The sequence below is a fragment of the Mycobacterium aquaticum genome (assembly GCF_002086485.1).
GTDB lineage: Bacteria > Actinomycetota > Actinomycetes > Mycobacteriales > Mycobacteriaceae > Mycobacterium > Mycobacterium aquaticum.
The window spans coordinates 1-115,343 of the sequence record NZ_MVHF01000016.1 but is presented as its reverse complement, the minus strand read 5'-3'; the positions used below and the strand labels follow the sequence as shown (position 1 = coordinate 115,343).

The 115,343-nt window shown below is 65.9% G+C and carries 101 protein-coding genes and 2 pseudogenes; 51 read left to right on the top strand and 52 right to left on the bottom strand.

What is annotated here, in order from left to right; all coding sequences use genetic code 11:
* Window positions 1-49: 49 nt before the first annotated feature.
* A complete protein-coding gene (locus tag BST13_RS17335) occupies window positions 50-475 on the top strand; it encodes a hypothetical protein (protein WP_211296109.1) in 426 nt (141 codons plus the stop codon).
* A 13-nt stretch (window positions 476-488) separates the two neighbouring features.
* On the opposite strand, the gene BST13_RS39765 is transcribed toward BST13_RS17335, so the two are convergent.
* A complete protein-coding gene (locus tag BST13_RS39765; protein WP_083165247.1) occupies window positions 489-863 on the bottom strand; it encodes a hypothetical protein in 375 nt (124 codons plus the stop codon).
* Between the two features lie 142 nt (window positions 864-1,005).
* Between BST13_RS39765 and BST13_RS17325 the strand changes: the two genes are divergently transcribed.
* Window positions 1,006-1,524: an Rv2253/PknI dimerization domain-containing protein gene (locus BST13_RS17325; protein ID WP_083165246.1), complete on the top strand. Its 519-nt coding sequence runs from the start codon at window positions 1,006-1,008 to the stop codon at window positions 1,522-1,524.
* Window positions 1,525-1,538: 14 nt separating this feature from the next.
* Here the strand turns inward: BST13_RS17325 and BST13_RS17320 are convergent, their stop codons facing one another.
* From BST13_RS17320 to BST13_RS17285, 8 genes are all read right to left on the bottom strand, one after another.
* Window positions 1,539-3,149: an MCE family protein gene (locus tag BST13_RS17320; RefSeq protein WP_083165245.1), complete on the bottom strand. Its 1,611-nt coding sequence runs from the start codon at window positions 3,147-3,149 to the stop codon at window positions 1,539-1,541.
* Entirely contained in the window at window positions 3,149-4,378 is a 1,230-nt protein-coding gene (locus BST13_RS17315) for an MCE family protein (RefSeq protein WP_083165244.1), read from the bottom strand. The genes BST13_RS17320 and BST13_RS17315 overlap by 1 nt, the downstream gene beginning before the upstream one ends.
* 2 nt (window positions 4,379-4,380) lie before the next feature.
* Complete coding sequence (locus BST13_RS17310; protein WP_083165243.1) at window positions 4,381-5,685, bottom strand: MCE family protein; 1,305 nt, start codon at window positions 5,683-5,685, stop codon at window positions 4,381-4,383.
* Window positions 5,682-6,764: an MCE family protein gene (locus BST13_RS17305; protein WP_083165242.1), complete on the bottom strand. Its 1,083-nt coding sequence runs from the start codon at window positions 6,762-6,764 to the stop codon at window positions 5,682-5,684. Before BST13_RS17305 ends, BST13_RS17310 begins: the two co-directional genes overlap by 4 nt.
* Window positions 6,764-7,789 carry an MCE family protein gene (locus tag BST13_RS17300; protein ID WP_083165241.1) on the bottom strand — a complete coding sequence of 342 codons (1,026 nt, stop codon included), beginning with the start codon at window positions 7,787-7,789 and terminating at the stop codon, window positions 6,764-6,766. The genes BST13_RS17305 and BST13_RS17300 overlap by 1 nt, the downstream gene beginning before the upstream one ends.
* Window positions 7,786-9,012, bottom strand: coding sequence for an MCE family protein (locus tag BST13_RS17295; RefSeq protein ID WP_083165240.1), 1,227 nt, complete (start codon window positions 9,010-9,012; stop codon window positions 7,786-7,788). Before BST13_RS17295 ends, BST13_RS17300 begins: the two co-directional genes overlap by 4 nt.
* A gap of 159 nt (window positions 9,013-9,171) precedes the next feature.
* A complete protein-coding gene (locus BST13_RS17290) occupies window positions 9,172-9,960 on the bottom strand; it encodes an ABC transporter permease (protein ID WP_095533593.1) in 789 nt (262 codons plus the stop codon).
* A gap of 72 nt (window positions 9,961-10,032) precedes the next feature.
* Entirely contained in the window at window positions 10,033-10,749 is a 717-nt protein-coding gene (locus BST13_RS17285; protein ID WP_245839695.1) for an MlaE family ABC transporter permease, read from the bottom strand.
* Between the two features lie 560 nt (window positions 10,750-11,309).
* Between BST13_RS17285 and BST13_RS17280 the strand changes: the two genes are divergently transcribed.
* Entirely contained in the window at window positions 11,310-11,888 is a 579-nt protein-coding gene (locus BST13_RS17280) for a TetR family transcriptional regulator (RefSeq protein WP_083165239.1), read from the top strand.
* Between the two features lie 443 nt (window positions 11,889-12,331).
* Here BST13_RS17280 and BST13_RS17275 read toward each other — a convergent pair whose 3' ends face one another.
* The 4 genes from BST13_RS17275 to BST13_RS17265 form a co-directional block, all read right to left on the bottom strand.
* Window positions 12,332-13,087, bottom strand: a complete 756-nt coding sequence (locus tag BST13_RS17275; RefSeq protein WP_245839687.1) for an alpha/beta hydrolase — start codon at window positions 13,085-13,087, stop codon at window positions 12,332-12,334.
* A complete protein-coding gene (locus tag BST13_RS39760; protein WP_245839686.1) occupies window positions 13,084-13,269 on the bottom strand; it encodes a hypothetical protein in 186 nt (61 codons plus the stop codon). The genes BST13_RS17275 and BST13_RS39760 overlap by 4 nt, the downstream gene beginning before the upstream one ends.
* A gap of 171 nt (window positions 13,270-13,440) precedes the next feature.
* Window positions 13,441-14,490, bottom strand: a complete 1,050-nt coding sequence (locus BST13_RS17270) for an LLM class F420-dependent oxidoreductase (RefSeq protein WP_083165238.1) — start codon at window positions 14,488-14,490, stop codon at window positions 13,441-13,443.
* A gap of 61 nt (window positions 14,491-14,551) precedes the next feature.
* Entirely contained in the window at window positions 14,552-15,100 is a 549-nt protein-coding gene (locus BST13_RS17265) for a TetR/AcrR family transcriptional regulator (RefSeq protein ID WP_158087158.1), read from the bottom strand.
* 474 nt (window positions 15,101-15,574) lie between these two features.
* Here BST13_RS17265 and BST13_RS17260 point away from each other — a divergent pair, with 474 nt between their 5' ends.
* The 4 genes from BST13_RS17260 to BST13_RS17245 all read left to right on the top strand — a co-directional run bounded on the left by BST13_RS17260 (window position 15,575) and on the right by BST13_RS17245 (window position 21,472).
* Window positions 15,575-17,809: an acyl-CoA dehydrogenase family protein gene (locus BST13_RS17260; RefSeq protein WP_083165236.1), complete on the top strand. Its 2,235-nt coding sequence runs from the start codon at window positions 15,575-15,577 to the stop codon at window positions 17,807-17,809.
* An 11-nt stretch (window positions 17,810-17,820) separates the two neighbouring features.
* The gene (locus tag BST13_RS17255; protein WP_158087157.1) at window positions 17,821-18,675 is read left to right on the top strand and encodes an SMP-30/gluconolactonase/LRE family protein; all 855 of its coding nucleotides are present in this window, start codon (window positions 17,821-17,823) and stop codon (window positions 18,673-18,675) included.
* Window positions 18,676-18,824: 149 nt separating this feature from the next.
* Window positions 18,825-20,531, top strand: a complete 1,707-nt coding sequence (locus BST13_RS17250; protein WP_083165234.1) for a class I adenylate-forming enzyme family protein — start codon at window positions 18,825-18,827, stop codon at window positions 20,529-20,531.
* Between the two features lie 119 nt (window positions 20,532-20,650).
* A complete protein-coding gene (locus BST13_RS17245) occupies window positions 20,651-21,472 on the top strand; it encodes an SDR family oxidoreductase (RefSeq protein WP_083165284.1) in 822 nt (273 codons plus the stop codon).
* Window positions 21,473-21,713: 241 nt separating this feature from the next.
* Here the strand turns inward: BST13_RS17245 and BST13_RS17240 are convergent, their stop codons facing one another.
* Window positions 21,714-23,198 (bottom strand): GAF domain-containing protein, encoded by a 1,485-nt coding sequence (locus tag BST13_RS17240; RefSeq protein WP_245839684.1) that lies wholly within the window; start codon window positions 23,196-23,198, stop codon window positions 21,714-21,716.
* Window positions 23,199-23,627: 429 nt separating this feature from the next.
* Between BST13_RS17240 and BST13_RS17235 the strand changes: the two genes are divergently transcribed.
* The 7 genes and pseudogenes from BST13_RS17235 (at window position 23,628) to frc (ending at window position 29,475) form a co-directional block, all read left to right on the top strand.
* Complete coding sequence (locus tag BST13_RS17235) at window positions 23,628-24,746, top strand: VIT1/CCC1 transporter family protein (RefSeq protein ID WP_083165232.1); 1,119 nt, start codon at window positions 23,628-23,630, stop codon at window positions 24,744-24,746.
* On the top strand, window positions 24,679-25,197 hold the full coding sequence (locus BST13_RS17230) for a LytR/AlgR family response regulator transcription factor (protein ID WP_342744301.1): 519 nt from the start codon (window positions 24,679-24,681) through the stop codon (window positions 25,195-25,197). Before BST13_RS17235 ends, BST13_RS17230 begins: the two co-directional genes overlap by 68 nt.
* Window positions 25,198-25,663: 466 nt before the next feature.
* Window positions 25,664-26,476, top strand: a pseudogene (locus BST13_RS17225) (AMP-binding protein); the annotation flags it as partial.
* A complete protein-coding gene (locus BST13_RS17220) occupies window positions 26,473-27,207 on the top strand; it encodes a YoaK family protein (protein ID WP_083165229.1) in 735 nt (244 codons plus the stop codon). The pseudogene BST13_RS17225 and the gene BST13_RS17220, both read left to right, overlap by 4 nt.
* Before the next feature lie 125 nt (window positions 27,208-27,332).
* Window positions 27,333-27,956: pseudogene (locus tag BST13_RS17215) on the top strand (thiamine pyrophosphate-binding protein); the annotation flags it as partial.
* Window positions 27,957-27,965: 9 nt separating this feature from the next.
* Entirely contained in the window at window positions 27,966-28,172 is a 207-nt protein-coding gene (locus BST13_RS40415; RefSeq protein ID WP_425437026.1) for a thiamine pyrophosphate-dependent enzyme, read from the top strand.
* A gap of 49 nt (window positions 28,173-28,221) precedes the next feature.
* On the top strand, window positions 28,222-29,475 hold the full coding sequence (frc, locus tag BST13_RS17210; RefSeq protein ID WP_083165228.1) for a formyl-CoA transferase: 1,254 nt from the start codon (window positions 28,222-28,224) through the stop codon (window positions 29,473-29,475).
* A 152-nt stretch (window positions 29,476-29,627) separates the two neighbouring features.
* On the opposite strand, the gene BST13_RS17205 is transcribed toward frc, so the two are convergent.
* From BST13_RS17205 to BST13_RS17190, 4 genes are all read right to left on the bottom strand, one after another.
* On the bottom strand, window positions 29,628-30,338 hold the full coding sequence (locus BST13_RS17205) for an MIP/aquaporin family protein (protein ID WP_083165227.1): 711 nt from the start codon (window positions 30,336-30,338) through the stop codon (window positions 29,628-29,630).
* A gap of 558 nt (window positions 30,339-30,896) precedes the next feature.
* Complete coding sequence (locus BST13_RS17200) at window positions 30,897-31,124, bottom strand: hypothetical protein (protein ID WP_245839682.1); 228 nt, start codon at window positions 31,122-31,124, stop codon at window positions 30,897-30,899.
* 86 nt (window positions 31,125-31,210) lie between these two features.
* Window positions 31,211-31,567, bottom strand: coding sequence for a hypothetical protein (locus BST13_RS17195; RefSeq protein ID WP_245839680.1), 357 nt, complete (start codon window positions 31,565-31,567; stop codon window positions 31,211-31,213).
* Window positions 31,568-31,729: 162 nt separating this feature from the next.
* Window positions 31,730-32,851, bottom strand: a complete 1,122-nt coding sequence (locus BST13_RS17190; protein WP_083165225.1) for a sulfite oxidase — start codon at window positions 32,849-32,851, stop codon at window positions 31,730-31,732.
* Between the two features lie 326 nt (window positions 32,852-33,177).
* Between BST13_RS17190 and BST13_RS17185 the strand changes: the two genes are divergently transcribed.
* Window positions 33,178-33,387, top strand: a complete 210-nt coding sequence (locus BST13_RS17185; protein ID WP_083165282.1) for a hypothetical protein — start codon at window positions 33,178-33,180, stop codon at window positions 33,385-33,387.
* Window positions 33,388-33,593: 206 nt separating this feature from the next.
* Here BST13_RS17185 and BST13_RS17180 read toward each other — a convergent pair whose 3' ends face one another.
* Together BST13_RS17180 and BST13_RS17175 are read right to left on the bottom strand one after the other, a co-directional pair.
* Window positions 33,594-34,265 (bottom strand): response regulator, encoded by a 672-nt coding sequence (locus BST13_RS17180; RefSeq protein WP_083165224.1) that lies wholly within the window; start codon window positions 34,263-34,265, stop codon window positions 33,594-33,596.
* Between the two features lie 178 nt (window positions 34,266-34,443).
* On the bottom strand, window positions 34,444-35,292 hold the full coding sequence (locus BST13_RS17175) for an aldo/keto reductase (RefSeq protein WP_083165223.1): 849 nt from the start codon (window positions 35,290-35,292) through the stop codon (window positions 34,444-34,446).
* Between the two features lie 345 nt (window positions 35,293-35,637).
* Between BST13_RS17175 and BST13_RS17170 the strand changes: the two genes are divergently transcribed.
* The 3 genes from BST13_RS17170 to BST13_RS17165 all read left to right on the top strand — a co-directional run bounded on the left by BST13_RS17170 (window position 35,638) and on the right by BST13_RS17165 (window position 39,677).
* Complete coding sequence (locus BST13_RS17170) at window positions 35,638-35,874, top strand: hypothetical protein (protein WP_083165222.1); 237 nt, start codon at window positions 35,638-35,640, stop codon at window positions 35,872-35,874.
* Between the two features lie 74 nt (window positions 35,875-35,948).
* Window positions 35,949-36,110, top strand: coding sequence for an FAD-linked oxidase C-terminal domain-containing protein (locus BST13_RS38710; protein ID WP_142282798.1), 162 nt, complete (start codon window positions 35,949-35,951; stop codon window positions 36,108-36,110).
* A 105-nt stretch (window positions 36,111-36,215) separates the two neighbouring features.
* Window positions 36,216-39,677, top strand: a complete 3,462-nt coding sequence (locus BST13_RS17165) for an indolepyruvate ferredoxin oxidoreductase family protein (RefSeq protein ID WP_083165221.1) — start codon at window positions 36,216-36,218, stop codon at window positions 39,675-39,677.
* Between the two features lie 15 nt (window positions 39,678-39,692).
* Here BST13_RS17165 and BST13_RS17160 read toward each other — a convergent pair whose 3' ends face one another.
* Window positions 39,693-40,883, bottom strand: coding sequence for an ROK family protein (locus BST13_RS17160; protein WP_095533588.1), 1,191 nt, complete (start codon window positions 40,881-40,883; stop codon window positions 39,693-39,695).
* 140 nt (window positions 40,884-41,023) lie between these two features.
* Here BST13_RS17160 and zwf point away from each other — a divergent pair, with 140 nt between their 5' ends.
* From zwf to eda, 3 genes are read left to right on the top strand one after another with little or no spacing between them, the layout of a single operon-like run.
* A complete protein-coding gene (zwf, locus tag BST13_RS17155; protein WP_170064298.1) occupies window positions 41,024-42,496 on the top strand; it encodes a glucose-6-phosphate dehydrogenase in 1,473 nt (490 codons plus the stop codon).
* Window positions 42,496-44,325: a phosphogluconate dehydratase gene (gene edd, locus BST13_RS17150; protein ID WP_083165280.1), complete on the top strand. Its 1,830-nt coding sequence runs from the start codon at window positions 42,496-42,498 to the stop codon at window positions 44,323-44,325. The genes zwf and edd overlap by 1 nt, the downstream gene beginning before the upstream one ends.
* Window positions 44,322-44,948 carry a bifunctional 4-hydroxy-2-oxoglutarate aldolase/2-dehydro-3-deoxy-phosphogluconate aldolase gene (eda, locus tag BST13_RS17145; RefSeq protein ID WP_083165219.1) on the top strand — a complete coding sequence of 209 codons (627 nt, stop codon included), beginning with the start codon at window positions 44,322-44,324 and terminating at the stop codon, window positions 44,946-44,948. Before edd ends, eda begins: the two co-directional genes overlap by 4 nt.
* Window positions 44,949-45,024: 76 nt before the next feature.
* Here eda and BST13_RS17140 read toward each other — a convergent pair whose 3' ends face one another.
* The 3 genes from BST13_RS17140 to BST13_RS17130 all read right to left on the bottom strand — a co-directional run bounded on the left by BST13_RS17140 (window position 45,025) and on the right by BST13_RS17130 (window position 51,109).
* Window positions 45,025-48,348, bottom strand: a complete 3,324-nt coding sequence (locus tag BST13_RS17140; protein ID WP_083165218.1) for a serine/threonine-protein kinase — start codon at window positions 48,346-48,348, stop codon at window positions 45,025-45,027.
* A 70-nt stretch (window positions 48,349-48,418) separates the two neighbouring features.
* Entirely contained in the window at window positions 48,419-49,861 is a 1,443-nt protein-coding gene (locus BST13_RS17135) for a WS/DGAT/MGAT family O-acyltransferase (RefSeq protein ID WP_083165217.1), read from the bottom strand.
* 24 nt (window positions 49,862-49,885) lie between these two features.
* Window positions 49,886-51,109 (bottom strand): alpha/beta hydrolase, encoded by a 1,224-nt coding sequence (locus tag BST13_RS17130; protein WP_083165216.1) that lies wholly within the window; start codon window positions 51,107-51,109, stop codon window positions 49,886-49,888.
* A gap of 123 nt (window positions 51,110-51,232) precedes the next feature.
* Between BST13_RS17130 and BST13_RS17125 the strand changes: the two genes are divergently transcribed.
* Window positions 51,233-53,395 carry an acyl-CoA dehydrogenase family protein gene (locus BST13_RS17125; RefSeq protein ID WP_083165215.1) on the top strand — a complete coding sequence of 721 codons (2,163 nt, stop codon included), beginning with the start codon at window positions 51,233-51,235 and terminating at the stop codon, window positions 53,393-53,395.
* Window positions 53,396-53,473: 78 nt separating this feature from the next.
* Here BST13_RS17125 and BST13_RS17120 read toward each other — a convergent pair whose 3' ends face one another.
* Together BST13_RS17120 and BST13_RS17115 are read right to left on the bottom strand one after the other, a co-directional pair.
* On the bottom strand, window positions 53,474-53,860 hold the full coding sequence (locus BST13_RS17120; RefSeq protein ID WP_083165214.1) for an ankyrin repeat domain-containing protein: 387 nt from the start codon (window positions 53,858-53,860) through the stop codon (window positions 53,474-53,476).
* A gap of 10 nt (window positions 53,861-53,870) precedes the next feature.
* Window positions 53,871-55,337 carry a catalase gene (locus BST13_RS17115; RefSeq protein WP_083165279.1) on the bottom strand — a complete coding sequence of 489 codons (1,467 nt, stop codon included), beginning with the start codon at window positions 55,335-55,337 and terminating at the stop codon, window positions 53,871-53,873.
* A gap of 144 nt (window positions 55,338-55,481) precedes the next feature.
* Here BST13_RS17115 and BST13_RS17110 point away from each other — a divergent pair, with 144 nt between their 5' ends.
* Entirely contained in the window at window positions 55,482-55,844 is a 363-nt protein-coding gene (locus BST13_RS17110; RefSeq protein WP_083165213.1) for an HNH endonuclease, read from the top strand.
* A 53-nt stretch (window positions 55,845-55,897) separates the two neighbouring features.
* On the opposite strand, the gene BST13_RS17105 is transcribed toward BST13_RS17110, so the two are convergent.
* From BST13_RS17105 to BST13_RS17080, 6 genes are read right to left on the bottom strand one after another with little or no spacing between them, the layout of a single operon-like run.
* Window positions 55,898-56,695, bottom strand: coding sequence for an ABC transporter permease (locus BST13_RS17105; protein WP_083165212.1), 798 nt, complete (start codon window positions 56,693-56,695; stop codon window positions 55,898-55,900).
* Window positions 56,670-57,560 (bottom strand): 2-aminoethylphosphonate ABC transporter permease subunit, encoded by an 891-nt coding sequence (locus tag BST13_RS17100; protein WP_083165211.1) that lies wholly within the window; start codon window positions 57,558-57,560, stop codon window positions 56,670-56,672. The genes BST13_RS17105 and BST13_RS17100 overlap by 26 nt, the downstream gene beginning before the upstream one ends.
* Window positions 57,557-58,729 (bottom strand): ABC transporter ATP-binding protein, encoded by a 1,173-nt coding sequence (locus BST13_RS17095; RefSeq protein WP_095533587.1) that lies wholly within the window; start codon window positions 58,727-58,729, stop codon window positions 57,557-57,559. The genes BST13_RS17100 and BST13_RS17095 overlap by 4 nt, the downstream gene beginning before the upstream one ends.
* 31 nt (window positions 58,730-58,760) lie before the next feature.
* Entirely contained in the window at window positions 58,761-59,807 is a 1,047-nt protein-coding gene (locus BST13_RS17090; protein WP_083165210.1) for a 2-aminoethylphosphonate ABC transporter substrate-binding protein, read from the bottom strand.
* 14 nt (window positions 59,808-59,821) lie between these two features.
* Window positions 59,822-60,520 carry a phosphonatase-like hydrolase gene (locus BST13_RS17085; protein WP_083165209.1) on the bottom strand — a complete coding sequence of 233 codons (699 nt, stop codon included), beginning with the start codon at window positions 60,518-60,520 and terminating at the stop codon, window positions 59,822-59,824.
* A 13-nt stretch (window positions 60,521-60,533) separates the two neighbouring features.
* Entirely contained in the window at window positions 60,534-61,649 is a 1,116-nt protein-coding gene (locus BST13_RS17080) for a TIGR03364 family FAD-dependent oxidoreductase (RefSeq protein ID WP_083165208.1), read from the bottom strand.
* Between the two features lie 109 nt (window positions 61,650-61,758).
* Between BST13_RS17080 and BST13_RS17075 the strand changes: the two genes are divergently transcribed.
* From BST13_RS17075 to BST13_RS17065, 3 genes are all read left to right on the top strand, one after another.
* Window positions 61,759-62,277, top strand: coding sequence for an HD family phosphohydrolase (locus BST13_RS17075; protein WP_083165207.1), 519 nt, complete (start codon window positions 61,759-61,761; stop codon window positions 62,275-62,277).
* A gap of 66 nt (window positions 62,278-62,343) precedes the next feature.
* A complete protein-coding gene (locus tag BST13_RS17070; RefSeq protein WP_083165277.1) occupies window positions 62,344-62,991 on the top strand; it encodes a GntR family transcriptional regulator in 648 nt (215 codons plus the stop codon).
* Window positions 62,992-63,024: 33 nt separating this feature from the next.
* Entirely contained in the window at window positions 63,025-63,924 is a 900-nt protein-coding gene (locus BST13_RS17065; RefSeq protein ID WP_245839678.1) for an alpha/beta hydrolase, read from the top strand.
* Here BST13_RS17065 and BST13_RS17060 read toward each other — a convergent pair.
* A complete protein-coding gene (locus BST13_RS17060; RefSeq protein ID WP_211296108.1) occupies window positions 63,862-64,155 on the bottom strand; it encodes a hypothetical protein in 294 nt (97 codons plus the stop codon). The two genes, BST13_RS17065 and BST13_RS17060, sit on opposite strands and share 63 nt — an antisense overlap.
* A 4-nt stretch (window positions 64,156-64,159) precedes the next feature.
* Entirely contained in the window at window positions 64,160-65,695 is a 1,536-nt protein-coding gene (locus tag BST13_RS17055; protein WP_083165206.1) for an APC family permease, read from the bottom strand.
* A 185-nt stretch (window positions 65,696-65,880) separates the two neighbouring features.
* Here BST13_RS17055 and BST13_RS17050 point away from each other — a divergent pair, with 185 nt between their 5' ends.
* From BST13_RS17050 to BST13_RS17000, 11 genes are all read left to right on the top strand, one after another.
* Window positions 65,881-67,161 carry a class-III pyridoxal-phosphate-dependent aminotransferase gene (locus BST13_RS17050; protein ID WP_083165205.1) on the top strand — a complete coding sequence of 427 codons (1,281 nt, stop codon included), beginning with the start codon at window positions 65,881-65,883 and terminating at the stop codon, window positions 67,159-67,161.
* Window positions 67,158-68,705, top strand: a complete 1,548-nt coding sequence (locus tag BST13_RS17045; protein ID WP_083165204.1) for an aldehyde dehydrogenase family protein — start codon at window positions 67,158-67,160, stop codon at window positions 68,703-68,705. Before BST13_RS17050 ends, BST13_RS17045 begins: the two co-directional genes overlap by 4 nt.
* A gap of 4 nt (window positions 68,706-68,709) precedes the next feature.
* On the top strand, window positions 68,710-69,315 hold the full coding sequence (locus BST13_RS17040; RefSeq protein ID WP_083165203.1) for a BMC domain-containing protein: 606 nt from the start codon (window positions 68,710-68,712) through the stop codon (window positions 69,313-69,315).
* Window positions 69,312-69,815, top strand: coding sequence for a hypothetical protein (locus BST13_RS17035; RefSeq protein ID WP_083165202.1), 504 nt, complete (start codon window positions 69,312-69,314; stop codon window positions 69,813-69,815). Before BST13_RS17040 ends, BST13_RS17035 begins: the two co-directional genes overlap by 4 nt.
* Window positions 69,812-70,063, top strand: a complete 252-nt coding sequence (locus BST13_RS17030) for a EutN/CcmL family microcompartment protein (RefSeq protein WP_083165201.1) — start codon at window positions 69,812-69,814, stop codon at window positions 70,061-70,063. Before BST13_RS17035 ends, BST13_RS17030 begins: the two co-directional genes overlap by 4 nt.
* Before the next feature lie 12 nt (window positions 70,064-70,075).
* Complete coding sequence (locus BST13_RS17025) at window positions 70,076-70,357, top strand: BMC domain-containing protein (RefSeq protein ID WP_029373255.1); 282 nt, start codon at window positions 70,076-70,078, stop codon at window positions 70,355-70,357.
* Between the two features lie 2 nt (window positions 70,358-70,359).
* Complete coding sequence (locus BST13_RS17020) at window positions 70,360-71,022, top strand: microcompartment protein (RefSeq protein ID WP_083165200.1); 663 nt, start codon at window positions 70,360-70,362, stop codon at window positions 71,020-71,022.
* The gene (locus BST13_RS17015) at window positions 71,023-72,015 is read left to right on the top strand and encodes a phosphotransferase enzyme family protein (protein ID WP_083165199.1); all 993 of its coding nucleotides are present in this window, start codon (window positions 71,023-71,025) and stop codon (window positions 72,013-72,015) included.
* Window positions 72,016-72,033: 18 nt separating this feature from the next.
* The gene (gene fabG / locus BST13_RS17010) at window positions 72,034-72,813 is read left to right on the top strand and encodes a 3-oxoacyl-ACP reductase FabG (RefSeq protein WP_083165198.1); all 780 of its coding nucleotides are present in this window, start codon (window positions 72,034-72,036) and stop codon (window positions 72,811-72,813) included.
* Window positions 72,814-72,863: 50 nt separating this feature from the next.
* Window positions 72,864-73,628: a GntR family transcriptional regulator gene (locus BST13_RS17005; protein WP_083165197.1), complete on the top strand. Its 765-nt coding sequence runs from the start codon at window positions 72,864-72,866 to the stop codon at window positions 73,626-73,628.
* A 114-nt stretch (window positions 73,629-73,742) separates the two neighbouring features.
* Entirely contained in the window at window positions 73,743-76,529 is a 2,787-nt protein-coding gene (locus BST13_RS17000; protein ID WP_083165196.1) for an AAA family ATPase, read from the top strand.
* Window positions 76,530-76,550: 21 nt separating this feature from the next.
* On the opposite strand, the gene BST13_RS16995 is transcribed toward BST13_RS17000, so the two are convergent.
* Genes BST13_RS16995 through BST13_RS16980 form a run of 4 tightly spaced genes read right to left on the bottom strand, consistent with a single transcriptional unit; the run spans window position 76,551 to window position 80,655 of the window.
* Entirely contained in the window at window positions 76,551-77,687 is a 1,137-nt protein-coding gene (locus BST13_RS16995; RefSeq protein WP_342744300.1) for an MFS transporter, read from the bottom strand.
* Window positions 77,684-78,952, bottom strand: coding sequence for an amidohydrolase family protein (locus tag BST13_RS16990; protein WP_083165195.1), 1,269 nt, complete (start codon window positions 78,950-78,952; stop codon window positions 77,684-77,686). Before BST13_RS16990 ends, BST13_RS16995 begins: the two co-directional genes overlap by 4 nt.
* Complete coding sequence (locus BST13_RS16985) at window positions 78,946-80,058, bottom strand: CoA transferase (protein WP_083165194.1); 1,113 nt, start codon at window positions 80,056-80,058, stop codon at window positions 78,946-78,948. Before BST13_RS16985 ends, BST13_RS16990 begins: the two co-directional genes overlap by 7 nt.
* A 30-nt stretch (window positions 80,059-80,088) precedes the next feature.
* The gene (locus BST13_RS16980) at window positions 80,089-80,655 is read right to left on the bottom strand and encodes a TetR/AcrR family transcriptional regulator (RefSeq protein ID WP_083165193.1); all 567 of its coding nucleotides are present in this window, start codon (window positions 80,653-80,655) and stop codon (window positions 80,089-80,091) included.
* Window positions 80,656-80,770: 115 nt separating this feature from the next.
* On the opposite strand from BST13_RS16980, the gene BST13_RS16975 reads away from it, so the two are divergent.
* Both BST13_RS16975 and BST13_RS16970 read left to right on the top strand, forming a co-directional pair.
* Window positions 80,771-82,024, top strand: coding sequence for an NADH:flavin oxidoreductase/NADH oxidase family protein (locus tag BST13_RS16975; protein WP_083165192.1), 1,254 nt, complete (start codon window positions 80,771-80,773; stop codon window positions 82,022-82,024).
* Window positions 82,021-82,437, top strand: coding sequence for a nitroreductase/quinone reductase family protein (locus tag BST13_RS16970; protein ID WP_083165191.1), 417 nt, complete (start codon window positions 82,021-82,023; stop codon window positions 82,435-82,437). The genes BST13_RS16975 and BST13_RS16970 overlap by 4 nt, the downstream gene beginning before the upstream one ends.
* On the opposite strand, the gene BST13_RS16965 is transcribed toward BST13_RS16970, so the two are convergent.
* The 4 genes from BST13_RS16965 to BST13_RS16950 form a co-directional block, all read right to left on the bottom strand.
* The gene (locus tag BST13_RS16965; protein ID WP_083165274.1) at window positions 82,427-83,308 is read right to left on the bottom strand and encodes an enoyl-CoA hydratase/isomerase family protein; all 882 of its coding nucleotides are present in this window, start codon (window positions 83,306-83,308) and stop codon (window positions 82,427-82,429) included. The genes BST13_RS16970 and BST13_RS16965 overlap by 11 nt on opposite strands.
* A 4-nt stretch (window positions 83,309-83,312) precedes the next feature.
* Window positions 83,313-84,830 (bottom strand): fatty-acid--CoA ligase FadD4, encoded by a 1,518-nt coding sequence (gene fadD4, locus BST13_RS16960; protein ID WP_083165190.1) that lies wholly within the window; start codon window positions 84,828-84,830, stop codon window positions 83,313-83,315.
* Window positions 84,831-84,881: 51 nt separating this feature from the next.
* Window positions 84,882-86,126, bottom strand: a complete 1,245-nt coding sequence (locus tag BST13_RS16955) for a sodium:proton exchanger (protein WP_083165189.1) — start codon at window positions 86,124-86,126, stop codon at window positions 84,882-84,884.
* A 360-nt stretch (window positions 86,127-86,486) separates the two neighbouring features.
* A complete protein-coding gene (locus tag BST13_RS16950) occupies window positions 86,487-87,053 on the bottom strand; it encodes a TetR/AcrR family transcriptional regulator (protein ID WP_083165188.1) in 567 nt (188 codons plus the stop codon).
* Window positions 87,054-87,138: 85 nt separating this feature from the next.
* Here BST13_RS16950 and BST13_RS16945 point away from each other — a divergent pair, with 85 nt between their 5' ends.
* On the top strand, window positions 87,139-90,174 hold the full coding sequence (locus BST13_RS16945) for an MMPL family transporter (RefSeq protein ID WP_083165187.1): 3,036 nt from the start codon (window positions 87,139-87,141) through the stop codon (window positions 90,172-90,174).
* Between the two features lie 117 nt (window positions 90,175-90,291).
* Here BST13_RS16945 and BST13_RS16940 read toward each other — a convergent pair whose 3' ends face one another.
* From BST13_RS16940 to BST13_RS16930, 3 genes are all read right to left on the bottom strand, one after another.
* Window positions 90,292-92,118 (bottom strand): phosphoenolpyruvate carboxykinase (GTP), encoded by a 1,827-nt coding sequence (locus BST13_RS16940; protein WP_083165186.1) that lies wholly within the window; start codon window positions 92,116-92,118, stop codon window positions 90,292-90,294.
* A 150-nt stretch (window positions 92,119-92,268) separates the two neighbouring features.
* Complete coding sequence (locus tag BST13_RS16935) at window positions 92,269-93,729, bottom strand: hypothetical protein (protein WP_083165185.1); 1,461 nt, start codon at window positions 93,727-93,729, stop codon at window positions 92,269-92,271.
* Window positions 93,726-94,622: a P-loop NTPase family protein gene (locus BST13_RS16930; RefSeq protein ID WP_083165184.1), complete on the bottom strand. Its 897-nt coding sequence runs from the start codon at window positions 94,620-94,622 to the stop codon at window positions 93,726-93,728. The genes BST13_RS16935 and BST13_RS16930 overlap by 4 nt, the downstream gene beginning before the upstream one ends.
* Window positions 94,623-94,837: 215 nt before the next feature.
* Between BST13_RS16930 and trmB the strand changes: the two genes are divergently transcribed.
* The 3 genes from trmB to mmpL3 all read left to right on the top strand — a co-directional run bounded on the left by trmB (window position 94,838) and on the right by mmpL3 (window position 99,388).
* Window positions 94,838-95,620, top strand: a complete 783-nt coding sequence (gene trmB, locus BST13_RS16925; protein ID WP_083165183.1) for a tRNA (guanosine(46)-N7)-methyltransferase TrmB — start codon at window positions 94,838-94,840, stop codon at window positions 95,618-95,620.
* Entirely contained in the window at window positions 95,617-96,318 is a 702-nt protein-coding gene (locus BST13_RS16920) for an NYN domain-containing protein (protein ID WP_095533585.1), read from the top strand. Before trmB ends, BST13_RS16920 begins: the two co-directional genes overlap by 4 nt.
* 76 nt (window positions 96,319-96,394) lie before the next feature.
* Complete coding sequence (gene mmpL3 / locus BST13_RS16915) at window positions 96,395-99,388, top strand: trehalose monomycolate exporter MmpL3 (protein ID WP_083165182.1); 2,994 nt, start codon at window positions 96,395-96,397, stop codon at window positions 99,386-99,388.
* Here the strand turns inward: mmpL3 and BST13_RS16910 are convergent.
* Entirely contained in the window at window positions 99,385-100,545 is a 1,161-nt protein-coding gene (locus BST13_RS16910; RefSeq protein WP_083165181.1) for an AI-2E family transporter, read from the bottom strand. The genes mmpL3 and BST13_RS16910 overlap by 4 nt on opposite strands.
* A 73-nt stretch (window positions 100,546-100,618) precedes the next feature.
* Here BST13_RS16910 and BST13_RS16905 point away from each other — a divergent pair, with 73 nt between their 5' ends.
* The 3 genes from BST13_RS16905 to BST13_RS16895 are packed head-to-tail and all read left to right on the top strand — an operon-like array spanning window position 100,619 to window position 103,321.
* The gene (locus tag BST13_RS16905; RefSeq protein ID WP_083165180.1) at window positions 100,619-101,740 is read left to right on the top strand and encodes a lysylphosphatidylglycerol synthase transmembrane domain-containing protein; all 1,122 of its coding nucleotides are present in this window, start codon (window positions 100,619-100,621) and stop codon (window positions 101,738-101,740) included.
* A gap of 8 nt (window positions 101,741-101,748) precedes the next feature.
* The gene (locus BST13_RS16900) at window positions 101,749-102,960 is read left to right on the top strand and encodes a M23 family metallopeptidase (protein WP_083165179.1); all 1,212 of its coding nucleotides are present in this window, start codon (window positions 101,749-101,751) and stop codon (window positions 102,958-102,960) included.
* On the top strand, window positions 102,947-103,321 hold the full coding sequence (locus BST13_RS16895) for a DUF3054 domain-containing protein (RefSeq protein ID WP_083165178.1): 375 nt from the start codon (window positions 102,947-102,949) through the stop codon (window positions 103,319-103,321). Before BST13_RS16900 ends, BST13_RS16895 begins: the two co-directional genes overlap by 14 nt.
* Here the strand turns inward: BST13_RS16895 and BST13_RS16890 are convergent.
* The 4 genes from BST13_RS16890 to BST13_RS16875 all read right to left on the bottom strand — a co-directional run bounded on the left by BST13_RS16890 (window position 103,309) and on the right by BST13_RS16875 (window position 106,462).
* A complete protein-coding gene (locus BST13_RS16890; protein ID WP_245839676.1) occupies window positions 103,309-104,652 on the bottom strand; it encodes a sensor histidine kinase in 1,344 nt (447 codons plus the stop codon). The two genes, BST13_RS16895 and BST13_RS16890, sit on opposite strands and share 13 nt — an antisense overlap.
* Before the next feature lie 14 nt (window positions 104,653-104,666).
* On the bottom strand, window positions 104,667-105,335 hold the full coding sequence (locus tag BST13_RS16885) for a response regulator transcription factor (protein WP_211296111.1): 669 nt from the start codon (window positions 105,333-105,335) through the stop codon (window positions 104,667-104,669).
* Between the two features lie 76 nt (window positions 105,336-105,411).
* Window positions 105,412-105,780, bottom strand: coding sequence for a heme-binding protein (locus BST13_RS16880; RefSeq protein WP_064943567.1), 369 nt, complete (start codon window positions 105,778-105,780; stop codon window positions 105,412-105,414).
* A 139-nt stretch (window positions 105,781-105,919) separates the two neighbouring features.
* Window positions 105,920-106,462 (bottom strand): hemophore, encoded by a 543-nt coding sequence (locus BST13_RS16875; RefSeq protein WP_083165177.1) that lies wholly within the window; start codon window positions 106,460-106,462, stop codon window positions 105,920-105,922.
* Window positions 106,463-106,699: 237 nt separating this feature from the next.
* Here BST13_RS16875 and BST13_RS16870 point away from each other — a divergent pair, with 237 nt between their 5' ends.
* From BST13_RS16870 to BST13_RS16855, 4 genes are read left to right on the top strand one after another with little or no spacing between them, the layout of a single operon-like run.
* Window positions 106,700-109,552, top strand: coding sequence for an MMPL family transporter (locus tag BST13_RS16870; RefSeq protein WP_083165176.1), 2,853 nt, complete (start codon window positions 106,700-106,702; stop codon window positions 109,550-109,552).
* Window positions 109,549-110,085: a transcriptional regulator gene (locus tag BST13_RS16865; protein ID WP_083165175.1), complete on the top strand. Its 537-nt coding sequence runs from the start codon at window positions 109,549-109,551 to the stop codon at window positions 110,083-110,085. The genes BST13_RS16870 and BST13_RS16865 overlap by 4 nt, the downstream gene beginning before the upstream one ends.
* Window positions 110,086-110,142: 57 nt before the next feature.
* On the top strand, window positions 110,143-111,435 hold the full coding sequence (locus BST13_RS16860) for an O-acetylhomoserine aminocarboxypropyltransferase/cysteine synthase family protein (RefSeq protein WP_083165174.1): 1,293 nt from the start codon (window positions 110,143-110,145) through the stop codon (window positions 111,433-111,435).
* A complete protein-coding gene (locus BST13_RS16855; protein WP_083165173.1) occupies window positions 111,428-111,889 on the top strand; it encodes a CoA-binding protein in 462 nt (153 codons plus the stop codon). Before BST13_RS16860 ends, BST13_RS16855 begins: the two co-directional genes overlap by 8 nt.
* A gap of 5 nt (window positions 111,890-111,894) precedes the next feature.
* Here BST13_RS16855 and BST13_RS16850 read toward each other — a convergent pair whose 3' ends face one another.
* Window positions 111,895-112,584, bottom strand: coding sequence for a hypothetical protein (locus BST13_RS16850; RefSeq protein ID WP_083165172.1), 690 nt, complete (start codon window positions 112,582-112,584; stop codon window positions 111,895-111,897).
* Window positions 112,581-113,189 (bottom strand): hypothetical protein, encoded by a 609-nt coding sequence (locus tag BST13_RS16845; protein WP_083165270.1) that lies wholly within the window; start codon window positions 113,187-113,189, stop codon window positions 112,581-112,583. The genes BST13_RS16850 and BST13_RS16845 overlap by 4 nt, the downstream gene beginning before the upstream one ends.
* Window positions 113,190-113,255: 66 nt before the next feature.
* Here BST13_RS16845 and BST13_RS16840 point away from each other — a divergent pair, with 66 nt between their 5' ends.
* Entirely contained in the window at window positions 113,256-115,232 is a 1,977-nt protein-coding gene (locus BST13_RS16840) for a M13 family metallopeptidase (protein ID WP_083165171.1), read from the top strand.
* Window positions 115,233-115,343 lie beyond the last annotated feature (111 nt).

Here is a 115,343-nt window from a genome sequence, read left to right as displayed (position 1 = left end):
GCCCGTGGCCATAAGGATCTTCCGATCCCCATATGCGCCTGCTAGGTCCATGATCATCAAGCACATCGCGGGCCTGGCGATCACGGTCGCTATCGCGATCACGACGGCTCCTATGTGCGCCGGCGGGTACGCACGAGCGGCACCAGAAGCACTTCGTTCAGTGAAGTACGTAGTGTCGACACACGATTCGCGAGATGTGCACATCTACTACCGCGACATAGATCCGCCAAACTGGGCGGACTACAGCCACAACCCGTACGTATTCAGTCCGAAGGTGGACGTACATCTCGGTGAGGACACGTCGTGGGTGCATGAGGTGACGCTCGCAGATCCGGCGCAATGGGCGATGGTCGTGGTCAGCAGCGCCGAACAAGCTGAAGCTCGACCGACGCATTGCGAGATCTTCGTTGACGGTGTTCTCGCCATGTCGAACGAGGGTCCCAGCGGGGTGCTGTGCTCCATTCGGTCGTGGTGAGCAGATGTCAAGTTCAGGTGTCTCCGCGCTGCCAACTGGTGACGCCGTTGGTCGCAACACAGATCAGAAACAGTCCGTCCGGGCCCTGCGCAACGTGGAACTCTTTTCCTTCGCAAGTGGCGCCTTCGACTTTGATGCCGTCCATCGTTGGGGCTCGGAAGTACCTCGGCGCATAGCGCCGCGGAGATCCGCAAAACACCAGCCGCCCCCAGGAAGTCGTTCCAAATACGTAGTAGCTCGTGTCGTCACACGGTGCACCCAGCGCGACGTCCCCCACGATTCCTGGCGTACACGACGGACCATCGCAACTCGGCGGCTCGGCTACCGATACCGGCGCCGTTATCACAGCGGTGGCTGTCAGACCCAGCAGTACCAACGCGTTTTGCATAGACTCATTCTCTCATTCGGACGCCGAGATATCATGAGTTCCGTTGTGCCACTGCTGCTTATGCATACTAGCGGCACCTATCGACACGGCCAAGCAGTAGGTCACCGAGCCTTCGAGTGCAGCCAAAAGGAAGTGAACACTCATGAGCACCTTGCCCCCGGGCTGGCAACGTGTCAGCGCAGGCATTACCGTCATGGTCGCCGCAGCAGCCGGGGCGCCGGCTTACGCACAGCCAGGCAGCGGCGACCTCAACGGTATCTTCACCGCGACTTCAAATGGTGACTGGGCGAAAACCAACGATGTGTACCGAGATGAGCTGTCCGTACGTAGCACGTGGCACATTACGACTACCTGCACCGCGCCAACGGAATGCGCTGGACACGTCGAAAGCGATGCCGGATGGACGGCCCCGATCTACCGCAAGAACACGATGTGGTACGTCAAACGCACAGTTCCGCAATGGGAATCGTGCCCGGATGGCGCAACAGCCGAAGGTGTTCAAACGTTTCGGTTTTATCCGGTCGATGAGAACGGCCAAATTCCACCGCAAGGGTCGAACATCTTCGCCGGGGAGGACAAGACCATCGCGCCGAGCGGAGCATGCGGAATCAACCAGCCGTTGGCGATCAGCATGCCTTTCAAGTTGGTTCAGGCTGAATAGTTCTTCCGCGAGAGTTACGTCGGTAGAAGATCTTTCCAGGACTTCGCGCGCGCCGACGGCACCAGGTCGGTTTGGCGCATGGGATGACCATCGGGCGACAGAAAGCCACCGGTTCGTGGGTTGTACTGCGTAACAGCGACCGAGCGCGAGATGTCAAGTCCGGTAGGAGAAAACGCGCTCGGTGACACGACCGGCGATGATGAGGGTTCCGGAGTACTCGGAGCCGGCTCGGTCGGCTCAGTATTTGTCTCGCCGTTATGGTTTTCCGGCGGGGTGCTCCCCGGCGAGTACTCCGGGGGACTGGGCGCCGAAGCATCGGGCCCTGTGCCTCCGACTGGGCCGAATATGTGATCACCGAAGTCCACCCGGTCATCAGGCGGGATACCTTGAGCTATCAAATTCGGGTCGATCGGATACGGTCCGAGGGTGTGCTGACGTAGAGCCAACGGCTCGAAGGGCTGGGGACTGTCGCAGAGTTGTACTGTGGGAGCGCGTTTTCCAGGATGGCCCATGCAGGGATAGTTCCGCGCACCGCGGACCCCGATCGGCGAATCCTGAGGCAGCTTGCAGTAGAGACCGTCAGGTGTGTCGACGGTGGAGGTGTCCGCTGGGGATCGCCACGACGACGGCGGCAAAAAGCCGACAGTGCACGCGGGCGGGTCGCTAAGGGTGAGGGCGAAGTCGCCCAGCGGCAACCCCACCGGGTTGTTCTGCACCAGCCCGTACGTCTGTACCGACGCAATGTACGGCGGCATCAGAACAAGTAGTTGCTGTATCGAGGGGTTGTAGGTTACGCCGACTTGACCGATTGTCGTCAGATTGGCCAGGAGCAGCGGCAGCGTGGGCTTTATCTGGTTGAGTAGTTTCGTCGCTTCGTTGACGGCTTCTGGCCCCGCTTGCAGGATTCGGCGCAGAGCAGCGTCATTTGCGACCAACTGACCCGTAACGCCGGCCAGGCTCCTCGCCCAGGCGCGAATCGCATCCGCGCTTTGAGCCTGAGAATCGATCAGTGGTGCGCTGTCTTCGACCAGTGCGCGACTCTGGTCGCTCACCGTGGCAAGGCTGCCACTGAGCGTGGCCGCAGAGTCGACTAATGACCCCAGGTCATAGTCGGCTCCACCGAATCCCGCGTAGGTCTCATCGAGCAGCTGCCCAAGCTTCGTTTGAGAAATGCTGTCGACCAGCGAGCTTGCCTGGTCGAGTAGTGGTCCGACAGGTTGTGGAATAGCGGTGTCGCGCTGGGCGATTACGGCACCGTCTTGCAGATAGGGACCCGAGTCGGTTCGCGGAAGCAGGTCGATGTACTGCTCCCCGATCGCTGAGAGACTGTGCACCTCGACGCGAAGATCTGCTGGCACTTTCGGCGTCGTGTCCAATGACAGGGTCGCTTCGGCGCCGGTGCGCGTCAGCTTCATCGCCGTGACCGTTCCGATCTTGACGCCACGATAAGTTACATTTGCAAAACGGTAGAGACCTCCGGACGCCGGCAATTCAACTGTCACGGTCATGCGGCCAATATCCAGCATGGTCGGTACCTGCAAATACACGATGGCCATCACGGCGGTGCCGATGATCGACGCGAGCGTGAAGATGACCAGTTGCGCCTTGATCAATCGTGTGAGCATCAGCTTCCGCCCTCCGTTCCGGCGTGGGGATCCGGCTTTGCGTCGACGGCGGGCCCGTACGGCCCCGCGAATATCTGAGATGGGTCTGGTCCGGCACCGGGCTGCGACGCTGGTGGCGAGGTAGCCGCCCCGACTCCTAACGGGTCATAGGTGTAGTTCAGATACCAGGGGTCGCCGGGCGCTGGAACCAGTTGTGCTCCTTCATCTCCCCACCGAGTGCCCAAGAACAGGTCACGCTTCAGCCGGGGAACGGTCAGATCGAAGGTTGGGAACAGGTTCATGTAGTCACCGCGGACGGCTCGGTCGATGAAGCTTTGGTCATACGGAAACGTGGTCGCCATCGCCAATGCAGTGTCAAGTTGTGGGCCCACGTCCGCCAAGGACTGGAGTGTGGGACCGAGGTTGCGCAGGTTGGACACAAGATCTTCCTGCGTGCGGTTGATGACTTGGTTCGCGGCGTTGCTGAATTCACCGAGTCGTTCGAGCGCGTTGGTAATGCGTGGTCTTTCTCTGTTCAGCACATCGAGCGCCGGCGGAATGGTCTGGAGCGTGCGCGAGAGCGTCTGGCGCTGGTCGGCAAAAGTTGCTGCCAGTCGGTTGAAGGACTCGATGAGCGCAGTGATGCTCTGTCGTTGATCGTCTACGACACCAGCGATTGCGTTCAGCCGGGAAAGTAAATCGCGGATGTCGGCGGTGCGACCGTGGAAGGCGTCGTTGGCGTTGCGAATGATGTCGCCGAATCGACCCAGGGCCCCACCGTTGACAACAGCGGACAGAGACGACAACGTCTGCTCGGTCGACGGATAGGTGGACGATCGGTCCAAGCCGATCGTTGCGCCGGGCATCAATGCGCCCTGGCCGGGCTTGTCGGGCGGTGTACCCAGTTGCAGGTGCATCGAACCGAGCAGGCTTGTCTGTCCCACGGTGGCGATAGCGTCGGCAGGAATGACGACGCCGGGTTTGACTGATATTTCGACATTGGCGTGCCAGTTCTTGACGGCCATCGACGTAATGCTTCCGACCACGACATCTGAGAACAGAACCGGGGAATTCGGCTCCAGCGTACCGACATTCGCAAGTTCGACGTGGTAGCTCGTCGAACCCGGGCCGCGGCCGACGGTCCCCGGCAACGGCAACGAATTGAGGCCGCCGTAGGCGCAGGAAGTTGAGGTGAGCGCGACACACAGCGCCGCTATCGCAGCGTGGCGCAACACCGGTTTGGTGGTCACGACTAAGGTGTCCCCTCTCTGGCTGTCGGTGTCTCTGCAGGCAATGGCGGCGCCGCAGTGCCAGGGCTGTCCGTTGACGACAAAGTCGGCAGCAGCAGCGTGGGCAGGTCTGGCGTCGCGGTTGTCGGCGTGCCGGCGCCGCCGGGGGCCAAGTTCGGGTCGGAGTAGATGATGTTGTTTGGGCTGGCAGATTTCGCCAGCAATGGGTTGACTGGGATCGGCAGATTGTTGAAGTTGAGCAAGCGCAGCCCAGGGCCGAGATACTGACTGCACAACTTGGCGGTTTCGGTAGAAGTGACGTTCTCTACGGCTCCGATGGCTCCGCAGATGAATTGCACGGGATTCGAGAAGTTGTTGAGTACGAACGCCCCTACAGCGCTGCCGGTGTCTGGGTTATAGATGTTGTAGGCGTTGGCGATCGCATTGGGAGCGACGTGCAGGATGTTCTCCAGGTCCGTCTTGTGGTCGACCAGATTTTGAGTGACATTGGCCAGGCGCTGGACTTGTTCAGCCGTCTGGTCACGACTTCCGGCGATGAATCGCTGCACTGTTCCGATCGCCGTCGACAAGTCGTTGAGCGCCGCGTCAAGGTCGGAACGGTTGTCATCGATGACGCCGGTAAGGGTGGCCAGCCTATCCTGGAACGAAACGACCTGTACGTTGCTGTCACGCAGCGCGTCGGCAAACGCCTGCAGGTTTTTGACGACGTCAACAACGTCACCGCTACCTGCGGCCAGAACTCGGGCCATGCCGGATAGCTCGGCGATCATCTGTCTGAGCCGTCCACCGTTGCCGTTGAGCGCTTCAGCAGTGGTGTCTATGAAACGTCCCAGCGAGCTCGAGGAAGAGTCGGAGTGCGGTCCCAAATCCGTGGCTAGTCGCATCAATTGGGTCTTGAGCTCGTCCCATTCGACCGGCACGGCAGTTCGTTCCAAAGGGATGGTGCCGCGGTCGGGCATTGTCGGACCACTGTCTTGGTACGCAGGGGTGAGAGCGACATACCGCGCAGACACGAGGTTTTGGGCAACGATGATCGCTTTGGCGTCCGCGGGAATCGCGATCTTGTGATCGATCGTCAAAGTCATCTTGGTTCGAGTGCCGACGGGCTCGATCGCCGAGATCGAACCTACTTTGACCCCGGCGACACGGACTTGGTCACCTCGATAAATCCCCGTTGCCGCCACGAAGTAGGCGGTTACCGTTGTCGTGGCGCAGTACGTCTGTCGGATCACCACAGCGATTCCCGCGATCAGCAGCGCTGCGAGCAGGACAGCGGTCGGCTTCGCCAACCTGCGTGCGGACCTCATCGCGATCCGCCCGGAATTCCGTTGTGCGGGATCGGGAATTCTGCTCTCGGCCCCGCGTTGTCGGGTGGTTGACCCGCGTTGACACCGCGGCGGAATCCAAATGCGTAGTCCAGAAACGGCTGCAGGGTCTGGGCGGGCTCCAGGTTAGGGATGAAGGCGTCGTAGTAGTAGCCGTTAGCTACGGTTTCCCCTTGGGTGATCTGATATTTCGCGAGCCCTGGCAATGCCTTGCCGATGTTGTCGCGGTTTTTCTCCAGCATTGCGGTTACCTTATTGAGTTGCGAAAGAGCCGGAGCGAGTTGCTTCTCGTTGTCTGCGACCAAGCCTGACAGTTGTTGCGCCACAGTCGAAGTGTTGGCCAGCAGCTGGACGATCGCGTGTTGGCGTTCAACGAGCACGCCGAGCAAGTCGTTGGCATTGAGGATCAGCGTGTTGACCTGATCGCTGCGCTTGGCGAGGATCCCGGTGATATCGGCAGCGTTTCGCAGCAGGCTACGCATCGTCTCATCACGGCTATTTATCGATCGCGACAGTCGCTTCAAGCCGTCGAACGTCGACTTCAGTTGGGGTGATACGCGTTCAATCGTTGTCGACAGGGTGTCCAGCGCCTGATTGAGAGCTTCCGTATCGGTACCCGCGGTGTTGGCGGCGAACTCACCAACGGCATCGGTCAACGAGTACGGCGACGAGGTACGGGTGGCAGGAATGATGTCGTTTGGCCTCAGTGCCGCCGATCCAGCCGGCTCCAGGACCAATACTCGTTCTCCAAGTAGTGTTCCGGTGCGGATGTGCGCCGTCGTTTGCGCTCCGATCTGATGTCGGGAATTCACGGTGAACGTGACGAGCGCTTGCCCGTGGGAGAGATCGACGCTCGTGACGGTGCCGACCTTGATTCCGGACAGCGTCACATCATTACCCTCGACGAGGCCGCCGGCTTCGGTGAACAGAGCTTGATGGCGTACCGCAGTCGCCATCTGGATGAGTCGTTCAGGCTGCAGGCCAACAAGAATGGTTAGAACTATCAGAACGAATCCGACGAACCCGGTCCGGATGAGGTGTGATCCACGGTATTTCAGCATCAGGGCTCGGCACACCTTCCGGTTTCTTGTTTGAACCACGGAAACACCGCGGTGCGGCCCTGAAGGTCGGTCACCCGCAATGTCAGGCCGCAGATGTAGTACTGAATGAAGCTGCCGTAGGCGCCCAGACGAACGAGCTTGCGGTAGTTCTCTGGCGCATGCTGCAGGGCAACGTCAACCTTGTCTTTGTCGTCGTTGAGCAATGGCGCCAACCGGTTGAGTTGGGTTACGGTTTCAGCCAAGGGAGGACGGGCGCTGGTCAACAGGCCCGCCAGTGATGCCGTTCCGGTACTGAGCGATTCGATCGCCTCCCCGATCGGATCGCGGTCGGCGGCCAGGCCCGTCACCAACTTCTCCAGACGATCGATGCTGCCCGAGAACTTCTCGCCCTGCTCCGACAGCACGCCCGTTACCGCCGAAAGGTTCTCGATCAGTGTCTGAATGGCCTGATCATGGTCGGCCAGCGTATTGGCAAACGAGGAGGTCCTGGAGAACAACGATTCAATGCTTCCGTCCTGCCCCTGCAAGATCTGGAGTAGTGCGCCTGTCAACGCGTTGACGTCCTGGGGGTTCAGTCCCCTGATCAGGGGACGCAATCCGCCGAGCAACAGGTCGAGATCAAGCGCCGGAGTCGTTCGCTCGACCGGTAATTGAGCTCCGGCCGACAGCACTTGGGCCGGTCCTGGTCCGTCGGACAACTCCAAGTACCGGTCGCCGACCAGATTCAGGTAACGCACGGCCACGGTGCTGCTGGTCGTCAGGACGATGTTCCGGTCGGTGTCGAAGTCGACCAGAACGGAGTTGTCTGGGCGCAATGACACGTCCTGAACCGTGCCCACTCGGATACCGGCCACCCGTACGGTGTCGCCGGATTTCAGCCGCGACACGTTGGTGAACACCGCTGAGTAGCTGTTGGTACTGCCCGCGCGGTACTGACTGAAGGTAACGAAAAGAGACGCGGTGAGCAGGGCCATTACCAACCCGAAGATGGTGAACTTCACCGCCGTGCCTTTGGCGCGGCTCATCCCGGTTGTCCGATCTGCGCAGTGTTGCGGGGCGGGCCGTCGATGGGACCAAACAACAACTGTTTGAGTCCGTCAGAGTTGAGCAGAATGCCTTGGTTGCCGTACTGCCAGGGATTGCTCCCGACGTCGGCAACTACGAACGGTGCTCGTGTATTTGGGGGCACGGTTGGCAGTCCGGCACACTGGGGCCCGCCGGTCGCCGCGACTTTCGGTAGATTGCCCGGGTAGCGGTAGCGCTCTGCTCCGAGGACGAAGCTGATTGAGACCATGGCACCCGGGACCGGCAATGGCGGCGCCTTCGCGAGAGTCCCGATACCTTGGAGACCGCAGTTCAGTGCCTGCCGGTACTGGTTCAGTAGGTCGGTGGTGGGTAGTAGCAGATGCATTACGTCGGTAAAAGGCTGACCGTTTTCGCCGACGACTTGATTACCCGCTTCAGCGAGGCCGATAGACGCGAGGAGGAGAGCGTCGAGGTCCTGCTGGCGGTCGATCAACGTTTGACTCACCTGTCTCGAATTGTCGGCGATAGATAGGAGATCCGGCGCGGCGTCGGCGTAGGCGTTGACAGCCAACGGCAGATTCTGAAGTTCGAGGCTCAGAGTCGACAGACTCGGATCGACGCCGGCCAGATAATGGTCCAGGTCGGTCAGGGACTGGCCGAGTTTTGCGCCCCGTCCGCTCAACCCCGAGGCGATGGCGGCCAGAGTTTGGTTGAGCTTGACCGGGTTGAGTTTTGCCAAGACGGTGGAAAGCTGTTCGAATACGGTATTGATTTCTACCGTCACATTCTTGGCGTCAAGAACAGCGCCCGCGTCCAAGTGCTCCGCAGAAGGATTTGGCGGCGGTACCAGGTCGACGTACTTGGCACCAAAAACAGTGCTCGAGGTGATGTCCACGAGCACGTTGCGTGGTATCAGCTCCAACTGCGACGGGTCCAAGGCCAGGTGCAACGCCGCTTGTCCGTCGGACAGTGCCTCGATTGCGGCCACTGTGCCCACCTGGATTCCTCGCATTTGCACCTTGGCATCGGGATTCATGACCAACCCGGCGCGTGGGGACAACACGGTCACAGCTACCGATGAGGTGAAGTCACCTCGGAACATGCCCACCGCCACCGAGATCACGCTGATCGCCGTTGCGACTGCGACAATTCCGGCAAGCGGACGGCCCACCTTCGACCATGAGATCGCGCGTGCTGGCGATGCACGGTTGTCGGGCCTCACTGCACACCACCACTACGCCGCCTCGCGCTGAGACAAGTCCTGTTGTGCGCCGGCCGCAGCAGGGCGGAACTCGAATTACCCACTTCTGCCGCTCTTTTCGAACCGCGGAGCGGTCCCAGCCAGCGATGTATGGCACTTGAGCTGTTGGTCACGGTTTTCTCACCCTGAGAGATTGAAGTTGCCGTTGGCGCCGTATACGGACAGAGACACCAGCAAGGTCACCGACACCACCACAATCAGCGAGGTTCGTACGGCGTTGCCGACGCTGACACCTACACCGGACGGACCGCCAGCCGCGAAGTAGCCGTAATAGGTGTGGATGAACAGGATTGCCACTGCTGTCAACACCGCCTGCAGGAACGACCAGAGCAGGTCGACGGGATTGAGGAAAGTCGTGAAGTAGTGTTGATAGAGACCATCGGACTGGCGAAACAGCACCACAGTTGTGAACTGGCTGGCCAGAAAAGACAAGACCACCGCAATCGAGTACAACGGGGTAATGGCTATCATGCCAGCCACGATTCGGGTGGACACGAGATATGAGACCGCCTGGATACCCATGGATTCGAGGGCGTCGATTTCCTCGTTGATCCGCATGGCCCCCAACTGGGCGGTCACTCCGGCACCGAATGTGGCTGCTAGCCCGATGCCGGCAACGACAGGCGCGGACACACGTACATTGATGAAGGCCGTCAGAAATCCGGTGAGCGCCTCGATCCCGATGTTGCCCAGCGAACTGAAGCCTTGCACTGCCAATGTCCCGCCGGCAGCCATGGTCAAAAACCCGACGATGACGACGGTGCCGCCGATCATCGCCAGTGTGCCAGTACCCATCGATATTTCGGCGATCAGCCGGACTACTTCCCGGCGATACTTCGTCGCTGCCACTGGTGTGGCACCAACCGCCTTCGCGTAGAAGACAGCATGATCGCCGATTCGGCTGAACATGTCGACCGGTTTGGCCAATGTGGCACCCACACGCGGGTAGGTGGTCTGCAGCAGAACTTGAACGCCCAACACTCACCGCGCCGTCAGCTGGATACCGATCGCGGTCACGACCACATTGACTACGAACAGGGCCATGAACGCATACACCACGGTTTCGTTGACTGCGTTGCCAACCGCTTTTGCACCGCCGCCGCTGATCATGAGCCCGCGGTAACAGGCGACCAGCCCTGCAATCAACCCGAACAGCCCGGCCTTGACACACGAAATGACGACTTCAGGAACTCCGGTCAGCAAAGTGATTCCTGCAGCAAAAGCGCCAGGATTCACCCCTTGGACGAACACCGAGAACATGTAGCCGCCCAGGATTCCGATGATGCACACCAAGCTGTTGAGCAAGAGCGCCACCACGCCCGAGGCCAACATCCGAGGCGTTACAAGACGCTGTATCGGATTGATGCCCAAGACTTCCAACGCTTGGATCTCCTCACGAATCGTCCTCGACCCGAGGTCAGCACACATCGCCGTGGCGCCCGCGCCCGCCACAATCAACACGGTGACCATCGGCCCCACCTGGGTCACCGCTCCGAACGCAGCGCCAGCGCCGCTTAAGTCTGCTGCGCCCAACTCACGCAACAAGATGTTGAGGGTGAAGCTCACCAGTACCGTGAATGGGATGGCAACCAGCAACGTGGGCGCCAACGACACCCGGGCCACAAACCACGACTGCTCAAGAAATTCGCGCCACTGAAACGGCCGCTGACCCACGTATCTGATTGCGTCGGCGGACATCGAGAACAGGCCTCCCACTGCCTCCACGGGTTGTGTGTAGTCACGGCCGATGGAGAACGACCAGGCTTTGCGCCGCCTCACCCTACTTTCCATTACCATCCCGTCGACCGGACGACGGATTCATTGTCGTCGGCACTCGATTGTGTTGACCTGTAAGGCATTTGAAGTCAATGGACCAGCTGGCAGCCCAAGCGTCTCCGCCGCGACCCGACAGCTGGGTCGGTTGCGACCACGGCGATCTGAATCACCGAATCATTGAAGCCTTCATTTAAAGTTTCGTCAAGTGTTCAAATAGCCGTCGACGGTGCCGCCCGAGTTGAGGCGGGACCCCCACGGGACAGGCCCGGTTGCGGGCCTCGCGGTCACAGCCGAAGATCGCTTTCGATCCAGAAGCCTTGGCGCACAGCCAAGAAAGCCATATCCGAGGCATCATTCGCCACTCGCACCTCCAGACATGGGTCACTGCAGTGACGATTTATCTTACTTCCTGTAAGCTAACTACTGGTATTGAGATCGAGCGGCCCGCGGTTCGGGTCGCACGGGTAGCTCCAGGAGCACAGATGCGCACGACATTGGCCCAGCAGGTTCATCGACGGCGCCGCATCCTCCAGGTGACACTGGGTATCGCGAGGAGCGGCGGCTATGGCGCGGTCCAAATGCGGACAGTCGCTGAACGTGCGGATGTCGCCTTGGGCACCTTGTATCGCTACTTTCCATCGAAATCAACTCTTCTCTTGTCGGCGCTTGAGAGCGAACTTGATCGAATTGCGCGTAGTGACCGAATCAGCAACTCCCCCAGTGCTGAGCGCTACGAGCAGGTATGGCATCTGATCACACGTCTCAACGCCGGCATGGCAGCAGATCCGCAGCTGGCTGAGGCCCTGGCGAGAGCATTCATGGTTGCTTATGCTGCCAAAGGCCCTGAATCTGACCGCATGCGCCAACGCTTGGAAAGGTCAGTCCGGCAACTGCTGGCACCCGACAATCCAACGACGCGCGAACAGCTCGTCGCGCGAATAATCGTAGACGCTTGGGCGTCTAACGCCATGGCCTGGCTGGGGCGCCGCGTCACAACCGCCGACCTGAACAACAGACTGCGGAATACGCTGGCTGTCCTGGAGAAACGGCACGACATCTGACCTTGCCGTAATCCGCAATCGTCTGCGCTTAGCAGAACGAGATCGCCGGCAGGGGTACGCGTTACAGCCGCAACGCCAACGACGCATACGAATCTCAATACGAGATTTGCCGGCACTGTCACCCGACGTGCGCTGACCAAAACACACGTCTGTCCAACAGGCTGGGCCCGGACGTTGATCAAGGTCGGGCAACTGTGGTTGGAGATGGCGGTATTGAGTAATTCAGATACCTCTGGAGCCTGCGCCAGGGGAAGCGTGCCCTGAAACAGGGAATGTTCCTCAGGCGACCCGGTCAGCCCGGTGAGCAACGACAAACCACAACCGTTCATCTGGACCAACACCTCCGAGGAAATCCTCGACCCCATCCCAGATACCCGAAACGAAATAATGGCGCAGGACACCAACGACCGCCACACCAGCGGCGACGCTAGTGGGCCTATGCGTCAGAGCCCAAGCGCACGACGCAGTACAGCGATCAACTCTGCTTGCTCTCGCTGCGAAATGGCTGCATGCTGGACGAGAGCCGATCCGTGGAATGTTCCCGGGAATAGATGCAACTCGACTGTGACACCGGCAGCGAGCATCGCCAGTGCGTAGGCGACGCCTTCGTCGCGCAGGGGGTCGTAGTGCATCACCGAGACGTAGGCAGGTGGTAATCCGGCAAGGTCAGCCGCGCGTGCCGGAGCGGCATAGACAGGCACCCTATCGGTCCCCGCGACAGTTGGGCCGAGGTAGTGCCCCCAGCTAGCGATCGCTTTCGACCGGTCCCACAGCGGCGTGTCGGTGAACATCGTCATGCTGGGCGTAGCGAGCCGATCGTCGAGTTCTGGCACACCGAGGAACTGAAAAGCGATATGGGGTCCACCGCGGTCGCGGGCGAGCAAGGCCAGCGCCGCGCACAGCCCACCTCCTGCGCTGGTGCCATGGATGGCGATGCGCCGCGGCTCGATTTCGAGTTCGCCGGCGCTTTCTGCCATCCAGAGCAGTCCCGCGTAGACATCGTCCAGCGGTCCAGGAAACGGGGTTTCGGGTGCGAGTCGGTAGCCCACCGCGACAACAGTGACACCGAGTTCTCGCGCCAGTCTTACGTTGAGCGCGTGTTCGGTCTCCAAGTCGCCGGAGATGAATCCGCCGCCATGCACGCGGTAGACAGCTGCTGGTGCGCGTATCTGCTCAGGCTGATAGATCCGGACCTTCACATCGGGATCGGTTGCATTACCGGGAATCTCGCGATCTTCAAACTGTACCCGGTGGTGTCGACGGCTGGCAGCTGAGCCATCATTTCCGACAGGAAGGCACGTGCTGCTGCCGGGCTGGTGCTGTCCCGTGTGGGCAGCAATGGCACAACTTCTGCGATCTCGGGGTCGAACGCATACGTCATCCTGACTCCTTTGTATCCATGAGTACCGACTTGGGCGGCCAGATCGTCGCGGCCCGAAGCGTCTGCTTCACCGAGCTGACATTCGACCGTGCTCCACGTACCCAGATGTACACGCGGCAACGAACAACGTTGCGCGTGGCGGTCAGCCGGCCGTATATCTCACTTGTCAGGTCAGCCCAACTGGTTTCGCGCCAGCACCGATCGGTAGCTTCGGATTTGCTCCGGAGTACCTCCGCTGACCAGGATCATGGTCACCCCGTTTGCCTCCCATAGGCGCAGTTGTGCCGCCACGTACTCGGCATCTCCGACAATGGCGGTATCGTGAAGAAGTTCGTCTGGGATAAGTTGTGCCGCTTCATCTCTGCGATCGTTCCGGAACAGCTTGGTGACGTGTTCGACAATGTCGCCATACCCCATCCGGCGGTATGCATCAGCATGAAAATTCGCGCCCTCAGCGCCCATACCTCCGATGTAGAGCGCCATGTATGGCCTCATCGCCTCGAAGGTTGCGCCCCGGTCGGCTGTCACGACAATGTTCGCCGTCGCGATTATCTCGAAGTCCTTCCGGCTGCGACGTGCCCCGGGCCGGGCGAACCCTTCCTCCAGCCAGTCGTTGTATGTGCTTGCCATCCGAGGGGTATAGAAGATCGGAAGCCAGCCGTCACAGATCTCTGCGGCCAAAGCAACGTTTCGCGGACCTTCAGCGCCAAGCATGATGGGGATATCAGCTCGCAGGGGGTGGGTAATCGGTTTCAGGGCGCGTCCCAAGCCCGTGGTGTCCGGACCGGTCAGCGGCAGCGGATAGTGGGGACCTGAACTCACGACAGGACGTTGCCGGGCCCAAACCTGCCGCACAATATCGATGTACTCACGAGTTCTTGCAAGCGGCTTGGGAAAGCGTTGGCCGTACCAGCCTTCGACAACCTGAGGCCCTGACACTCCCAAGCCGAGAATATGTCTTCCTCCGCTGAGATGGTCCAACGTCAGCGAGGCCATGGCGCAGGCAGTTGGTGTTCGCGCCGACATTTGCACGATAGACGTACCGAGCTGGATCCGAGCGGTTGACGATCCCCACCACGCCAACGTCGTGAAAGCGTCCGATCCCCACGCCTCGGCAGTGAAGACTGCGTCAAAGCCCGTCTCCTCGGCGGCTGCTACCAACTCGGCATGGTTCGTCGGTGGTTGGGCACCCCAGTATCCGAGTTGTAAACCGAGTTTCACTTCATGCTCCTTCAAGCGCTGGAACGTTCCCGAAACGAATCAGCCCCAAGCGCCACGTTATTCAGGCCGGCGGTGGCGTCATGTAAAGCGTTAGCGCATTGCGCAAGCCGGCCAGCGCATCGTTGCTGTCAACAGGAGAGCCGTAGGCCATCTCAGCATGCAGACCTCTCAGGGCAGCGGGCAGCAGCGCAATCACCTGGCGTGCGCGGAGTGGATCGACAGCGACCCCGTCGAAGAACTCTCGGAACTGAAGTGCCCAGTTCTCATCCAGCTCATCCAGGGCAGCTGCAGTGCGAGGGTACGTTCGCTCAAGCTCGAAGCGGTCCTTTGCCAGTCCGGACCTCAGATTCGAAACCGCTGCGCTGTAAGGCGAATCCAGCGCTTTCCATAGCAGATCGATGACCTCTGCGATGCGCTTGTGCACCGACCCTGCCGACGGCCGGGCCCAAATGCTGGGGCCCGCTGTTTCCAGGATATGGATCAATGTCGCCGCCCATAGGCCGTCAACGTCACCGAATTGATACTGCAGAGTCCCCCAGGTCACGTGAGCTTCTTTTGCCACCATGTTCGCGCTGATCGAATCCGGCCCCCCAGAAGACAAGAGCCGCATTGCCGCCTCCAGGACATGCCTACGACTCAGCTCGCCGCGGCGATTACGCCTGCGGCTGCCGGAAACCTCTGGAGAAGTCGACGGCTCCACAACGGCCTCCCTCATCATCGCGTGGCAACACTGACGTCCCGCCCTCTATCGCTGGATTTCTAGCGGCCCAGGGACTTGTATATCATAGATATCTCTATCATACTGCTTCCCGAAGGACCGCACGAAACGTCTCAGCCGCTCCGCAAGGAGCGGACCCCGTGCATGCGCGGGACAGGATCCACCGCGCTTGGATAACCAGCAATTCAGCAAAGGTTTTCGCGAACCGAACGCGGCCAACTGACCCCAGCTCACCAACGATCACGGCGAGGGGAAACGTCTCAGCACCTAACCTATTCCAACTCGTCATTCTCATTGATATCTCTATGTAACTAGGTCGACGGACTCACGAAGTAGTCCGCCGGAGCACAGCTCGGAGGAGCACCAATGCCTGTTGCCATCAACGACGAACAAAACGCGCTGGCAGAGAGCGTCGCAGCGTTCGCTGACCGCCACCAGTTGCGGGCATCGGTGCGAAACGACAGGTCCAAGCACCAGGCGGGCCAACACCATGGTTCATGGTTGGAGTTCGTCAAGCTAGGCATGCACGCAGTGCACCTTCCCGAAGACATCGGTGGGCAAGGCGGAAGTATCGAGGACGCTGCGGTCGTCATCGGTGAGGCTGGGCGGGCATTGATGCCTGGACCGTTGCTGCCAACTGCGTGCGTCAGCGCGATCGTGGCGGGCGCCCACCGCACCACCGCAGTCGACGATGCACTCAAGCAGTTCGCGAACGGAGCGACCGCAGCTGTTGTTGGACCAACGTCGGAACTGGCGCTCACCAAGCAGAGCGGCCGGCAGCTTCTGAGCGGCACGGATTCTCCGGTAGCCGGAGCGGCATCCGCGGACTTCCTGCTCATCGAGCTGCCTGGGAGCCTCGCAGGAGGGGGCGGCGCCGGATGGGTCTTGCTCGATCAAGCCGCAGCGGGCGTCACCGTAGAAGTCTGCGACGGTGTCGATCTCGGTCGCGACATAGCGAGCGTCCGATTCGCCGATGTGGACTTGGTTGATGCAATCCCGTTGTCCGGCATCGATTCTGGTCGAGCTCGAGATACCGTTGTCGCGTTGATGGCAGCCGAGGCGGCAGGCGTGATCGCATGGTGTTCGCAGGCGGCCACCGAGTACGTCAAAACCCGCATACAATTCGGACGTCCTGTCGGTGCCTTTCAAGCTGTGCAACACCGCGTCGCGCAATTGCGCATCACAAGCGAATTGGCGACCGCCTCTGCGTGGGACGCCGTGCGCAGCTTGACCGAAGTCGAAGCTCAACGGACCCACGCAGTTGCCGGCGCAGCAATCGTATCGGTGGGCCGGGCCGTTCATGCAGCTGTCGAATGTCTGTGCCTGCATGGCGCAATAGGGTTCACCTGGGAGCACGATGTTCATCTGTACTGGCGCCGAGCTATCTCGCTTGCCGCGCTCGTCGGGCCGATCCAAAGTTGGGAGGCCCGCCTAGGGGATGTCGCCCTCGACGGCCCGCGGGACTTCACGATCACTCTTCCCGAGACGGACCCGGCATTCCGTGACTGGGTGGGTGGAGTTCTCGATGAAGCAGCACGCCTTTCCAACACGCAGCAATCGCCCATGGGCGATACCGACGCGGTGGCGACTGGTCCTCGTCGCTCTCTACTCGCCGAACAAGGGTTGGTCGCTCCCGCGTGGCCACGCCCCCATGGCCTTGAAGCCACCCCACTTCAGCAGTTGATCGTCACTGAGGAATTCGAGCGCAGGGGCCTCGCGCAACCATCCATGGCGATCGGCCAATGGGTCCTGCCGGTGGTTCTGAAAAATGCGACGCCTGAACTGGTCACCGCTCTGGCCGCGCCCACGCTGCGGGGCGAGATCATCTGGTGCCAACTCTTCAGTGAGCCCGAGGCGGGGTCAGATGTGGCGTCATTGGCGTTGCGCGCGACCAGGGTCGACGACGGGTGGTTACTACGTGGTCAGAAGATCTGGACCACCCAGGCGCACTTGGCCCAAATGGGCTTGTGCCTGGCGCGCACAGGAACTGATGAGTCCAAACATGGTGGGCTGTCTATGTTTCTGATCGATATGACCAACCCGCAGCTGGACGTCCGGCCGATCAGGCAGGCAAACGGTCGGTGTGAGTTCAACGAAGTGTTCTTCAATGACGTGTTTGTCCCTGATTCGATGCTGCTTGGACAGCCTGGCCAGGGATGGGCGCTGACGCTTGACACCCTTGCGCAGGAACGCTTGTTCATCGGCACCTACCGGGAGACGGGCAACGAGAGCCGGATAAGGGACATCATTACGAGTGGCCGCTTCGCTACGACACGCCACGATGCTGTCCGTGTCCTCGGCTCGATCAGCGCCCGCGGCGCAGCGATCGCCGCCATGAACGTCCGCGAAACGCTTCTGCGGCTACAAGGTCACGGGCCGGGCCCGGCCACCAGCATCGGCAAGGCCGCCGCATCGATACTGCACGTTGATGCAGCAGAAGCTGCACTGAACTTGCTGGGGTCGGCGGGCGCACTCGGTGAAAACGTGAGCGAGCCCGTCTTCCATGAACTCGACATCCCGACTTGGGTTGTTGGCGGGGGAACACTGGAGATTCAGTTGAACACAATTGCCACATTCGTCCTGGAACTTCCGAGGTTCTGATGATGCAGCCAGTGGAGTTCGACGTGGTAGTCGACGGCCTGGTCATGCCCGAATGTCCGCGGTGGCATGACGGGAGACTGTGGTTCTCCGACATCCGCGGGCAGCGTGTGTACTGCCTAGATGCGGCGCACCGCCTCACTGTCGTCCACGAGTTCGCAGATGACGAGCCGGCCGGCCTCGGCTGGCTGCCCAACGGTGACCTCCTTGTCGCCGGCATGGTCGGGCGCGTCGTATATCGAATCAAGGACGGTTCCGCCATCGTGCACGCCGACCTGCGATCGGCGGCGCCGCACCAAATCAACGACATGATCGTCACGTCAAACGGGACCGCGTTCGTAACCCAGCTCGGCTTCGACCTCGATGCGGATCAACCTGAGCCCAAACCCACCGAGATCATCGCGATCGGACCCGAGGGCGACACCTGGACGGCCGCCACCGGCCTAATGGTGCCGAATGGAATCGCGGTGAACGCCACCGAAGACAGAGTGGTCGTTGCCGAGTCCGGCGCGGGCCAACTGAGTAGCTACTCTCTCAAAGACCAAGTACTTTCGGATCGCATCGCCGAGATACTCCCAGCGACCAACGCTTTCTCATTCTGCGCACCCGATGGAATATGCCTGGACGCCGACGACGGCCGGTGGGTCGCAGATTCGATAAACAAGCGCGTTCTCCGCGTCGAGGACAACGTAATCACACACGACTACCATCTCGGTCAGTTTGTGCTTGCATGTGTGCTTGGCGGAGTAGATCGGCGCAGCCTATACGTGTGCGTCGCCGATGCGTGGCATCGTTCAGATACGCACAAGACGTCCACCGGGCGGATCGTCCACATATCTGTTGATGCCCCAGGAGCCGGCAAGCCCTGATCCGGTCATACCCGGATGAGCCCACGACGGTCTCCCTGTCGCAAACAATGCGCCCAAGGTTCCACCGCACCGCCCCGCCGATAAACGGACCTTCAAATAACTCGGCCTCGTTGGCCGCCGACCCCCTCCGAGCCGCACCAGGAGCAGACTTGACCATCACCGCAAGTGCCGTTCACGAGACTATCAACAGATTTACCGCACCCTCGGGCCCGTTCGCCGTCGGGGAGCGTTACATCTCAGGCGAGCGATTCAAAGCATTCACGAATGCGGCCGAAACACTGCCCGACCTTTTGGCAATGTTGACACATCATGGTGATCGCGAATTCCTTGTGTTTGAGAACCACCGTATGACCTACCGCCAATTCATGGATGACGCGGAAGTGCTTGCGGCAGCCTTGCAACAAGAATTCAAGATCAGGCCCGGTGATCGCGTTGCGATTGCCATGCGCAACTGCATAGATTGGATGGTTATTTTTGCCGCAGCAGCACGCATCGGCGCCGTGGTCGTACCGATAAACAGTTGGGGATCCGCAGAGGAACTGGAATTCACGGTGCGAGATTGCGGCGCAAAGGTCATGGCTGCGGACGCAACTCGGGCCGCGTTGGCCGGCCAGTCAACTGAGTTCGAATCAGTCGACATCATTCTCAGTGACGTCGAGGGCCGCCTCGACATCGAAGCCCACCTTCGAACCACTCTCCTTTCTGCGCTCATCGCCCGCAACCGCGGCGGACAGTGCCTGCCCGCCTCTCCCGCAAATTCCGACACCGCGCTACTCATGTACACCTCTGGAAGCACGGGGCGCCCGAAGGGCGTTATCTATCGCCATGTCGCAATCGGCCAGGCAATCATGAACATGATCTTCTTGGGCGCTTTGGGCATCGAAATGGGCGGCTCAATGGACCTGCGTGGTGGCGCCACCGCAGAATCTGGATTGGTGACGGTACCGCTGTTCCATGCCACAGGCCTACTCAGCGGCTTTCTGCTGCCCGGCATGCTCGGGCAAAAGGTCGTGTTGATGCGCAAATGGGATGCCCGCGAAGCCCTGCAACTCATAGCTCGGGAGAAGGTAACAATGATGGCCACCGTACCGGCCATCTTGAAAGACCTTCTGACGCACCCGGAATTCATCAACACGGACGTGTCGTCACTCTCACGGATATCTGCCGCAGGCGCCGCTACCCCGGCCGACCTACCGGGTCTCGTTGAACAACGCCTCGGTATCGTGATCCGTTCCGCCGGCTATGGAATGACCGAGACCACCGCGATGTGCGCAGCAATGAGCGGTCCGGTTTTCGACCTTGCACCGCTCGCTTGCGGCATTCCTTCACCGATCATGGACGTGCGTATCGCAGACACTCCAGACTCTGACGGGATCGCCGGTGAGGTGCAATTGCGGGGCGTCACAGTTACACCGGGCTACTGGCATCAAGAGGCAATGACCCAGCAGGCATTCACAAATGACGGATGGCTGCGAACTGGCGATGTGGGACATATCGATGAGAACGGTTTTTTGCACATCACCGGTCGAATAAAAGATATCGTCATTCGAGGTGGCGAAAATATCTACCCGATTGAAATTGAGAACGTCGCCTATCGTCATCCCGAAATAAAGGAGGCCGCGGCATTCGGCGTGCCCGATGACACAATGGGCGAAGAACTGGTTCTGGTCTGTCACCCGTTCGACATCGGGTCGATGACCGAGGGAGATCTACGTCAGCATCTCGCTGCCCAACTACCCTCATTCAAGGTCCCGAAGTACATCCTCCTGTCGGCCGACCCGCTGCCCCGCAACGCCAGCGAGAAAATACATCGACTCGCGTTACGAAACCGCTTCACCGACGCAGCAGCAAGGTGAGAACGTCCGTTCTCATGGCATGGCTGGAGCGCGAGGTTCCCCGACATCGCCTGCTGGCGTTCTCCGAACATGTTGCCCGCCAGTGGAACTGGCAGCCCCTGACCGCACGGGAGACATCAATGAGTTTTGTCGGCAAGCATGCAATAGTCACTGGAGCTGGTTCCGGCATAGGTGCTGCACTGTCCCGCGCGCTTGCTGACAGAGGCGCAAAGGTTGTCTGCGCCGACATCGACGGCAGCGCCGCCGAATCGGTCGCGGCGGCGACCGGAGGCGTAGCGGTGAAACTTGACGTGACGGACGCCGTGGCTGTCCAACGGACAGTCGATGATGTACTCGATCGCGCCGGGCGACTCGACTTCATGTTCAACAACGCTGGCATCTTCTGGGGCGGCGATACCGAGAAACTCTCGCTGCAACAATGGAATTCGATTATCGACGTCAACCTTCGCGGGGTCGTGCACGGTATCGCCGCCGCTTACCCTGTGATGATTGCGCAAAAGGCCGGTCACATCATCAACACAGCTTCCCTTGCCGGTTTGACTGCCGCAGGGCAACTCAGCAGTTATGTGGCAACCAAACATGCCGTGGTTGGCCTTTCACTATCCTTGCGAGCTGAAGCTGCCGCCCACGGAATCGGCGTACTCGCCGTCTGTCCCGGCGCTGTAGAGACACCCATCTTGGACAAAGGCGCTGTAGGGGGCTTCGATGGACGCGAGTACTTCTTCCGGGGACATCGAACGTCGCGCGGTTACCCGCCCGATCGCCTGGCCGCAGACACCTTGCGCGCCGTCGAAGCGCATAAGGCGTTACTCGTCAGGCCAGCGCGCGCATCAGTTGCGTGGATGCTCGGACGCCTGTCACCGACCCTGCTGAACAGGATTTCAATTGGTTACGTCGAGCGTCAACGCAGAAGTCAACAGTCACCCGCTAGCAGGGGATAAGCTCCCGCGACAAACGGCGGACCGACGCCGGAGGGTCGGTATACCTGACCCGGCCGCTGCGCACGCATTTCGTGCGCATAGGCAACGCTGCCATACTGGCAGCTGGAGGGCACTCAAAGTCGAAGTAGCACTTCAGGATGTCGCCTGATCAGTTCGTAGCAGCAGCCAGATCCGCATGACCTGCATCGATTCGAGCCTGATCGTCGTCGACTAAACCCCGCTTTCTCCGCAATGTTGATGGTTATGTTGCAGCACAGGGAATCTCGATGGAAAGAGTGGTGCCCTGATGGTCGCGGCTGGTGATGTCGATGCGTCCTCCGAGTGCCTCTACGCGGTCCTTGAGCCCGATGAGTCCGGATCCCCCACCGGCGCCGGCCCCACCAACACCGTCGTCGGTCACTGACAGGCGCAACAGCCTGTTGTCGGCAGACACGTCGACGGTGACCTCGGATGCTCGAGCGTGCTTGGCGGCGTTAGTCAACGCTTCTGCGACGACATAATATGCGGCCACCTCGACGGACTCGGGCAGTCGCCGCTCGACATCGACGCTGAGCCGCACGGGCATGGCTGCACGGCGCCGAAGCGCACTCAGTGCCGGCTGCAGCCCGCCCTGCGACAACACCGCTGGGTGGATTCCGTGCGAAACCTGGCGCAGCTCCTCGCACGCCTCGGCAAGACCATCGCCGACATCGGCGAGCTGGCCGCCCAGGTCGCTATCCGACGGTAGCGACGCCTGCAGGGATCGGACACGCAGCGCCAAGGTAACAAGGCGCTGTTGTGCTCCATCATGCAGATCGCGTTCGATACGGCGCCGTGCCTCGTCGCCGGCGGTCACGATGCGGGCCCGCGAGGCCATCAGCTCGCCACGTGATTCGGCGTTCGCGATCGCCGTCGCCACCAGTTCGGCGAACTCGTTCAGCCGTTCTTCGGTGTCGGGCGGTGGTGGCTCGGGCCTCGCGAACCCGACGATCGCTGTACCCCATAGCCGACCGTCGACGACGATGGGTGCCCCAACCCCGGAGACGAACCCCAGTTGCCGGATCAGTGCGGCTGCCGAACCGGTGGCGTGCGCGTGGCTGTCCATCCGCGCTGCCGTGCCGGTCCGCTGCACCAACGCCGCGACGTTATCCCCCTCCAGCGTCAAGCGCGCGCCAACCGGCATGCTATTGGGTCCTTCGTCATGAGCAGCGACGATCTCGGCCGCGCCGATACCGAGGTAACGCAGCAGCGTCGCGTTGCCTACGCCCAGCGCATTGGCCACTTCGTCGGCAACTGCGGTGAAGATCTGGTCCGCTGAGACACCGCGGGCGACCAGGGTGGCCACTCGCCGCAACGCGGACTGCCTGTGCGCCAATTCGTTGACCTGCATGGCGGCGCGACGGGCTTCGGCGGCACGCGACCGCGCCTGTGCCCCTAGAACGTTGGCCAACAGTGCGGTCGGCACGAAGACCGCTACCGCGATGAGGTTCTGCGGATTGGCCGGCAGGAGCCCGTGATCGGCGGCGAGATGGACCTCCAAATACACCGCGGCACTGAGGACCGTGGTGGTGACCGCCAGTCCAAGGCCCCAGCCGTACGAGATCACCAGTACGCCGAGCAAATACACCGCGCCGAAGATCATGCCCGGTCCGACGCGTTCCAGCTGCTCGACGAGCGTGGTTTCGGCGAGGATCAGCACCGCGGCGGTGATAATTCCCAGCCACAGCGGTGGACTCGGGCGCGCCATCACGGACGCCACACGTGCGCTGCACGATCGGCGTCCTGTCGTGGTCCGCCGGACCGACGGCTTACTGAGTGTCGTCGCAGTCATCAAACATTCGTTCGCTTCTCGAGAGCCCGTCAGCGAATCCGCTCGACGGGGTGGTTTTCCCAATCCAGAGTCCCTGAGCTCAACGCTAGGCACCGACGGCACGATTGTCCTCACCGCTGGTGCGTATCGGTCATTCCAGCTAGCTGGAAGATTTCGAGCGCACCCGAAGCCGCCCGTAACTCCGATTCGGTATCGCGATGAGACCACCCTCACATGCGATCGCTGCGCGCACACAACGTCTCAGCGCCGATGAACGTCACTGCCGCAACGGATTACCACCTGCAGGAAAAGAGTATGGATGCCTGCCGTGCAGACATCTGCCGGGTCCACATCGACTCTTGAACCATGACAACTCCTGGTAAGCCAACGCAGGTCGGCCGATATCGCGAACTCTTGGCATCCGAGCAACGCAGCGCGGCGCTCTACACCCGGCTGGCCGACGCTGCCAGTGGCGAGCAACAAAAGATACTTACCGAGCTGGCCGCCGTCGAGCGCAAGCATGCCGCTCACTGGGCCGACAAGCTCACCGAGCTCGGAGAGCTTGTGCCTGATGCACCTCGCACCAGACTGCGCACCCGATTGATGGGTTGGGTCGCGTGCTGGTTCTCGATCGCCGCGGTGCTGCCCTTCCTTGAACGTGCCGAGGAGGCCGATGCCGGGCTGTATCAGGGCGACGCAGACGCGACTGCGGCCATGGCCGTCGACGAACGCTCACATGCCCGCGTGCTCACCCATCTACGAGAAACGGACCCGAGCAGCATTCGGCGCCGCGAACGCTGGCACCGAGGCGATCGGTCAGGGGCGTTGCGCGCAGCGGTGTTCGGCGTCAACGACGGGTTGGTGTCCAACACCTCGCTGGTGATGGGATTCGCCGGCTCAGGCGCGGCGGGTTCGACCATCCTGTTCGCAGGACTGGCCGGACTGTTGGCTGGGGCGTTCTCAATGGCCGCCGGCGAATACATCTCGATGCGAAGCCAGAAAGAGTCCTACGAACGCGAAATCAGCCTGGAATCAGAGGAGTTGCGCGACGACCCCGAGGCCGAAGTCGAAGAGCTGGCTCTGATCTATCGAGCCAAAGGCCTCGACGTGCAGGAAGCTCAACGGGTCGCTGTCACCATCATGGCCGATCGCGACACCGCGCTGGACACCATGGTTCGCGAAGAGCTTGGACTCGATCCCGACCAACTCGGCTCGCCGTGGTCGGCGGCCGCCTCCAGCCTGCTCGCGTTCGCCGCCGGCGCGGTAGTGGTGGTGCTGCCGTTTGCGTTCGGCTCAGGTATGGCGGCGCTGTTCGCCGCCATCGCTTCGGCGGGCGCGGCGCTGTTCGCTGTCGGCGCGACGATCGGGCATATCAACGGCCGAAGCGCGCTGCGCGGCGGGGCGCGCCAACTACTCATTGGCGGCGGCGCTGCGGTCCTCGTTTTCATCATCGGTCACTGGGCGGGAGCTGGTGCTCATGCCTGATCGGGCAGCCGAATTGGGGCTATCTGCACTGTGTGAACAAGCCCTTGCCGGTCACACTGAAGTTCTGCCCTCTGAGCAGCAGCCATTGCGCTGCGTGATAGTCGATGACAATCCGGCGTTCGTTCACACGGCGGCACGATTTCTCCGCCAGCAGGGCATCAACATCGTCGGTGCCGCATCGACAATCCCTGAAGCGTTGAGCTGCGTGGAACGGCTCAAGCCGGACGTCACGGTCGTGGACATCCACCTCGGCGACGAGAGCGGTTTCGATCTGGCCAACCAGCTCGCCGACGGGCGAGCGGCCTCCCCGGTGATACTGACCTCCACCCACGCCGAGACAGAGTTCGCCGACATGATCGCAGTCAGCGCCGCGCTCGGTTTCGTGTCGAAGGTTGACCTGTCAGCGGACAGCGTGAGGTGTCTTCTCGATGCGGCGATCGACGCAGACTAACTGATCGTCCTGCACGACCGCGTCGAAGCCCTCGACGGCGCGCCCCGTCACCAGCGCTGCCGGAGCCGGAACTTCGCTGCAGATAACGCTCGACGGCACAATCATGTTGAATACATTCTTGGGCATGCTCGCCATGATCCCCGCGGCTCGGGGCGTCATCGGACTGGGCCACCGTCATCCAATTGCGGCTGGCAGGTAAGACCGGCGGCCGCTGCCCTACGGGGTCAGATGGGCGGCAGCATCAGCGACATTCAGCCGGTCGCAGATAAACATTGACCACATGAATGATGCCGATTACCTCATAGACGCAAGGATGTTGCGCGTGCACCTGACCGTAACCGACGCTTCGCGTACAGAAGAAAATGACGATGATGGTCCGCAGTGGCGCCTGCACGTGGCGCCGCCGAACGCCGCCGGCGCCAAGTCCGAAATGCGGTTGCTGGTCACCCATTCGGCACGCACGGTAGCCACTCCGCTCTCGGGGATGACCGATCTCGATGCGCTGATAATGTTCACCTCGGGAACCACCGGCAAGCCCAAATTGGTGCCGTGGACCCACAGCAACGTCGCCACCTCCATCGAAAACATCAGCGGCGCTTACCATTTGGATCCGTCCGACGCCACTGTCGCGGCAATGCCGCTGTTTCACGGGCACGGGCTCGTCGCCACCCTGCTGACCACTCTGGCGACGGGAGGCACGGTGTTGCTACCGACGCGGGGCAAGTTCTCGGCACACACCTTTGCCGATGACCTCGCCGCCTGTGGCGCCACCTGGTACACCGCCGTGCCGACCATCCACACCATCCTGCTCGACCGGGTGCCGGTGAAGACCGCCACCGACCACGCGTGTCGGCTGCGCGTCATTCGCAGCTGCAGCGCCCCGCTGGCCCCCACGACGGTAAGGGGCTGGGTGCGCAGCGGGGACCTCGGAAGCGTCGACGCGCACGGCAACCTGACGATACGGGGCCGAATCAAAGAGCTGATCAACCGCGGCGGTGAGAGGATCTCACCCGAATACGTCGAGGAAGTCCTCGCGTCCCACCCCACCGTCGCGCAAGCGGCCGTCTTCGGCCTCCCCGACGACCTCTACGGCGAGCGGATAGCCGCATTCGTGGTACCCCGTGAGGGATGCCATGTGGATACGGCAGAGCTGGTCTCCTACGGCCGTGAACGGCTGTCCGCCTTCGAGATACCGGAACGAATCATCCTCACTGACGCGTTGCCACTGACCGCGAAAGGCTCAATCGACCGCTCCAAAATTGCTGCGGGGGGCCGATGACGATGGCTTCGTCCAAATCTGCCATCCTGGTGCGCAATTCGGCCGCTATGGCACTTGCCGCCACGAGCGGCGGCGCCGACGCGATCGGGTACCTCGCCCTAGGACATGTCTTTACCAGCGCGATGACAGGCAATTTGACGCTACTCGGAATCGGTATGGCGCACCGCGACGGGCTTCGGATCGGGCGCGTCTTCGTATCGCTGGTCTGTTACATGGCCGGAGCAACCGTGGGTGCCCGCATCGTCGGCGCCGCCGAACCAGGCGACGCGGTGTGGCCACCCGCCGTCACTCGCGCGTTGACGGTCGAAACGATTGTCTTCGTCACGTACGCGATCGGTTGGTGGGCCATGGGTCCGCGCCCGGCCGTCTACTCGGAGGCAATTCTGCTTGGTATAGGTGCAACAGGTCTAGGCATCCAGAGCAGCGCGATGCAGCGCTTCGGCAGCAGGTTGGGCCTGAACACGACATTCCTATCCGGCTCCCTTGTTCGGTTGGTAGGCCAGTTGGCCACGGGGCATCGTTACCGCGACATCCACCACCACCTGCTCGTGCTTGTCGGCCTGGTATGCGGTGGCAGTTTGGGCGCGCTACTGGTACTACGCGCGCCGACGTTCGCACCGCTGGTACCGCTTGCGGGGCTGGCTTTCGCGCTCTGCGCCGCCCTTTGGCAGGCGCGCGGCGCCAATCGAATGGCGAAAGAGAACTACGCACATGCTGTTTCGCCAGCTTGAGTATGCAACCCGTCGACGTCGCAAAATCGCCTGGCGGTGCTCGTCGATGGTTCCTGGACACTTCGGTCTCTCGCACCGAAAGCCAACTGTAAGAACACCATCCACCCACATTTTGGGAGACCGCCATGGCACTCGCACATCGTCCGACCGCCGTCAGCAGTGAAGAACCGATTCACCGGACACTCACCGACGGCTGTCACTTGGCTGTCGATGCGCTCAAGCTCAACGACGTTCACACCATGTACGGATTGGTCGGCATCCCGGATCACAGACCTGGCGCGCATCGCGCAGTCATCAGGCATTCGCTACATCGGCTTCCGCCACGAAAGTGCCGCCATCCACGCAGCAGCTGCCGCGGGATTCCTCACACGCAAGCCCGGTGTGTGCCCACCGTGTCCGGACCTGGATTCCTCAACGGCCTCGTGGCATTGGCCAACGCGACGACGAACTGCTTTCCCGTCGTACAGATCTCAGGATCCAGCGAACGCCGCATCGTCGACCTCAAGCGCGGCGACTACGAGGAGCTCGACCAGATGACGGCGGCCGAACGGTTCACAAAGGCAGCCTACCGAGTAGACCGTGCCGAAGACATCGGGCGAGGAATCGCTCGCGCGATCCGTACTGCGCTGTCTGGCCGACCCGGTGGTGTCTACCTGGACATTCCAGCCGCGGTGCTGGGTGAGATCATCGACGCCGACGAAGGCGCCGCCTCCCGGTGGCGGGTGGTCGACCCCGCTGATCCTGCGCCCACCACGCTGATGGTGAACGCTCGCCACTACAAGCTGATTGAGGCTTTCGGTGGTCGGGGCTATCGAGCCACCACGCCTGACGAGCTGACAGCGGCGCTAAGGGATGCATTGGCCTCGGGCAAGCCTGCGCTCATCGACTGCGTCATCGACCCGACCGCAGGCACCGAAAGCGGTCATCTGACCAACCTCAATCCCAAGGGCATCGGGCACCCGTGAGCGATACGTCTCCCGGAGCGAACAGTATTCAGAAGAAAGGGAATTCATCATGAGTCAACCACCACTGAGCGGAATCAAGGTGATCGACTTCACCGGGGTGCAGGCCGGTCCCGCGTGCACCCAGATGATGGCGTGGTTCGGCGCCGACGTGCTCAAGGTTGAGCGGGTCGGCGTCGGTGACGTCACCCGCCGGCAGCTGCGCGACATCCCCGACGTTGATGCGTTGTACTTCACGCAACTCAACAGCAACAAGCGCTCGCTTGCGATCGACACAAAGACCACCGAAGGCAAGGAGGTGATGGAAAAGCTGATTCGCGACGCCGACGTCCTCGTTGAGAACTTCGCACCAGGCGCGATGGACCGCATGGGTCTGGGTTGGAAGCACCTCCACGAGCTGAATCCGCGGCTGATCTTCGGCTCGGTCAAGGGATTCAACGACGACTCGCCGTGGTCGGATCTCAAGGTCTACGACAACGTCGCTCAATGCGCCGGCGGCGCGGCCTCCACGACGGGATTCTGGGACGGTCCGCCGACGATCAGCGGTGCGGCGCTCGGCGACAGCAACACCGGCATGCATCTGCTGATCGGCATTCTCACCGCGCTGATGGCCCGTCAAAAGACCGGTGTGGGCCAGAAGGTTTCGGTGTCGATGCAAGACGCCGTGCTCAACCTGTGCCGGGTGAAGCTGCGCGACCAGTTGCGGTTGGAGCGGGTCGGCTACTTGGAGGAGTATCCCCAATACCCGAACGGCACGTTCGGCGATACCGTTCCTCGCGGCGGCAACGCCGGCGGCGGCGGCCAGCCCGGATGGGTTCTCAAGTGCAAGGGCGCCGATACCGATCCCAACGCCTACATCTACTTCACGATCCAGGAGCAGAATTGGGCACGAACGTGCGAGGCGATCGCTCGACCGGAATGGGTCGACGACCCCGCGTACGCCACCGCTGAGGCACGCCAGCCACACATCTTCGAGATCTTCGACGAGATCGAGAACTGGCTCGCCGACAAGACGAAGTACGAGGCTGTCGACATCCTGCGCCGCTACGAGGTGCCCACCGCGCCGGTGATGAGCATGAAGGAAATCGCCTACGACCCCGCGCTGCGTGCCAGCGGCAGCATCGTCGAGGTCGCGCACAAGCAGCGCGGCACCTACCTGACCGTCGGCAGCCCGGTCAAATTCTCCGACTTCACCCCGCAGATCACCGGCTCACCGCTGCTCGGCGAGCACACCGACGACGTTCTCACCGAGCTCGGTTACAACCCCGAGGCAATCGCCGACATGCACGCCAAAGGCGTGGTCTGAGCGAAACCGAGCAGCCGCCGGCACCGAAAAGGCCGGCGGCTGCTGCCGTTTCGCCTCACTGGAGGTGGCCACGCGGCCGCTATGCCAATCTCAGGAGCACCATTGCCAGATGCGCTGAGTGACGTTATCTCACGGCGCCAGAAATGTTCACGCTATTTATCGTCAGGGTTTAGTGCCAGAAAGGTCACGCCCGCAGCCAGGCCCGCAATTGCCTGTGCCACCAGATACACCCATAGCGTCGGCCACGCGAAGATGTCCATCACGGCGGCCCCGAGCGTAACGGAGGGGTTGAAGGCGCCACCTGATATGGCGCCGACCGCGACGGCACCGGCCATCACGGTGAAGCCGATGGCAGCGCCGTAAAAGGTGTTGTCAGGATGGCGGCGACTGGTGGCGACGTTGAGCACCACGTAACAGAGCGCGAAGGTGAACAACAGCTCGACGGCGAAGGCCGCCAGCAAAGCGTGACCGGACAAGGTCAGCGGGGCTCGAGTCGTGACCCGGTCCGCGCCAACGACGTTGCGTACCACAATCGCGGCCAAGAGTCCGGCACCGAACTGAACGATCCAGTACCCGAGTGCGTCGACCAGTCCAATTTTGCCGCGCACCAGCACAGCAAGTGTGACGGCGGGGTTGTAGTGACCGCCCGACAAGTGAGCGCCGGCGTAGATCATCACCATCAGCACGGCGCCGATCCCGACGGGGGCCAGTGGGCTCGCCGTGGTGACGGCGGCGCCGACAGTGAACACCAAAAAGAACGTTCCGATGGCCTCGACGATGAACTTTGCGCCCGCGCGTGGACTAGCGACCGGTGCGGACTGATGATGGTTGACCGCTTGTGTTGATTCGGGGGAAGTGACCATAGAACCACGATCACCGATGGCTGCGGTTGGTGTCGTCGGCGCTGGTGGCCATCCGGGCCGCATGCCACCGGTATTCGATATCTACCTGCCAGCGGTAACGCGGCCGCGCCCAGCAGATGGTCGAGCCACATGCGCTGCGCGAAGTCCGAGCGTTCCAGTATTAAGAAAACCCGCTCACGCTGTGCGCGCGACATCGCATTTCGCCCAGCGGACATGATCTCTCGCGCAGAGCGTCAATCATCTCGGCGCCGTGGTACGAACTGACCTTGAGCCACCCCGGCGGCGACCACCCCGTCGCCCCGCGGCTGTGCGATCACCGCTGGATGATCCGGGTCCGGGTTCTCCTGCCAATGGGAAAACATGGCGGCGCGGGTGTGTCGCGGCGCTCGTACGGCGTCATCTCTAGTGGCGGTCAGATCGGGATGGGAGTCGTCATGGCCGGTCATGACAAACTTCAACCTCCCATGAGCGGACGCAGCACACAAGGAGCCCATCGTGTCAATCTGACGGAGCTGTACGCGATTTCCCATCAACCCAACGATGGTTGGACCCGATGGGCTAGGTCGCCCCGCCCGCGTACGGGTAGTAGTCCACCTGAGGCGGCGAGTCGTTGATCTGCACATTGCCGGGTGACTGGCACTGGGACTGGGTACCGCCCAGCACAATGCATGACTGCGCGCCGGACGCGGAGGCGGCCGACGAGGCGTTGCCCACGTCGGCCGGAAATGACGCCGGTGCCGCCGCCGCGATCGGCGCAATTGCGATGGACGCTGCGGACGCAGCCACCAAAAGCGTTGTACTGTAGCGCATCTTGATTCTCATTGGTCAATTCCTTCCCGATTGGGTGCTGGTCTGGCTACTCGCCGAAGCGGCTATCGATGGCCGCCGCCGCCGTGGAATCCCCCGCCGCCAAATCCTCCACTACCGCCGAGCAGGAACGCCTCGCCTCCGTAGGGATAGTATGCTGCCGGCGGCGGAGCGTCATTGATCTGCACGTTTCCCGGTGACTGGCACACCGCGCCGACACAGGATTCCTGATTCGGGATGATGCTGGTGTCGGCATTGGCGATCGGCGCGGCGCCGATCGCCGCAGCGATGATCGCCGTACCTAAAATTGTTGTCATGTAACGCATCTTGATTAGCATGATTGACTCCTTTGCGGCATAGTTGATCGGTCTGATTCCATGATCGGTTGACGCGCAAAGCATGTCGTGGCCGCTGACACCCATCCGTGGCACCGCTAGCCGGAATTCGGGGTCCCAGCCAACATGTAGGGGTGACGCGACCACGTATTCACCGAAACATGTCTGCCGCTCGATCGACGGCCGGACGACACCGACACGGCACAGGGTGAGTCACGACGTTCGATCGACCCAACCGCGGCTATCGATTCACATCACACGCACATCAACACGGGAGTAGGCGTTGTTGCCGTAGCCGCGCGGATTCCACAGGGAAGCAGGGGATTCGGGCTGGGTCATACCGGTGTCATCCCATGCACGCGCAGTGATACTTAGCGGGCCGGGCACCACGTCGACAGATAGCGACCACAGTGACCATGCCCACTTACTGCGGGCAGTGTGCAGTTGGGCCTGACGCCATGTGTGGCCTCCGTCGATGGATACATCGACGCGTCCTATGCCCTGGCCGTCACCGGCCATCGCCCAGCCGCGCAACACGACCTCACCGGCCCCGATGCGGTCACCGCCAGTAGGCGCGAGGATGTCGCAGTTGAGCGGCAGGCGCGACAGCGGTATACCATCGCCCACGGCGGCGGTGTCGGGGTCGGCGTCGGGCGGTAAGATACGGTAGTCAACTTCCTGGAAGTAGTTGTGCGATGGGTGATCTCGCACCGTGACAGCGGTGATCCACTTGACGCTGCGGGCCCCGATGTAGCCCGGAACCACCGCCCTCACCGGTCCGCCGTGCGCCCGCGGCAGCGGCTGCCCGTTCATCTGCCACGCCAGCAGCACTTCGTGCGACATCGCCTTCTCGAGCGGGATCGAGCTGCCGTAGGCCTGCGCCGGGCGTGCCTCCGCGGCGATGTCTGGGGCGAGAAACTCCACGTGCAGCCCGTCGCGGCGGTACACACCGGCCGCGTCCAGAACGTCGGCAAGCCGCACGCCGCACCAGGCTGCGGTCGATATCGCCCCGTGTTCCCACGGGTCCTTGCCGGGAATAGGGCGCGCCCGCAACAGCTCCGCGCGCCGGTTGCCTGCACACGCCAGAGTTGCCACGACGGTGTGATGATCAAATCCGGTCGTCAACCGGTCGAGAGTCAGCGTCATCGGCGTGTCAACCAGGCCCCCTACGTCCAGCCGCCATTGCCCCGGCGCGATGTCGGGAAACAGGCCGTGATTACGCGCATAGAATGCCTCGACCGGCGTGATCTCATTGGCAGCCAATAGAGTTGGCGGAGGCTCGGCATTGAACGGCGCCTCGGTACGCACGATCACGTCGGCGCGCTTGCCCCACAGTGGCGCGTCATCTGGTGAGGCATGTGCTGACATCATCTGGTCCTTACCTTGCTCGGTGGTCCCGACCAGCCATGGGACGTCCGACGGCTGCGGCGGTTGACTTGCACGCTACTCAGTGACAGCGCATAAGTCGTTACCGCTAGCGGGTATCTGCGAGCTGCTGGCGGTAACAGCCACTGCACGATTGCCTCCAGGAGCGCATACCACGCCCATCAGCCGTTCATTCCAGCTGGCCACCCACATAGATGGATGGCAGCAGTGGCGACATGGGCTGGCTACGGCGCGACCATGAGTTCAGTCCAAACCGGGCGCACCAACTCAGGAATACCAGCATCAAAATCCTGATCCTCAAAGGAGAAACAATGAGAATGCACTACATCGCACCTGTGGCCATCGCTGCCGCGGCAGTCACGATCGGACTGGCTCCGATCGCCTCCGCGGATGTCAATCTGCAGCAGACCCCGGGCAACGCGCAGGTGACCGCAACCCCAGGAGGAGCCGCGCAGGAGGCTGCACAAGCACAGATGCCCTTCGGAGGGGACTCGAACGCTCTACTATTCCACCGCCGTTGACGTCGACTTCACGCGTTGGGCAGGACTGCCCTAGTCCCGCCCAACGCGCTTTTGTCGTAAGAGCTACCGGCGCGTCGATCGCCATCGGAGTCCGTACTCTCGGCCGGTTGAGCCGGATCTACGTTCTTCGCTCATCCAGCGGTGATTGACATCCCATGCGCACGCGGAATCTCCACAGCAACGCTGCTCGCACTTACACGCGGCAGTCACTGGGCGTCGAGAAACGCGATCACTGCTAATACTCTGCGGTGATCCTCACCGCTATCAGACAGATTCAGCTTGCTCATGATGCTGCGCACATGCTTTTCTACGGTTCCCTCAGTGACCCAGAGCTTATGGCCGATACCGGCGTTCGACCGGCCCTCTGCCATCAACGCCAGCACCTCACGTTCGCGCTCAGACAATGCAGCCAACGGGTCGTCGCGCCGCCGAGCCGTCACGAGTTCCTGCACCAGGGCCGGGTCGATGACCGATGCCCCGTTGCTGATCCGCTGAAGCGTGTCGATGAAATCGGCCACGTCGGTCACTCGACTTTTGAGCAGGTAGCCGATGCGCTGACCGCTGGCCAGAAGTTCGATCGCGTGCTCGACCTCCACGTGTGCCGACAGGACAAGAATCGCGATATCGGGGAACTGCTCGCGGATCGTCCGTGCGACGTCGAGTCCCTCGGTGGTGTGGGTGGGCGGCATCCGGATATCGGTCAGCACCAGATCCGGGGACTTGTCGTGTACGAGCGGCAACACGTCTCGACTGTCGCCGGCCTGCCCGACCACCTCGAACCCGGACCGGTTCAGCAGGCTGGCCAGGCCTTCGCGCAGCAGTACGTCGTCATCGGCGAGGACGACTCGTCTCGCCGCCCGTTGCTCGTCTGCGCTCATCGTTGCCCCGTTCGCCTCGGCCTCAACGTCTAATGCGCGTCACTGCCGCCAGACAGGCCTGCAGTCTGTCTATCTTCCCCTGCCGCACGGCGCACGTAGGCCCGGTCATGGATATTTCCGGTCAGCGGCCGTGCCCGAGTGCGGTGAGCGCCGTGGATCACCAGCCCGATGCCGGTTCTCATCCGGGGACGTAGTCGAATTCGTCAGGATCGGGGCCGGTGCGGCCGGTCTCGCCACGATCCAGGCCCGTGATTGCCCGCATGTCGTCGACGTCGAGGCTGAAGTCGAAGATCTGAAAGTTCGTCCTGATCCGTTCGGGGGTTGCCGACTTCGGGAACACCACGTCGCCGCGCTGAATGTGCCAGCGCAACACAATCTGCGCCGGCGTCTTGCCATGGGCCTGAGCGATACCAGTGACGACGTCATCACCGAGCACCTTGCCCTGTGCGATCGGTGACCACGCCTCGGTGACAATCCCATGTGCTTCGTCGTAGTTGCGCACCGCCTCGTTGCCGAAATAGGGGTGTACCTCGATCTGGTTGACGGCCGGCACCGTCTGCGAGCCTTCGGCCAACCGGTCCAGATGGCCGGGCTGGAAGTTCGACACGCCGATGCTTCGCGCGCAACCGTCCCTCGCGAACTCCTCGAGCACATTCCAGGTCGAGACAAAATCACCGCCGTAGAGAGTGGGCAACGGCCAGTGGATGAGGAACAGGTCCACATAGTCCGAACCGAGCGCCGACAGTGTGGCGTCGAAGGCGCGGCGCGCGTCGTCGGGCCGGTGATACCCGTTGTTGAGCTTGCTGGTTATGAACACCTCTGCACGGTCCACCCCCGCCTCACGCAACGCCTGACCGACCTCTTTCTCGTTCCCGTACATCTCGGCGGTGTCGATGTGGCGATAACCCACCTCCAGCGCCGTGCGGACAGCATCAGCGGTCTGGTCTGGCTCGATCTGAAAGACGCCGAATCCGAGTTGCGGGATGGCGTTTGCGTCGTTGAGAGTGACTGCAGGGACGGTGTTCATGCGTTGGTCCTCCTAGGACATGGGGCCGCGGGTCTCGGGCACGGGTGCCCGTTTTTCGGCGCGCGAAATCATTTCCCAAGGTTGCGACGCGACAGCCAGATCGGCATCGCAGACAACACCCATCGTCGATTCCCGTTGGCCGGTAGACGTATTGAGAAGACGTCCCGAAGTACAGAAGTCCTTTGGGTAGTCGAACTCGGCTCTCAGCCAACGTGTTCGAGCCGTCGCCGTGAAATTCCGGTTAGCCACCGGCCTCATGGACGCTAGCGGCAACGACACGACATCAGCCGAGCGGTCAGCATGAACACGTCCGCATACAAGCGCTAGCCGTTAAGGGGTTACACCATGCGTAACAGGCTCACGTATATCGCACCACTGATCGGGGCCGCCGCAGCCGCCGCAGCGATCCTCGCTGCACCGATCGCCGCAGCGGCTCCCGGCTCGGCAGCAGGTCCGTTGCAGCAGACTTGCGCGTCAAGCGGCTCCGGATCGGTCTGCCAGTCACCCGGCAATGTCCAGATCAACGATGCTCCCCCACCGGTGCAGTTCTACCCCTACGGCGGCGAGGCGTTTCTGCTCTAGACACGCCGTTTCACCTGCGGATTGAGGCTGGCCGCCAGCCCGGAGTGGTGCTGACGCTACCGAAACCCTGCCGCATGCTTGTCTGCCTCCGGTTGGCCCGGCAACAGCGCGTGATCTCGTCGCGTAATCCGTGCGCCGTGCATCGCGTTGAGCGCGGGGTCGAACGCCTGACCCACCGCATCAAAGACGCGCTCGACCCCCACGGGATCCTCAACCCCGGCGCCGTGCTGCGCTGAGCAATCCGCTCAGCTGGCGATGTGACGGCTACCACAGATTGACCATCTTGCTCAGTTGCGAGCGCTTGTGTTGACCGTGGTGATGAGCTCGGTGATCGTTACCTGGTGACCCAACTCGACGATGCCCCAAGAGTTTCGGCGAATCTGGCCAGCCGCTACCGGGTGGACTCCGGACCTGTGTTGCTCACCGGCGTGCAGGCGGTGGCACGCCAGTTCGTCGAACAACGCGCGCGCGACGGCCGCGCCGGACGCACGGTGGCGACGTTCGTGTCCGGGTATCCGGGCAGCCCGCTGGCCGGATTGGACAAGCTGCTGGCCGGTATCGACGGACTGTCGCAGCACCACGATGTGACGCTGGTACCGGGGATGAACGAGGAACTGGCGGCGACGTCGGTGTGGGGCAGTCAGTTGGAGCTGCCGCAGGACACCCGGACGCATGATGGTGTCGTCGGGGTCTGGTACGGCAAGGGGCCGGGGTTGGACCGCGCCACCGACGCGTTGCGGCACATGACGGTCTACGGTGTGAATCCGTCGGGCGGTGTCCTGTTGATGGTCGGTGACGATCCGGCGGCGAAGTCGTCGACCGTGCCTGCCTCCAGTGAGCGCTCACTGGCCGCGATGAACATCCCGGTGCTGTTCCCCCGCAACGCCGAGGAGATCATCGGCTTCGGGCTGTACGGCGTCGCGCTCTCTAGGGTGTCGGGCTGCCCCGTCGCCCTCAAGCTCAATGCCGATGTGGCAGATGGCCTTTGGACGGTGCGCCGGGACTACTCCGACTTCGAGATCACGCTGCCGGACCTGCAGTGGCAGGGCCGGACATGGACCCACCGGCAACGGGTGATGGCGGCGCCACCGGACAGCGTGCTCGCCGAGGCCGACCTCTACGGTCCACGCTGGGCGATGGTGCAGGCGTTCAACGCCGCCAATGACGTCGACAGCATCGAGGTGGATCCGGCGGAGGCGTGGCTGGGCATCGTTGCGGTCGGAACCGCCTACGACGCTCTGCGGCAGACGCTCGACGAACTCGGGCTGCAAGAGGACGATCTGGACCGGCGCGGAATCCGGATACTCCGCGTGGGCATGCCCTATCCGCTGGGAGCCGAACGGATCCGGCGCCTGGCCCGCGGTGTGGACACGGTGCTGGTGGTCGAAGACAAGACCGCGTTCGTCGAAACCCAGGTGGTACAGGCGCTTTACGATCTCGACGACCGCCCGCAGGTGATCGGCAAGCTGGATGGCGCCGGACGGCCACTCGTCCCCGCCGACGGCGAACTCACCGCCGCACGTCTGCTGCGCCCGCTGCACCGGATACTGCATCCGCGCATGCCCGTTGCGCCGCTGCCGCCGCCGCGCCTCGAGCTGACCCCGTTGACCACGACGCGCACCCCGTACTTCTGCTCGGGATGCCCGCACAACCGGTCCACGGCCGTTCCCGAAGGGTCGCTGGCGGCCGGTGGAATCGGATGCCACACCCTGGTGACGATGTCGGCGCGCTCCGAATCGGCGGTGACCGGGTTGACCCAGATGGGCGGCGAGGGCACGCAGTGGATCGGCCAGGCGCCATATGCCGGCGTCAAACACATCTTCCAGAACATCGGTGACGGAACGTATTTCCACTCCGGGCAGCTCGCTGTGCAGGCCTGCGTGGCCGCCGGGGTCAACATCACCTACAAGATCCTGTACAACTCGGCCGTCGCGATGACGGGCGCACAAGACGCCGAGGCCGCACTCGGGGTGCCCGCGCTCACCCACAAGCTGACCACCGAAGGCGTCCGGCGCATCATCGTGTGCGCCGAGGACCCCACGCGTTACCCGGCGAGCAGCCTCGCGTCGGGAACTCTGCTGTGGCACCGGGATCGGCTCGACGAGGCGCAACGGATCTTGCGTGACACCGAAGGCGTGACCGTGCTGATCTACGACCAGCAGTGCGCGGCCGAGGCGCGGCGCAAACGGAAGCGGGGTCTGCAACCGGTGCGCCGCAAGCGGGTGGTGATCAACGAGGCCGTGTGCGAGGGCTGCGGAGACTGCGGCGTGAAGAGCAACTGCCTGTCGGTGCAGCCTGTGGAAACCGAGTTCGGCCGCAAGACCCGTATCGACCAGACCAGCTGCAACACCGATTACAGCTGCCTCGACGGCGATTGCCCGTCGTTCGTCACCGTCGAACTCCCCGAACACCAGCAGCGCTCGGAGCGGCGAACTCCGGACCTGCCGGAGCTGACGCATCCGCGGGTGACCCGCCCGGCGTCTACCTGCAACATCTTCCTTGCGGGTATCGGCGGGACCGGGATCGTCACCGTGAACCAGGTGTTGGGCGTCGCGGCCCTGCAGGCCGGGTTGCATGTGCAGGGACTGGACCAGACCGGCCTGAGTCAGAAGGCAGGCCCGGTGACGTCGCATCTGCGGCTCAGCACCGAACCGATCGTGTCGTCGAACCGCGTCAGCCCCGCTACGGCGGACTGCCTGCTGGCTTTCGACCTGCTGACCGCGACCGACGTGGGCAATCTGCGTTACGCGCACAGCACCCGTACGGTCGCAGTGGCCTCGACGAGCCGCACGGCCACCGGCGCTATGGTGTCCGATCCGCAGGTGACCCACCCCGATGACCATGCCCTGCTGGACCGGCTCAGCGTGTCCACCCAGGACCTGCTGAGCTTCGACGCGCTCGCGGCCGCGGAGGCCTTGTTCGGGTCGACCGCCGCGGCGAACTTCCTCTTGGTCGGCGCGGCCGTACAACTCGGCGCACTGCCGATCCCGGCGGCATTCGTGGAGCGCGCCATCGAGCTCAACGGCGTGGCGGTCGCCACCAATGTGGCTGCGTTCCGCTGGGGCCGGGCCGCCGTCTGCGCTCCTGAAGCGTTCGCCGAAGCGACGACTGCGTCCTCTGTCGAGAACCGCACCATCCCCACCCTGCCCACTGCGCTGGCGGGACGCATCACGGTGGCAGAGCCGTTGCGGCCCTTGGTCGAACGCCGTGCCGCCGAACTCGTGGCCTACCAGAGCCGCGCGGTGGCCGCCGAATACATCGACGTGGTCGAGGCGGTGTGGGCTGCGGAGCGCCGGCTGGGCGACCGGACGGAATTCAGCACGGCAGTCGCCGAGGGACTGTTCAAGCTGACCGCCTACAAAGACGAGTACGAAGTGGCCCGGCTGCTCACCGACCCCGCGTTCGCGGCGTCCGTGCAGGCACAGTTCCCGGGTGCCACCGACCTCACCTACCGGCTGCATCCACCGGCGCTGCGGGCCTTGGGCCGTCGCTCGAAAATCGGGTTCGGGCCGCGCAGCCACCTGACGCTGCGGCTCTTGGCCAAGGGAAAGAGATTGCGGGGAACCGCCTTCGACCCGTTCGGTCATGCATCGCTGCGCCGCACCGAACGTGCAATGTTGGCGCACTACCGGGACATGGTGCTCGGTGCGGCCGCGACGCTGACCGTCGGGGGCTACGACACCGCCGTCGCCGCGGCGGCCGCTGCCGACCTGGTGCGTGGTTACGAATCGGTCAAGCTGGGCACCGTCGCCGCCTACCGGGACCGATTGGCGGAGCTGGGTTTCGAACCACCGGCGGTCTGACGTCGATGTCGCGGCTCAGGGCAACGCACTCCCGAGCGCGGCGTCGACGGCATCGGGACTCAGCACGTGGTCGAGCGCGGTGATCGCGCAACCGACCATGCTGGAGCGTTCCCGGTGGATCGCAGGCATGATCTGCAGCGTGCGGGTAGCCAGCGCAGTGGCGTTGCCGTACAGGGTTTCTCGCATGCCTGCGACAAATACGTCGTAGGCGCCGACCATGTCGCCTGCGACGACCAGCGCGGCAGGATTGAGCAGGTTGACCGCAGCCGCGAGAACTTCGCCGATGTGGCGTCCGCTTTCCCGGATCATGCGGCGAGCCTCGGCATCCCCGCTGTGTGCCAAGGTGACGACGTCCCGTAGATGCCCCACGGGGTGGCCATCTCGCTGCAGATCGCGCACGAGCGCCCAGCCACCGGCGATCGCCTCCAGGCAGCCGGTGTCACCGCAGCGGCACGGCACTCCGGCGGCGGCAGCGGTTTTGCTGTGGCCGAACTCGCCTGCGGCCTGCACCGCGCCACGCTGCAGCCGCCCGCCCATGATGAGGCCTGCGCCGAGCCCGGTTGACGCCTTGACGACAAGCATGTCGTCGAATTCTCCGAGCCCCCCGCGTCTTTCAGCCAGAGCGATGACGTTGGCGTCGTTGTCCATGAGCACCGGCGCGTCGGTGAGGCCCCGGAAGTAGGGAGCCAACGGCACGCCGTCCCAACCACCCATGTTGGGCGAATCGAGGCTGGCGCCGGACCGCTGATCGACGGTGCCGGGCAGGCTCAGCCCCACCCCGAAGATGCGGGTACCTCGGCGCCCGGAGTCGTCGAGAAGGGCGTCGAGCCGCTTGACGAGATCGGGCATCAACTCGTCGGGGCCCATGCCCGGCTCCTGGTCGACCTCGCTGGAGGCCAAGATGTCGCCGGCAAGGTTGCACAACGCGAGCTGGGTGCGGCTGCGGCCGATGGCGGCAGCGAACACCACTCCGGCGTCGACGTTGAACGTCAGTTGCGCGGCGGGGCGGCCACCCGTCGACGCGGCCTGGTCCTGCTCGATCACGAGCCCGAGCGATTCGAGCGCGGTCACCCGCGCAGTCACGGCAGTACGCGAGAGGCCGGTGAGCCGCCCGATCTCGGCCCGGGTCACGGTCCGGTGATCCCTGATCACCGCAAACACTTCCCCTGGGGTCGGAGGTACCGCAGGGAGTGCCATGGCCTCCATTGAAGCAAGACGCCCGGCGCCAGAGCAAAACATAAGCCCGTCTATTTAGGTACTTCAAATACATAAGTTCGCTTGCCAAAGCCCTAAGGTGGCGGTAGTTTCCCACTGAACCGATCAAGCTCCATTGAGGAGGATCAGTGATGCGTACACCGCGACCCGTTGACCCCTGCGATTTCGTGATCTTCGGCGGCACCGGCGACCTGGCGGTCCGCAAGCTGCTGCCAGCCCTGTACCTACGTGACCGCGACGGCCAATTGACCGAAGACACCCGAATCATCGGCGTCGCCAAGGCCGGCCTCGACGAGCCCGGCTACCGCGACAAGATCCAGGCCGAACTGGCCAGATTCGTCCCATCCGGCCTGCTTGAAACCGCCACCATCGAACGTTTCCTGGCCCGGTTGCGCTTCGTCAGCATCGACCTGACCCAGCCCTCCGACTACACCGCCGTCTCCGCCGTGCTGGCGTCATCGAGCGTCGACATCCGGGTCTTCTACCTGGCCTGCGCGCCTGCGCTGTTCGGGCCGATCTGCGCCGCGCTGGACGCGCATGGCGTGGTCACCGAGAGCGCGCGAGTGGTACTGGAGAAGCCCATCGGACGTGACCTCGCTTCGGCGCGGGAGATCAACGACGCTGTCGGAGCAGTCTTCGCCGAGCACCAGATCTTCCGGATCGACCACTATCTCGGCAAGGAGAGTGTGCAGAACCTCCTGGTCACGCGCTTCGCGAATACCCTGCTGGAGCCGTTGTGGAATTCCAGCCGCATCGACCACGTGCAGATCACCGCTGCCGAATCGCTCGGCGTGGGAACCCGCGGCGACTACTACGACCGCTCCGGAGCACTGCGCGACATGCTGCAGAACCACCTGCTGCAGGTGCTGTGCCTGGTGGCGATGGAACCGCCGACACACGTCAACCGCGAATCGGTGCGTGACGAGAAACGCAAGGTGCTACAGGCGCTGGCGCCGTTGTCGGCCGACGACATCAAGCGCGATACCGTCACCGGCCAGTACGGTCCCGGTCTGGTCGACGGCGAAGTGGTCGGCAGCTACCGTGACGACGCCGAGAATCCGGAAAGCCTCACCGAGACCTTCGTTGCGATCAAGGCGGAGATCAGGAACTGGCGCTGGGCCGGGGTGCCGTTCTACCTGCGCACCGGGAAACGCATGTCACAACGCTCGTCGGAGATCGTCGTGCAGTTCAAACCCGTTCCGCTACCGATGTTTCCGGGCATCGAAGGTGCGTCAGAGCCGAACCGGTTGATCATCTCGCTGCAACCCGACGAAGAGATCCGCCTGGAGATGACCGCCAAGGAGCCCGGGTCCGGTGGACGCCTGCGACCGGTGTCACTGGCGCTCAACTACACCGAGGCGTTCCAGGACCGGTCCCCTGACGCATATGAACGCCTGCTCATGGATGTCGTGCGGGGTGACCCGACGCTGTTCATGCGCCGCGACGAGGTCGAGGCGGCGTGGGCTTGGGCCGAACCAATCCTGCACCACTGGCAGGACTCCGGCCGAGTACCGCGGATCTACCCCGCGGGCACCGATGGACCTGTAGATGCAGCCACCCTGATCGAGCGCGACGGCCGTCGCTGGCACGAAGGAGCCGCATGATGACCACGCTCAATTCCGTTGTCGCCGAGGTGACCCAGCGGATCGTCAAGCGCAGCACCGCCACTCGCGGTGCCTATCTGGAGCGTATCGCCGCCGAGACGCAGCGCGGCCCGGCCCGCGGTCGGCTGGCATGTGCCAACCTGGCCCACGGTTTCGCCGCTGCCGAGGCGCCCGACAAGGCGGCGCTACGGCATATCGTCAAACCCAACATCGCGATCGTGTCGTCGTACAACGACATGCTCTCGGCGCACAAGCCGTTCGAGGACTATCCCGCACAGCTCAAGGCCGCGGCGCTCAGTGCGGGGGCCATCGCGCAGATGGCCGGCGGCGTTCCGGCGATGTGCGACGGCATCACCCAGGGCCGGGCCGGGATGCAGCTGTCGCTGTTCTCCCGCGACGTGATCGCCATGTCGACGGCAATCGCCTTGTCCCACGACATGTTCGACGCTGCACTGATGCTCGGGGTGTGCGACAAGATCGTGCCTGGCATGCTGATCGGCGCCTTGAGCTTCGGGCACCTGCCCGCGATCTTCGTGCCTGCCGGTCCGATGGAGTCCGGCCTGCCCAACGGCGAAAAGGCAAGAATTCGACAGCTTTACGCCGAAGGCAAGGTCGATCGCGAAGCACTGCTCGGCGCTGAGGCCGCGTCGTACCACGGCCGTGGCACCTGTACGTTCTACGGCACCGCGAATTCCAATCAGCTGCTGATGGAGGCGATGGGTCTGCATCTGCCCGGCTCGAGCCTCGTCACTCCCGACACCCCGCTGCGTGACGCGCTGACCGCCGCGGCGGGCGCACGCGCAGGCGAGATCACCGCGCTGGGTGACGAGTACACCCCGGTCGGCGAAGTGGTCGGCGAACGCGCCGTGGTCAACGGGGCCGTCGCGCTGCTGGCGACCGGTGGTTCCACCAACCACACCATGCACCTGGTCGCCATTGCCCGGGCCGCCGGAATCATCTTGACCTGGAACGACATTGCCGAGCTGTCGGCCGTGGTGCCGCTGCTGGCGCGGATCTATCCGAACGGCAAGGCCGACGTCAACCACTTCCAGGCCGCGGGCGGCATGGCGTTTCTGCTCAGGTCGCTGCTCGACGCCGGGCTCATGCACGATGACGTCCTCACCGTCGTCGGGCCCGGATTGCACCGCTACACCCGCGAACCGGGACTGAGCGACGGGGCGCTGCAGTGGGTCGACGGCGTGCCCGAGAGCTTGGACACCGCGGTGCTGCGGGGCGTCGACGCGCCGTTCGCTCCCGACGGCGGCCTGAAGACGTTGACCGGCAACCTCGGAACGAGCGTCATCAAGACGTCGGCCGTGGACGCCGCGCACCGCACCATCACGGCGCCTGCGGTCGTGTTCGACAGCCAGGAGGACTTCCTGGAGGCGTTCAAGTCCGGCACGCTCGACCGCGATTTCATCGGGGTGGTGCGCTACCAGGGTCCACAAGGCCTCGGCATGCCCGAGCTGCACAAGCTGACCCCGGCCATGGGGGTGCTGCAGGACCGCGGCTACCAGGTGGCCCTGGTGACCGACGGCCGGATGTCCGGCGCGTCGGGCAAGGTGCCCGCCGCGATCCATCTGACCCCCGAAGCCGCTGCGGGCGGTCCGTTGGCCAGGTTGCGCGACGGCGACATCATCACCCTCGACGCCACCACCGGCACGTTGTCGGTCGATGTCACCGCCGAGGAATTCGACTCCCGCCCGCACACCGGGCAGGCCCCGACCGCCGATGAATGGATCGGCACCGGCCGGGAACTTTTTGCCAGCATGCGCGCCGGCGTCGGCCCTGCCGACGAGGGCGCCACGATCTTCAGGAGCGCCGTATGACCATCGAATCCCTGCTCGACCTCGTCCCCGTCATCCCCGTCGTGGTCGTGCACGATGCCGCCGACGCCGTGCCGATCGCCAAGGCCCTCGTCGACGGCGGCCTGCCCGTGATCGAGCTGACCCTGCGTACCCCGGCAGCGCTCGAGGCCATCAAACGCATCGCCAACGAGGTCCCCGAGATCCTCGTGGGTGCGGGCACCATCATCGACACGCAGCAGCCTGCGCAGGCCCTGGCCAACGGCGCGCAGTTCCTGGTGTCGCCGGGCAGCACGCCCGCGCTGCTGGGAGCCATGCAGGACAGCGGATTACCGCATCTGCCCGGCGTCTCCACGGTGTCGGAGGTGCTGCAGCTGCTCGAACACGGGTACACCGAACTCAAGTTCTTCCCCGCCGAACCGGCAGGCGGCGCCGCGTATCTGCGTGCCATTCAGTCACCGGTTCCCGCGGCCCGCTTCTGCCCCACCGGTGGCATCACGCCCGCCAACATGGGTGATTACCTGGCCAGCGCGAACGTGGGGTGCGTCGGCGGAAGCTGGCTCACGCCGGCCGACGTCGTGGCACGCCAGGATTGGCGCACCATCGCCCACCTGGCCCGCACTGCCCGCGACCTCGTGTTGCTTTGAGCGCCGAGTGGCCAGTTGACGCACGATATCGCCGAAATAGCGTGCACAACTGGCCATTCGGCGCCTTGACCGCGAATCAGGCGAGCCCGGCGTCCTCCAGAATCCGAGTCAGACCCAGTTCGGCGCACCGGGCAACGGCAGGATGACCGAGGCCATCGGCTTGTCGTCCGGCAGCCACGAGAGTTTCCGCGACGAGCAACCCCGCCTGCAGGGCAGCCCACGGGCGTTGCGCGCCATCGATTCCGGCGTCCAGCTGCTCGGCGCGCCGCAACGCCTCCGCACGGTCGTCGGCCGAGTCGCTCGCGGCCAGCAGTCGCACCGCGCAGTCCTCCTCGAACTCGGCTGTGATGGTGGCGATCCCGTCGACGCCGGCGATCACCGCGGACGACGCGTGCAACCGGCTCGCGACATCCGGGGTGACCGGCAGGCCGAGCCGGATCCGCAGATTGGTCATCACCGCAGCGAGCCGGGGCAGGTCGAGCCGTTCGGCGGCCCGCATCCCGTCCGACAACCGCGTGGCCGCGGCATCGAGATCACCGTCGGCCGCTTTGAGCCGCGCGGCCGTACCGTACAGCGCGATCATGTAGTCCACCGCACCGCCCTCGGAGCCCAGCACGTAGCTCTCCTCGATGATGCGCGATGCCTCGGCCAATTCCCCTGTGTCATAGAGCAATTCACCGAGCAGCGCACCGGCCACCCGCACCGCGTGGGAGTGCGGGCCCAGCTCGGCGCCCATCCCGTGGGCCTGCCGTAACGCGTCCATGGCGCCGGAGATGTCGAGTTGATGTTTGGCGGCGATGGCGTCGAAACACAACCGGTACACCGGGGCGAAGGCACCCATCAGATCGTGATACCGCGCGGCGAATGCCGAGTGCCGCCGCGCCGCCGCGTAGTCGAAACGGTAGATGGCAGCGAAAGTGGCGATGTTGCCCGCCACGCCGGCGACGCGGGGCGGCAGCGAGTCCGGCCGGGCCAGCACCTCGGCGACCAGCGCCTCGATGCGGTCGATGTGATCCCCGAAAGCCTCTGCGACACTTCGCACCACGTCGGCGTCGACGCGAAGGTCCGTCTGCACCGACTCGGGCAGCCCACTGCTCCGCAATGCCGTCTCGAAACGGTTGAGCGCGGTGTAGGTCTCCGCCCGGCGCTGCAGCAGGATGTTCGCCCAGGCGATGACGAGCTGCAGCGGAGCCCGCGCCACGACCGCCTGCGGCGGCAGCTTCTTGACGATCGCCAGAAACGTCGTCATCTTCGACTGTTCGAGCAGATAGGTCTCGTCCTGCTCGACCAACTCGATCGCATAGGCCGGATCGCCCGCGGCCAGAGCATGATCCACCGCGTCGTTGAGGTCGTGGTTGGCGGCGAACCAGGCCGCGGCCGCCCGGTGCAGCTCGTTGATGATGCCGGGCCGGTCGCGTTGCAGCCGACGCCGCAGGAACTCGGCGAACATGTGGTGGTACCGGAACCAGGTGCGGTCTTCGCAGGCGCGGCGCAGGAAGAGGCCGCGCCGCTCCACATCCTCAAGCCGGGCCTGTCCGCCGGGCAGCCCGGTCAACGCCTCGGCGAGGGGACCGCAGATCTGGCTGGTGATCGAAGTCAGCATGAGGTAGTCGAGGAGCTCGGGTTCCAATGTGTCCAAGACGTTTTCGGCGAGGAACTCACCGACTACCTCACCGACCACGCCGTCGTGTCCCGCGATGCGGGCAATCAGGCTCACGGCGTCTTCGGCCCCGCGCAACGACAGCGTGGCGAGCTGCAGCGCGGCGGCCCATCCATCGGTCGAGGTGGTCAGTGCCGCCACGTCCTCGGGTGACAGATCGAGCTTTCCCACCTCCAGCAGCAGTGCCCGCGCTTCTTCGACGTCGAATCGCATTGTGTTCTCGTTGATCTCGACGAGTTCGTCGTGAATCCGCAGCTTGCTCAGCGGGAGCCCCGAACCCGACCAACTGGTCACGATGAGCTGCAGGTGATGGCATCCGTTGTCGATCAGGAGACCCAGTGCCGCGCTGGTGCGAGGGTCGGACACCCGGTGCCAATCGTCGATCACCACGGCCATCCGCTCACCGCTGGCATGGATTCCGTCGACCAGAGCCGTCAGCACGTAGCGATCGGCGTTCTCGCCGTGCTCTTCCAGCGTCGCCCCGAGCGACTCGGCCAGGCCCGGCCGGACCCGGCGGATGGCCTCGACCAGGTGCGCCAGGAACCACACCACGTTGTTGTCGTCCTCGTCGATGGTCAGCCAACCGACCGCAACACCCGCACCGGTGAGTTCGTCGCGCCACTGGGCAGCCAGCGTGCTCTTGCCGTAACCCAGTGGCGCGTGGATGAATACGAGTCGCCGGCGATCCCCTTCGCGCAGCAACCGGGTCAGCCGCTCCCGGTTGACGAGGCCTTTGACCGGGGTCGCGGGACGGTACTTGGTGGCCGGTGTGGGTGGCGGTGTGACGGTGCGGCGCCGCTCGGCCGATGGCGCAGGCGCCTGCCGTTCGACCCCGAGCTCGACGGGCCTGGCCATCACGTCGACGCCGAGTTTGTTGTGCTGCTGGACCTCTCGCAGAATGTCGCCGAGTTCGCTGACACTGGCCGGGCGCTCGGCGGGATCGCGGGACATCGCCTGCTCGATGGCGGCCGCCACATCGTCGGGCATACCCCGCTCGCGCAGGTCCGGGATCGGCTGCGAGGTGATCCGCAGGAACTGGGCCACCACCTTCTCGCCCTGTCTGCGTTCGAAGGCCGCGTGCCCGGTGAGTGCGCAGAACAGTGTTGCCCCAAGCGAATACACGTCGGAGACGACGCTGGGGGCGCCACCCTCCAGAACCTCGGGGGCGGTGAACGCAGGCGATCCGGTGATGAGGCCCGACGACGTCTGGAATCCGCCCGAGACCCGGGCGATCCCGAAGTCGGTCAGCTGCGGCTCACCGTAATCGGACAGCAGGATGTTCCCCGGTTTGACGTCGCGGTGCAGGATGCCCGCGCCGTGCGCGGCGTCGAGCGCGCCCGCGATCTTCACTCCGACACTGAGCATCTCCACCCAGTCCAACGGCCCGTGCTTGGCGATGAGCGCCTCCAGCGAGCCTTTCGCGTAGAACGGCATCACCAGGTAGGGCCTGCCTCCGGTGGTCACGCCGACCTGCATGATGGTGGCGATGTTCGGATGCCCGGACAGCCGGCCCATGGCACGCTGCTCCCGCAGGAACCGGTCGATGTTCTCGTCGTCCAGATCCGAGTTCAGCACCTTGACCGCGACGGTGCGGTCCAGCGTCGGTTGGGCACAGCGGTAGACGATGCCGAAGCCGCCGCGGCCGATCTCCTGTGCCTCGCCGAAACCCTCGTCGGCGAGTTCGGCAGTCAGATCGCCCGCATAGCTCTGCCGCGTCGCCAGCGGATCACCCTCGGCCATCGCTGCAATCCTCGATCCGGAATCAGCCCAACTCAGGCCAGATTAACCCCGCAGACCTGCCGCGCCCCTGCTATTGCGGCATGGCCGACTCGACCACTGTCAGCGTGTCCGGCAATCCCGCCACCCGACGGATGCTGCCGAACTCCTCGAGCATCGCGTCGGTGACCTCGTGCGGGTCCTTGACGGTGGCGTCATCGGCGAGCACCGAGATGTTGAGCTGGTCGACATAACTCCACACGGTGATGTTCAGGCCGCTGCCCGCAGTGATGGGCCCCACCGAGTAAATCTCGGTGACGGTGGCGCCGCCGACCTTGCCGCGTTCGCGCGGGCCCGGAACGTTGGAGATGTTGAGGTTGAGGACCTTGTTCTGGCCGTCCTTGGCGGACAACCGCTTGAACGCCGCCTCTACCGGCGCCGGCGGCATGTACGCCGCCCACCGCGCGACCAGCTCGGGGCCGACCAGTTGATGGCTTTCCTTTGCCAGGTTCGCCGCTTCGCGGGCCCGGCGGATCCGTTCGGCGGTGTCGTCGACATCGACTGGCAGCGCGACCAGCACACCGCTGAACCGGTTGCCCGAGATCCGGTCCGGGGAGAAGTCGAAACTCATCGGTACCGAGGCCAGCAACGGATGGTCGGCCTTGCCGTCGTAGCGCAGCAACAGCGTCCGCAACGCTCCCGAGGACATGGACAGCACCAGGTCATTGATCGTCACGCCGAGCGCCTTGCTGGTCTCCTTGACGTCGGCAAGCGCCAGCGTCGCCGTCGCGAACAGCCGCTTCGGGCCGAGCACGTGGTTGATGAAGCTCGGTGGCGGGGTGAACGGGCGGGTGAGCTCCGGGGACAGCTTGCGGTGGCTGCGTCGCACCCGGCCGATGCCCTCGGCGGTGTAGCGCACCGTCGCAGGCAACCGCCCGATCTGCCGCAGGTGGTCACGGAACGCCGAGCGCACCAACTCGCTCTTGGACGGAGCCGGATCGGTGGCGTAGGAATCGCGGTCGCGCTGCGGCCCTTGCTGCAGATCCATGCCGCGGGCCATGAGATTCGCCGAGGCGACCCCATCGGCGAGGGCGTGGTGCACCTTGCCGACGACGGCGATCCGCGGACCCATACTGTCGGCACCGCCTCCGTCGGCCAGACCTTCGACGAAGTACATCTCCCACAGCGGGCGGCTGCGATCCAGCGGGGTGCTGGCGATCTCGCCGATGGCGGCGTCAAGTTCGCGACGACCTCCCGGGGCGGGCAGCCGCCAGGGCCGGATGTGGTATTCGAGGTCGACGTCGCAGTTCTCCCGCCACATCGGGTGGTGGAATTTGAACGGGATGTCGACCAGCTGATAGCGGAACGGGTCGAGCTTGTAGAGCCTGCTGTGGATCACTTGACGGAACTCGTCGACGCCGAACGTGCGGTCGCCGAGGTCGTCCAACGCGATGACCGCGATCTTCAACGTGTGCATGTGCACGTTGGGCGTTTCGGTGTACAGCAGGAACGCGTCCCACCCACTCAACCGCTTCACTTCTGCCCTCCCACGTGGAGGCGTCTATATAACCGCTTTGGCCCGTTCAAGCATCCGATTTCGGTGAATTTGGTTGAGGAACAGCCCGATTGCGGTCGCGATGGACCCGGTGCGGGCCCCGTCGGTCATGTCGAAGGCATGCCCGGCGCCGGGCAATTCGATATAGCTGACGGGTGACTGGGATACGCCCTTGAGCCGGTCCACGAAAACGCGGGCCTGTTCGACCGGGATGACGCTGTCGCCGGTGCCGTGCACGACCAGGAACGGCGGGGCGTCGCGGTGAATCTGCGCGATGGGCGAGGCCAACCGGTAGATCTCGGGGTGCCGGTCGATGCGGCGGCCGACGACGACGCGTTCGAGAAAGTTGACGAAGCGCACCCGCTCCTCGGTGGACCGGTCCTCCCAGTCGTAGCGGCCGTAGATGCCGACGACCGCGTCCACCGAGGTGTCCGAGCCGTCGGGCAGCGTGCCTTGCAGGTCAGGATGGTTGGGGGTGAGCCCGGCCAACGCGGCCAGGTGTCCACCGGCTGAGCAGCCTGCCATGGCGACGAAGCTGCGATCGCCGCCGAACTTGTCGACGTTGGCCCTGGCCCACGCGATCGCGGCCTTGACGTCGGTGATGTGCCGCGGCCAGCGGTGATGCGGGGCTACCCGGTAATCGATGGACAGGCACACCCAGCCGCGCTGCGCGAGGTGCGACATCAGGGCGTAGCCCTGCAACATCCGGCTGCCGTGCACCCAGGCGCCGCCGGGGACGAACAAGAGCACGGGTGCGGGTTCGCTGGGCAGATGCTTGGGCCGCCACACGTCGAGCAGCTGCGTCGGGCTGTCGCCGTAGCGCACCGAGGTCCGGTACACGTCGCGGCGGTATTCCAGCGTGTTGCACAGCGGCGGCATGGGCCGCTGCGCCGGCCAGTCGATGTCGAGATCGGCGGGGGTGACCACACCACGCAGTGCCGCTTGGGCGATCGAGTTGGTCATGTCTCGCTCTGCCTTGCGTACCTGGGCATTTCCCGGGGTCAGGCGAGATTTGGCGGACGAGGTGAGGAAGTCGGGCATGTGCCGGAAGCCCCAGACGCCCATCGCGGCCATCGCGCCGAGTGGTTCCAGGTGCTTGCCGACGACCGGCAGCGAGGCGGACGCCACGGTCCAGGCCAGCACGTGGTCGGCCGGCGTGGCGCGGAGCAACCACCGTGCCCGGCTGGCAAGGCTGGGTCCGCGGTGCCGGTCGTCCGGTCGTGCCGTCATTTCGCGAGCGTACCGCGCACCGCTGGATGCCAGGCGACAACTTCGCCAACTTGTACAGTGGATGTCCAACTGTGACCTGGATCACCTATACGCCGGCTCCTCATCCCGTTAGCTTCGCTAAACATGGGTAAGTCAGCTCTGGCCATCACCGAAGAACACCAAGACCTTGCAGAATCGGCCTTCGGGCAGCTGGCGCGGCTCGGCAGCCGCGCCGCGGCCCGCGCCAGCCTTGCCGCCCCAGGCAGCTACCCCGACGAAATCTGGTCGGCAGCAGTCGATCTCGGCTGGAACGGGCTCGCCGTGGCGGAAGAACACGAAGGGTTGGGTTTCGGGCTCGCCGAATTGGCCGTGGTGGTCGAGGTCGCCGGCCGCGAGCTGATGCCCGGACCGTTTCTGCCCACCGCTGCCGCGGCGGTGGTGATCGACCGCCTTGCACCCGAATCGGTAGGGGCACAATTACTTCCGGGGCTGGCCGGGGGCTCGGCGGTTGGGGCGCTGGGGCTGGCCGGCACGGTGAGCATCGGCGCGGACGGCGTACTCGACGGCTCGGCCGCCGCGGTGCTCGGCGCGCCCGACGCCCACGTACTGGTGCTCACCGCGGGAGACGACCTGGTCATCGTCGACGCCGCCGCCGACGGTGTGACGGTGACGGCCGAGGACGGGCTCGACCCAACCCGCAGCATCGGCACGGTCACACTGCGTGAGGTCGCGGTCGCCGATGACCGGGTTATCCGCGGCGCGGCCCGCTTGGCGCGCACGGTGTTTCGCATCCTGGCCGGCGCCGAGGCGGTCGGCGTGGCCTGGGCCGCGCTCGACATGGCAGTGGAGTACGCCAAGGTGCGCGAACAGTTCGGCCGCACCATCGGCACGTTCCAGGCCGTCAAGCACCACGCCGCCAACATGCTGGTGGCCGCCGAACAGACCACCGCCGCCGTCTGGGACGCCGCACGTGCCGACGATCTCGACGGCGCCTGGTTCGCGGCAGCCGTCGCCGCCGCACACGCCGCCCGGGCGGTGGTCTTCAACGCGGAGTACAACATTCAGCTGCACGGCGGCATCGGGTTCACCTGGGAACACGATGCCCACCTGTACCTGCGCCGGGCCCGGACGCTGGCCGCGCTACTGGGCGAGGGCGCCGACCCAGCGCTCGACGTCGTCGACGGGCAGCGCACCGGCCGGGCGCACGGCGCGTCGTTCACCCTCCCCGCAGAAGCGGAAGTACACCGGAAGGCCGCGACCGAGGCCGCCGCGGCGGTGCGCGCCCTGCCCACCGCGCAGCGTCGCGACTATCTCGTCGACTCCGGCTATCTCGTGCCGCACTGGCCCAAGCCGTGGGGTCGCGGCGCAGATGTGTTGGAGCAGTTGGTGATCGAGGAGGAATTCGTCGACATCGAGCGCGCCGACATGGGCATCACCGGATGGGTGACGCTGACCATCGCGCAGGCAGGCACCGACGATCAACGCGAACGCTGGGTGGAGCCGGTGCTCCGCGGCCAGGTCATGTGGTGCCAGCTGTTCTCCGAACCGGGCGCCGGATCCGATGCCGCCGCGGTGCGCACCGCGGCAAAGAAGGTCGACGGCGGCTGGCGCGTCACCGGCCAGAAGGTGTGGACCAGCCTGGCTCAGTACTGCCAGTGGGGCCTGGCCACCGTACGCACCGACCCAGACGCGCCCAAGCACGCCGGCGTGACAATGATGGCCATCGACATGAAATCACCTGGGGTCAAGGTGAATCCGCTGCAAGGACTGACCGGTGACGCCCACTTCAACGAGGTCTTCTTCGACGACGTGTTCGTGCCCGACGAAGACGTGGTGGGCGACGTGAACAAGGGCTGGCTGGTGGCGCGGGCGACGCTGGGCAACGAGCGCATCTCGATCGGCGGGGGCTCGGGGGCGCCGACCGGGTTCAGCGCCGACGATCTCGTGGCCATGCTCGACGCGTCGCCCGACGGGGCAGCCTACGCGCGCCGCGCCGGGGAGGTGATCGCCGTCGGCCACACGCTGCGCCTGCTCAACCTGCGCCGGGTGTCGCGGGCCATCGCCGGTGCCGAGCCAGGCCCGGAGGGCAACGTCACCAAGCTGCTGGTGGCCGAGCATTCACAACGGCTGACCGAACTCGGCATGGATCTGGCCGGTGCAGCCGCGGTCTCGGGGGCCACCCGCAAGCTGACCCGTGCCTACCTGGGCAACCGGGCCATGACGATCGCCGGCGGAACCTCCGAGATCACCCGCAACACCATCGCCGAACGCATCCTCGGCCTGCCCCGTGACCCACTGCTGAAGTAGCCGCTTGCACCGCGAGCGTGCGCGTCTGTCCCCCGACACGCCGTCAATCGTCAGCATTTCGCGCACGCTCGTCGGCCGTCACTGAGTCAACCGACGCACGGCGTCGTCCTTGCCGAAGTACCGGGCAGTCTCCAACGCGGACGGCGCGCCCGCGAGGGGGTCGGCGTCGGCGTTCAGCAGTGCCTCGATGATGGCCGTCTCGCTCTTGAACACGGCCGCCATCAACGGAGTCTGGCCGCGATTGTTGTGCCGGTTGACGTCGGCGCCACGCGCGATCAGTGCGCCGACGGAGGATTCGTTGCCGTGGTACGCCGCGAGCATCACCAGGGTGTCGCCGTTGGCGTTGGTGAGGTCAACCGGGACACCGGCGTCGAGGTAAGCGACCAACGACGCGGTGTCACCGCTGCGGGCGTAGTCGAAGATGCGTGCAGCGAGGTCCAGCACCTCGGGCTCAAGCTCGGTCATGGCCAACTCCCTACAGCGCGCCGAACGCCTCGCAGGCCTTGCGCACGCCTTCGCCGTACGCTGGATCGGCCTTGGTGCAATTGGCGATGTGCAGTTCGACGGTCTGGGGCCGAGCACCCCTGATGGCACGTGCGGTGTTGTCGAACAACCGTTGCTGCTCTTCGCCGGTCATCAACCGGAACAGATCCCCGGGCTGTTCGAAGTAGTTGTCGTCGTCCGCGCGGAAGTCGAAGTGGTCGGCGGTGGATCCGATCGTCTGTGCCGGTTCGGCGTACGCCGGCTGATCGGCCCAGCGGCCGAAGGTGTTCGGCTCGATCCCGGGCACCCCGCCCTGGTTGCCGTCGACGCGCATGGCTCCGTCGCGGTGGTAGGTGTTCACCAATCTTGCGGCCCGGGGGTAGTTGACCGGGATCTGGTGGTGGTTGACACCCACCCGGTAGCGGGCGGCGTCGCCGTAGGAGAACAGCCTGCCTTGCAGCATCTTGTCCGGGCTGAAAGAGATTCCGGGGATGAGGTTGGCGGGGGTGAACGCGGCCTGTTCGACGTCGGCAAAGTAGTTGTCCGGATTGCGATTCAGCTCGAACTCCCCGACCTCGATCAGCGGATAGTCCTTCTGGCTCCAGACTTTGGTCAAGTCGAAGGGGTGGAAGCGGTAGGTCGCGGCGTCGGCCTCGGGCATCACCTGGACATAGACGCTCCACTTCGGGAAGTCGCCGCGTTCGATCGCCTCGAACAGGTCCCGGCCGTGGGACTCGCGGTCACGTCCGATCAACTCGGCCGCTTCTTGATCGGTGAGATTTTCGATGCCCTGCTGGGTGCGGAAGTGGAACTTGACCCAATGTCGTTGGCCGGCAGCATTGATCAGGCTGAACGCGTGTGAGCCGTAACCATGCATGTGCCGGTATGACCGAGGGATGCCACGGTCGCTCATGGTGATGGTGACCTGGTGCAGCGATTCGGGCAGGTTGGTCCAGAAGCCCCAGTTGTTCTCCGGGTTGCGCAGGTTGGTGCGTGGGTCGCGTTTGACGGCGCGGTTGAGGTCGGGGAATTTCAACGGGTCGCGGTGGAAGAACACTGGGGTGTTGTTGCCGACCACATCCCAGTTGCCTTCGGTGGTGTAGAAGCGCAGTGCGAAGCCGCGAATGTCGCGTTCGGCGTCGGCGCCGCCGCGTTCGCCCGCGACGGTGGAGAACCGCGCGAACATCTCGCAGCTGTTTCCGACCTCGCCGAAGATCGCGGCTTTGGTGTAGCGGCTGATGTCGTGGGTGATGCGCAGCGTGCCGAAGGCACCCGAACCCTTGGCATGCATGCGCCTCTCGGGAATGACCTCGCGGGCGAAATGCGCCAATTTTTCGATGAGCCACAGATCCTGCAGCAGCAGCGGGCCACGCGGCCCGGCGCTCATGCTGTTCTGGTTGTCGACCACCGGCGCTCCGGCGGCCGTGGTCAGCGGCTGGGTGTTGTCCTCGAATGCCATCGTCGTCTCCCTGGTGAACTGCGGCTGCGCCAGCTGATTGGAATGATTCCAGTGTGGCCGGTACAGGGTTTTTTCAGCACTCACAAAACGACACGTGCTCCACAGATTCGGACATCCGCACGGCGAGACCCCTACGCTCACCGCATGGCGGTCAGTCGAACTCGTCGGGCGCGGGCGGCCCGCAAGCGCAAGCGCCGCATGGACAGCGTCGTCAACGACCTGACCGACGAGCAGTGGGCCACGATCAAGGACGCGTGGAACGGCTGCGCCTACTGCGGCGCGACCGGCACGGCATTGCAGCGGGATTGCGTCATGGCCATCTCGCGTGGCGGCCGGTACACCATCGACAACGTCGTACCGGCGTGCGCGTCGTGCAATGCGAGCAAATGCAATGACGAGGTGACGGGCTGGATGCGGCGCAAGCGGCTCGACGAGCGTCTCTTCCTGACCCGGTACGTCGAGATCCGGGCCGTGCTGGCCCCGTTTTCCGCGCGAACAGACACGTAAGTACCCGAACCGCGGCGTGTCGCGTACCTCCGTGTCTGCTCGGCGATGAAGCGTCACCGCACGGCGGCACGGCCCTTGATGCGGCCGAGGAGCACAAGAGCCAGCAGGGTGACGAACAGCAGGATGGTGGTGCACGCGGCGGCCTGGAACGCCTGACCGCGGTCGGTGAGCCCGAAGATGGTGACCGGCAAGGTCTTCCAGGTGGCCGGATAGACCATCACAGTGGCCCCGAGCTCACCCATCGACAGTGCGATGGCCAACCCGGCCGCGGCTCCCAACGCGGGCAGCAGCAACGGCAACGTCACGCGGGTCAGCACCCGAAGAGGGCCTGCGCCAAGCGATTCCGCGGCCTGCCGGTAGGCCGGGTCGAGGCGGTCCAACGCTGCCGAGACCGCGCTGAACGCGAATGCCAGCACCAGCACGGTGTGCGCGAGGATCACGATCCACCGCGTGCCACCGAGCAGCAGCGGACGGGAGTTGAACGCAATGAGCAGTCCGAGGCCGATGGCCACCGACGGCACGGCAATCGGCAGGTGGAACACGGCGTCGGTGAATTTCCTTAGCCACGAGGGGCACTCACGCGCCGCGAGCGCCGCCCAGGTGCCCAGCACCAGCGCGAGAACGCCGGCGACGAATGCGGTCTGTAGGCTCACCGACAGGCTGTCCAGGTTCTCTCCGGACAGCGCATCCTGAAAATGTCCGAAGCCGAGGTTCGACGGCAGCGCCGACGTCCACGTCCCGGCCAGGCCGGCCAGCACCACGGTCGCCAGGGGTGCCACGAACACCACTAGCACAACGAGCCCGAAGACCGTCAGCACGAGAGCCTCAGTTCGCCGGTTCCACAGCAGCATCGGCCGCGCCCTTTCCGGTTGTCATGCGGGCGAACACAATTCGGTACCCCGCGTACAGGCCCAGCGACAGCACGACCTGCACAGTTGCGATGACCGCGGCGCCGGGCAGGTCGAAGGTGACGATGCCGCGCGTGTAGATCAGCACCGGCAGGGTGATGACGCCCTTGGCGCCGGTGAACAGCACGATGCCGAACTCGTTGAGCGTCAACAGCAAGACCAGGCTGCCACCGGCTACCAGAGCGGGCCAGGCCTCCGGCATGATCACCGACCGCAACACCCGCAGCGGCGAGGCACCCAGGCTGGCCGCCACGTCGAGCTGGGCGCGCGGCACCAATGCGAAAGCCGCCAGGAGTGGGCGCACCACGAACGGGGTGAAGAACGTGATCTCGGCGGCGACCACACCGGCCGGCGTGTAGAGGAAGTTGAGCACCGGAGTATCACCGCCGGTGACGCTCAGGATCGCGGCGTTCACCGCACCCGCGGTGCCGTACAGGAACGTGAAGGCCAGCGTGATGAGGAACGACGGCAGCGACAGCACGGTGTCGATCAGCCAGCCCACCAGCTGCGAACCGGGAAACGGCACGAACGCCAGCACGATCGCCAGGAAGGTGCCGAGGACCAGGCAACCGGCGGTCGCCGTCACCGCGATGGCGACGGTGCGCCACAACGCATCCCGAAACACCGCCGAGCCCAGCACCTTGGCCCAGGTGCCCGAGTCAGCCGACTCACCGAGCACTCGCAGCAACGGGTAGAGCGCGATCAGCAGCACCACCAGCAGTGGCGGCAGCACCCACAACGCCGCCCGGGACCGCGGCGCGGCGGACCGCTCCGGGGCTTCGGCGGCCTGCTCGTCGAGGAGCGTCACGCGGCGGCCTGCACGAGTACGCCTGCGGGCTCGGGGATCCGGACGCCGACCTCGCTGCCCACCTCGAACTGCGCGTGGCCTGGGACGTCGAGTTCGACGAGGCAGTCGGGAATACCGTTGACCGACACCACCAGACGCGTTGTCGCACCCCGCCACACCGCCGATTTCACCTCGGCCCGCATGGCGTCGCGGTTACCCAGCGACACCAACTGCAGGGCGTGCGGGCGGATACACAGAAGTGCGGAAGAGCCAGGCGCCCAGTCGATCTTGCCGACGGCGGGCTGAGGCGCCTCCGCACTGACGGTGCGGTTGGCGACCGTCACCAGTGCCGAGGTGCCGATGACCCGCCCCACCGTGCACGGAATCAGGTTGGCACCGCCGAGGAACGCTGCCGTGAAGCTGGTGGGCGGGCGTTTCCACAGGTTTTCGGCGGTGTCGACGTCCATCAGCCGGGCGTTGTTCATCACCACGATCCGGTCGGCCAACGCCAGCGCCTCGGCCTGGTCGTGGGTGACGTAGAGCATCGCGGTGTCCGGTAACGACTCTTTGAGTTGCTGCAGTTCGGCCAGCATCGACTGCCGCAGTTGTGCGTCCAGCGCTGCGAGCGGCTCGTCGAGCAGCAGCACCTTGGGCCGGATGGCCAGCGCCCTGGCGATCGCGACGCGCTGCTGCTGACCACCGGAAAGCTCACGGGGCAAACGTCTTCCGTAGGCAGCCATGCCGACCATGTCAAGAGCCTCGGCCACCCGCGCCCCGATCTCGGCGCGCGGAACCCGCTGCGCCTTCAAGCCGAACGCCACGTTCTCGGCCACCCGCATGTGCGGGAACAGTGCGTAGGACTGCAGCACCACCCCGATGCCGCGTTTGGCCGGCGGCAGATCGGTGATGTCGCGCCCGGCCAGCCGCACGGTGCCCGACGTGGGACGCACGAACCCGGCGAGCGCACCCAGCGCCGTCGACTTGCCCGACCCACTGGGCCCCAGCAGCGCCACCGTCTCACCGGCGGCCACCCGCAGGTTGAAGTCGACAAGGGCCTGCGTCACACGTTTACCCCGCCCATAGCGAACGCCTACGCGGTCGAAAGTAATCGCCGGGGTGAGTGATTCGCCTTTCTGATCCTGCTTGCGGGGAACCGACGACGTCAGCCTGCCCAATCCGATCTCGGTCATGTCGGCTCCTCGCGCAAGCGCTCGTCGGTCATCAGTTGCCTGTGGCTTTCTGATAGGCCGCCAGATCGGCGTCGAGCCCGGCCAGCACCGCGTTCCAGTCCGGCACCCACACGTCGACTCCGTCGAGCACGCTTGCGGGCGTATTCGGTTGCGGTGCACCGTTGCCGGCCAGGCTGTCGCGTACCGGGATGCCCAGCGCACCGGTGGCGACGGTCTTCTGCACACCGTCGGTGAGCAGGTAACTCAGCAGCTTCTTGGCGTTGTCGGCATGCGGAGCCCCCTTGGTGACACCGGCGACGTAGGGCAGCGACACTGTGGTGCGCTTGCCGTCGTGCGCGGGGATGAAGATGGTGAATGTCGACTTGTCGTCCTTGATGGAGCCGAGGTTCATCTGCACGTCACCATTGGCGACCAGCAGTTCGCCGTTGCTGACCTTCGGTTGCAGCTTGCCGGTCGACGACGACGGCCCGACGTTGTTGGCCTGCAACTTGGTCAGATAGTCGAGCGCACCGTCGCGGCCACGCAGGTGCTGCAGCAGCACGAGCACCGCGGTACCGTCGCCGGCCTGCCCCGGCGTCGAGTACTGCAGCTTGCCTTTGAATCGTGGGTCGAGCAGATCGTCCCACCCGGCCGGGGCGGGCTTGACGGACGGGTTGGCGATGAAGCTGAGCGCGTTGTTCACGATGGGCACATACCTGCCCTCAGGTCCGACCTGCCCAGCTGCGATACCGGTGCTGTCGACCCCACTGGGCACGAGAAGACCTGTCTTGTCAGCCTTCTGGATGAAGGGCGGCAGGGTCACCAGCAGATCGGCCTGCGGATTGGACTGCTCCTTCTCCACGCGCGAGACCACCTCGCCGGAGCCTGCCTCGACGAGGTTCACCGGGATACCGGTGTCCTTGGTGAACGCGTCGAAAGTCGACTTGTACCAGGAGCCCAGGCCATCCGCGCTGTAGACCGTGACGGCGCCGGCCGAACCGGAGCCGCTCGTCCCGGTGCCGCCGCAGGCTGCGCTCAACATCGCGGTGAGCGTGATCGCCGCGATTGCCGTCGCGCGCAGTAGATGTCGTGTCTTCATGGTTCCTTCTCTGATCAGCCAAGCAACAACAGGTCGGCGAAGTCGGTGACGGAGCCGACCACGTGGGTGGCGCCTGCGGCGCGCAGTTGTTCTTCGGAATGCGCGCCGGTGAGGGTGCCTGCGGCGATGGCAGCGCCTGCGCGCAGGGCACTTTCGATGTCGTTGGCGGTGTCGCCGAGGACGGCGACGTTCTCGACGGCATCGGCTTGCAGGCGAATCAACGCGGTCAGGATGAGGTCCGGATGGGGACGCCCGCGCACGCCGGGTTCAGGCGCGAGCACCAGATCGGCCAGATCCTGCCAACCGAGCGCGGACAGCAACTTGCCCTGCGTGACGCCGCTGAACCCGGTGGTCAGCGCGACCTTGATCCCGGCCTGACGCAACTCGGTGATCGCATCGGCCGCACCGTCGATGGGCTCTGCCCGGCCGGCCGCGATCAACTTGGCGTAGGCCTTCTCGAATTCGGCATTGGCGCGTCGCGCGAGGTCCTCGGAGCCGAACAGGGCCCGGAAGACCTCGATCTTGGACTGTCCCATGGTGTCGAGCACGTACTCGCGGGCCCGGTCCCGTTCGGGCCCGGCCGCGGCAAGTCCGACGGCGGTGGCCGCAGACTCGAATGCGCTGACCACCAGCCCGTCGTCGGACACCGTCGTACCCGCCATGTCGATGACGGCGAGCTGGATGTCGTCAAATTGGAGGTCATTGGTAGACATGCGTTTTCCTCACTCAGAATCCGATGAGATCGGCGGTCTGCTCGGCGATGGCCGGCCCGAGCGTCATTCCGCGTCCCCCCGGACCGGTGATCACCCACACGTCGTCCTCGGGTTCGGCCCGGCACACCAGCTGATGCGGGTCGACGCATTGGCTGTACACCCCGGCCCAGCGTTGCCGGATCGGGGGCAGGGCGCGGCCGAGGAACTCCTCGACGACGTTCACGAGATAGTCGTAGGGCGGTTCGTGCACGTCGAACCCGAACGGTTCGTCGTATTCGTGGGTGTCGCCGATGGTCAGGCCGCCATGCAGGCGCTGGACACACAGCAGTTGCATGTGCGCCGCCTCGGCGACGGGATGCTGAGCTTCGTTGGTGCGCAACGTATCCAGCGCGGCACCGGCGAACGCCGGGTAGTAGCGGAAACTGTCAGCATCGGCGATGGCGGTGGTCAGGGTCTCGCCGAGCGGCTCGGTCTGCATCATCTGCAACCGCACCCGCCGCACCGGAAGGTTGCCTGCGAGTTCGCGCACCAACCCCCCGTGCGCGGCCCCCGCGCACACCAGGACCAGGTCGGCGTCGTACCGGTTGCCGTGGTCGTCGCGCACCGTGCGGTTGTCGACCGCACGAGCCTCGACGCCCGGCACGAATTCGTAGCGGCCGCTCGCGGACAGGTAGTTGCGGATCGCCGGTAGTGCCTGGCGGGATTCGACCGCCGCGTCGAGCGCGCAATACAGCCCGCCGAGGAAGTCGCCTCGCAGGGCAGGGTTCAGTGCGCGCACCGCACCGGGTTCCAGCAGGGTGAAGCCGCGGTGACACGCGTCGGTGCCCTCGGCGGCCTCCTGTGCGACGGCCAGTTCCGCCGGGGTACGCAGCAGCGTGATCGAACCAGCCGGCCGGAAACCGATCCCGGGGATATCGGCGGCGAGCTTTTCCCACAGCTCGCGCGACCGTAGCGCGGCCTCGAGTTCACCGGTCGAGCGGCCCGAGACCCAGACCAGGCCGAAGTTGCGCACCGACGCACCCCGGGCCTCGGCTTCGCGCTCCAGTTGTACGACCTGATGACCGCGACTCACCGCTTCGACGGCGTGCGCGGTGCCGAGAATCCCGCCACCGATGATCGTCACGCGCATGGTTGATGACCATCGCTGCTGATCACGACAGGCCGCGGTCCTGCGGGTGTTGCGGCGCCGAACACCAGGTTAAGAACTGGTATAGACCAAACGGGGTTACACTGTCGGCATGCGAGAGGTCGCCGAGATCGGCCGCGTGTTGCGCTCCCTGCGCGGGATATGGGACGAGGAAGCTGTCGACGAATTGGACCACGCACTGCAGTCCGCGGCCCGCGCCGTCGACGACGGTGCCGACGATGAACTGGTGCTCGCCGCCGCACTGCACGACCTGGCTCATAGTCCGCTGTTCGAGCACCACGAGGGGGTCGAGCAGCACGACCGCTTCGCGCGGGACTGGCTGACGCCGCGGTTCGGGGAGCGCGTCGGGTGGCTCGCGGGCGCGCATGTGGCGGCCAAGCGCTACCTGGCCGCGACCGACCCGAACTATGCGCTCTCGGATGTTTCGGCCCTGTCGCTGCAACACCAGGGTGGCGCGGGCGTGGACGCGACCTTCGTGGCGCATCCCTGGTGGCCCGATGCGCTGCGGTTGCGGCGCTACGACGACGCCGCCAAGGATCCGCAGGGCCGCGGCGCCACCGTCGACGACGTGCTTGCTGTCGCCGAACGGGTTGTGCGGCAAGGTAACTGACCGGTGAGCGTCCCACAGCAGAAGCCGCTGCCGAAGCCCTACGTGATTCGCACCGCGCTCGACGCCATGCTGGCCGATCTCGCGGAGGGTGACCCGGTACCCGCCGAACGCGAGTTGGCCGTCCAGTTCGGGGTGGCGCGCGAAACCGTCCGGCAAGCCCTGCACGAATTGCTCGTGGCGGGTCGCATCGAACGGCGCGGCCGCGGCACCGTGGTGTCACGGCCCAAACTCACCCAGCCGCTGGGGCTGCAGTCCTACACCGAGGGGGCACTCGCGGTGGGACGCACCCCGGGGCGCCTGGCGGTCACCACCGAGGTCTTCGCCGCCACCACCGAACTCGCTGCGGGCCTTGCGATCCCGGTCGGCGCCCCGGTGCTGCACCTGGAGCGGGTCCTGCTCGCCGACGATCAGCGCATCGGCCTGGAGAGCACATACCTCTCATCGGACCGCTTCGGCAGCCTGGCGACCACCTTCGACCCGACCACATCGCTCTACGCGGCGATCCGCGCCACGGGTGTGCAGTTCGGCTCGGCCACCGAGCGCATCGAGACTGCCCTTGCCTCACCGCGGGAAGCCGACCTGCTCGAATCCACCACCGCGATGCCGATGCTGCTGCTCAACCGCCGTTCTCTGGATAGCGATGGCGTGCCGATCGAGCTCGTGCGGGCGCTCTACCGCGGGGACCGGATCGCTTTCGAGACAGTCCTGACGTAACCGCTAGCCAAGCTAAGTGGTAAACAGAACGGTGTGACGCTCGCCACCTCATTCCATCCCGACCTGGCTCGCCTGGCGCGATTCGTACCGCGCAGCCTCGTCACCCGCACGACGCTGCCGGTCATGCAGAAGCTCACCGAATGGCACGGCCGGACCACGCCGGACGACATAGAGGTGCTGACCCTCGCCTCGGGCGCCGGGGTTCGCCTGTTCCGGCCGACGGGTGTGACGACGCCTGCGCCTGCCGTGTTGTGGATACACGGCGGCGGATACGTCATCGGCAGCCCCGCGCAGGACGACGCGCTGTGCCGCCGCTTCGCCGCCGAACTCGGCATCACCGTCGCGGCGGTGAAATACCGGCTGGCACCGCAACATCCGTACCCGGCCGGGCTCGAGGACTGCTACTCGGCACTGGCCTGGTTGGCGGCGCTACCGGCGGTCGATCCCGCACGCGTGGCGGTCGCCGGCGCCAGCGCGGGCGGCGGGTTGGCCGCCGCGCTCGCGCTGCTGGCGCGTGATCGCGGTGAAATACCGCTTGCGGCACAGATTCTGGTGTATCCCATGCTCGACGACCGGACGGCGGGCCGCGAGTTCGACCACCCGGGCCACCGGCTGTGGACGCAGGGCAGCAACAGGTTCGGGTGGTCCGCCTACCTCGGTGACGCAGACCCGGCAACCGCCGTGCCTGCCCGCCGGCCGGATCTGTCCGGCCTGCCGCCGGCGTGGATCGGCGTCGGCACCCTCGACCTGTTCCACGACGAGGACGTCAGGTACGCGAAGCGGCTGCGCGACGCCGGAGTGCCCTGCGAGCTGGAGATCGTGGATGGCGCCTTCCACGGATTCGATCAGCTGGCTCCGAAGTCGGCGGTGTCACGCGATTTCGTCGCCAGCCAGATCGCAGCTCTGCGAACGGCTTTCACCATCCAACACTGACTGATCGGTGCGCTGCCTGCGCAGGTGCATGCAGGCTCGCTGCAGCAGACACCGGTCGGCGTTGGGCAGCGCACGGACGCGTGGCAGCAGCCCGGCCACGATCGTGGCGAACCGCTCGCCCAGTTGCTCGGCCGTCATACCGAACTGCAACCAGACATCGTCCTCGCGTGGCCCCCCGTACGGAGCCCACGCGAGGACGAACTGCAGGACGCCACGCTCGAACGTGTCCACGGCGTCAGTCTCGAACGACGGTGTCCTCGAACACGATCCGGCCGATCAGTTCATAGCGCCGCGGATCACGCAGCTTGAAGTAGGTGGCCAGGGCGGCGCCGAACACGAACAACCCCACCACGATCCACGGAGTCAGCTTGAACAGCAGGGTGCCCGACGCGGTACCTGCCGCAGCATCCTTGTGTTCCCAGAGCAGCCAGACCACGTAGAGCATGCCGATGCCGCCGAGTCCCGGGGCGACCAGCGTCTTGAACCAGTGCTTGGACACCGGATGGTTCTTGCGCAGGTGGAAGTAGCTGATCACGGAGAACGCGCACAGCGACTGCACGATCAGGATCGCCATGGTGCCGAGGATGGCCAGCAGCGAGTACATGTGGACGTACGGATCCATGCCCGCGGCCAGGAACGCCAGGATGATCACCAGGGCGATACCGGTCTGCACGAACGACGCGATGTGCGGCGAACCGTGCTTGGGATGCGTTGCGCCGAGGGTCTTCTGCAGCCCCTTGGACAGGCCCTCCCGGCCCATCGCGTAGAGGTACCGCGACGCGCAGTTGTGGAACGCCATGCCGCACGCGAACGAACCTGTCACCAGCAGGATGTTGAAGACGGTGATCGCCCATTCGCCGTAGTAGCCCCGCACCGGGCCGAAGAAGATCTCCGACGCGGTGTCGGCGCTCTGGGCGAGTTCGACGGACTTCTGCGGGCCGGTGCCCGCGATCGCCATCCACGACACGAACACGTAGAACACGCCGACACCGAGGACGCTGAGCATGGTCGCGCGCGGGATGATCCGCTTGGGGTCGCGCGATTCCTCGCCGTACATCGCCGTCGACTCGAACCCGACCCACGACCAGAATGCGAAGAACAATCCCAAACCTGCACTGGCACCAGCAATTCCGGCAGCAGGAGTGAACGCACCCGCCGGGTTGAGCGTCTCGCCGACCGCGAAGCCGTCGGGGCCGCCACCGTGGATCAGCACCGCAACCGCGCCGAGTGCCAACATGACGATCTCGGTCACCAGGAACACGCCGAGAACTTTGGCGGTCAGGTTGACGTCGAAGTAGGTCAGGATCGCGTTGGCCGTCAGCATCAGCAGGGCCGGGATGATCCAGTGAATGTGGATGCCCAGCTGCGACTGCATCAGGTTCTGGAAGAAGAACGAGAAGATGCCGATGAGCGAGGGCTCGAACACCACGTAGGCCATGGTGATCAAGCCGCCGCTGGCCATCCCGATGATGCGGCCGAGGCCGTGCGAGATGTAGCCGTAGAACGCACCGGTGGTGGTGATGTGCTTGGCCATGGTCGCGTAGCCGACGGCAAACAGCCCGAGGACCACGGTGGCTACGATGTATCCGGCCGGAGCGTGTGAACCATTTCCGGCGCCGACCGCGATCGGGACGTTGCCGACCATTGCGGTGATGGGAGCGGCGGTGGCCACCGCCATGAAGATCACGCCTATCGTGCCGACGGCGTTACGTTTCAAGCGTTGTACATCTTGAGCTGCATTTTCACTCTTCGTGACAGCTTGTTCGGTCATCTACCGGCTTACCTTCCAGGCTTATGATGAAGGCTCGATGTGGCCTGGGCCACAGTACGAACTGTACGTATATTGGCACTACCAAAACCGAATGGCAAGGGTTCACTTGATCCATTGACAGAAATGGTTGCGACCATTTACGGTGTGGTGCATCACAGCTACCAGGTAGCTCAAGAGGGAGCCGCATGTACGACTACGGCACGTTCACGTTCGAATCCAAAGCCGATGTGCTGGACAAGGCGAAGACGTTCTGGAATCCAGACAAGACGCAGTTCTGGACCGACACCGGTGTCGATCTGGTGATCGACCGCCGCGAGGGTTACTTCCTGTGGGACATGGAGGGGCGTCGTCTCATCGACATGCACCTCAACGGTGGGACCTACAACCTCGGGCACCGCAATCCCGAAGTGATGCAAGCGATCACCGAAGGCATGCAGCACTTCGACGTCGGCAATCACCACTTCCCGTCGGTGGCCCGCACCGCCCTGGCGCAGCGCCTGGTCGAGACCGCGCCGGCGTCCATCAAGAAGGTCGCGTTCGGGTCGGGTGGCGGCGAGGCCATCGACATCGCGCTCAAGAGCGCCCGGCACGCCACCAAGCGCCGCAAGATCGTCTCGATCGTCAAGGCCTACCACGGCCACACCGGCCTCGCGGTGGCCACCGGCGACGACCGGTTCGCCAAGTTCTTCCTGGCCGACCAGCCCGACGAGTTCCTGCAGGTGCCGTTCAACGACATCGCCGCGATGGAGAAGGTGCTGGCCTCCGGCGACATCGCCGCGGTGATCATGGAGACCATCCCGGCCACGTACGGATTCCCCCTTCCCGCACCGGGTTACCTCGAAGCGGTCAAAGCCGCCACCGAGAAGTACGGCACGCTCTACATCGCCGACGAGGTGCAGACCGGTCTGATGCGCACGGGTGAGCTGTGGGGCATCACCAAACACGGCATCGAACCCGACATCCTGGTGACCGGCAAGGGATTATCGGGCGGCATGTACCCGATCACGGCGGCCCTGCTCGGCGACCGCGCCGCGCAGTGGCTCAACGAGGACGGGTTCGGCCACATCTCGACCTTCGGTGGCGCCGAACTCGGCTGTGTCGCCGCCATCAAGACCCTGGAGATCTGCACCCGCCCCGAGGTGCGCTCGATGGTCCACTACATCTCCGACATCTTCGACCACGGCCTGCAACGCATCCAGGACGACCATCCGGACTGGTTCGTCGGCATCCGGCAGAACGGCGTGGTGATCGGGCTGGAGTTCGACCACCCCGAGGGTGCCAAGTTCGTCATGCGCGAGCTCTATCAGCTCGGAGTGTGGGCGATCTTCTCGACACTGGATCCCCGTGTGCTGCAATTCAAACCGGGTCTGCTGCTGTCCCGCGAGCTGTGTGAGGACGTGCTGGACCGCCTCGCTGTCGCCGTCGGACGGGCCAAGACTGCTGCGAGAGGACGCAAGGCATCATGACCAATACCGCACAGGCCGGCCACATGCTCGAGCGGGCCCGCTGGGCCGCCGCGGCATACGCCGACTACGACGCGGCCGCGGTGTCCACCATCGTCAACGCCGTGGCCGAGGCCGGCTACGCCCAGGCCGAACGGTTCGCCACCGAGGCGGTCGCCGAGACCGGCATGGGCGTGGCGGCGGACAAGGTGACCAAGAACCGGGCCTGCTCGCGCGGCATCGTCGACTACTACCGGGGCGAAGACTATGTGTCGCCGCGCATCGACGAAGCCCGCAAGATCGTCGAGCTGCCCCGGCCTGCGGGTGTGGTGCTGGCGTTGACGCCGACCACCAATCCCGTTGCCACCGTGTATTTCAAGGTGATCCTGGCATTGATGACCCGCAACGCCGTCGTCGTCGCGCCGCACCCGCGGGCCAAGCGGTGCTCTGCCGACGCCGCGCGGGTACTCGCCGAGGCCGCCGTCGCTGCCGGCGCACCCGAGGGCATCGTGCAGGTGGTCGACGAGCCGTCCATCCCGCTGGTACAGGCCCTGATGGCCGATGAGCGCACCGACGTCATCGTGGCCACCGGCGGCACCGGCGTCGTACGCGCCGCGTACTCGTCGGGCAACCCGGCCCTGGGCGTCGGGCCGGGCAATGTCCCGGTTTTCGTCGACGCCAGCGCCGACATCAATGCCGCGGCCAAGCGCATCGTCGACAGCAAGGCATTCGACAATTCGGTGCTGTGCACCAACGAATCGGTGCTCATCGTCGAGGACGCCGTCGCCGACAAGCTGCGCTCGGCACTGACCCGCGCCGGGGCCCACATCCTCGACGAGGACGGCGCTCGGCGCCTGCGGGCCTACATGTTCGCCGACGGCCACCTCAACACCGATGTGGTGGGCCGCGACGCCGCGTGGATCGCCGGGCAGGCCGGGCTGCGGGTGACACCGAAGACCCGGGTCCTCATCGCGCCGTTCGACGACGTCATCGCCGAAGAGATGCTGGCCCACGAGAAGCTCTCCCCCGTGCTGGGCATGACCACCGCGGCCGACGCCGCCCGCGGCATCCGTGCCGCGCGGGCCGTGGTGCGGATCGGCGGGGCCGGACATTCCGCCGCCATTCACAGCGAAAACCCGGCGGTGATCACCGATTTCGCCGCGCAGGTGCCGGTGCTGCGGGTGTCGGTCAACGTCGGCAACTCGACGGGCAGCTCCGGACTGGACACCAACCTGGCACCGTCGATGACCATCGGCACCGGGTTCGTCGGGCGCAGCTCGATCGGGGAGAACCTGCAGCCGCAGAACCTGATCAACTGGGCCCGCATCGCCTACAACAGCGAACCGGGCGTGGTGATGGGCAATTTCGCAGGCATCGACCCGTGGCACTCGCCGGCCGCTCCGGTACCGCAGTATCCGCGCGCATCCAACGACCGTGACGGCGTTGCGGTGCCACCGCGGCGGTCGTACCCGACGCCGAACCGGGCGTCGGATCCCGGACTGGACGCGCTGCGAGCCGAATTGCGCGCGCTGGTCGCCGAAGAACTCGCACAACTGATCAAGAGGTAGGGCTGTGGCTGAACTGCGTTCCTTCATCTTCATCGACCGGCTGCAACCGCAGACCATGTCGTACCTGGGCACCTGGATCAAAGGTGCGCTGCCACGGGCCAACCAGGCCGCGCAGATCATCGAGGTGGCTCCCGGCCTCGACATCGAGGGCGTCACCGATGTCGCCCTCAAGCATGCCGAGGTCAAGGCCGGAATCCTGGTGGTAGAGCGGCAATTCGGATATCTGGAGTTCCACGGGGAGACCGGAGCTGTGAAGGCTGCCGCCGATGCCGCGCTCGACGAGCTGGGCGCCACGTTGGACAGCGCGGTGCGCCCGAATGTGCTGGCCTCGCGCATCATCTCCAGCGTCGACCACCAGCATGCGTTCCTGATCAACCGCAACAAGATCGGGTCGATGGTGCTACCGGGCGAGTCGCTGTTCGTCCTGGAGGTCGCCCCGGCGTCGTACGCGATCCTGGCCACCAACGAGGCCGAGAAGGCCGCCGACATCAAGGTGGTCGACTTCCGGATGATCGGCGCGACCGGCCGGGTGTATCTCTCCGGTACCGAGGCCGATGTGCGTCAGGCCGCCGAGGCCGCCCAGGATGCGTTGGCAAGGGCCACTGCATGAACATCAACCGTGACGATCTGCGCGCCCTCGTCAGAGAGGTGGTGCGCGAAGCGGTTTCGGGTCTCAAACCCACCCCGACTCCGGGGCCGGTGGCTGTCCCCTCGCCTCCGGCCCCGGCCACCACTGCACCGACGGTGGCCGATCAGCTGGGTCTCGATCCCACCGGACCCCGCGCCATCGAGGGCAAGAACCGGATCGAGACCGTGCGGCTGTCCAAGGACTCCGACCTGGACGCCTTCGTCCGAAAGTTGCTGCGGCTGTTCGAAAGCCCGAAGACCCGCGCCGATCTGAAAGCCGGCCGGCTGAGCTTCCGGCTGGCAGGCAGCGCGGCACCGGCCGGCGGCGCGACGCACCGGATCGACAGCGGCGCGGTCACCGAACGCCACATCGCGGACCTGGCCGGAGGCACCCTGATCCTGGGCCGCCGCGCCGTGCTCACCCCGTTGGCCAGGGAAAAGGCTCGATCCCTGGGCATTACGATCACCAAGGAGCGCAAATGATTTCAGCGACTGTCACCGGGAACGTCTGGGCGACGCGCCGCATCGAAGGCATCCCGGCAGGTGCCTTCCTCGAGGTCGAGGTGGACGGCACCGGGTCCCGGTTGATCGCGTTCGACGTCCTCGGCACCGGTGTCGGTGAGCACGTCCTCGTCGCTCAGGGCTCCGTGGCCTCGGGCTGGTTCACCGGTACGCCACCCCCGGTAGACGCACTCATCATCGGATCCATCGACAGCACACCCAACAAATAAGGAGATAACCCCATGTCCAGCAACGCAATCGGATTGATCGAGACCAAGGGCTTCGTCGCCGCCCTGGCTGCCGCCGACGCCATGGTCAAGGCCGCCAACGTCACCATCACCGATCGCCAGCAGGTCGGCGACGGGCTGGTCGCCGTCATCGTCACCGGCGAGGTCGGCGCGGTCAAGGCCGCCACCGAGGCGGGCGCGGAGACGGCATCGCAGGTCGGTGAGCTGGTCAGCGTCCACGTCATCCCGCGGCCGCACAACGAGCTCGGCGCCCACTTCTCGGTGTCCAGCAAGTAGCCATGCCGACGCAAGCAGACGAGAGCACGCGGATCCGCACCCAGATCCGCGTCTACCTGCTGGTCGAGGACCTGCAGCGGCAGTTCGCCGCCTATCTGGGGACGCCGACGCGGGCCCGCGGCTACCCACCGTACGAGGGCGAACACGCGCTGATCGTCGAGGTGTCCCCCGCCTTGGCCATCGAGCGCGTGATCGACCTGGCCTTGCGCGAGGTTCCCGGTGTCCAGCCCGGAATCCTCTACGTGGAGCGGCAATTCGGGGTACTGGAGATCCACTCCGCCAACCTCGAAGAGGTGCAGCGGGCCGGCGAGGCGATTCTGGCCGGCACCGGCAACTCGGCGTCCGACCAGTTACGGCCCCGGGTGCTCTACCACGACATCATCGAGGACATCACCGATCAGCACGCGGTGATCCTCAACCGCAACCGGCAGGCCTCGATGATCTTGCCCGGCCAGTCGCTGCTGGTCTACGAAATGACCCCGGCGCTGTTCGCGGCCGTCGCGGCCAATGAAGCCGAACGGGCCGCGCCCGGGCTTACCGTAGTGGACGTGCAGATGATCGGCGCCGCCGGGCGACTGTACATCGGTGGCAGTGTCGCGGACGTGACCGCGGCGCGCGACCGCATCACGACAGTATTGGCGGGAATTGAAGGACAGGACCACTAGATGGTTATCACCGACGAGATCGATGTCGCCCAACTCGCCCTGCGGCAGTACGACATCGGGCCCGACGCGACGTTGCGGTTGCTCAATCTGTCCGAGAACGCCACGTATCTCGTCGAGGATGCCGGAACCCAGTCGATCCTGCGGGTACACCGACGGGATTACCACCGGCGGCACGAGATCGAGTCGGAGTTGGACTGGCTGACGGCGCTACGAGCCGACAGTGACGTCACAGTGCCGACGGTGCTGCCCACGCGCGACGGGCGGCGGGTGGTTACCGTCAACGATGAATGCACCGCCGGAACAGACCGCTACGCCGTCCATTTCGACATGGTCGCCGGCGCGGAGCCCGACGAGAACGCCCTCACGTCGGAGGACTTCCACACCCTGGGCCGGATCACCGCTGCGCTGCACGACCATTCCCAGCGGTGGGCGCGTCCCTCCGGGTTCGATCGGTTCGCCTGGGACTGGGAACACAGCCTGGGTGCCCAGCCCCGGTGGGGACGCTGGCAAGACGCCGAAGGCGTGGGGCCGTCGGAGAACGACGTCCTCGAGCGGGCCCAGACGCTGCTGCGTACGCGCCTGCAGGAGTACGGAACCGGGCCAGACCGGTACGGGCTGATCCACGCCGATCTGAGGTTGGCCAATCTGCTGGTCGATTCCGGGTCGAAGATCACCGTCATCGATTTCGACGACTGCGGATTCGGCTGGTATTTCTACGATTTCGGCACCGCCGTATCGTTCATCGAAGATGATCCGGCGCTGCCCGAATGGCAGGAATCGTGGGTGAGCGGCTACCGCAGCCGTCGCGAACTGCCTGCCGCCGACGAAGACATGCTCGCATCGTTCGTCCTGTTGCGCAGGCTGCTGCTGTTGGCTTGGATGGGCAGCCACAGCCATTCCAGGGAATCGGCCACCAAGGCGATCAGCTACGCCGCGGGAAGTTGTGAACTTGCCGAACGGTATCTGCGCTCCGACGGCCACACTCTGACCTGACTCACAAAGGATCCCAATATGTTCGCATCGCTTCAGGGCCGCTCGGCCATCGTCACCGGCGGCAGCAAGGGTATCGGCCGAGGCATCGCCGAAACGTTCGCCAATGCCGGGGTCAACGTACTGATCACCGGCCGCAGCCAGGCCGACCTCGACAAGGCCGTGGCCGATCTGTCGGGTACGCCGGGCAAGGTCAGTGGGCTCAGCGCCGACGTGTCCAGCCCCGAGGACGCCCGTCGTGTGGTGGCCGAGGCCGTCGAGCGGCACGGCGGTCTGGACATCGTGTGCGCCAACGCGGGGATCTTCCCGTCCGGCCGCCTGGAGGATCTGACGCCCGAATCCATCGAAGAGGTACTGGCCGTCAACTTCAAGGGCACCGTGTACATCGTGCAGGCCGCGCTCGCAGCGCTGACCGCCAGCGGCCACGGCCGCGTGGTGATCACGTCGTCGATCACCGGCCCGATCACCGGATACCCCGGGTGGTCGCACTACGGTGCTTCCAAGGCTGCCCAACTGGGCTTCTTGCGTACCGCTGCGATGGAGCTGGCACCCAAGCAGATCACCATCAACGCCGTGCTGCCCGGCAACATCATCACCGAGGGCCTCGGTGAAATGGGCCAGGAATACCTCGACCAAATGGCCTCGGCAGTACCCGCGGGCCGGCTGGGTTCGGTGGCCGACATCGGCAATGCCGCGCTGTTCTTCGCCACCGACGAAGCCGCCTACATCACCGGTCAATCGCTGGTGGTCGACGGTGGCCAGATTCTGCCCGAGTCACATCTGGCTATCGCCGAACTCTGATACCTCAAACGGCTAGAATTGGCTGTACCAAAAACGGAGAGGGGTCCGGGGTGGCAGCGCAGAGCGAGGAGTTGCGGCGACGCATAGTCGCCGACATCAACGCGGGAACCCCGGGCGCCAAACTGGGCAGTGAACGTGACCTCGCCGAGCGCTACGGCACCAGCCGCTCCAGCCTGCGCCAAGTGCTTGCCGCGCTGGAAGAGGCCGGCCTGGTACACCGGATCATCGGGCGCGCCGGCGGCATCTTCATCAGCCATGGTCAGGTCGAACGCAACCTGTCCGACGTCGTCGGCGTGCCCGCATTTCTGACCAGCCAGGGCTACATCGCCGGGACCCGGGTGCTGTCCACCCGCATCACCACTCCCGACCAGGCCACCAAGACCGCGCTGCGCCTCAATGACGGCGAGTATGTCGTCGAGATCCAGCGCATCCGGCTGGCCGACGGGTCTCCGTTCTCCCTCGAACACGCCCAGTTCCCCGCCGATGCCTTTCCCGGGCTACTCGAACAGCAACTCGGCGGCTCCCTCTACGAAATCCTGGAAACCCGATACGGTTTGGTGACCGGTAGGGCCGACGAGCGGATCGAAGCCGTCAACGCCACCAGCAGTGAAGCCACCCTGCTCGGCATCAAACCGAAGGCCGCCCTGCTGTTGATCACGCGGGTCACCTATGACCAGAACGGCAACCCCTGCGAGTTCTCCCGCGACCTGTTCCGCGGCGACCGGACCGCGCTGGCCGTCACCGCACAGGGACGCGGTATCGCCCGCTCGGAAGCCAACACGGCATCGGTGACACTGCAGCGCCAGGCCGGCTGACACGCTGTCTCGACACCCGCGTCGACGACGTGCGGTTCGGCATCGATTGCTTACAGCAACGTCAAGAATCGCATTGACCAGCGCAAACAACGGTTCGCCCGCCAGAATGAAGGCATGCCAGGGACGAATCGGGCGGGTGATCACACCGGCAGACCAGCGTATGACGTACCGGGCAGCCCGACCGAAGCCGAGTTGGTGACCGAGTTCCTGGACGCCCGCGATGCCGGACCCACCGCGATTCTCTTGGAGGGTGAAGCCGGCATCGGCAAGACGACGATGATGTTGGCAGCGGTGGATCACGCACGTGAGCGAGGATTCCGCGTGCTGCTGGCCCAGTCCGCGGCCATGGAATCGATGCTCGCGTACGCCGCGCTGGCGGATCTGCTCGCAGACGTCGAGCCTGCCGTGCTGGACACCTTGCCTGTGCCGCAACGTCGCGCTGTCGACCGCATCATGCTGCGCACCAACGACGATGGCGCCGCCACCGATCCCCGCGCAGTGTCGGCTGCCGTGCTGTCGGTCATCACTCGGCTGGCGGCACGGTCACCGCTGTTGGTCGCCATCGACGACATGCAGTGGCTCGATCAATCCAGCGCGCACGCCATCGCGTTCGCAGCACGTCGACTGGTAGGACCGGTGCGCGTACTCGGGACCGCGCGCACGGCCGCCGGAGAGGACGCGGTGACCTGGTTGCAGCTCCCTCGCCCCGATGCTCTTCGGCGGATTCCGTTGCAGCCGATGAGTATCGGCGCGCTCAACATCATGCTGTCGAGATTGGAACGCTCATTCCCGCGCCCGATGGTCGTGCGCATCCACGAGATTTCCGGCGGAAACCCCTTCTACGCCCTCGAATTGGCACGCAGCATCACCAAAGACCGACCGGATGCATTGCCGCCGACGCTCGCCGAGTTGGTTCGCCAGCGGATCGACGGCCTGTCGCACCGTGCTCGCGAGGCCCTGCTGGCTGTCGCATGCCTCGCCAGACCGACCGTTGAGGTGGTAGCGCTGGCGATGGACACCGAACGTGACGAGCTGCTCAGGCGTCTGTCCGAAGCCGAGCATCGCGGCATCATCACCTTGGACGGCAACCGGTTTCACTTCACCCACCCGTTGCTCGCCCATGGCGTACACAGTTCGGCAGCACCGCACGCGCGACGCGAGATGCACCGCCGGCTGGCCGCCCTCGTCGAGCAACCGGAACTGCGCGCCAGGCACCTGGCCCAGGCCGCGACGACCGGCGACGATGCCACCCTTCGTGCTCTCGACGAAGCCGCCGAGGCGGCACGGCTGCGTGGCGCACCGGCCGCTGCGGCTGAATTCCTGGAATTGGCAATTGCTCTCGGCGGTGACACCGCAGCACGACGCATCGACTCGGCGGTGCTGCATTTCAACGCAGGAGACGGCGAGCGGGCGCGGCAAGCCCTCGCTGCTGTCATCACGCCATCCGGGCCGACCGATGTCCGCGCCCGGGCCATGTGCCTGCTGGGCGTGTGGACGCTTCTCGACGGCAGCACCCGCCAGGCCGCCGACATGCTGCGGCGCGCGCTCGATCTGGTGGGCGACGACCGCACACTGCGCGTCGAGGTCCTGGTCCCGCTGTCTTTTGCCGAACTCAACCTTGGCCACGTCGACCTGGCGGCACACCACGCCGACCACGCGCTGGCCGACACCGCAGAACTCGGCAACGCGTCGTTGCGCAGCACCGCACTGTGCATGGCGGTCCTGGTGAGCTTCCTGTCCGGTCGAGGCGTCGACGAAGCGGCGATGGGTCGGGCACTCGAGTTGGCGGACGGGGACCAAACCGTCTCCGCCCTGATGAACCCCAACGTATTACGCGCGCAGCTGTTCGCCGGTACAGGCCGCCTCGAGCAGTCCGATGAAGAACTGTCGACCATCCGCAGGCATTATCTGGACCGCGGCGAAGATGGCAGGCTGACGTTCGTCGCTTTCCTGCAAGGGCTCAACGCGATCTGGCAGGGTCAGTTCGCCAAGGCCGCCCAAGTTGCCGACGAGGCAACGCAGCGGGCACACGAACTCGACCGCGACATCCCGCATGCCGTCGCGTGGACGCTGCGCGCAGCCGTCGCCGCGTACACGGGCCGCGAGCAGGATGCGCGCCGTGGCGCCGAGGAGGCCCTTGCTCTCGCGCTGCGCTGTGAATCCAACTTGGTTGCGGTGTGGTCGCATACCACTCTCGGATTCCTGCAGGTCTCGCAAGGCGATCATCAAAGTGCCGTCGCCACACTGGAACCCCTGATATCAGTGGTCCGTGCCATGCCCGAAGCCACCGAAATACTCGTCACCCCGTTCCTGCCGGACGCCGCAGAGGCGCTGATCCAGGTGGGTCGGTACGAAGATGCCGAACCGCTCGTCGACGCCCTCGAACGCAACGGCCGGCGACTGGACCGGCCGTGGATGTTGGCCTGCGGCGCGCGGTGCCGGGCCATGCTGTCGGCCGGCCGGGGCGATCTGGACGGTGCCGAACAGGCTGCCACGCTCGCGCTCGCCGAACATGAGCGACTGCCGATGCCTTTCGAACGCGCGCGTACCCAGCTCCTCCTCGGGCAGCTCTACCGACGCCGCCGGCACCGCGAAACCGCGGCGGCAACCCTTCAACAGGCCTTGACCGTCTTCGAATCGCTCGGCACACCGCTGTGGGCCGAGCAGGCGCGCCGCGCGGCCGACCGCATCCACCGACGCCCGGCCGCAGACGAGACACTGACCGACGCCGAGCGCCGCATCGCCGAGCTGGCCGCGTCGGGACTGACCAACCGTGAGGTGGGCGCCGCGCTGTTCATCAGTGCCAAGACGGTGGAGGCCCACTTGTCGCGGATCTACCGGAAGCTCGGCATCCGGTCCCGCTCGGAATTGGGTTGGCATATCCAGCGCCCCGATGCCTAAGCTGCCGCACGCCCTTTGGGATCAGCAGGCACGTTCCCATGTCGCGCTCCAGACCAGCGCCATCACCGCGCACGCGGCAGCCAGCACCGCGAACGCCACCGGGAACGAGCCTGACGTGGCGAGCGCGCCGGCCACCAGAGCGCCCAGGCCGGTTCCGCCGTCGAAGCCGATGTTCCAGGCCGCGCTGACCGCGCCGCGGGATTGCCCGCCGCTGGCCGCCAAGGCCTGTACCAGGGTGAGGTTCTGCAACGCGCCATAGGCCAACCCGAGGAGCAGAGCTCCCGCGACGATCAGCACGGGGCTGTAGAGGATTCCGGCGGCGATCGCCGCCAACCCTGCCACACCCAGACCCAGCATCGGGGCGATGAATCGGTGTGCCCCGAACCGGTCGGCCGGGCCGCCGATCAGCCATCGCCCCAACGTCGCCGGGCCGGTGAGGGCCAGCAGGGTCGCGAAGGCTGTTGTGGTATCCCCGAATTGGGGGGCAAATGTGATGACCGCACCGCCTGCCGCGGTGATCGCCACAAGCGCTCCGATCGGGCCGACCAGCCGGCGGCTCACCCTACGGAATTCGCCGCGCTGGGTCGGCGGCCGCGGCACCGGATGGATGAACATCAGGGCCAGTGGTACGCCCAGCAGTGGCGCGGTGGCCAGGACGAAGACCGGGGCGTATCCGACGTGATGAACCAGCCACGTCGCCACCGGGGTGAGCACGAATTGCGGTGCGGCGATGGCAAGTCCGTACGCACCTGCTGCCCGTCCGCGTTGCTCCTGCCCGAACAGGCCTGCGATACCGTCGACCCCGTACACGGTGAGGATGCCGAAACCCAACCCGCGCAACGCCGCGAGCAGCAGCACCGTCGGCAAATTGTGGGCCGAGAGATGCGCGATCGCGGGGGCGCCGAGCAAGGCCAGACCGATCGCCAAGGTGACCGGCCACCGCAGCCGACGCAACACCAGCCCGACCGACAGCTGCGCCAGCACGGTGCATGCCATCAGGACCGCGTTGACCGATCCTGCGCCGAAATCGTCGGCGCCGTTGTGCACGGCCCACATCGGGGCAACCGGCAGCAGCAAGGCGAAACCGACGAAGCCCAGCACAGCGGCACCCAACAACGCGGGCATGCCGGGCGCCCTCCACACCGTCGTCTGTGTCATCGGGTGAATACCGTCGCCCCATCGATCACGGTCGCGACCACCAGGTCGGCATCGAGCTGATCGAGCACCTCGTGCGGCGGGGCGGACAGCACACAGACGTCCGCCGGTTGACCGGGCGCGATGGTGCGTGGCCGGGCCGGTTGGGTGGCGCTGCCCAGGAACAGCGTCAGAGCCGTTCGCGCATCGACACACTCGGCCGCGTTGAGTACCGACCCCGTGGACGATCGCCGGTGCACCGCCGCGCGCATCGCCGCCCACGGATCGCTGCCGCCGAACGGCGCGTCGGTCGACAGCGCCACCGGCACCCCGGCATGCAGCAGAGAAGCCAAGCGCCACAGTTGGTCTTGTTCAGTCTCAGGCACATCGGTACGGTACTGGTCGCCGCGTTCGGCCACGAAGTTCGGCTGCGTGATCACGGTGACCCCGAGGCCCGCGAGATCCGCGATGCAGTCGGCGGGCACCATCGCCGCGTGTTCGACGCGGTCGCCGGGATATCGGCCCGCGACCCGTAGGGCGGCGACGGCGACGACGAGTTGCGCCGCGGTCACACAATGAATGGCGGCCGGCACCCCGTCGGTGTGGCGGTCGGAGATCCAGGAGATCAGCGCCTCGAGGTCGAGGGCATCGTCGTGCAGGATCCGCTTGCCTGGCGCCAGCACATGCACCCGCTGGCGGATCCGGACCGCGGTGTCCAAATCGGGGGTGGCATCGGTGACTCCGGTGACGCCGTAGGCGGCCAGTTGAGCGCTGAGTTCGTCGAGTGCAGGCTCGGTGCGCTCCAAGGGCTCCGACCACGTCGGGTCGGCACTGCGTAGCCGTCCGTCGGGATGGTTGGCGAGCCCGACAGCGGCCAGGCCGGCCGAGTTCAGTGTCCACATCACGCCGCTGCGGTGTTGCACCCGTACGGGATTGGCCGGTGCGAGCACATCGAGCACGTCGCGGTCCAGTGGGCCGGCGACCGACTCGTGGTAGCCGACTGCTCTGATCCATCCGTCGGCGCCGGGTACCGCTCGGGTCAGCGTCTGGGCCAGGCCGTCGACGCCGCGCACATCCTGCGGCCCGACCCGCACCGAGTTGAGCTCGGCCGCTGCGGAATACACATGCAGGTGATGGTCGTGCAGACCGGGGATCACCGTGCCTGATCCGGCGTCGAATACCTCCTCGCCCGGTTGCGGCCGCAGGCTCTCGGACACCTGCTCGATCTGCCCGCCCAGCCGGATGTCGACGACACGGCCGTCGAGCAGGCTCGCTCGTCGAATCAGCATGGTGCGGCAGCTCTTTGGGCCACCAGATGGCGGACTGCGGCGTTGTCGGCACCCAGTGCGTGACCTGCAGGGGTCGATGCGGGCCGCACCGCGGGGACGACGTTGTCGTCGGCGGGCAGGCCTGCGTACTCCGCGGCCACCGCGGCCATCGCGAATTCGATGAGCTCTCCGCCGCCACGGCCGAGAGCTGCCACGACCGCACCGGCGGCGTGCAGGCCGGTGAGCGGATCGGCTATCGCGTCTGCTGTGAATACCGGTGTGCCGCCCCGGTATCCGACCAGCCCACCCGACACTGCGGCGTCGTCACCGAAGGCCACCCAGCCGGCGCGTTCCCCATGTGTGCCGTGGCCCGTGATGCGTAGCCACACCCGCCCCGGGCGGGCTGTCACGGTGTGCGGCCCCAGGCCGCGCCGGTCGAGCGCGGCAGGCCGGGACGCCTCGATGACCACGTCGGCGACGTCCAGCAATGCGGCCAAGTCCTCGGGATTGTCGAAATCCACTGCGTAAGAGAGCTTTCCACTGTTCATCCAGTCGAAGAAGGACGGCTCCCCGACGCGGGTGCCATCGGGCCGGGCCACGCTCTCCACCTTGACCACCGTGGCTCCGGCGCGCGCCAGCAATCGGCCGCACAGGGGCCCGGCCCACATCGCGGACAGATCGGCGACGAGCAGCCCGGACAGCGGAGTCGACTGCGACGGACCGAGCACGCTCACCCGAGGCGGTGCCGCCGCGGTCTCGCCGAGGACCGCGACCGGTAAACCGAGTAACCGTGCCCGACCGGCCACAGTCGCGCCGGGCAATCCGGCGGCCCACGCCTCGATGGCCGGCCACGGATCGTCGGCGACGGTATCGGCTTCCAGCAGCGCGGGCACCATGGCGACATCATCGGGTCGTGCCAGCGTCAGCGCGCACCAGCCCTCGGCGGTGGGAAACAAACGCGTGGCTCGGCCCGCCGAAATCCGGCCGGCTGGCGCGAGGTCGAGCAGGGCGGCCCGCCCGGTCAGCAGTTCGGTGGCATCGACGCTGACGCCGGTGAGCGCGGTGAAGTCATCGGCTACTCGCTGCGCGCGCGCCAGCACCGATGCCGAGACCGCGCATGAACCCACCCGGCCATTGTGGCGCAGACCGGCTACGGCTCAGGCGCTCGGCAGGTGCAGCCGGGTGAGTTCGACGAGATGACGACCGACATCATCGAGGGCATCGGTGTTTTGAGCCGCGATCGCCATGATGACCGCACCCTCGACCGAAGCGATCGTCATCGTCGCCAGGGAACGCGCCACGTCGGCGGCGGCACCGGCACGGATCAACCGCTCGGCCAGGATCGCATGCCAGTCTCCGAACGCCTCGGCTGCCGCATCGGCGGCTTGTGGTGCATCGCAGCGGCCGAGCACAGCAGCGACGATGGGGCAGCCACCCTGCATATGCGTCTCGGCCAGCTGCAACTTCCACTGGTCGATGAATTCCTGCACGGCCTCGGCGGGTTCGCGCCCTTCGTCGGCCGCGCGGATCGCGGCAGTCAGCGCCTGCCCGGCAACACGGGTGGCCTCGGCGACGAGCTCCTCCTTGCCGCCCGGGAAGTTCAGGTAGATGGACCGCCGGGAGACGCCACTGTCCTCGAGCAGCGCGTTGAGTCCGGTCCCCGCGACGCCGCGGCGCCTCAGTAAGCCCGTCACGCTCGCGATCAAGGTGTCTCGTGCCGACATCGTGCCTGTTACCTCCCTGCTAAACCGGTCAGTCTACCTGCACACTTTGCGGTAGACCAATCGGTGTACTAGCGTCACCGGCAGCATCCCAGCGCGCTGTTGCGAGGAGACCGACATGCCCGACATCCACGACCCGCTCACGCTGGCCAGCGGCCAGGTACTGCGCAACCGACTGATGAAGTCGGCGCTCAGCGAGGGCCTGGGGACCGCAGACCACGGTCCGGACCAGCGGCTGGTCGAGCTCTTCCGGCGCTGGGGCACCGGCGGGTTCGGGCTCGTGGTCACCGGCAACGTGATGGTCGACCGCGATCACCTCGGCGAGCCGGGCAACGTAGTCGTCGAGGACGACCGCCACCTCGACGAGCTGTCCCGCTGGGCCAAGGCCACCAAGGACGGCGGCGGCCTGGTCTGGATGCAGGTGAACCACCCTGGGCGACAAGCCAATCCGCTGGCCACCCGGTCGCAGCCGGTGGCACCGTCGGCTGTCCGCATGAGCGTGCCCGGGTGGCAGGCGCCGCGCGCCCTCAACGACGACGAGATCGAAACCATCATCGACCGGTACGCGCACACCGCCGCGATCGCCGACGCCGCCGGTTTCGACGGCGTCCAGATTCACGGCGCGCACGGATACCTCGTCGCGCAGTTCCTGTCGCCACGCACCAATCAGCGAACCGACCGGTGGGGCGGCGACCCGCAGCGTCGCATGCGCTTCGCCCTCGAAGTGGTGCGCCGGACGCGCGCTGCTGTCAGCCCCGGCTTTTCGGTGGCCATCAAGCTGAACTCCGCCGACTTCCAGCGCGGCGGCTTCACCGAGGAGGAGTCCCGCGCCGTCATCGCCGCCCTGGCCGCCGAGAACCTCGACCTCATCGAAATAAGCGGCGGGACATACGAATCCCCCGCGATGGAGGGTAGGCCCGTCGTGCAGTCGGCGTCCACCAAGGCGCGCGAGGCGTACTTCCTCGAGTACGCCCGAGCCGCGCGCGAATTCTCGGGGAACGTGCCGCTCGCGGTGACCGGTGGCTTCCGCACGCGGGCGGCCATGAGTGAGGCCGTCAGCTCGGGAGCCTGTGATGTGGTCGGGTTGGGCAGGCCGACCACCGTCAACCCGGAGGCCGCCGACAGCATGCTGGTGGCACATCAGGCGCACCTTCATGTTCCGGACATCGCACCGGCTCTGCCCGCGAGGCTTGCCAACACGGCCCGCGCCAAGACCTTTCTCAGCGCGCTGGAACTGCAATGGCACGGAACGCAGTTGCACCGGCTCGCCGCGGGCGCAGAGCCCGACCCGACGATCGGCCCGCTGGCCACGGCCGCGGCGCTGCTCAAGAACAACGGAGTCAACGCATTCCGGGCACGGAGGAACTCATGACCGACAAGACGCTCGACAAGTTCCGCCGCGAGCGGGCACTGGGACGCCATCTGCTGAACCCGGCCGTGCGGGCACTGTCTCGACTGGGGTTGCGCACGGCATTGGCGTCGGAGTTGGAGACGATCGGCCGCAAAACCGGTCAGCTGCGCAGGGTTCCCGTCTCCGCCCAGTTCGACGCGACGGGCGCATGGGTGATCTGCCAGCACGGAACACGTTCCGGTTGGGGCAGCAACATCACGTCGAACCCGAATGTGCGCCTGCGACAGGGAAACCGGTGGCGCACGGGTGTCGCACAATTCCGTCCCGACGACGATGTCGTCGCGCGGGGCCGCAAATTCGGCGTGATCGGTGCACGGATGGTCAAGGCACTGGAGACCACACCGGTCTCGGTGCGCATCGACTTCACCGACTGACGATCTCGTCGACCAGCCCCCAGTCCAGCGCCGTCGCGGCATCGATGGTGCGGCCGGTGAGCACCAGATACGCAGTGCGCCAACGGCCGATGCGCCGCGTGATACTCACGGTGCCGCCCGCGCCGGGAATGAGTCCCAACGCCAGCTCCGGTAGGCCCAGGGTGGCCTGCGGGTGGGCGCTGACCCAGCCGCAGAACGCCGCCATCTCCAGGCCGCTGCCCAGGACCTGACCGTGCACGTCAGCCCGGCAGCGGCGGCCCAGCCGTGCCGTCAACTCGTCGAGCACCAGCGCGGGGCTGTGCCGCGTGCGCGCCAGATGCGCGCCGGCCGGATCGTCGAAAGACCCGAACTCGGCGAGATCGCCTCCACTGCAGAAGGATCGGCCATTGCCGCTGAGCACCACCTCATCGATCGACGGGTCGAGCCGGGCCACCTCCAGCGCCTCCAGCAGTGCAGCCCGGGCATCGGTCGAGAAGGCGTTGTGGCGCTGCGGGCGGTTGAAGCGGACGTGCAGCGTGTCGCCGACCCGTTCGGCCTGAAGCGGATCGGGCAGCAGCGGCACCGTCGCCGGGCCGCGTTCGGTGAGCCAACGGGCGAATTCTGGCCCGGCCTGCAGCGTGGAATAGGCCAGGGACTCGGTGATCACCCCGCCGAAAGCCGGTGCTGCGCCATCGAGGCTGCGCAGAACGTCGTCGCACACGGCCGCGGCCAGCGGCCAGCGTTGGCATCGCTGCGCCAGCGTGGCCAGCGTCTGCTCGACCGAATCCACCGTGACCGCGCGACGGTCGGCAGTCCTGGCTTCGGTGACGGTGAACGTCGCGGCATCAGTGGGGTTTTCGACGGCGACGCGAATCCCGCCCGGCAGCTCGATCACATCATGAATATTTCTCGACCAGCCCTTGCTTGTACAGCTTGCCCGTGTCGGTACGGGGCAGTTGGGCCTCGAACGAGATGGACCGCGGGCATTTGTAGTGCGAGAGCCGGTCGCGCAACCAGGACAGCAGCTCGTCGGCGAACTCGGGTGTGGCGTCGGCAGGATCGACGGTCTGCACCACGCCCTTGACCGCCTGCCCCATCTCGTCGTCGGGTATGCCGAACACTGCCGCGTCCATCACCTTGGGGTGGACCACCAACATGTTCTCGGCTTCCTGTGGGTAGATGTTCACCCCGCCGGAGATGATCATGTGATGCCGGCGATCGGTCAGGTAGAGGTAGCCGTCCTCGTCGAGATATCCGATGTCCCCCACGGTTTTCCAGCCGTGCGCGTCGCGCGACGACGCGGTCTTCTCGGAGTCGTTGAGGTATTCGAAGTCCGCACCGCCTTCGAAGAAGATCTCGCCGGGCCGGCCCACGGGCTGCTCATTGCCGTTCTCGTCGAGGATGTGCAGGATTCCCGTCATCGCCCGGCCGACCGAACCCGGGTGCGCCAGCCATTCCTCTGCGGTGATCAGGGTCGCGCCGATGGCTTCCGATGAGGCGTAGTACTCGTCGACGATCGGGCCCCACCAGTCGATCATCTGCTTCTTGATCTCCACAGGACACGGCGCCGCGGCGTGCATCACCCGCTGCAGGCTCGACACGTCGTACGAATCACGCACGCTCTGCGGCAGTTTCAGCAGGCGCGTGAACATCACGGGCACGAACTGGCCATGCGTCACCTTGTACCGCTGAATCGCGTCGAGGGTGCCCTCGGCGTCGAACTTCTCCAGCACCACGGTGGTGATGCCAGCGGCCTGCGCTTGCATCGACCATACCGACGGCGCGGTGTGATAGAGCGGCGCGGGGCTCAGGTACACCGAATCCGGCGTCATCCAGAATCCGACCAGCGCCGCCATCAGTCCCGGGTGCTCCGTCGGCGGGACATGCGGCAGTTCGCGTTTGATGCCTTTCGGCCGGCCTGTGGTGCCCGACGAGTACTGCAGCAGATCACCCTCGATCTCGTCGTCGATCGGTGTATCCGGCTGATCGGCAACACATTCCGGGTAGGGTTGCCAGTCGTCCAACTGGCCGGCCCCCGCGAGCAGCAGGATGGCGGGCAGCCCGTGCGGCAGATGTTCGGCCAGGCCCGCGCACAGGTCGAGCAGCGCGGTCGAGCCGACGATGGCCTTGGCGCCGCTGTTGTCGACGATGTAGGCCGCCTCCGCTGCGGTGAGATGGGTGTTGATCGGCACGTAGTACAGGCCGCTGCGGCGGGCCGCCCACATGACGGCATGCATGTGCTCGTTGTTCTCCATGAGGATCGCGACCACGTCACCCTCGACCAGTCCGCGCTGACGGAAATAGTGCGCGAGCCGATTGGCGCGCGCCTCCAGTTCGTCGAACGTGACGACCGTGCCCGACGGGTGGAGGATGATCGCCGGTTTGTTGGTCCCGACGTGTTCGCGGATCTGCATGAGGCACTGTAACCGGCACCACTTGACAGGTGTCAAGTGGTGCCGGGCGGGCTATCGGGCCAGGGCGGGCTCGTCGGCGATGTCGTCGGCGACCTCGGCCGGGCGGAACGGCGCCCGCAGCGTCACCGCCATATGGCGACGATTGATCACGAACCCGATCAGCGCGAGTACCGCGTACACGCCGCACAGCACCAGCCGCCCGTCGGTCGAGGTGATCGGGAACTGCACGACGAACAGGGCGAGCAACGCCAGCGCGGTGTAGCGGTGGAAGCGCAGCGCCAGGATCAGCGCGATGCCCATCATGGTCTGGGTGGCGGTCAGCAGAACCTCTTCGATCTGCCTACCGTCGAGCACCAGCGCAGGACCGCCACCGCCGGCGACGTAAGCGATCGGCAGCGATCCCATCAGCAGCGTCCACTGGTTGACCTTCGACGAGATCAGTGTCGCGATGGCGGCGGTGCCGTTCCCGCGGCTGGCGAAGATGATCGCGATGATGAACTCGGGGGCCTCGGAGGCCAGCGGCGCGAGCCACTGGACCAGCAGGAACTGGTCGATTCCCAGCTGGGTGCCCGCGCCGATCAGGCTCTCGGCGAACGGTTCCGCGCACATGAGGATGACGGCGCCTGCGATGACGAACAACGCCACGACCGTCGAGCGGCGGGCCCGCGTCGGCATTACACCGATCGCGGCCGCGGTGCCGATGAGATCCGGCTCCTCGACGTCGCCGCGGCTCATCTTGTAGAGGTAGAAACCGAACCAGGCCAGCAGCGCGACACCCAGCACGAGGTGGATCTGCCCGGTCGCCGGGATCACGAAGGCGACGACACCTGCGATCAGCAGGAATCCCAGCTCGACGCGGTTACCCGGCTCAAGCGCCATCGATCCGACCTTCTGCCCCGACATCTTGCGGGCCACCCACAGGCCCACCAGGACGACGACGGGCCAGCCGACACCCATCAACAGCCGGTTGGAACCGGTCATGTTGGCGGCGGCGAATTGCACGTAGTCCGGGTTGTGGCCCGCGGTGTAGGCGTAATAGAGGTCGACGGCGTACTCGGGCAGCACCGCGATGAGGGCCAGCACCGCGATGGCCAGACCCCCTGAGACGTCGATCTGCGCGGCCTCGGCCGCCCAGGCCAGCAGGAAGCTCGCCGCGACCACGGCCGCGCCGTAGATCACGAGGGCGACAACGGGGTTGGGATGCAGCCCGCCGATCCTGACGACAAGGGCAGGCGCGATGAACAGGGCTGTGGTGATCAGCGACCGGGCGAGGGTTCGTCCGTGCGTGCGGGTCACGTGAAGTCCTTTGGCTTCTGGCGGCCCGTGGTCTCATCGACGGCGCGACAAAACCTCGGACCGACACGGGTATGTCGGCCGAAGGTCTCGCTCGCCGGATATCGCTTCCAGTGGATGACCGGGCGGCTTCCGCTGCCAGTATGTCGACCATCCGCATCGCGTCGGCCAGGCCGACGGTCAGGAACTACTCCCCTTCGCTGCCGGGAAGGCTACCCTTTGCGACCGCGGCCAGCAACGTAGCGAATCTATGAATATTCGCGTCCTAGGCATGGAAATTTGCTGGTCAGCATTGTGGAAACTAGTTTTCGGACACCCAAACTATCGCGTATGGCAACCCTGATACAGGATATCCGGCGGGGCTCAATCTGCGCCGACGTGGCGCAACAGCAGCATCAGACCGGCGTGGGCGTCATCGAGAGGCTGCAGGGAACGGGCGCTCCTGCACTGGATGATGGCGCCCTCCAACGTGCTGACGATGAAGCTGCCCAGCGATGCCGCGGTTGCCGAATCGACACCCTTGGACGCGATCGAGGCGGCGATGACCCGCGCCCAGTCGGCAAATACCTGCGCCGAGGCGTCGCGCACCGCGAGCGCCTCCGGACCGGCCTGCGCAGCCGCCATGATCGGGCAGCCGGCGGCAAATCCGCTGCTCGTGAGGCTCTCTTTCCAGCCGGCCACGAACGCCATGACCACGTCGTCGGCAGGCAACGCCTGCGTCAACTCCTCGATCTTCGATGTGATCACGCGCCCTGCAGCCAGCGTCGCCTGCACCATCAGCTGAATCTTCCCTTCGGGAAAGTGCTGGTAGATGGAGCCGCGCGCGGTTCGGCTGTGCGCAAGAAGGTCGCTGAGGCCGGTCGCGTGGACGCCACGTTCCCGCATCAACTCGATGGCGCTCGCGATCAGTCGCTCCCGCGGGCCAGCCATACGCACACACACTCCACTTCACCGAATAGACCGATTGGTGCATCCTAGTCGTTCGGCCATAGACCGATTGGTCTACGATCCGGGAATGCATGATCTTGAAATCTTCGGCAAACTCGCCCGAGCCTGCGCGAAGCATGCGTGGTGGGTGCTGGGAGCGTGGCTGGCGCTGGCGGGCACGCTGAACCTGGCGATCCCCCAACTCGAACACACCGTCGCCGAACACTCCGCACCGTTCACCCCCGAAAGCCCGACCACCGAAACCCTGCGTCAGATGTCCCGTGACTTCGGCGTGCCCGATACCACGGCGATCGGCAGCATCGTGGTGTCCAGCGACCGCACCCTCGGGCCGGCCGACGCCGCCTACTACCGCGATCTGGTCTCCCGTCTGGTGGCCGACAAAGACGACGTGGCCTACGTGCTGGACACCTACGGCACGCCCGGGTTGGAAAACCTCGGGCTGAGCCCCGACGGCAAGGCCATCCATCTCATCGTCGCGACGACCGGCGACGTGGGATCCACCCGTGCACACCGGTCGACGGAGAATGTCCGTGCCGCGGTCGCCGCACTGCCGCACCCACCAGGCGTCGACGTACATTTCACCGGCGCCGCACCGACCCTGTCCGACCTGTTCTCCGCCATCGACACATCGCTGGCCATCATCACCGTCGTATCGGTCGTGCTGATCACGCTGCTGCTGTTGGCGGTATACCGCTCGCTGCTCACGGCATTGATTCCGCTTCTCACCGTGGGCATTTCGCTCGGCGTCGCCCGTCCCGTCGTCTCCTGGCTCGGCGGGGCCGACCTGTTGTCGGTCTCGAACTTCACCATCGCACTCGTCACCGCCATGGTGCTCGGCGCCGGGACCGACTACGGCATCTTCCTGCTGGCGAACTACCACGAGGGCCGACGCCGAGGGCTCGGGGTCGACGACGCGGTAGCCCGCTCCGGCGCCCACACCGCGGGCATCGTGATCGCGTCGGCGCTGACGATCGCCGGCGCCGGAATGGCCATGGTGTTCACCAAGATCGGCATGTTCCGAACCGCAGGCCCACCGATCGCGCTGTCGATCGCGATCACCATGGCCGTCGGCCTGACCCTCACCCCGGCCATCATGGCGCTGTGGGGACAGCGCGGGTACGCCGAACCCCGCCCGCTCGACGAACGGCGCTGGCGACGCCGCGGAGCGGCCATCGTGCGGCGGGCACCAGCGCTGGTCGCCGCGTCACTGGTGTTCCTGCTCGCCACCAGCGCGGTGCTGCTCACGTTCCAGCCCAACATTGACGAGAACGCGATGCAGCTGCGGGCCACCGACAGCAAGCGCGGGTATGACGCGGTTTACCGGTATTGGGGCGTCAACGAGGCGGCACCAGAATTCGTCACCATCCGGGCCGATCACGATATGCGCAACACCAACGATCTGGCCGCTCTCGACCTCATCGCCATGTCGATCGGCAACCTGCCACAAGTCGCGTATGTCCGCTCCATCACCCGTCCGGACGGAAAACCGTTGCCCGAGACCGCCATCGGATCGCAGACCGCACAGGTCGGCGACGGGCTGGCCGACGCCCACAACCGCGTCGAGCAGGCCATCCCGCAACTCAAGCGGCTGGCGGCCGGAGTGACGCAACTGCACGACGGCTCCACGGGGGCCGCCGAACGACTGCCCGAACTCGCCAAGGGCGCCCGCGATCTCGTCGCTCTCACCCGAAACCTGCTGGGCACACTGGAATCCGCGAACCGGGTGGCCAACACGCTCTCGGACGGATCGCTCGACGTGGCAACCGTCGTACACACGATGTCCGACGCCACCGACGCCCTGGACCGGGCGGTCGGCGAAATCGACGCCACCCGAGCCAAACTCGCCGCCCCGACCGCTGCACTGCACGCGGTGTTCGACCCGCTCACCGCAGTTGATCCCGGGCCGGAATGCGCCGCCGACTGCATGCGCGCCAGGCAGGCATTCAGCGACCTCAACGCGGCCACGGGCGGGCGCGCGCTGCTTGCGATCAACGGACTGACGCTCGCGGCACCACTGGTACCCGAGCGTCAGGTGGCCACCGCTCTGGATGCCCTGCCCGACCTGCGCTCCGGCATCAAAGGTCTGCGCGCGATGCTCGACCAACTGGGCACCCGCACACCCGATCAGACGCGTCAGGACCTCAACCGGCTGATCAGCGGAATCACTGAACTGTCAACGGGATTGGGCCGTCTCACCACCGGGCTGGGCGAAGTGAAAACCGGCACCGACACCATGGTGGAGCTGACCACCCAACTCGGCGCCGGGCTCGACCGCGCGTCGGACTTCCTGCACCGCCTGTCCGCCGACACCGCAACAGGTGCGGGCCGCGGCTTCTATCTGCCGGAGGAAGGCCGCAGTGATCGCAGGTTCACCGCGGGCGAGCGACTGCTCATCTCGCCGGACGGCCGCAGCGCCCGGATGATGGTGGTGTGGGCGGTGAACCCGTACGGCGCCGAGGCCATGGGCGCGGTGCCCGGCGTCATCGCCGCGGCCCACAACGCCGCCACCGGCACGGTGCTGGAGCATGCGACCATCGAATCGACCGGCCTGGCATCGCTGTCGCAGCGTCACCTCGACCAAACCTGGCGTGATTTCGCACTTTTCGCAGTCGTGGCGGTCGCGGCGGTTCTGCTGGTCCTGATCGCCATGCTGCGCAGCCTGGTTGCGCCCGTGCTGATGATCGCTGCGGTCGTATTGTCGTTCGGCGCCGCGGCCGGAATGTCCACCCTGATCTGGCAGCACATCGTCGGCATCAACCTGGACTGGTCGGTGTTCCCGGTGTCGTTCATGGCGCTGGTCGCCGTCGGAGCCGACTACAGCATGCTGTTCGCCGCACGCATCCGAGAGGAATCCCAGAGCGGGGTGATCAGCGGCATCATCCGGGGCTTCGGCAGCACGGGGAGCGTGATCACCACCGCGGGAGTGGTTTTCGCCATCACGATGTTCGCGCTCACCAGTGGGACAGTGCTCAATCTGGTGCAGATCGGTTCGACCGTCGGCATCGGACTGCTGCTCGACATCACCGTCGTGCGGACATATCTGGTGCCCGCCGCGATGAGCCTGCTCGGCAATCGGATGTGGTGGCCGGCGCGCGCGGCGTGACGCCCTGCCCGCCAACGCAAACGCGCACCCTCGTGAATCACGAGGGTGCGCGAATTGCTGAGATGTTGCGCGCGGCTAGCGACAGACACGCACGCTCGCGGTGCTGAGCGCTAGGGCCTAGGCGTCTTCGGCGAGGCGGTGCTTGAGCGCGTCGAACTCGTCCTTGAGCCCGGTCGGCAGCTTCTCACCGACGAACTCGAACCACTCCTCGATCTGCGGCAGCTCGGCCCGCCACTCGTCGGGGTTGACGGCGAGCGCCTCGTCGACATCGGCGGGGTCCACGTCCAGGCCGTTCAGGTCCAGGTCGGCAGCCGTCGGCACGATGCCGATCGGGGTGCTCTTGCCGTCGGCCTGATGCTCGATGCGCTCGATGGCCCACTTGAGCACGCGGCTGTTCTCACCGAAGCCCGGCCACAGGAAGCGGCCGTCCTCGCCCCGGCGGAACCAGTTGACGAAGAACACCGCGGGCATCTTCGACTCGTCGGCGTTCTTGCCGATGTTGATCCAGTGCTGGAAGTAGTCGCCGACGTTGTAGCCCAGGAACGGCAGCATCGCCATCGGGTCGCGGCGCACCGTGCCGACCTTGCCCTCGGCGGCGGCCGTCTGCTCGGAGCCCAGGGTGGCGCCGATGAACACGCCGTGCTGCCAGTCGCGGGCCTGCGTGATCAGGGGCACCGTGGTCTTGCGGCGCCCGCCGAACAGAATGGCCGAGATCGGCACGCCCTGCGGGTCGTCCCACTCGGGCGCCAGCGTCGGGCACTGCGAGATCGGGGTGCAGTAACGCGAGTTGGGGTGAGCGGCCTTTTCCTCCGACTCGCGGTACCAGTCGTGGCCCTTCCAGTCGATGAGGTGGTCGGGGTCGCCTTCCAGGCCTTCCCACCAGACCTCGTTGTCGTCGGTCTTGGCGACGTTGGTGAAGACGGTGTTGCCCGCGGCGATGGTCTTCATCGCGTTCGGGTTCGAGGACCAGTTGGTGCCAGGTGCGACGCCGAAGAAGCCGAACTCGGGGTTGACGGCATAGAGCCGGCCGTCCTTGCCGAAGCGCATCCACGCGATGTCGTCACCGACGGTCTCGGCGCGCCAGCCCGGGATGGTGGGCTGCAGCATCGCGAGGTTGGTCTTGCCACACGCCGACGGGAACGCCGCGGCGATGAAATACGCCTTGTTCTCCGGGGAGATCAACTTGAGGATCAGCATGTGCTCGGCGAGCCAGCCCTCGTCGTGGGCCATGGCCGAGGCGATGCGCAGCGAATAGCACTTCTTGCCCAGCAGCGCGTTGCCGCCGTAGCCCGAACCGTAGCTCCAGATCTCCCGGGTCTCGGGGAAGTGGGTGATGTATTTGGTGTCGTTGCACGGCCACGGCACGTCGGCCTGACCGGGCTCCAGCGGAGCGCCGAGCGAGTGCAGGGCCTTGACGAAGAAGCGGTCGTCGCCGAGCTTGTCCAGCGCCGCCTGCCCCATCCGGGTCATGGTGCGCATGGAGACGACGACGTATTCCGAGTCGGTGATCTCCACACCGAGCTTGGGATCCTCGGCATCCAGCGGACCCATGCAGAACGGCACCACCCACATGGTGCGGCCGCGCATCGAGCCGCGGTACAGCTCGGTGAGGATGCCCCGCATCTCGGCGGGGTCCATCCAGTTGTTGGTCGGCCCCGCGTCGATCTCACGCTCGGAGCAGATGAAGGTCCGGGATTCGACCCGGGCCACGTCCGAAGGATCGGAGAGGGCGAGGTAGGAATTGGGCAGCTTCTCTTCGTTGAGCTTCTGGAAGGTGCCGGCGTCGACCAGGTGGGCGGCGAGGCGGTTGAACTCCTCCTCGGACCCGTCTGCGAACGCCACGCGGTCGGGCTGCGTCAGTTCGGCCACCTCACGCACCCAGGCCAGTAGGCCCTCGTGCTTGGTCGGTGCGGTGTCCAAACCCGGAATGGTCGCTGCGGGCATATAAAAGTCTCCTGCGTGAGTTTTTTCGGAGCGCGTACCACGTAAATGACGCGGTCGGGGGGTCCTTGGCTATGAGGTTAACGCGGGTGACATACCCATTGTCCACGACTGCAATGTCCGATTACTCACAAGAACGATTCAGTTGACGGGTTACTCCGCAGTAGGCCCTGAGCTGCCATAAAGATCTGCCCGGACGGCGTCGAGCGCACGCTGTAAAGGAGGTATCCGGCGATCGCGCGCAGCGGCCGCCCGCGACGTCGCGATGGCGTGCTCGCGTAATTCGGCATCGATTTCGGCGATTTGTCGGGCGGTGGACTGAGCCTCGGTTTCCTCGACCGTGGCCAATTCGGTGGTCAATGCCGTCTCCGCGGCCAGCACCCGGGTTGCGACGAACTCCTCCAGCGTCGATCGCAGCGATGTGGTGGCGTCGGCAACCCAACGGTCGAGCACGGCGCGGTCCCGCAGCAGCCCGCGGACGCCGACCACCCAGATCGTCAGCAGCAGCCCCACCACGGCCCCGACCACCAGGCCGGCCACGGCCAGCTGCGGCGCCGCCCCGGCCAGCATGCGGCTCACCGCGAACGCCACACCCAGACCGAAGCCGACACCAAGCACCGCCATGAGCCGGGTCTCGGTGGTCCGGGACCGCAGCGACGGCGCCTCGATGACCGGTTGCGGAGGCTCCGCTGCGGGCGGCGGGGCCGTCAGCCCGAACTCGGCGGCCACGTCGCCGAGGTGTTCGGTGACACCGTCGTCGACCTCGTCGACCACATCGTCGGCGCGGCGGTGCACATACTCCTCGAACGCGGCCATGCGCCGGCGACTGAGCCCGGCGATGTCTTCCTGCAGTTCTGTGCGCACCGAACTGCAGCGATTGCGGGCGAAGTAACCCAGCTGCACCCGGGCCTGCTGGAGCTGACTGCGCAGCGCGATGCTGCGTTCGGTTCTGGCGAGTCTGCGACTGCGCGCGATGTCGTCGCGACGCTCCCGCAGCGCCTCCACCCTGGCCTTGCGGTCCGCTCCTGCGCCGTCGGCCTCATACCTGCCGATCACCGCGACCAGCCTGGCCTCCCAGGCTCGCAGCCGGTTGCGGTGCCGCACCTCGGGTTCGGCCAGCCGAACCTCCAGCAGCTCGACCAGCTCGTCGAGCTGCGGCTCGCCCAGGTCCGGCGCGGCCGCCACCCCGACCCACGGCATGCGGGCATACCGGCCTGCCCGCTGCGCCAGGATCGCCGCATCGGCATCGCGGATCTCCCGCCAGCCGCGGTGCGCGTCGATCTTGGACACCACCCCGATCACCAGATCGGTGTACGTGGACGCCAAATCGACCAGGGCGCAATCGGATTCGGTCAGAGGTGAGGCCGCGGACACCACGAAGACGACGGCCGACGGCGCCTCACCGGCCACCAGTTCGGTGGATTCGACGAACGGCTGCTGCGGCATGCGCTCCCGCAACGCCGCCAACACACTGGTGGCACCGGCCAGCCAGGGCCCGGTGACCAGCACGACGTCACGGGGCTCGACGCCCGGCGAGCTCAGTCCCGGATCGATGGCCGCGACGACGGCATCGGCGGCAGCGACCGGATCCTGCTCGGGATCGACGTCGGTCATCGGCCGCCCAACAACCGCAGCGAGCCGCGGACGATGTCCGCACTGCAGCTGCGGTGCAGCGCGTCCACCGGTCCTCGACCGTAATTCCGCCAGTGCCTGGCCCGCCGCACATGGGCCTCGGGACGCGTACCGGGATCGACCACCAGACCGTGCGCCTGCACCACGTCGACGGCAGCGGCCATCACTGCGATCACGGTGTCGTCGGCCGCAAGGAAGCGAGCGACGTCGTCGCGGCCCAGCGCCCGCAATTCGGCCAGTGCGGCCCGCACCCGCCGGTACCGCACCGGCGCCGCGACATCGCGCAACGCAGCCAGGACGTCCTCGACGCCGCTGAGCCGGCGCAACAAAGCAGGCAGCTCGTCCGCTTCGGCGCCCCGGCTCAGCGCCAGGCTGGCATGCGCGACACCGAACCGGTCGAGGGTGGCCAGCAACCGAGCCCGCAGCGCATGCGGCACCGGGTGCTCGCCGGCCACGAACGCGTCGGCCGAGGTCAGATCCGCAGGTTGCACGGCCAGCGTCCGCAGCGCGGAGATCAACTCGGCGGGCAGCGTCACCGCCGCCAACAACGCCACCATCGGCACCACGGGCACCCCGGTCAGCGCACGCAGCTCGACCGCCCGGCGCTGCGCGGTGGCCATCGGGCCCCCGGGACCCGAACCGGCCAGGTCGGCCTTGTTGAACACGATCAACCCTGGCACCCCGGCGCGGCGCAGCTCCGCCAGCAGCGCCAGATCCTCGGGCTTGCACACCTCGGCGATCACCAGGACCACGACCTCGCCCGCATCGGACACCACCATGCCCGCGGCACGCAACGCGTCGGCGACCGTCGCGGCGCCGACGCCGGGGCGTCCCCGCACGGCAATGCCCACCGGGGCCGACACCCGCGCGCTCATCTGCGCCAACCGTGAACCACCGGCACGGTCAGCGAAACACGCGAGCTCATCTGCGAAAATGTGGCGGCCTTCCCTGCGACATCCGGACCCGCTCCGGTCCCCCACTGGAAATCGTGGCACGTCCCGGGCAGGCTCACGAACGGCCGTTTGACCCTGACAGTCCAAGGCAACTGTTGGGTATCAATCTCTACCACGATGCGGGGACTTCGGCGCCAATGAGACACCATGGACAAATGCACGTGCCCAGGCTGGATGTCGCGGGTGGGCCGGCTCCGGAACCGGACGACACCGGGGCCGCCGACCAGCCGCACCGCCTGCCCCGGGTGACCAGCTTCCGCACCCGGCGCTCGACGCTGTCGAGCGGACAACAGGCCACCTGGGACCGCCGCTGGCCCGACCTGGGCATGCAGGCCCGCAGCGACGACGGCAAACCGGTGGTCGACCTGGACACCGCGGCCTGGTTCGGCCGCAGTGCTCCGCTGGTGCTGGAGATCGGCTCGGGCACCGGTACCTCGACCCTGGCGATGGCGCAGGCCGAACCGGACATCGACGTGATCGCCGTCGAGGTCTACCGCAAGGGACTGGCCCAGCTGCTCAGCGGCATCGACCGCGCAGGCATCAACAACATCCGCCTGGTCCGTGGCGACGGCGTCGACGTGCTCGAGCACATGATCGCCCCGGCATCGCTGACCGGCGTTCGCGTTTTCTTCCCCGATCCGTGGCCCAAGTCCCGGCATCACAAGCGCCGACTGCTGCAGCCCGCGACGGTTGCGCTGATCGCCGACCGGCTGCGTCCCGGCGGTGTGCTGCACGCCGCCACCGACCACAGCGGGTACGCCGAATTCATGGCTGAGGTCGGTGACGCCGAGCCGCTGCTGCGTCAAGTCTCCGACAGTGACGAGCTGCCCATCTCCGTGCAGCGGCCCGTCACCAAATACGAACAGAAGGCCCTCGCCGGTCCGGACATCACCGAGTTGATCTGGGAGAAGCGCCCATGAGTGTGTTCCCCGAGCTGGACGACGGTGTGCAAGAGCACAGTGTGCAAGACGCGTCACAGGCCGACGGCACCGCGACCACCCGCCGGGTTTTGCTGGTGTGGGATGCACCCAATCTCGACATGGGGCTCGGCTCCATCCTGGGCGGCAGGCCGACCGCCGCGCACCGGCCCCGCTTCGATGCCCTGGGCCGCTGGCTGCTGGGTTACACCGCTGAGCTCTCCGCCGCCGAACCCGGCATATCGCTGGAGCCCGAAGCAACCGTCTTCACCAACATCGCCCCAGGTAGCGCCGATGTCGTTCGCCCATGGGTGGAGGCTTTGCGTAACGTGGGGTTCGCCGTCTTCGCAAAACCGAAGATTGATGACGACAGTGACGTCGACAGCGACATGCTCGACCACATCGCGCTGCGCCGCCGTGAGGGCTTGGCCGCGGTGCTGGTCGCGTCCGCCGACGGGCAGGCGTTCCGGCAGCCACTGGAAGACATTGCTCGCGAAGGCACCCCGGTGCAGGTGCTCGGATTTCGCGAACATGCAAGCTGGGCGCTAGCGTCGGATACCTTGGAGTTTGTCGATCTAGAGGACATTCCTGGTGTTTTCCGGGAACCGCTGCCACGGATCGGCCTGGACTCGCTGCCCGAGCAGGGGGCATGGCTGCAGCCGTTCCGGCCGCTGTCATCGCTGCTGAACTCGCGCGTGTAACAACTGCACAAGGCCTGAAGAAATTTCGCCGAGAAATTCGATGCGCGGGTCTCCACGGATCTAGTTAGGAGCATAAGTGTTCGCCTGGTGGGGTCGAACGGTGTACCGGTTCAGGTACATCGTCATCGGTGTCATGGTGGCGCTTTGCCTCGGTGGCGGCATCTACGGGGCCGACCTGGGAAAGCACGTCACGCAAAGCGGCTTCTACGACGAGGGCAGCCAGTCCGTGGCGGCGTCGCTGCTGGGCGACGAGGTGTACGGCCGAGACCGGACCAGCCACGTCGTGGCGATCCTCACTCCGCCGAATGACAAGAAGGTCACCGACAAGGACTGGCAGAAGAAGGTCATCGGCGAGCTCGACAAGGTGACCAAGGACCACCCGGACCAGATCGTCGGCTGGGTGGGCTGGCTGAAAGCGCCCGACACCACCGACCCGACCGTCAGCCAGATGAAGACGCAGGACCTGCGCCACACCTTCATCAGCGTCCCGCTCAAGGGCGACGACGACGACGCGATCCTCAAGAACTACCAGGCCATCGCGCCCGACCTGCAGAAGGTCAACGGCGGCGACATCAAGCTGGCCGGCCTCAACCCGCTGGCCAGTGAGCTGACGGGAACCATCGGCACAGACCAGAAACGCGCCGAGCTGGCCATCGTCCCGCTCGTGGCCGTCGTGCTGTTCTTCGTGTTCGGCGGCGCCGTCGCGGCGGCCCTGCCGGCGATCATCGGTGGTCTGACCATCGGCGGCGCGCTGGGAATCCTGCGGTTCACCGCCGAGTTCGGGCCCGTGCACTTCTTCGCCCAGCCGGTCGTGACGATGATGGGCTTCGGTATCGCGATCGACTACGGCCTGTTCATCGTGAGCCGGTTCCGAGAAGAACTCGCCGAGGGCTACGACACCGAGGCCGCGGTACGAAGATCGGTCATGACCTCGGGCCGCACGGTGGCCTTCTCCGCGGTCATCATCGTGGCGTCGTCGCTGCCGCTGTTGCTGATCCCGCTCGGCTTCCTCAAGTCGATCACCTACGCGATCATCGCCTCGGTCATGCTCGCGGCGTTCCTCTCGATCACGGTGCTGCCCGCGACGCTGGGCATCCTCGGCGCCAACGTCGACGCGCTCGGCGTCCGCACGCTGCTGCGCGTGCCGTTCCTGGCCAACTGGCCGTTCTCCCGCCGGATCATCGACTGGTTCGCCGAGAAGACCCAGAAGACCAAGACCCGCGAAGAAGTCGAACGAGGCTTCTGGGGCCGGCTGGTCAATGTGGTGATGAAGCGGCCGATCGCGTTCGCCGCGCCCATCCTGATCCTGATGACGCTGCTCGTGCTGCCCATCGGGCATCTCGCGCTCGCCGGCATCAGTGAGAAGTATCTGCCGCCGGACAATCCGGTGCGCCAGTCGCAGGAAGAGTTCGACAAGCTGTTCCCGGGCTTCCGTACCGAGCCGCTCACCATCGTGATGAAGCGTGACGACGGCCAGCCGATCACCGACAACCAGATCGCCGACATGCGCGCCAAGGCGCTGACCGTCTCCGGCTTCACCGACCCGGACAACAACCCGGATGCGATGTGGAAGGAGCGCCCGGCCAACGACAGCGGGTCCAAGGACCCGTCGGTCCGCGTGATCCAGAACGGCCTGGTGAACCGCGGTGATGCCGCCACCAAGGTCGGTGATCTGCGTGCCCTACAGCCGCCGCGCGGCATCACGGTGTACGTGGGTGGCACACCGGCGCTCGAACAGGACTCGATCCACAGCCTGTTCTCCAGGCTGCCGCTGATGGTGGTCATCCTGGTGAGCACCACGACCGTGCTGATGTTCCTGGCCTTCGGATCGGTGGTCCTGCCGATCAAGGCCGCGTTGATGAGCGCGCTCACCCTGGGCTCGACCATGGGCATCCTGACGTGGATGTTCATCGAGGGGCACGGGTCAGGTCTGCTGAACTACACACCACAGCCACTGATGGCACCGATGATCGGCTTGATTATCGCGGTGATCTGGGGTCTGTCGACGGACTACGAAGTGTTCCTGGTGTCTCGCATGGTGGAGGCCCGAGAACGCGGCATGTCGACCGCCGAGGCCATCCGGATCGGTACCGCGACGACGGGCCGGCTGATCACCGGTGCGGCCCTGGTCCTCGCCGTCGTGGCAGGCGCGTTCGCCTTCTCCGACCTGGTGATGATGAAGTACCTGGCCTTCGGTCTGCTGATCGCCCTGCTGCTGGACGCCACCGTGATCCGGATGTTCCTGGTGCCGGCCATCATGAAGCTGCTCGGCGACGATTGCTGGTGGGCGCCGCTGTGGATGAAGCGGCTGCAGCAGCGGATCGGCCTCGGCGAGACCGAGCTGCCCGACGAGCGCAAGCGTCCGGCCGTGCGCGAGCCCGCCGACGACGAACGCACCCTCGTCGGTGCCGGTGCCCCGCCGCCACCCGCGGCTCGGCCCCGTCCGCATGATCCGACCCATCCCGCTGCCGATCCGCGACAACTGCCGCCGGCCCGCACCAACGCCCCGTCCGCGGCAGGCACAACGCGGATGGCTCCGCCTCCGCCGCCGCAGCCGCCCCGGCAGCAAGCCGACGAGCCGGCGACGACCCGGCTGGCGATGGCCCGCAATGCCGTGCGCAACGCGGTGTCCAACGCGGTCAACACCGCGACGGGTCACAGCAACGCACCGACCGAACGCACTCAGTTGCCCCACCCGCCCGTGGAAGGCTCGGCGAAGCCCGCTGCGCCGGCCCAGCGCGAGGAGCGGGAGATCGAGTCCTGGCTCGGTGCGCTGCGTGGTGGGCCGTCGGCTCAGCCGACTCCCCCGCCCCCGCCGATGCGGCCGTCTGCGGATCCCACCCGCGCGATGCCGCAGTCAGGCGGCGACGATGCCGCACCGACAACGGCGTTCAGCGCGCAACGGCCCACCGACAACGGCGGTTCGGACGCCACCACGGCGATGCCGTCCCTGCGTCAGCATGATCAGGAACCGTCCACCGAGAAGCTCAACACCCGCGAGGACGAGCCGAAGCGGCGCGGTGGCGGGATGAGCGCGCAGGATCTGCTGCGCCGCGAGGGCCGGCTCTAGTCGTTGTCGGACGGCGCCAGCCGTTGTTCCGGGGAGTCGGGCGTGGCTTCGATCATCACGCCCTCCCCCTCGGCCTCCTGGCGGGCCTCCTCGGCGGCCGGGTCGGGGGCGATCAGCACCCGGATCGCGCTGTTGAGCACGGCGACGGCGGGCACAGCGAGCAGCGCGCCGACGATCCCGGCCAGCACGCCACCGCCTGCGATGGCGAGCACGACGGCCAGCGGATGGATCGACACCGCCCGTCCCATCACCAGCGGCTGCAGCACATGCCCCTCCAGCTGCTGCACCGCGATGATGAGCCCCAGAGTGATCAACGCGTAGATGAAGCCCTTGGCCAGCAGCGCCACCACGACCGCGAGGAAGCCTGCGATCACCGCACCGACCAGCGGGATGAACGCGCCCATGAACACCAGGGACGCCAGCGGCAGGGCCAGCGGGATACCCATGATCGCCAGACCCGTTCCGATACCGATGGCGTCGACCAGGGCCACCAGGAACGTGGCGCGCACATAGCCGACCAGTGAGTGGAAGCCGGCCCGCCCGGCGTCGCGCACGCGCTCCCGCACATCGCCGGGGATCACCTTGGTGACGAATCCGAAGATGTTGCGTCCGCCCTGCAGCAGGAAGATCAGCGTGAACAGCATCAGCAGGGCGCCGGTCACCAGCTCGGTCAGCGTCCCCGCCGTGGACAGCGCGCCGGTGGTGAGCTTCTCCTGGTTGTTGCGCAGCGCGTTGATCGCGGTGTTGCCGGCCTGGTCGATCTGTTCCTTGCTCAGATGGGGCGGCCCGTTGATCAGCCAGTGCCGCAGGCCGTCGATGCTGCGGGTCATCTGCTCGACCAGCGCGGGCGCGCCTTCGACGAACTGGCTGACGACGAAGGTGAGGATGCCGCCGACCACGGCGATACCGGTCAGCAACACCAGCGCCACCGCGATCCCGCGGGGCACGCCACGGGTGTCCATGAAATCCACGGCGGGCAGCAGCAACGCGGTCACCATGGCGGCCAGGGCCACCGGCACTACGAGCACCTCGAGTCGTTTGATCAGCCACAGCACCGCGACGACGGCGGCGAGGATGATCAGCAATCGCCAGCACCAGGCCGCGGCCTTGCGGACGAGGGGTGTCACGGCATCGTCAGCAACCGAATCCGATGGCATGCCCGTAGCGTAGCTGCGCCACGCCCGCACCAGTGGTCATGACGGCGCGACCTGCGCGGTTACCCTGTAGTGCGTGTCATACGACGCGCCGGCGCTCACTGCCCGGGGCCGGGCGCGATCCACGCGCGGCAAGTACTGGTGGCTGCGATGGCTCATTCTTGCCGTCGCGGTCACGGTGTTGGCCGTCGAATTGACGTTTGTGTGGGATCAGCTCGCCAAGGCGTGGAAGAGCCTGCTGACGGCGAATGCGTGGTGGGTGCTGGCGGCTGTGGTGGCCGCGATGGCGTCGATGCACAGCTTCGCCCAGATCCAGCGCACGCTGCTGCGCTCAGCCGGGGTTCCGGTGCAGCAGTGGCGGTCGGAGGCGGCGTTCTACGCCGGTAACGCGCTGTCGACCACGATGCCGGGCGGGCCGGTGCTCTCTGCGACGTTCGTCTACCGCCAGCAGCGCATCTGGGGCGCCTCACCGTTGGTCGCGTCGTGGCAGCTGGTGATGTCGGGTGTGCTGCAGGTGGTGGGCCTGGCGTTGCTGGGTCTCGGTGGTGCGTTCATGCTCGGCGCGAGCAAAAACCCACTGTCCCTTATCTTTTCACTCGGCGGCTTTCTTGCGATCATCCTGCTGGGCCAGGCCGTGGCGACCCGCCCCGAGCTGATCGAGGGCATCGGCGTCAAGGTACTGACCTGGGTGAACTCACTGCGCGGCAAGCCTGGTGACACCGGGATCGGGAAGTGGCGCGAGATCCTGTGCCAGCTGGAATCGGTCAGCCTGGGGCGACGTGACCTCAGCATCGCGTTCAGTTGGTCGCTGTTCAACTGGATCGCCGACGTGGCCTGCCTGGCGTTCGCCTGTTACGCGGCCGGTGGACACCCGTCCCTTGCCGGGGTGGTGGTGGCCTATGCGGCTGCCCGCGCGGTCGGCTCGATCCCGCTGATGCCGGGCGGCCTGCTGGTGGTCGAGGCCGTGCTGGTGCCCGGCCTGGTGTCCAGCGGGATGACGCTGGCCTCGGCGATCTCCGCGATGCTGATCTACCGGTTGGTGAGCTGGATCTTCATCTCCGCGATCGGGTGGGTGGTGTTCTTCTTCATGTTCCGCACGGAGAAGGACATCGACCCGGATGCCGACGCGCCGCCGCCCGCGTGCACCGACACCACATCGGCCGAGTCGGCACCCGCCAACCCGGAATCCGAACGCTAGGAGCGCTCATGCGTTACTCCGCCGTGGCCCTCGCGCTGGTCGGTGCGCTGGCCACCGCACTGACCGCATGTTCGTCGGCGCAGGTGCCGCAGGCCACCACGACCACCTCGACCACCCCGCCCGCGGCGGCCACCCCGGTGATCGGGTCGGTGATCGCCGACCCCGTGCCGGTGCCGATGACCGACGGACGCACCCACCTGGCCTACGAGCTCATGCTGACCAACACCATGCCCGCCGACATCACGTTGAACTCGGTCAGCGCGCTGGACGGCGACCGTAAACTGCTGACGCTGTCCGGCGACAACCTGAAGTACTGGACCCGGTTGGTCGCGTTTCCGACCACCGGCACCAATGTGCTCGGCCCTGGCCAGAGCGCCTACGTGTGGCTCGACGTCATCGCCGACGACCCGGCGCACCTGCCCGGTCACATCGACCACGCCGTGACCGTGTCCGTGAGCAAGCCGATGCCACCGCTGATTCCCGCCGAGCTCACCGAGACCGTCGCACCTGCGTCGGTGCAGACCCGCAAGCCGGCGTCGATCACCCCGCCGCTGGCCGGCGACGACTGGGCCGATGTCAACAGCTGCTGCGACATGACCGCGCACCGCATGGCCATCAACCCCATCAACGGAAAGCTTTGGGCCGCCGAACGATTCGCCATCGACTACGTTCAGCTCGACGCGCAGCACCGCATCTTCACCGGCGACAAGGCCAAGGTGGAGAGCTACCCGTACTTCGGCGCCGACATCCATGCCGTGGCCGACGGCAAGGTGGTCGCGGTGCTCGACGGGCAGCCCGAACAGGTGCCGGGGGTGACCCCGAAAGGGCTGACGCTGCAGCAGTACGGCGGCAACCACATCGTGCAGGACATCGGCGACGGCAACTACGCGTTCTACGCCCATCTCAAGCCGGACAGCCTCAAGGTCAAACCGGGCGACGAACTCAAGGCCGGGCAGGTCATCGCCGCGCTGGGCAACTCGGGCAATTCCGACGCGCCGCACCTGCACTTCCATCTGATGGACGGGCCTGATCCGTTGGCATCCAACGGGTTACCATTCGTGTTCAAGTCGTTCCGGCTGGACTCTCGGCTGGTGTCGCAGGATTCACTCGATCCGCTGCTCGACGGCAAGCCGGCCGCGCTGCAGCCGGGTTTCGCCATCCGCGACCAATCCGGGGTCAGCCCACTGGTATTGGATGTGATGACGTATGCGACGGGCTAGCCTGCTTGCTCTGCTCGCGGATCTTGTTGCCGTAGTTGTCTTCTGCACCATCGGTCGGCGTAGCCATGCCGAGGGCATCACGTTGCCCGGCGTCGCCGAGACCGCGTGGCCTTTTCTGGTGGGCACGCTTGCGGGCTGGCTGGTGTCGCGCGGCTGGCAGCGCCCGACGTCGTTGGCGCCCACCGGCATTGCGGTCTGGCTCAGCACCGTGGTGGTCGGCATGCTGTTGCGCAAGCTCACCTCGGCCGGAGTGGCAGGCAGTTTCATCGTGGTCGCGTCACTGGTCACCGCGGTGCTGCTGCTGGGCTGGCGCGCCGCACTGGCGGGGTTGCGTCGCCGCAACCGCGTTCAGTCCAGCTGATCGCCGTCCGTCACCCGCTCCCGCGACGTCGACACCGTCAAGGTCGCCCGCAGGCCGCCCAGCGGACTGTCCGACAGCCGGATCGACCCGCCGTGTAACTCGGCCTGCTGAACGACGAGCGCCAGTCCGAGACCGGACCCGCCAGCACCCGCGGTGCTGCCCCGGCGGAACCTGCCCAGCACCGTCTCGTGTTCCTCGGCGGGCAGGCCGCGGCCATTGTCGTCGACCACGATCGTCAGCACCGATTGCCGGCGGTGCGCGGCCAGCACGATCCGGGTGGCCTCGCCGTGCGTGACGGCGTTGCGCACCAGGTTGTCCACCGCGAGCCGCAGCCCGGCCGGCCAGCCGAGCACCGATCCGACATTGCTGTCGGCGCGCACCTCGACCTCGACCGATCCGCCGCGCATGTTCTCCCGCGCCACCCGGTAGAGCATCTCGGTGACGTCGATCAGTTCCCGGTCCTCCTGCTGCGCAAGCTGACCCGACGCAAGCTGACCGAGCGCGGTGATGATGGCTTCCACCCGGCGCTGGGCACGGGACAGGTCGGCCACCACCTCGTCGCGCTCGTCCTCCGGTAGATCGTGGATGCGCAGCGTGTCGAGGTCGGCTCGCATCGCGGTGAGCGGCGTGCGCAGCTCGTGCGCGGCGTTGGCGGCGAAGTCCTGGGCGGCCTGTAGGGAATTGGTGGTGGCCTGCTGCGCGGCGGCCAGCCGGGTCAGCATGCCTGCCATCGCCTCGGACAGGTCCTCGGCTTCCCGGACGCCGCGCACCTCGGGCATGGTCGCGGTGTCGCGGCCCAGCTTGCTGGTGTGCTCGGTCAGCTTGCGCAGCGGCTGAACGGCGGGCCCGGCCAGCAGCCAGCCCAGCCCACCGGCGATCAGCACCGTGACGACGCCGACCACGATGTAGACCGGGATCCGGTTGGCGCTGAGCAGGATGCTGTCGGCGCGGATGCCGATCGACATCAGCAGGCCGCCGTCCTGGTCCAGCACGATGGTGCGGACCCGGTATTCGGCGCCGTTGACCTCCACGGTCGCGGTCCCCGGCGGCAGGGCAGGCAGCTGCGGCCCGCGCTGGAACACCAACTCGCCGGTGGTCTTGGCCCGGCCGGTGGTCAGCACGCCGCGGCGCGGATCCTGGAACTGATCGGGGTTGAAGCTGGCGTCGATGATCGAGTCGAGTCGGCGGTCCAGCTGCGCGGCGTCGTTGTTGGCCAGCACCACCGAGGTGAGGATGGTGAACACCGCGACCACCGCTGACGCCGCCACCGCGGCCGCGATGGCCACCCTGGTACGCAGCGATGTCGACCGGAACAGGCTGAACAGCCGCACCTAGCGCCGGGCCCTCACGACTCGTCCCGCAGCACGTAACCGATGCCGCGCACGGTGTGGATCACCCGGGGCATGTCGTCACGCTCGAGCTTGCGGCGCAGATAGGACACGAACACGTCGGCGACGTTGGTGTCGACGTCGAAGTCGTAGCCCCACACCAGTTCCAGTAGCCGCTGCCGGGACAACACCACACCGGCGTTCTCGGCGAGCACGGCCAGCAGGTCGAATTCGCGCTTGGTCAGCTCCACCCGCTCGCCGCCGACGAACACCAGCCGGCGTGCGGTGTCGATGGTCAGCGGACCTACGGTCATGCTGTCCGACTGCCGGTCGGTGTGGCTGGACCGGCGCAGCAGCGCGTTCAATCGCGCCACGAGTTCACCCAGGTCGAACGGCTTGGTGAGATAGTCGTCGGCGCCGGCCTCCAGACCGGCGATGCGGTCGTTGACGGTGTCCCGCGCGGACAGCACGCAGATCGGGATGTCGTTGCCCAGCGCGCGCAGCGCCGTCACCACCGCGACGCCGTCGAGTTCGGGCATCTGCACATCGAGTACCAGCGCGTCATGCGACTCGCTGGACAGCAGCCGCAGTGCTTCCTTACCGCTGGCCGCGCCCCGGACGTCGAACCCGGAGTGCCGCAGGCCGCGGGCCACCGAGGTACGTACGTCCGGGTCGTCGTCGACCATCAGGACCGTGCGATTCGCGCCGTCGGGCACGACCGGTCCTTCGCCGTTCGCGGGGGAGTTTCCCACCCGCACCAGGTTACGGGGTCTGAGGCGGTGTGCCGCCGCACCGATTCTTCAGATCGACCAGAGGCTGGCGGATCCCGGTCAGATCGGCCTTGGTCTGCGGGTTCTGCTCGAGGTAGTCGTGCACCTTGGTGCGCACCTGATCCCGGGGCAGCCCCTTGAGGCCGGTGAAGAATGCGTTCACGTCCGGGTGGGTGAAGAGGTAGGCGGACGTCGAGGCGGACACACCCGAGGCCACTCCGGCAAGGTCAGCCGCAGTGCAGTTGGGCGGGTCATCGGCCATGGCCGACGGGATCGCACCGAACAGCATCGCGCCGGCAACCGCGCCGGCGCCGGCCACGCCGGCTACGACGCGCCGCGCGTTCAGGGCCGAGAGCAACATGGTCAAGCTCCTTCATCGGATGGGAGGCCGTAACCCCGGGCGGGTACCGGCATTGCAAGCTAAGCAGAATCCGGTGCGAGTTTCCCGCCTTGTGCCCAACGAAGTGTGTCCCCGGCCAGACGAGGTCCGGTTCGACGCGCTAGCGGGTGGTGGTGGTACCCGTCGCGGTGGTGACGCCGGGCAGGCTTCCCGGGTTGAAACCAGGGCTTGCCGCGGGCCCGGGCAGCGGGCCGGTGCCGGGCACGGCGGCGTTCAGCGCCGACGGCACACCGGCGGGCACGCTCTGCTGCGCACCCTGCAGCAGACCCATCATCTGCGGGAGGCTGACCGGCAACCGGCAGCGGGTACCGAGGCTGACCAGAGGCGACTGCAGCTGCTGCATGTCCTTGGCCACCTGCGGGTTGGCGTCGAAGTACGCCTTGACCGCGCCGAGGCTCTGCGGGCCTGCCTGCTGCTGGCTGATGGTGGTCAACGCCTGGTTGGTCTGCGGGTGGGCGTCGAGGTAGGAGCCCATGTTGGTGGCGACGCCGCCGACGGTCTTGGCGACCTCACTGGCCGCGCACGGATCGGTCCCGGCGGTTGCGGTCGGCCCCAGGAACAGGGTGACGGCCACGCCGCCCGCCGCGGACACTGCAAACGCGCCGGCAAGGCCGCGGCGCAGCCCAGCAGATATCGGCTTCATGGACAGGCTCCTCACGATCGGCGGCATGCGAAGCCCCCGACGCATGCACAGCCGGGGGCCATCTTGCCATCTATGTCGCGGTGTCAGCGAATAGCGTTAGCGGCGTAGGCGGTAATCCAGCCCACATCACGGTGCGGTCTCATGGCGGCCGACGGGCGGGTGAGCCTACCGCAGTGCGAGGTACGCTTCCGTACGCAACGCCGGGGGAGAAAGAGGGGACCTCGCATCCAGCAGTTCATGATGCGCTTGAGCAGCAATCTGCGCAGATTCCGCTGGGCGGTGTTCGCCACCTGGTTGCTGCTGCTGGTGCCCTCCGTCTACCTCGCGATGAACCAGTCGTCCAATCTGACCGGCGGCGGGTTCGAAGTCGAGGGTTCGCAGTCGCTGTACGTGCAGCGCCAGCTCGAAGACCACTTCCCCGATCAGGGCGCCTCCCCGCTGGCGCTGGTCGCGGCGCCGCGCGCAGATGCGTCGTTCGATGACATGAACACCGCGGTGGCGCGGCTCGAACAGATCGCCAAGCAGGTCCCCAGCGTCAAGATCGTGCCCAACCCGCAGCAGCCAGCGCCGCAGCCCGACCGGCCCTATGTGCTGACCCTGCAGCTGGACTTCAACAACACCGGCGCGGTCGACGTCGCCAAGCAGCTGCGCCAGAAGGTCGGCATCCACGGCGACCAACCCGGTGAGACCAGCAACGGCAAGGTCAAGTTCTATGTCATCGGGCAGGGCGCGCTCGGCGCCGCCGCCACCCAGGCCACCAAGCACGACATCACCGCGGCCGAGAAGTGGAACCTGCCGATCGTGCTCATCGTCCTGCTGGCCGTGTTCGGCTCGCTGGCCGCCGCAGCGCTGCCCCTGGTGCTGGGGATCTGCACGGTGGTGGTGACCATGGGACTGGTCTATCTGCTGTCGATGTTCACCACCATGAGCGTGTTCGTGACGTCGACGGTGTCGATGTTCGGCATCGCGCTGGCCATCGACTACTCGCTGTTCATCCTGATGCGCTTCCGCGAGGAACTGCGGGCCGGGCGCGACCCCACCGAGGCGGTCGACGCCGCGATGGCCACGTCCGGGTTGGCCGTCGTGCTGTCCGGGTTGACCGTGATCGCGTCGATGACGGGCATCTACCTGATCAACACGCCGGTGCTGGTGTCGATGGCCACCGGCGCGATCCTCGCGGTCGCGGTCGCGGTGTTGACGTCGACGACGCTGACGCCCGCGGTGCTCGCGACCTTCGGCCATGCGGCTGCCAAACGCTCGTCGTATCTGCACTGGTCGCGCCGGGTCGAGGCCAGTCAGTCCAAGTTCTGGACCCGATGGACCGGCGCGGTGATGCTGCGTCCGTGGGCGTCCGCGCTGGCCGCCGTGGTGCTGCTGCTGACGCTTGCGGCCCCGGCGTTCTCGATGGTGCTCGGCAACAGCATGCAGCGTCAGTTCAAACCGACGCACGAGATCCGCGGCGGGGTCAACGCTGCCGCCGACGCGCTCGGTCCCGGTGCGCTCGGCCCGATCCGGGTGCTGGTGACGGTGCCGGACGGGAAGGCCGCCGAAAAGGCTGCGGTCGACGCCGTGCGCCAGCAGATGGCCCAGGCGCCCAGCGTGATCATGGTGCAACCCCCGGCGTTCTCCGACAACGGCAACGGCAACAGCGCGCTGCTCTCGGCGGTGCTGTCGGTGGACCCCGAGGATCTGGCGGCCCGCAAGGCTGTCGACTGGATGCGGGACAAGCTGCCCGCTGTGGCCGGTCCGAACGTCCGCGTGGACGTCGGTGGTCCCACCGCGCTGATCAAGGACTTCGACGACCGGGTCTCGGCGACGCAGCCCTGGGTGTTCGTGTTCGTCGCGCTGATCGCGTTCGTGATGCTGCTGGTGTCGATCCGGTCGTTGTTCCTGGCCCTCAAGGGCGTGCTGATGACCGTGCTGTCCGTGGCCGCGGCGTACGGCAGCCTCGTGGTGGTCTTCCAGTGGGGTTGGTTCGAGGGGCTCGGCTTCGAGAAGCTGAGCTCGCTCGACAGCACCATCCCACCGCTGGTGCTGGCCATGACCTTCGGCCTGTCGATGGACTACGAGATCTTCCTGCTGACCCGTATCCGCGAACGGTTCCTGCAGACCAACAGCACGCGCGACGCCGTCGCCTATGGCGTCAGCACCAGTGCCCGCACCATCACCAGCGCGGCGTTGATCATGATCGCGGTCTTCATCGGTTTCGCGTTTGCCGGCATGCCGCTCGTCGCCCAGCTCGGCGTGGCCTGCGCGGTGGCCATCGCGGTGGATGCCACAGTGGTCCGGCTGGTACTGGTGCCCGCCCTGATGGCGATGTTCGACGAGTGGAACTGGTGGCTGCCGCGCTGGCTCGACCGCATCCTGCCCGAGGTGGATTTCGAGAAGCCGCTGCCGAAGGTCGAGGTGACCGACCTTGTCATCATCCCGGACAACATTGCCGCGACGGGCCCAACCGGAGCCGATCTGCGCATGATGGTGCGCTCCGCTGCCCGCATGAAAAGCCTTGCTCCACAGACTATTACGGTCGCCGATCCGCTGGCGTTCAGCGGCTGCCGCGAGTTCACCACCCGGCTGGCCGAGCAACGCCCTGGCCGCGCCAAACCGTGCGCCGTGCATCCGGTGACGATGTGGCGGGGCCGGCTGTCGGTCGCCGTCGACGCGCTGGAGACCGAGGCCGACACCAAACGCGCGCCCGTGGAGCGTCGCGGCCCGATGGAGACCACCAACGTGCAGCTGCCCACCGGCGACCGGCTGCAGATCCCGACGGGCGCGGAAACCCTGCGGTTGAAGTGCTATCTGATCATGTGCCGCAACACCACCAAGGATTTCGCCGAGTTTGCTGACCTGGTCGACTCGATGGAAACCCAGACAGCGGCTCTGGTGTTGTCGGGCATGGACCGGTATTACTGTGGTCAGCAACCCAGAAGTCGGTGGGTGGCGACCCAGTTGGTACGCCGCTTGGCCGATCCGCAGCCGTCCGACGAACACGATGTCAGAATGTCTGGACCAGAGGCTGCAAATGACTGGGAGAAAGTCAGGCAACGCTGCCTGTCGGTGGCTGTAGCGATGCTGGAGGAGGCGAAGTGACGTTGGCCCCGGAGGCACGGGACACTCGCGAACCACACCGCGAGAGCGTCCCCCCGCGCGGGCGTTCTCGCTCCCCTCTGCCCCCGCGCAAACCTCCGTTCGACGACCGGCCGGTCGAGTACTGGCCCACCGCAGCGATCAGGGCCGCGCTCGAGACCGACGACATGGCGGTGTGGCAACGGATCGTGGCCGCCGTCAAGCGAGACCCCTACGGCCGCACGGCACGTCAGGTCGAGGAAGTTCTGGAGACCGCACGCCCGTACGGAGTGTCGAAAGCGCTGTCCGAGGTGCTGGTGCGCACCCGCGAACATCTCGAGGCCAGCGAACGCGCCGACGTGGCTCGCGGGATCCAGGGGCTGCTGCGCCGGTCAGAACTGGCTCCGCAGGAGTTCGCCTCCCGCGCCGGGGTTTCCAACGAAGACTTCGCCAATTACCTGGAGGGCACGGTCAGCCCGCCTGCCTCGCTGCTGCTGCGGATGCAGCGGTTGTCGGACCGGTTCGCCAAGCTCGCCGCCCAGCGCTCGGGACAATAACGCCACCGCGATCGCAACTCTGGTCGTCCCGCCCCGACACTCGTACGCTGCCCAGCCGTGACTGACCGGATTTTCGGTTTGGCCACGCGCGCCATCCATGCCGGACAACGTCCGGACGCGGGTACCGGCGCGCGGGTGACACCGATCTACGCCAACGCCAGCTTCGTGTTCACCGACACCGACGATGCGGCCAACCTGTTCGCGCTGCAGAAGTACGGCAACGTGTACAGCAGGATCGCCAACCCGACGGTCGCCGCATTCGAGGAGTGCATCGCCAGCCTTGAGGGTGGTCTCGGCGCGGTGGCCACCGCGAGCGGCCTCTCGGCGCAGTTCGCGGTGTTCGCCGCCCTTGCCCGGGCGGGCGACCACATCGTGTCGGCGGCAAGCCTGTACGGCGGCACCGTCACCCAACTCGACGTCTCACTGCGCCGCTTCGGAATCGACACGACGTTCGTCGCAGGCACTGACCCGGCGGACTATGCGGCTGCCATCACCGACCGCACCCGGCTGGTCTACGCCGAGGTGATCGCCAACCCGTCCGGTGAGATCGCCGACCTGGCCGGGCTCGCCGACGTGGCCCATGCCGCCGGGCTGCCGCTCGTCGTCGACGCCACGGTCGCCACCCCGGCGTTGTGTCGGCCCATCGAGCACGGCGCGGACATCGTGGTGCACTCGGCAACCAAGTTCCTCGGCGGGCACGGCACCACGCTCGGCGGTGTGGCGGTCGACTCCGGCCGGTTCGATTGGGGCAACGGCAAATTCCCGGCCTTGACCGAGCCGGTCGCGTCCTACGGCGGGCTGAGCTGGTGGGGCAACTTCGGCGAATACGGCTTCCTGACCAAGTTGCGCAGCGAGCAACTGCGTGATCTGGGTGCCGCCTTGGCCCCGCAGTCGGCGTTCCAGTTGTTGCAGGGCGTGCAGACGCTGCCGCAGCGGATGGCCGCCCACATCGCCAATGCCCGGGCGGTCGCACAGTGGCTGGAGGCCGATCCGCGGGTGAGCTATGTGCGCTGGGCGGGCCTGCCGTCGCACCCGCATCACGAGCGGGCGGCGCGTTACCTGCCCGACGGGCCCGGCGCAGTATTCGCGTTCGGGGTCACGGGCGGCCGGGCCGCGGGCGAGAAGTTCATCAACGCCGTGCAACTGGCCAGCCACCTGGCCAACATCGGTGACGTGCGCACCCTGGTCATCCACCCGGCCAGCACCACGCACCGCCAGCTCACCGACGAGCAGCTGCGCACCGCCGGTGTCGGGCCCGAGCTGGTGCGCATCAGCGTGGGCATCGAAGACGTCGAGGACATCATCTGGGATCTGGACCAGGCCCTCACCCAGGCAGGCAAAGATGACTGACGCCCTGACCCGCCAGCGCATCCTGCGCGAGACCCGATCGGTGGCCATCGTCGGCGCCTCGGCCAACACCTCGCGCGCCAGCTACTTCGTCTGGACGTACCTGAAATCGACCAGCGACTACGAGCTTTTCCTGGTGAACCCGACCATCAGCGAGATCGATGGCGTTCCGGTCTATCCCACCCTCGCCGACCTGCCTGCCGTCCCCGACCTGGTCGACGTCTTCCGCCGCCACGACGACCTGCCGAACGTGCTCGACGAGACCATCGCGGTCGGCGCGAAGACGCTGTGGCTGCAACTGGGCCTGCGCCACGATCAGGTCGCCCGCGACGGCGCAGCCGCCGGCCTGCAGGTGGTGGCCGACCGCTGCCTGAAGATCGAGCACGCCCGGTTCGCCGGTGGGCTGCACCTGGCCGGGTTCAACACCGGGGTGATCGATTCGCGCCGGCCGCGCTGAGTGCTCTAGCGGGAGTGCAGCGGCACCACGTTGTCGACCACCCAGCGACCGTCGGACTTGGTCAGCGTGACGCGCAGCGCCAGCACGGCGTTGTCGGCAGGCTTGCCCGGCACGCTCTGGGTGCCGCGCAGCACCACCGCGACGCTGGCCGCCGCGGGGCCGAGCGCCTCCACGCCTGCCGAGATGGTGCTTGCCGTCGCCGAGACGTTCTTGCTCGTCAAATCCTTGGCGACGCCGGAGAATTCCTTCTTGAACGCGTCGGCTCGCTCCGGCGTCATCATGGCCGCGGCCCGGTCGATCGAGGCGGTCGGGCTCTGCGGCGCAAAGGTGGCGGTGGCCTCCGCGACGCTGCTGGCGATGCGCACCACCTGGCCACGGTCGCTGTTGAAGGCGTTGTCGGGCTGCGTCCAGCGCAGGTAGCCGACGAGCACCGCGGCCACCAGGGCGACCGTCGCCACCCCGACAACGGCCAGCCGTAGCCCGGGCCCGTCGTCGTCGGTGCCGACGGTCACGCCGTCGCGGCGCGCCAGCACCACGTTGACGATCACGCCCTGCACGATCAGCAGGCACAGCACCGAGCACACCGACACCCACCACAGCGGCCAGGCCAGCGCCAGGCCGATGAACACCAGCGCCAGGATCGCGGCCAGCGGCGCGAGGATGTCGAAGGCCAGGACTCTCAACCGGTTCCTCATCGGATCGGCTCCAGCCGCGAGATCATCAACTGTCCGTCGACGTCGGAGACGTCCAGTCGCAGCGCCCAGCGCACGGTCTGCGGTTTGTCGGAGCCGGCGTTCTGACTCACCGAGGTGGCGACCACCAGCACATGGTCGATGCGCGAGACCAGACCGGTCAACTCGGGCTGGGGCGGCTGCTGGGGCGCGCCGTTCGGACCTGGCGGCGGGTGGTAGATCGATTCGATGGACACCGAGTCGATCTGTCCGGTCGAGTTGGACTGCAGCCGCTTGACCAGGTCCCGGAACGGCTGGACGGTCGCGTCGAAGTCGGTGTTGAGCTGTCCCACGGTGCCTTCGTGCAGCTTCTGCACGCCCGATTCGACGGTGTCCTTGTTGAGGTTGATCAGGATGTTGGTCCAGTCGGCGGCGGTTTGCAGCACACGCGTCTGGTAGGCCCGCTCGTCGGCCGCACTACGGTGTCCGGTCCAGATCAGGGCGGCCAGCACGACGGCGGCCACCGCGATCACCCCCAGTACCGCCGACGCGACGCCGTAGCCGGTGAAGAGGCCGACGGCGCTGTCTTCGCTGTCGTCGGTGCTGTCCTTGGCAGGGGCTTCGGGCATGCGCGTGAGGCTACCGGTGCCTTCCGAGGCCCAGAGCACCGCCGAGGCGTCTGGAAGAATGTCGGGGTGACGGTAGAAGCTATCAAGTCCGGTATCGACCTGAGCCATGTCGACGCGCAGGCCCGCCCCCAGGACGATCTATTCGGCCACGTCAACGGCCGCTGGCTGGCCGACTACGACATCCCCGCCGACCGCGCCACCGACGGCGCGTTCCGGTCCCTCTATGACCGGGCCGAGGAGCAGATCCGCGATCTGATCACCCAGGCCGCCCAGTCGGGCGCCGCGAACGGCACCGACGAGCAGCGCATCGGCGACCTGTACGCGAGCTTCATGGACGAGCAGACCATCGCCGAGCGTGGGCTGGCCCCGCTGCTCGACGAATTGGCCAGCATCGATGCGGCCACCACCCCCGACGAGTTGGCCGGGGTGCTCGGTGCGCTGCAGCGGACGGGCGTCGGCGGCGGTGCCGGCGTGTACATCGACACCGATTCCAAGGATTCGACGCGGTACCTGCTGCACGTCAGCCAGTCCGGGATCGGGCTGCCCGACGAGTCCTACTATCGCGATGATCAGCACGCCGCGATCCTGGCGGCCTACCCGGCGCACATCGCGCGGATGTTCAGCCTCGTCTATGGAGGGGATCAGACCGAGACGGCCGCCCGCATCGTGGCGCTGGAGACCAAGCTGGCCGCCGCGCACTGGGACGTGGTGAAGCGTCGTGATGCCGACCTGACCTACAACCTGCGTGCGTTCGCCGATCTGCCTGTCGACTCGCCCGGATTCGACTGGTCGGTGTGGGTGCGTGGCCTCGGGACGACGCCCGAGGCGGTGGCCGAACTCGTGGTCCGCCAGCCCGACTATCTGACGGCCTTCGCAGCGCTGTGGTCGAGCGAAGACCTCGAGGACTGGAAGGCGTGGGCCCGTTGGCGCGTGATCCACAGCCGGGCCGGCCTGCTCACCGACGATCTGGTGGCCGAGGATTTCGCGTTCTACGGCCGCACCCTCAGCGGCACCGAGCAGATCCGCGACCGGTGGAAGCGCGCTGTGTCGGTGGTGGAGAGCCTGATGGGCGACTCCCTGGGCAAGCTCTATGTGCAGCGGCACTTTCCGCCGGAGGCCAAGGCCCGGATGGACGAGCTGGTGGCCAATCTGCGTGAGGCCTACCGAGTCAGCATCACCAACCTCGACTGGATGACGCCGGAGACCCGGGCCAAGGCGTTGGACAAGCTCGACAAGTTCACCCCGAAGATCGGCTACCCGGCGCGCTGGCGGGACTATTCCGAGCTGGTGATCGTGCGCGACGATCTGTACGGCAACTACCGGCGGGGCAACCTGATCAATTCCGACCGGGAGCTGGCCAAGCTGGGCGGGCCGGTGGACCGCGATGAGTGGTTCATGACCCCGCAGACGGTCAACGCGTACTACAACCCCGGCATGAACGAAATCGTCTTTCCCGCAGCCATTCTGCAGCCGCCGTTCTTCGACGCCGACGCGGACGACGCCGCCAACTACGGCGGTATCGGGGCGGTCATCGGTCATGAGATCGGCCACGGTTTCGACGATCAGGGCGCCAAGTACGACGGCGACGGCAATCTGGTGGATTGGTGGACCGATGCCGACCGCGCCGAATTCGGGCTGCGCACAAAGGCTTTGATCGAGCAGTACGAGACGTTCACGCCGCGTGCGCTGGACGCGAGCCACCACGTGAACGGCGCCTTCACCGTCGGCGAGAACATCGGCGACCTCGGTGGGCTGTCCATCGCGCTGCTGGCCTATGAGCTTTCGCTCAAGGGTGAGGAGCCGCCGGTGATCGACGGGCTGACCGGCGTGCAGCGGGTGTACTTCGGCTGGGCCCAGGTGTGGCGCACCAAATCCCGTGACGCCGAGGCGATCAGGCGGTTGGCGGTCGATCCGCACTCACCGCCGGAGTTCCGCTGCAACGGCGTGGTCCGCAACATCGACTCGTTCTACAAGGCGTTCGACGTGACCGACACCGACGAGCTGTACCTGGATCCCGCCCAGCGCGTGCGCATCTGGAACTAGTTTTTCTCCCGCGAGTTCTCCTGCCGAGCAGTCACTGCGGTACGCGACACGCCGCGTTTGCGGTACCGCTGTGACTGCTCGCCGGGGAAACTCAGCGGTATTTGGCGACGT

Excerpts from the sequence above, each read along its gene's own strand:
- BST13_RS17335 (WP_211296109.1), top strand. The coding sequence starts at position 50 with ATGATCATCAAGCACATCGCGGGCCTGGCGATCACGGTCGCTATCGCG.
- BST13_RS39765 (WP_083165247.1), bottom strand. The coding sequence starts at position 863 with ATGCAAAACGCGTTGGTACTGCTGGGTCTGACAGCCACCGCTGTGATA.
- BST13_RS17325 (WP_083165246.1), top strand. The coding sequence starts at position 1,006 with ATGAGCACCTTGCCCCCGGGCTGGCAACGTGTCAGCGCAGGCATTACC.
- BST13_RS17320 (WP_083165245.1), bottom strand. The coding sequence starts at position 3,149 with ATGCTCACACGATTGATCAAGGCGCAACTGGTCATCTTCACGCTCGCG.
- BST13_RS17310 (WP_083165243.1), bottom strand. The coding sequence starts at position 5,685 with ATGAGGTCCGCACGCAGGTTGGCGAAGCCGACCGCTGTCCTGCTCGCA.
- BST13_RS17305 (WP_083165242.1), bottom strand. The coding sequence starts at position 6,764 with ATGCTGAAATACCGTGGATCACACCTCATCCGGACCGGGTTCGTCGGA.
- BST13_RS17300 (WP_083165241.1), bottom strand. The coding sequence starts at position 7,789 with ATGAGCCGCGCCAAAGGCACGGCGGTGAAGTTCACCATCTTCGGGTTG.
- BST13_RS17290 (WP_095533593.1), bottom strand. The coding sequence starts at position 9,960 with ATGTTCAGCCGAATCGGCGATCATGCTGTCTTCTACGCGAAGGCGGTT.
- BST13_RS17285 (WP_245839695.1), bottom strand. The coding sequence starts at position 10,749 with ATGTCCGCCGACGCAATCAGATACGTGGGTCAGCGGCCGTTTCAGTGG.
- BST13_RS17280 (WP_083165239.1), top strand. The coding sequence starts at position 11,310 with ATGCGCACGACATTGGCCCAGCAGGTTCATCGACGGCGCCGCATCCTC.
- BST13_RS39760 (WP_245839686.1), bottom strand. The coding sequence starts at position 13,269 with ATGACGTATGCGTTCGACCCCGAGATCGCAGAAGTTGTGCCATTGCTG.
- BST13_RS17265 (WP_158087158.1), bottom strand. The coding sequence starts at position 15,100 with ATGCGGCTCTTGTCTTCTGGGGGGCCGGATTCGATCAGCGCGAACATG.
- BST13_RS17260 (WP_083165236.1), top strand. The coding sequence starts at position 15,575 with ATGCCTGTTGCCATCAACGACGAACAAAACGCGCTGGCAGAGAGCGTC.
- BST13_RS17245 (WP_083165284.1), top strand. The coding sequence starts at position 20,651 with ATGAGTTTTGTCGGCAAGCATGCAATAGTCACTGGAGCTGGTTCCGGC.
- BST13_RS17240 (WP_245839684.1), bottom strand. The coding sequence starts at position 23,198 with ATGGCGCGCCCGAGTCCACCGCTGTGGCTGGGAATTATCACCGCCGCG.
- BST13_RS17235 (WP_083165232.1), top strand. The coding sequence starts at position 23,628 with ATGACAACTCCTGGTAAGCCAACGCAGGTCGGCCGATATCGCGAACTC.
- BST13_RS17220 (WP_083165229.1), top strand. The coding sequence starts at position 26,473 with ATGACGATGGCTTCGTCCAAATCTGCCATCCTGGTGCGCAATTCGGCC.
- BST13_RS40415 (WP_425437026.1), top strand. The coding sequence starts at position 27,966 with ATGGTGAACGCTCGCCACTACAAGCTGATTGAGGCTTTCGGTGGTCGG.
- frc (WP_083165228.1), top strand. The coding sequence starts at position 28,222 with ATGAGTCAACCACCACTGAGCGGAATCAAGGTGATCGACTTCACCGGG.
- BST13_RS17205 (WP_083165227.1), bottom strand. The coding sequence starts at position 30,338 with ATGGTCACTTCCCCCGAATCAACACAAGCGGTCAACCATCATCAGTCC.
- BST13_RS17195 (WP_245839680.1), bottom strand. The coding sequence starts at position 31,567 with ATGGGTGTCAGCGGCCACGACATGCTTTGCGCGTCAACCGATCATGGA.
- BST13_RS17190 (WP_083165225.1), bottom strand. The coding sequence starts at position 32,851 with ATGATGTCAGCACATGCCTCACCAGATGACGCGCCACTGTGGGGCAAG.
- BST13_RS17185 (WP_083165282.1), top strand. The coding sequence starts at position 33,178 with ATGAGAATGCACTACATCGCACCTGTGGCCATCGCTGCCGCGGCAGTC.
- BST13_RS17180 (WP_083165224.1), bottom strand. The coding sequence starts at position 34,265 with ATGAGCGCAGACGAGCAACGGGCGGCGAGACGAGTCGTCCTCGCCGAT.
- BST13_RS17175 (WP_083165223.1), bottom strand. The coding sequence starts at position 35,292 with ATGAACACCGTCCCTGCAGTCACTCTCAACGACGCAAACGCCATCCCG.
- BST13_RS17170 (WP_083165222.1), top strand. The coding sequence starts at position 35,638 with ATGCGTAACAGGCTCACGTATATCGCACCACTGATCGGGGCCGCCGCA.
- BST13_RS38710 (WP_142282798.1), top strand. The coding sequence starts at position 35,949 with ATGCTTGTCTGCCTCCGGTTGGCCCGGCAACAGCGCGTGATCTCGTCG.
- BST13_RS17160 (WP_095533588.1), bottom strand. The coding sequence starts at position 40,883 with ATGGAGGCCATGGCACTCCCTGCGGTACCTCCGACCCCAGGGGAAGTG.
- zwf (WP_170064298.1), top strand. The coding sequence starts at position 41,024 with ATGCGTACACCGCGACCCGTTGACCCCTGCGATTTCGTGATCTTCGGC.
- edd (WP_083165280.1), top strand. The coding sequence starts at position 42,496 with ATGACCACGCTCAATTCCGTTGTCGCCGAGGTGACCCAGCGGATCGTC.
- eda (WP_083165219.1), top strand. The coding sequence starts at position 44,322 with ATGACCATCGAATCCCTGCTCGACCTCGTCCCCGTCATCCCCGTCGTG.
- BST13_RS17140 (WP_083165218.1), bottom strand. The coding sequence starts at position 48,348 with ATGGCCGAGGGTGATCCGCTGGCGACGCGGCAGAGCTATGCGGGCGAT.
- BST13_RS17130 (WP_083165216.1), bottom strand. The coding sequence starts at position 51,109 with ATGACGGCACGACCGGACGACCGGCACCGCGGACCCAGCCTTGCCAGC.
- BST13_RS17125 (WP_083165215.1), top strand. The coding sequence starts at position 51,233 with ATGGGTAAGTCAGCTCTGGCCATCACCGAAGAACACCAAGACCTTGCA.
- BST13_RS17120 (WP_083165214.1), bottom strand. The coding sequence starts at position 53,860 with ATGACCGAGCTTGAGCCCGAGGTGCTGGACCTCGCTGCACGCATCTTC.
- BST13_RS17115 (WP_083165279.1), bottom strand. The coding sequence starts at position 55,337 with ATGGCATTCGAGGACAACACCCAGCCGCTGACCACGGCCGCCGGAGCG.
- BST13_RS17110 (WP_083165213.1), top strand. The coding sequence starts at position 55,482 with ATGGCGGTCAGTCGAACTCGTCGGGCGCGGGCGGCCCGCAAGCGCAAG.
- BST13_RS17105 (WP_083165212.1), bottom strand. The coding sequence starts at position 56,695 with ATGCTGCTGTGGAACCGGCGAACTGAGGCTCTCGTGCTGACGGTCTTC.
- BST13_RS17095 (WP_095533587.1), bottom strand. The coding sequence starts at position 58,729 with ATGACCGAGATCGGATTGGGCAGGCTGACGTCGTCGGTTCCCCGCAAG.
- BST13_RS17090 (WP_083165210.1), bottom strand. The coding sequence starts at position 59,807 with ATGAAGACACGACATCTACTGCGCGCGACGGCAATCGCGGCGATCACG.
- BST13_RS17085 (WP_083165209.1), bottom strand. The coding sequence starts at position 60,520 with ATGTCTACCAATGACCTCCAATTTGACGACATCCAGCTCGCCGTCATC.
- BST13_RS17080 (WP_083165208.1), bottom strand. The coding sequence starts at position 61,649 with ATGCGCGTGACGATCATCGGTGGCGGGATTCTCGGCACCGCGCACGCC.
- BST13_RS17075 (WP_083165207.1), top strand. The coding sequence starts at position 61,759 with ATGCGAGAGGTCGCCGAGATCGGCCGCGTGTTGCGCTCCCTGCGCGGG.
- BST13_RS17070 (WP_083165277.1), top strand. The coding sequence starts at position 62,344 with ATGCTGGCCGATCTCGCGGAGGGTGACCCGGTACCCGCCGAACGCGAG.
- BST13_RS17055 (WP_083165206.1), bottom strand. The coding sequence starts at position 65,695 with ATGACCGAACAAGCTGTCACGAAGAGTGAAAATGCAGCTCAAGATGTA.
- BST13_RS17050 (WP_083165205.1), top strand. The coding sequence starts at position 65,881 with ATGTACGACTACGGCACGTTCACGTTCGAATCCAAAGCCGATGTGCTG.
- BST13_RS17045 (WP_083165204.1), top strand. The coding sequence starts at position 67,158 with ATGACCAATACCGCACAGGCCGGCCACATGCTCGAGCGGGCCCGCTGG.
- BST13_RS17035 (WP_083165202.1), top strand. The coding sequence starts at position 69,312 with ATGAACATCAACCGTGACGATCTGCGCGCCCTCGTCAGAGAGGTGGTG.
- BST13_RS17030 (WP_083165201.1), top strand. The coding sequence starts at position 69,812 with ATGATTTCAGCGACTGTCACCGGGAACGTCTGGGCGACGCGCCGCATC.
- BST13_RS17025 (WP_029373255.1), top strand. The coding sequence starts at position 70,076 with ATGTCCAGCAACGCAATCGGATTGATCGAGACCAAGGGCTTCGTCGCC.
- BST13_RS17020 (WP_083165200.1), top strand. The coding sequence starts at position 70,360 with ATGCCGACGCAAGCAGACGAGAGCACGCGGATCCGCACCCAGATCCGC.
- BST13_RS17015 (WP_083165199.1), top strand. The coding sequence starts at position 71,023 with ATGGTTATCACCGACGAGATCGATGTCGCCCAACTCGCCCTGCGGCAG.
- fabG (WP_083165198.1), top strand. The coding sequence starts at position 72,034 with ATGTTCGCATCGCTTCAGGGCCGCTCGGCCATCGTCACCGGCGGCAGC.
- BST13_RS17000 (WP_083165196.1), top strand. The coding sequence starts at position 73,743 with ATGCCAGGGACGAATCGGGCGGGTGATCACACCGGCAGACCAGCGTAT.
- BST13_RS16995 (WP_342744300.1), bottom strand. The coding sequence starts at position 77,687 with ATGACACAGACGACGGTGTGGAGGGCGCCCGGCATGCCCGCGTTGTTG.
- BST13_RS16990 (WP_083165195.1), bottom strand. The coding sequence starts at position 78,952 with ATGCTGATTCGACGAGCGAGCCTGCTCGACGGCCGTGTCGTCGACATC.
- BST13_RS16980 (WP_083165193.1), bottom strand. The coding sequence starts at position 80,655 with ATGTCGGCACGAGACACCTTGATCGCGAGCGTGACGGGCTTACTGAGG.
- BST13_RS16975 (WP_083165192.1), top strand. The coding sequence starts at position 80,771 with ATGCCCGACATCCACGACCCGCTCACGCTGGCCAGCGGCCAGGTACTG.
- BST13_RS16970 (WP_083165191.1), top strand. The coding sequence starts at position 82,021 with ATGACCGACAAGACGCTCGACAAGTTCCGCCGCGAGCGGGCACTGGGA.
- fadD4 (WP_083165190.1), bottom strand. The coding sequence starts at position 84,830 with ATGCAGATCCGCGAACACGTCGGGACCAACAAACCGGCGATCATCCTC.
- BST13_RS16950 (WP_083165188.1), bottom strand. The coding sequence starts at position 87,053 with ATGGCTGGCCCGCGGGAGCGACTGATCGCGAGCGCCATCGAGTTGATG.
- BST13_RS16945 (WP_083165187.1), top strand. The coding sequence starts at position 87,139 with ATGCATGATCTTGAAATCTTCGGCAAACTCGCCCGAGCCTGCGCGAAG.
- BST13_RS16940 (WP_083165186.1), bottom strand. The coding sequence starts at position 92,118 with ATGCCCGCAGCGACCATTCCGGGTTTGGACACCGCACCGACCAAGCAC.
- BST13_RS16935 (WP_083165185.1), bottom strand. The coding sequence starts at position 93,729 with ATGACCGACGTCGATCCCGAGCAGGATCCGGTCGCTGCCGCCGATGCC.
- BST13_RS16930 (WP_083165184.1), bottom strand. The coding sequence starts at position 94,622 with ATGAGCGCGCGGGTGTCGGCCCCGGTGGGCATTGCCGTGCGGGGACGC.
- trmB (WP_083165183.1), top strand. The coding sequence starts at position 94,838 with ATGAGACACCATGGACAAATGCACGTGCCCAGGCTGGATGTCGCGGGT.
- BST13_RS16920 (WP_095533585.1), top strand. The coding sequence starts at position 95,617 with ATGAGTGTGTTCCCCGAGCTGGACGACGGTGTGCAAGAGCACAGTGTG.
- BST13_RS16910 (WP_083165181.1), bottom strand. The coding sequence starts at position 100,545 with ATGCCATCGGATTCGGTTGCTGACGATGCCGTGACACCCCTCGTCCGC.
- BST13_RS16900 (WP_083165179.1), top strand. The coding sequence starts at position 101,749 with ATGCGTTACTCCGCCGTGGCCCTCGCGCTGGTCGGTGCGCTGGCCACC.
- BST13_RS16895 (WP_083165178.1), top strand. The coding sequence starts at position 102,947 with ATGCGACGGGCTAGCCTGCTTGCTCTGCTCGCGGATCTTGTTGCCGTA.
- BST13_RS16885 (WP_211296111.1), bottom strand. The coding sequence starts at position 105,335 with ATGGTCGACGACGACCCGGACGTACGTACCTCGGTGGCCCGCGGCCTG.
- BST13_RS16880 (WP_064943567.1), bottom strand. The coding sequence starts at position 105,780 with ATGTTGCTCTCGGCCCTGAACGCGCGGCGCGTCGTAGCCGGCGTGGCC.
- BST13_RS16875 (WP_083165177.1), bottom strand. The coding sequence starts at position 106,462 with ATGAAGCCGATATCTGCTGGGCTGCGCCGCGGCCTTGCCGGCGCGTTT.
- BST13_RS16870 (WP_083165176.1), top strand. The coding sequence starts at position 106,700 with ATGATGCGCTTGAGCAGCAATCTGCGCAGATTCCGCTGGGCGGTGTTC.
- BST13_RS16855 (WP_083165173.1), top strand. The coding sequence starts at position 111,428 with ATGACTGACGCCCTGACCCGCCAGCGCATCCTGCGCGAGACCCGATCG.
- BST13_RS16850 (WP_083165172.1), bottom strand. The coding sequence starts at position 112,584 with ATGAGGAACCGGTTGAGAGTCCTGGCCTTCGACATCCTCGCGCCGCTG.
- BST13_RS16845 (WP_083165270.1), bottom strand. The coding sequence starts at position 113,189 with ATGCCCGAAGCCCCTGCCAAGGACAGCACCGACGACAGCGAAGACAGC.